General features: G+C 62.9%; 105 protein-coding genes, 4 tRNA genes and 1 pseudogene (1 of these 110 cut by a window edge). 50 read left to right on the top strand and 60 right to left on the bottom strand.

The genetic code is table 11. From position 1 onward, the window contains the following. From LB568_RS25460 to LB568_RS25400, 13 genes are all read right to left on the bottom strand, one after another. On the bottom strand, positions 1 to 1,142 hold the 5' portion of the coding sequence (locus LB568_RS25460) for a peptidoglycan DD-metalloendopeptidase family protein (RefSeq protein ID WP_224731563.1). Its footprint begins 391 nt before the window's first position; 1,142 of the gene's 1,533 nt are visible here — the first part of the coding sequence; it begins with the start codon at positions 1,140 to 1,142; the stop codon falls past the left edge of the window. A gap of 259 nt (positions 1,143 to 1,401) precedes the next feature. Beyond that, positions 1,402 to 2,061, bottom strand: a complete 660-nt coding sequence (locus LB568_RS25455; protein ID WP_013895107.1) for a protein-L-isoaspartate(D-aspartate) O-methyltransferase — start codon at positions 2,059 to 2,061, stop codon at positions 1,402 to 1,404. Continuing rightward, positions 2,058 to 2,816, bottom strand: a complete 759-nt coding sequence (gene surE, locus LB568_RS25450) for a 5'/3'-nucleotidase SurE (protein WP_224731562.1) — start codon at positions 2,814 to 2,816, stop codon at positions 2,058 to 2,060. The genes LB568_RS25455 and surE overlap by 4 nt, the downstream gene beginning before the upstream one ends. Next, positions 2,816 to 4,288 (bottom strand): serine--tRNA ligase, encoded by a 1,473-nt coding sequence (serS, locus tag LB568_RS25445; protein ID WP_224731561.1) that lies wholly within the window; start codon positions 4,286 to 4,288, stop codon positions 2,816 to 2,818. The genes surE and serS overlap by 1 nt, the downstream gene beginning before the upstream one ends. A 102-nt stretch (positions 4,289 to 4,390) precedes the next feature. After that, the gene (gene tatC, locus LB568_RS25440) at positions 4,391 to 5,266 is read right to left on the bottom strand and encodes a twin-arginine translocase subunit TatC (RefSeq protein WP_013895104.1); all 876 of its coding nucleotides are present in this window, start codon (positions 5,264 to 5,266) and stop codon (positions 4,391 to 4,393) included. Beyond that, positions 5,263 to 5,991: a Sec-independent protein translocase protein TatB gene (tatB, locus tag LB568_RS25435; protein WP_224731560.1), complete on the bottom strand. Its 729-nt coding sequence runs from the start codon at positions 5,989 to 5,991 to the stop codon at positions 5,263 to 5,265. Before tatB ends, tatC begins: the two co-directional genes overlap by 4 nt. Positions 5,992 to 6,021: 30 nt before the next feature. Beyond that, the gene (locus LB568_RS25430) at positions 6,022 to 6,243 is read right to left on the bottom strand and encodes a twin-arginine translocase TatA/TatE family subunit (protein WP_013895102.1); all 222 of its coding nucleotides are present in this window, start codon (positions 6,241 to 6,243) and stop codon (positions 6,022 to 6,024) included. Positions 6,244 to 6,423: 180 nt separating this feature from the next. Further along, positions 6,424 to 7,188, bottom strand: a complete 765-nt coding sequence (scpB, locus tag LB568_RS25425) for an SMC-Scp complex subunit ScpB (protein WP_140573794.1) — start codon at positions 7,186 to 7,188, stop codon at positions 6,424 to 6,426. Continuing rightward, positions 7,185 to 7,985 carry a segregation and condensation protein A gene (locus LB568_RS25420; RefSeq protein WP_140573952.1) on the bottom strand — a complete coding sequence of 267 codons (801 nt, stop codon included), beginning with the start codon at positions 7,983 to 7,985 and terminating at the stop codon, positions 7,185 to 7,187. The genes scpB and LB568_RS25420 overlap by 4 nt, the downstream gene beginning before the upstream one ends. 63 nt (positions 7,986 to 8,048) lie before the next feature. After that, on the bottom strand, positions 8,049 to 9,068 hold the full coding sequence (nagZ, locus tag LB568_RS25415) for a beta-N-acetylhexosaminidase (protein ID WP_224731559.1): 1,020 nt from the start codon (positions 9,066 to 9,068) through the stop codon (positions 8,049 to 8,051). 239 nt (positions 9,069 to 9,307) lie between these two features. Continuing rightward, positions 9,308 to 12,676 (bottom strand): SPOR domain-containing protein, encoded by a 3,369-nt coding sequence (locus LB568_RS25410; RefSeq protein WP_013895098.1) that lies wholly within the window; start codon positions 12,674 to 12,676, stop codon positions 9,308 to 9,310. 103 nt (positions 12,677 to 12,779) lie between these two features. Then, complete coding sequence (gene argS, locus LB568_RS25405; RefSeq protein WP_023778721.1) at positions 12,780 to 14,537, bottom strand: arginine--tRNA ligase; 1,758 nt, start codon at positions 14,535 to 14,537, stop codon at positions 12,780 to 12,782. A gap of 62 nt (positions 14,538 to 14,599) precedes the next feature. Continuing rightward, positions 14,600 to 15,814, bottom strand: coding sequence for a deoxyguanosinetriphosphate triphosphohydrolase (locus LB568_RS25400; RefSeq protein ID WP_140573800.1), 1,215 nt, complete (start codon positions 15,812 to 15,814; stop codon positions 14,600 to 14,602). Positions 15,815 to 15,904: 90 nt separating this feature from the next. Here LB568_RS25400 and erpA point away from each other — a divergent pair, with 90 nt between their 5' ends. From erpA to LB568_RS25380, 4 genes are all read left to right on the top strand, one after another. Next, positions 15,905 to 16,252 (top strand): iron-sulfur cluster insertion protein ErpA, encoded by a 348-nt coding sequence (gene erpA, locus LB568_RS25395; RefSeq protein WP_224731558.1) that lies wholly within the window; start codon positions 15,905 to 15,907, stop codon positions 16,250 to 16,252. Between the two features lie 10 nt (positions 16,253 to 16,262). Then, a complete protein-coding gene (locus LB568_RS25390) occupies positions 16,263 to 16,655 on the top strand; it encodes a VOC family protein (RefSeq protein WP_013895094.1) in 393 nt (130 codons plus the stop codon). A gap of 6 nt (positions 16,656 to 16,661) precedes the next feature. After that, positions 16,662 to 17,456 (top strand): exodeoxyribonuclease III, encoded by a 795-nt coding sequence (gene xth, locus LB568_RS25385; protein WP_013895093.1) that lies wholly within the window; start codon positions 16,662 to 16,664, stop codon positions 17,454 to 17,456. 81 nt (positions 17,457 to 17,537) lie between these two features. Beyond that, the gene (locus tag LB568_RS25380; RefSeq protein WP_013895092.1) at positions 17,538 to 17,855 is read left to right on the top strand and encodes a hypothetical protein; all 318 of its coding nucleotides are present in this window, start codon (positions 17,538 to 17,540) and stop codon (positions 17,853 to 17,855) included. Positions 17,856 to 17,893: 38 nt separating this feature from the next. Here LB568_RS25380 and LB568_RS25375 read toward each other — a convergent pair whose 3' ends face one another. The 6 genes from LB568_RS25375 to LB568_RS25350 all read right to left on the bottom strand — a co-directional run bounded on the left by LB568_RS25375 (position 17,894) and on the right by LB568_RS25350 (position 27,934). After that, positions 17,894 to 18,745, bottom strand: a complete 852-nt coding sequence (locus tag LB568_RS25375) for a tetratricopeptide repeat protein (protein WP_224731557.1) — start codon at positions 18,743 to 18,745, stop codon at positions 17,894 to 17,896. Continuing rightward, positions 18,732 to 20,456, bottom strand: coding sequence for a dihydroxy-acid dehydratase (gene ilvD, locus LB568_RS25370; protein WP_140573804.1), 1,725 nt, complete (start codon positions 20,454 to 20,456; stop codon positions 18,732 to 18,734). The genes LB568_RS25375 and ilvD overlap by 14 nt, the downstream gene beginning before the upstream one ends. Before the next feature lie 306 nt (positions 20,457 to 20,762). Next, positions 20,763 to 22,055, bottom strand: coding sequence for an OmpP1/FadL family transporter (locus LB568_RS25365; RefSeq protein ID WP_224731556.1), 1,293 nt, complete (start codon positions 22,053 to 22,055; stop codon positions 20,763 to 20,765). A 387-nt stretch (positions 22,056 to 22,442) separates the two neighbouring features. Beyond that, positions 22,443 to 23,663 carry an OmpP1/FadL family transporter gene (locus LB568_RS25360; protein ID WP_224731555.1) on the bottom strand — a complete coding sequence of 407 codons (1,221 nt, stop codon included), beginning with the start codon at positions 23,661 to 23,663 and terminating at the stop codon, positions 22,443 to 22,445. Positions 23,664 to 24,021: 358 nt separating this feature from the next. Further along, positions 24,022 to 26,805, bottom strand: a complete 2,784-nt coding sequence (locus LB568_RS25355) for a valine--tRNA ligase (protein WP_140573810.1) — start codon at positions 26,803 to 26,805, stop codon at positions 24,022 to 24,024. Between the two features lie 262 nt (positions 26,806 to 27,067). Beyond that, complete coding sequence (locus tag LB568_RS25350; RefSeq protein WP_224731554.1) at positions 27,068 to 27,934, bottom strand: PopZ family protein; 867 nt, start codon at positions 27,932 to 27,934, stop codon at positions 27,068 to 27,070. Here LB568_RS25350 and LB568_RS25345 point away from each other — a divergent pair. Further along, a complete protein-coding gene (locus tag LB568_RS25345; RefSeq protein ID WP_224731571.1) occupies positions 27,876 to 28,208 on the top strand; it encodes a hypothetical protein in 333 nt (110 codons plus the stop codon). The two genes, LB568_RS25350 and LB568_RS25345, sit on opposite strands and share 59 nt — an antisense overlap. Before the next feature lie 11 nt (positions 28,209 to 28,219). Here LB568_RS25345 and LB568_RS25340 read toward each other — a convergent pair whose 3' ends face one another. From LB568_RS25340 to LB568_RS25330, 3 genes are all read right to left on the bottom strand, one after another. After that, on the bottom strand, positions 28,220 to 29,605 hold the full coding sequence (locus LB568_RS25340) for a TolC family outer membrane protein (protein ID WP_013895085.1): 1,386 nt from the start codon (positions 29,603 to 29,605) through the stop codon (positions 28,220 to 28,222). A gap of 180 nt (positions 29,606 to 29,785) precedes the next feature. Continuing rightward, positions 29,786 to 30,454: a protein-L-isoaspartate O-methyltransferase family protein gene (locus LB568_RS25335; RefSeq protein WP_140573814.1), complete on the bottom strand. Its 669-nt coding sequence runs from the start codon at positions 30,452 to 30,454 to the stop codon at positions 29,786 to 29,788. Between the two features lie 90 nt (positions 30,455 to 30,544). After that, a tRNA-Cys gene (locus LB568_RS25330) sits at positions 30,545 to 30,618 on the bottom strand. 224 nt (positions 30,619 to 30,842) lie between these two features. Between LB568_RS25330 and LB568_RS25325 the strand changes: the two genes are divergently transcribed. Further along, positions 30,843 to 31,088: a hypothetical protein gene (locus tag LB568_RS25325; RefSeq protein ID WP_181176741.1), complete on the top strand. Its 246-nt coding sequence runs from the start codon at positions 30,843 to 30,845 to the stop codon at positions 31,086 to 31,088. A 38-nt stretch (positions 31,089 to 31,126) separates the two neighbouring features. Here the strand turns inward: LB568_RS25325 and LB568_RS25320 are convergent, their stop codons facing one another. Then, positions 31,127 to 31,387: a hypothetical protein gene (locus LB568_RS25320; protein WP_041164196.1), complete on the bottom strand. Its 261-nt coding sequence runs from the start codon at positions 31,385 to 31,387 to the stop codon at positions 31,127 to 31,129. 221 nt (positions 31,388 to 31,608) lie between these two features. On the opposite strand from LB568_RS25320, the gene LB568_RS25315 reads away from it, so the two are divergent. Both LB568_RS25315 and LB568_RS25310 read left to right on the top strand, forming a co-directional pair. Continuing rightward, positions 31,609 to 31,683: transfer RNA gene (locus tag LB568_RS25315), tRNA-Asn, on the top strand. A gap of 121 nt (positions 31,684 to 31,804) precedes the next feature. Further along, complete coding sequence (locus tag LB568_RS25310) at positions 31,805 to 32,263, top strand: phospholipase D-like domain-containing protein (RefSeq protein WP_140573816.1); 459 nt, start codon at positions 31,805 to 31,807, stop codon at positions 32,261 to 32,263. Here LB568_RS25310 and LB568_RS25305 read toward each other — a convergent pair. The 5 genes from LB568_RS25305 to LB568_RS25285 all read right to left on the bottom strand — a co-directional run bounded on the left by LB568_RS25305 (position 32,250) and on the right by LB568_RS25285 (position 36,371). Then, complete coding sequence (locus LB568_RS25305) at positions 32,250 to 32,561, bottom strand: hypothetical protein (protein ID WP_140780136.1); 312 nt, start codon at positions 32,559 to 32,561, stop codon at positions 32,250 to 32,252. The two genes, LB568_RS25310 and LB568_RS25305, sit on opposite strands and share 14 nt — an antisense overlap. A gap of 1,589 nt (positions 32,562 to 34,150) precedes the next feature. Next, the gene (locus tag LB568_RS25300) at positions 34,151 to 34,597 is read right to left on the bottom strand and encodes an ATP-dependent DNA ligase (RefSeq protein WP_013895078.1); all 447 of its coding nucleotides are present in this window, start codon (positions 34,595 to 34,597) and stop codon (positions 34,151 to 34,153) included. 426 nt (positions 34,598 to 35,023) lie between these two features. Continuing rightward, positions 35,024 to 35,323: a DUF982 domain-containing protein gene (locus LB568_RS25295; protein ID WP_013895077.1), complete on the bottom strand. Its 300-nt coding sequence runs from the start codon at positions 35,321 to 35,323 to the stop codon at positions 35,024 to 35,026. A gap of 46 nt (positions 35,324 to 35,369) precedes the next feature. Then, the gene (locus tag LB568_RS25290; protein ID WP_140573820.1) at positions 35,370 to 35,816 is read right to left on the bottom strand and encodes a hypothetical protein; all 447 of its coding nucleotides are present in this window, start codon (positions 35,814 to 35,816) and stop codon (positions 35,370 to 35,372) included. 66 nt (positions 35,817 to 35,882) lie between these two features. Beyond that, the gene (locus LB568_RS25285) at positions 35,883 to 36,371 is read right to left on the bottom strand and encodes an Hsp20 family protein (RefSeq protein ID WP_140573822.1); all 489 of its coding nucleotides are present in this window, start codon (positions 36,369 to 36,371) and stop codon (positions 35,883 to 35,885) included. A 351-nt stretch (positions 36,372 to 36,722) separates the two neighbouring features. Here LB568_RS25285 and LB568_RS25280 point away from each other — a divergent pair, with 351 nt between their 5' ends. Further along, positions 36,723 to 37,154: a cupin domain-containing protein gene (locus LB568_RS25280; protein WP_140573824.1), complete on the top strand. Its 432-nt coding sequence runs from the start codon at positions 36,723 to 36,725 to the stop codon at positions 37,152 to 37,154. Between the two features lie 100 nt (positions 37,155 to 37,254). Here LB568_RS25280 and LB568_RS25275 read toward each other — a convergent pair whose 3' ends face one another. Then, positions 37,255 to 37,710 (bottom strand): carboxymuconolactone decarboxylase family protein, encoded by a 456-nt coding sequence (locus tag LB568_RS25275; RefSeq protein WP_140573826.1) that lies wholly within the window; start codon positions 37,708 to 37,710, stop codon positions 37,255 to 37,257. A 125-nt stretch (positions 37,711 to 37,835) separates the two neighbouring features. Next, a complete protein-coding gene (locus LB568_RS25270; protein WP_140573828.1) occupies positions 37,836 to 38,264 on the bottom strand; it encodes an SRPBCC family protein in 429 nt (142 codons plus the stop codon). A 202-nt stretch (positions 38,265 to 38,466) separates the two neighbouring features. Between LB568_RS25270 and LB568_RS25265 the strand changes: the two genes are divergently transcribed. Together LB568_RS25265 and LB568_RS25260 are read left to right on the top strand one after the other, a co-directional pair. Then, a complete protein-coding gene (locus LB568_RS25265) occupies positions 38,467 to 39,225 on the top strand; it encodes a copper homeostasis protein CutC (protein WP_181176742.1) in 759 nt (252 codons plus the stop codon). Then, a complete protein-coding gene (locus LB568_RS25260) occupies positions 39,222 to 39,716 on the top strand; it encodes a GNAT family N-acetyltransferase (protein WP_140573832.1) in 495 nt (164 codons plus the stop codon). Before LB568_RS25265 ends, LB568_RS25260 begins: the two co-directional genes overlap by 4 nt. 19 nt (positions 39,717 to 39,735) lie before the next feature. Here LB568_RS25260 and LB568_RS25255 read toward each other — a convergent pair whose 3' ends face one another. The 7 genes from LB568_RS25255 to LB568_RS25225 form a co-directional block, all read right to left on the bottom strand. Then, the gene (locus LB568_RS25255; protein ID WP_140573834.1) at positions 39,736 to 41,034 is read right to left on the bottom strand and encodes a glycoside hydrolase family 3 protein; all 1,299 of its coding nucleotides are present in this window, start codon (positions 41,032 to 41,034) and stop codon (positions 39,736 to 39,738) included. A gap of 97 nt (positions 41,035 to 41,131) precedes the next feature. Then, positions 41,132 to 42,694, bottom strand: a complete 1,563-nt coding sequence (locus LB568_RS25250; RefSeq protein ID WP_181176743.1) for a caspase family protein — start codon at positions 42,692 to 42,694, stop codon at positions 41,132 to 41,134. Between the two features lie 377 nt (positions 42,695 to 43,071). Further along, positions 43,072 to 44,454 (bottom strand): OFA family MFS transporter, encoded by a 1,383-nt coding sequence (locus LB568_RS25245; protein WP_140573840.1) that lies wholly within the window; start codon positions 44,452 to 44,454, stop codon positions 43,072 to 43,074. A 240-nt stretch (positions 44,455 to 44,694) separates the two neighbouring features. Beyond that, entirely contained in the window at positions 44,695 to 45,717 is a 1,023-nt protein-coding gene (locus LB568_RS25240) for an acyltransferase family protein (protein WP_140573842.1), read from the bottom strand. Between the two features lie 273 nt (positions 45,718 to 45,990). Then, positions 45,991 to 46,788 carry an FAD binding domain-containing protein gene (locus tag LB568_RS25235; protein ID WP_224731553.1) on the bottom strand — a complete coding sequence of 266 codons (798 nt, stop codon included), beginning with the start codon at positions 46,786 to 46,788 and terminating at the stop codon, positions 45,991 to 45,993. Between the two features lie 114 nt (positions 46,789 to 46,902). Continuing rightward, positions 46,903 to 49,254: a xanthine dehydrogenase family protein molybdopterin-binding subunit gene (locus LB568_RS25230; protein WP_224731552.1), complete on the bottom strand. Its 2,352-nt coding sequence runs from the start codon at positions 49,252 to 49,254 to the stop codon at positions 46,903 to 46,905. Positions 49,255 to 49,359: 105 nt separating this feature from the next. Then, on the bottom strand, positions 49,360 to 49,860 hold the full coding sequence (locus LB568_RS25225; RefSeq protein WP_140573955.1) for a (2Fe-2S)-binding protein: 501 nt from the start codon (positions 49,858 to 49,860) through the stop codon (positions 49,360 to 49,362). A 343-nt stretch (positions 49,861 to 50,203) separates the two neighbouring features. On the opposite strand from LB568_RS25225, the gene LB568_RS25220 reads away from it, so the two are divergent. Next, a complete protein-coding gene (locus LB568_RS25220) occupies positions 50,204 to 51,310 on the top strand; it encodes an FIST signal transduction protein (protein ID WP_224731551.1) in 1,107 nt (368 codons plus the stop codon). Between the two features lie 14 nt (positions 51,311 to 51,324). Continuing rightward, positions 51,325 to 52,665 carry a hybrid sensor histidine kinase/response regulator gene (locus LB568_RS25215; RefSeq protein WP_224731550.1) on the top strand — a complete coding sequence of 447 codons (1,341 nt, stop codon included), beginning with the start codon at positions 51,325 to 51,327 and terminating at the stop codon, positions 52,663 to 52,665. Positions 52,666 to 52,767: 102 nt separating this feature from the next. Here LB568_RS25215 and LB568_RS33865 read toward each other — a convergent pair. Next, positions 52,768 to 52,989, bottom strand: a pseudogene (locus LB568_RS33865) (DnaT-like ssDNA-binding protein); the annotation flags it as partial. Between the two features lie 195 nt (positions 52,990 to 53,184). Here LB568_RS33865 and LB568_RS25210 point away from each other — a divergent pair. Together LB568_RS25210 and LB568_RS25205 are read left to right on the top strand one after the other, a co-directional pair. Beyond that, on the top strand, positions 53,185 to 53,544 hold the full coding sequence (locus LB568_RS25210) for a lysozyme inhibitor LprI family protein (RefSeq protein WP_224731549.1): 360 nt from the start codon (positions 53,185 to 53,187) through the stop codon (positions 53,542 to 53,544). Positions 53,545 to 53,558: 14 nt separating this feature from the next. Further along, positions 53,559 to 53,954 carry a hypothetical protein gene (locus LB568_RS25205; protein ID WP_224731548.1) on the top strand — a complete coding sequence of 132 codons (396 nt, stop codon included), beginning with the start codon at positions 53,559 to 53,561 and terminating at the stop codon, positions 53,952 to 53,954. A gap of 177 nt (positions 53,955 to 54,131) precedes the next feature. On the opposite strand, the gene LB568_RS25200 is transcribed toward LB568_RS25205, so the two are convergent. Beyond that, a complete protein-coding gene (locus LB568_RS25200; RefSeq protein ID WP_013895059.1) occupies positions 54,132 to 54,815 on the bottom strand; it encodes a response regulator in 684 nt (227 codons plus the stop codon). 205 nt (positions 54,816 to 55,020) lie between these two features. On the opposite strand from LB568_RS25200, the gene LB568_RS25195 reads away from it, so the two are divergent. From LB568_RS25195 to LB568_RS25180, 4 genes are all read left to right on the top strand, one after another. Further along, positions 55,021 to 55,719, top strand: coding sequence for a fumarylacetoacetate hydrolase family protein (locus tag LB568_RS25195; protein ID WP_224731547.1), 699 nt, complete (start codon positions 55,021 to 55,023; stop codon positions 55,717 to 55,719). 11 nt (positions 55,720 to 55,730) lie between these two features. After that, positions 55,731 to 56,381, top strand: a complete 651-nt coding sequence (maiA, locus tag LB568_RS25190) for a maleylacetoacetate isomerase (RefSeq protein ID WP_224731546.1) — start codon at positions 55,731 to 55,733, stop codon at positions 56,379 to 56,381. Continuing rightward, positions 56,371 to 56,856 (top strand): DUF4262 domain-containing protein, encoded by a 486-nt coding sequence (locus tag LB568_RS25185; protein ID WP_224731545.1) that lies wholly within the window; start codon positions 56,371 to 56,373, stop codon positions 56,854 to 56,856. The genes maiA and LB568_RS25185 overlap by 11 nt, the downstream gene beginning before the upstream one ends. Before the next feature lie 89 nt (positions 56,857 to 56,945). After that, positions 56,946 to 57,986 (top strand): zinc-dependent alcohol dehydrogenase family protein, encoded by a 1,041-nt coding sequence (locus tag LB568_RS25180; RefSeq protein ID WP_224731544.1) that lies wholly within the window; start codon positions 56,946 to 56,948, stop codon positions 57,984 to 57,986. A 21-nt stretch (positions 57,987 to 58,007) separates the two neighbouring features. Here the strand turns inward: LB568_RS25180 and LB568_RS25175 are convergent, their stop codons facing one another. Then, the gene (locus tag LB568_RS25175; RefSeq protein ID WP_224731543.1) at positions 58,008 to 58,871 is read right to left on the bottom strand and encodes a DMT family transporter; all 864 of its coding nucleotides are present in this window, start codon (positions 58,869 to 58,871) and stop codon (positions 58,008 to 58,010) included. Between the two features lie 106 nt (positions 58,872 to 58,977). Between LB568_RS25175 and LB568_RS25170 the strand changes: the two genes are divergently transcribed. After that, positions 58,978 to 60,411 carry a PLP-dependent aminotransferase family protein gene (locus tag LB568_RS25170; protein ID WP_412033929.1) on the top strand — a complete coding sequence of 478 codons (1,434 nt, stop codon included), beginning with the start codon at positions 58,978 to 58,980 and terminating at the stop codon, positions 60,409 to 60,411. A gap of 2 nt (positions 60,412 to 60,413) precedes the next feature. On the opposite strand, the gene LB568_RS25165 is transcribed toward LB568_RS25170, so the two are convergent. After that, a complete protein-coding gene (locus tag LB568_RS25165; RefSeq protein ID WP_224731542.1) occupies positions 60,414 to 61,304 on the bottom strand; it encodes a LysR family transcriptional regulator in 891 nt (296 codons plus the stop codon). A gap of 128 nt (positions 61,305 to 61,432) precedes the next feature. Between LB568_RS25165 and LB568_RS25160 the strand changes: the two genes are divergently transcribed. Next, the gene (locus tag LB568_RS25160) at positions 61,433 to 62,887 is read left to right on the top strand and encodes an MFS transporter (protein ID WP_224731541.1); all 1,455 of its coding nucleotides are present in this window, start codon (positions 61,433 to 61,435) and stop codon (positions 62,885 to 62,887) included. 105 nt (positions 62,888 to 62,992) lie between these two features. Here the strand turns inward: LB568_RS25160 and LB568_RS25155 are convergent, their stop codons facing one another. From LB568_RS25155 to LB568_RS25145, 3 genes are all read right to left on the bottom strand, one after another. Beyond that, complete coding sequence (locus tag LB568_RS25155; RefSeq protein ID WP_140573867.1) at positions 62,993 to 63,490, bottom strand: MaoC family dehydratase; 498 nt, start codon at positions 63,488 to 63,490, stop codon at positions 62,993 to 62,995. Between the two features lie 259 nt (positions 63,491 to 63,749). Continuing rightward, entirely contained in the window at positions 63,750 to 64,178 is a 429-nt protein-coding gene (locus LB568_RS25150; protein ID WP_224731540.1) for a phasin family protein, read from the bottom strand. A 101-nt stretch (positions 64,179 to 64,279) separates the two neighbouring features. Continuing rightward, positions 64,280 to 65,575 (bottom strand): DUF445 domain-containing protein, encoded by a 1,296-nt coding sequence (locus tag LB568_RS25145; protein WP_224731539.1) that lies wholly within the window; start codon positions 65,573 to 65,575, stop codon positions 64,280 to 64,282. A 285-nt stretch (positions 65,576 to 65,860) separates the two neighbouring features. On the opposite strand from LB568_RS25145, the gene rirA reads away from it, so the two are divergent. Beyond that, positions 65,861 to 66,322, top strand: coding sequence for an iron-responsive transcriptional regulator RirA (gene rirA, locus LB568_RS25140; RefSeq protein ID WP_013895047.1), 462 nt, complete (start codon positions 65,861 to 65,863; stop codon positions 66,320 to 66,322). Positions 66,323 to 66,453: 131 nt separating this feature from the next. Here the strand turns inward: rirA and LB568_RS25135 are convergent, their stop codons facing one another. The 5 genes from LB568_RS25135 to hemP are packed head-to-tail and all read right to left on the bottom strand — an operon-like array spanning position 66,454 to position 70,613. Beyond that, positions 66,454 to 67,245, bottom strand: coding sequence for a heme ABC transporter ATP-binding protein (locus LB568_RS25135; RefSeq protein WP_224731538.1), 792 nt, complete (start codon positions 67,243 to 67,245; stop codon positions 66,454 to 66,456). A gap of 22 nt (positions 67,246 to 67,267) precedes the next feature. Next, entirely contained in the window at positions 67,268 to 68,371 is a 1,104-nt protein-coding gene (locus tag LB568_RS25130; protein ID WP_013895045.1) for a FecCD family ABC transporter permease, read from the bottom strand. A gap of 5 nt (positions 68,372 to 68,376) precedes the next feature. After that, on the bottom strand, positions 68,377 to 69,315 hold the full coding sequence (locus tag LB568_RS25125) for a heme/hemin ABC transporter substrate-binding protein (protein WP_013895044.1): 939 nt from the start codon (positions 69,313 to 69,315) through the stop codon (positions 68,377 to 68,379). Positions 69,316 to 69,325: 10 nt separating this feature from the next. Continuing rightward, entirely contained in the window at positions 69,326 to 70,384 is a 1,059-nt protein-coding gene (locus tag LB568_RS25120) for a hemin-degrading factor (RefSeq protein WP_013895043.1), read from the bottom strand. Between the two features lie 22 nt (positions 70,385 to 70,406). Beyond that, positions 70,407 to 70,613 (bottom strand): hemin uptake protein HemP, encoded by a 207-nt coding sequence (gene hemP / locus LB568_RS25115; protein WP_224731537.1) that lies wholly within the window; start codon positions 70,611 to 70,613, stop codon positions 70,407 to 70,409. A 199-nt stretch (positions 70,614 to 70,812) separates the two neighbouring features. On the opposite strand from hemP, the gene LB568_RS25110 reads away from it, so the two are divergent. The 4 genes from LB568_RS25110 to LB568_RS25095 all read left to right on the top strand — a co-directional run bounded on the left by LB568_RS25110 (position 70,813) and on the right by LB568_RS25095 (position 74,975). Continuing rightward, entirely contained in the window at positions 70,813 to 72,990 is a 2,178-nt protein-coding gene (locus LB568_RS25110) for a TonB-dependent hemoglobin/transferrin/lactoferrin family receptor (RefSeq protein ID WP_013895041.1), read from the top strand. A gap of 5 nt (positions 72,991 to 72,995) precedes the next feature. Further along, positions 72,996 to 73,439, top strand: a complete 444-nt coding sequence (locus LB568_RS25105) for a hypothetical protein (RefSeq protein ID WP_013895040.1) — start codon at positions 72,996 to 72,998, stop codon at positions 73,437 to 73,439. 139 nt (positions 73,440 to 73,578) lie between these two features. Then, positions 73,579 to 74,601, top strand: a complete 1,023-nt coding sequence (locus tag LB568_RS25100) for an energy transducer TonB (RefSeq protein WP_013895039.1) — start codon at positions 73,579 to 73,581, stop codon at positions 74,599 to 74,601. A 59-nt stretch (positions 74,602 to 74,660) separates the two neighbouring features. Then, positions 74,661 to 74,975 (top strand): antibiotic biosynthesis monooxygenase family protein, encoded by a 315-nt coding sequence (locus LB568_RS25095; protein ID WP_013895038.1) that lies wholly within the window; start codon positions 74,661 to 74,663, stop codon positions 74,973 to 74,975. A gap of 125 nt (positions 74,976 to 75,100) precedes the next feature. On the opposite strand, the gene LB568_RS25090 is transcribed toward LB568_RS25095, so the two are convergent. Further along, entirely contained in the window at positions 75,101 to 76,153 is a 1,053-nt protein-coding gene (locus LB568_RS25090; RefSeq protein ID WP_224731536.1) for a glycosyltransferase, read from the bottom strand. Between the two features lie 109 nt (positions 76,154 to 76,262). Beyond that, on the bottom strand, positions 76,263 to 79,871 hold the full coding sequence (gene putA, locus LB568_RS25085; RefSeq protein ID WP_224731535.1) for a bifunctional proline dehydrogenase/L-glutamate gamma-semialdehyde dehydrogenase PutA: 3,609 nt from the start codon (positions 79,869 to 79,871) through the stop codon (positions 76,263 to 76,265). A gap of 163 nt (positions 79,872 to 80,034) precedes the next feature. Between putA and LB568_RS25080 the strand changes: the two genes are divergently transcribed. Next, positions 80,035 to 80,487: an Lrp/AsnC family transcriptional regulator gene (locus LB568_RS25080; RefSeq protein ID WP_224689445.1), complete on the top strand. Its 453-nt coding sequence runs from the start codon at positions 80,035 to 80,037 to the stop codon at positions 80,485 to 80,487. Between the two features lie 68 nt (positions 80,488 to 80,555). On the opposite strand, the gene LB568_RS25075 is transcribed toward LB568_RS25080, so the two are convergent. Both LB568_RS25075 and LB568_RS25070 read right to left on the bottom strand, forming a co-directional pair. Next, positions 80,556 to 81,755, bottom strand: coding sequence for a cytochrome-c peroxidase (locus tag LB568_RS25075; RefSeq protein ID WP_013895034.1), 1,200 nt, complete (start codon positions 81,753 to 81,755; stop codon positions 80,556 to 80,558). Between the two features lie 7 nt (positions 81,756 to 81,762). After that, positions 81,763 to 82,212 carry a FixH family protein gene (locus tag LB568_RS25070; RefSeq protein ID WP_140573887.1) on the bottom strand — a complete coding sequence of 150 codons (450 nt, stop codon included), beginning with the start codon at positions 82,210 to 82,212 and terminating at the stop codon, positions 81,763 to 81,765. A gap of 149 nt (positions 82,213 to 82,361) precedes the next feature. Here LB568_RS25070 and LB568_RS25065 point away from each other — a divergent pair, with 149 nt between their 5' ends. Together LB568_RS25065 and LB568_RS25060 are read left to right on the top strand one after the other, a co-directional pair. Then, the gene (locus LB568_RS25065) at positions 82,362 to 83,288 is read left to right on the top strand and encodes a sugar kinase (protein ID WP_013895032.1); all 927 of its coding nucleotides are present in this window, start codon (positions 82,362 to 82,364) and stop codon (positions 83,286 to 83,288) included. Positions 83,289 to 83,427: 139 nt separating this feature from the next. Next, positions 83,428 to 83,949, top strand: a complete 522-nt coding sequence (locus tag LB568_RS25060) for a hypothetical protein (protein ID WP_224731534.1) — start codon at positions 83,428 to 83,430, stop codon at positions 83,947 to 83,949. Between the two features lie 74 nt (positions 83,950 to 84,023). Here the strand turns inward: LB568_RS25060 and LB568_RS25055 are convergent, their stop codons facing one another. The 3 genes from LB568_RS25055 to LB568_RS25045 form a co-directional block, all read right to left on the bottom strand. Continuing rightward, positions 84,024 to 85,046, bottom strand: a complete 1,023-nt coding sequence (locus LB568_RS25055) for an aldose epimerase family protein (RefSeq protein ID WP_013895030.1) — start codon at positions 85,044 to 85,046, stop codon at positions 84,024 to 84,026. Between the two features lie 93 nt (positions 85,047 to 85,139). Continuing rightward, entirely contained in the window at positions 85,140 to 86,597 is a 1,458-nt protein-coding gene (locus LB568_RS25050) for an NAD-dependent succinate-semialdehyde dehydrogenase (RefSeq protein ID WP_013895029.1), read from the bottom strand. 169 nt (positions 86,598 to 86,766) lie between these two features. Further along, a complete protein-coding gene (locus tag LB568_RS25045; protein ID WP_013895028.1) occupies positions 86,767 to 87,717 on the bottom strand; it encodes an AEC family transporter in 951 nt (316 codons plus the stop codon). Positions 87,718 to 87,828: 111 nt separating this feature from the next. Here LB568_RS25045 and LB568_RS25040 point away from each other — a divergent pair, with 111 nt between their 5' ends. From LB568_RS25040 to LB568_RS24995, 10 genes are all read left to right on the top strand, one after another. Then, positions 87,829 to 90,849: a caspase family protein gene (locus LB568_RS25040; protein ID WP_013895027.1), complete on the top strand. Its 3,021-nt coding sequence runs from the start codon at positions 87,829 to 87,831 to the stop codon at positions 90,847 to 90,849. Positions 90,850 to 90,949: 100 nt separating this feature from the next. Next, positions 90,950 to 91,498 carry a histidine phosphatase family protein gene (locus tag LB568_RS25035; protein ID WP_140573896.1) on the top strand — a complete coding sequence of 183 codons (549 nt, stop codon included), beginning with the start codon at positions 90,950 to 90,952 and terminating at the stop codon, positions 91,496 to 91,498. Positions 91,499 to 91,704: 206 nt separating this feature from the next. Beyond that, a tRNA-Gln gene (locus LB568_RS25030) sits at positions 91,705 to 91,778 on the top strand. A 2-nt stretch (positions 91,779 to 91,780) separates the two neighbouring features. Beyond that, positions 91,781 to 91,848: transfer RNA gene (locus tag LB568_RS25025), tRNA-Met, on the top strand. A gap of 360 nt (positions 91,849 to 92,208) precedes the next feature. After that, on the top strand, positions 92,209 to 93,351 hold the full coding sequence (locus tag LB568_RS25020) for a slipin family protein (protein WP_013895025.1): 1,143 nt from the start codon (positions 92,209 to 92,211) through the stop codon (positions 93,349 to 93,351). A 230-nt stretch (positions 93,352 to 93,581) separates the two neighbouring features. After that, positions 93,582 to 93,863, top strand: a complete 282-nt coding sequence (locus LB568_RS25015) for an acyl carrier protein (protein WP_010909964.1) — start codon at positions 93,582 to 93,584, stop codon at positions 93,861 to 93,863. 56 nt (positions 93,864 to 93,919) lie between these two features. Further along, positions 93,920 to 95,110, top strand: coding sequence for a beta-ketoacyl-ACP synthase (locus LB568_RS25010; protein ID WP_224731533.1), 1,191 nt, complete (start codon positions 93,920 to 93,922; stop codon positions 95,108 to 95,110). A 43-nt stretch (positions 95,111 to 95,153) separates the two neighbouring features. Beyond that, positions 95,154 to 96,431: a beta-ketoacyl-ACP synthase gene (locus tag LB568_RS25005; protein WP_013895023.1), complete on the top strand. Its 1,278-nt coding sequence runs from the start codon at positions 95,154 to 95,156 to the stop codon at positions 96,429 to 96,431. Positions 96,432 to 96,467: 36 nt separating this feature from the next. Continuing rightward, a complete protein-coding gene (locus LB568_RS25000) occupies positions 96,468 to 97,496 on the top strand; it encodes a zinc-binding dehydrogenase (RefSeq protein WP_013895022.1) in 1,029 nt (342 codons plus the stop codon). A gap of 13 nt (positions 97,497 to 97,509) precedes the next feature. Further along, the gene (locus tag LB568_RS24995; protein ID WP_224731532.1) at positions 97,510 to 98,493 is read left to right on the top strand and encodes a lipid A biosynthesis lauroyl acyltransferase; all 984 of its coding nucleotides are present in this window, start codon (positions 97,510 to 97,512) and stop codon (positions 98,491 to 98,493) included. A 164-nt stretch (positions 98,494 to 98,657) separates the two neighbouring features. On the opposite strand, the gene LB568_RS24990 is transcribed toward LB568_RS24995, so the two are convergent. Beyond that, a complete protein-coding gene (locus tag LB568_RS24990) occupies positions 98,658 to 99,086 on the bottom strand; it encodes a L,D-transpeptidase (protein WP_013895020.1) in 429 nt (142 codons plus the stop codon). A 226-nt stretch (positions 99,087 to 99,312) separates the two neighbouring features. Between LB568_RS24990 and LB568_RS24985 the strand changes: the two genes are divergently transcribed. The 5 genes from LB568_RS24985 to LB568_RS24965 all read left to right on the top strand — a co-directional run bounded on the left by LB568_RS24985 (position 99,313) and on the right by LB568_RS24965 (position 105,909). After that, positions 99,313 to 100,593 (top strand): acetylornithine deacetylase/succinyl-diaminopimelate desuccinylase family protein, encoded by a 1,281-nt coding sequence (locus LB568_RS24985; protein ID WP_224731531.1) that lies wholly within the window; start codon positions 99,313 to 99,315, stop codon positions 100,591 to 100,593. 160 nt (positions 100,594 to 100,753) lie between these two features. Next, on the top strand, positions 100,754 to 102,232 hold the full coding sequence (locus tag LB568_RS24980; RefSeq protein ID WP_224731530.1) for an ABC transporter substrate-binding protein: 1,479 nt from the start codon (positions 100,754 to 100,756) through the stop codon (positions 102,230 to 102,232). Between the two features lie 244 nt (positions 102,233 to 102,476). Next, positions 102,477 to 103,424 carry an ABC transporter permease gene (locus LB568_RS24975; RefSeq protein WP_224731529.1) on the top strand — a complete coding sequence of 316 codons (948 nt, stop codon included), beginning with the start codon at positions 102,477 to 102,479 and terminating at the stop codon, positions 103,422 to 103,424. Continuing rightward, a complete protein-coding gene (locus LB568_RS24970) occupies positions 103,421 to 104,290 on the top strand; it encodes an ABC transporter permease (RefSeq protein ID WP_224731528.1) in 870 nt (289 codons plus the stop codon). Before LB568_RS24975 ends, LB568_RS24970 begins: the two co-directional genes overlap by 4 nt. Further along, a complete protein-coding gene (locus LB568_RS24965) occupies positions 104,287 to 105,909 on the top strand; it encodes an ABC transporter ATP-binding protein (RefSeq protein ID WP_224731527.1) in 1,623 nt (540 codons plus the stop codon). The genes LB568_RS24970 and LB568_RS24965 overlap by 4 nt, the downstream gene beginning before the upstream one ends. A gap of 15 nt (positions 105,910 to 105,924) precedes the next feature. Here LB568_RS24965 and LB568_RS24960 read toward each other — a convergent pair whose 3' ends face one another. Next, complete coding sequence (locus LB568_RS24960; protein WP_013895014.1) at positions 105,925 to 106,356, bottom strand: TerB family tellurite resistance protein; 432 nt, start codon at positions 106,354 to 106,356, stop codon at positions 105,925 to 105,927. Between the two features lie 115 nt (positions 106,357 to 106,471). Here LB568_RS24960 and LB568_RS24955 point away from each other — a divergent pair, with 115 nt between their 5' ends. The 4 genes from LB568_RS24955 (at position 106,472) to LB568_RS24940 (ending at position 108,956) form a co-directional block, all read left to right on the top strand. Beyond that, positions 106,472 to 107,257 carry a TSUP family transporter gene (locus LB568_RS24955; protein ID WP_140573915.1) on the top strand — a complete coding sequence of 262 codons (786 nt, stop codon included), beginning with the start codon at positions 106,472 to 106,474 and terminating at the stop codon, positions 107,255 to 107,257. A gap of 52 nt (positions 107,258 to 107,309) precedes the next feature. Beyond that, positions 107,310 to 107,480 (top strand): hypothetical protein, encoded by a 171-nt coding sequence (locus LB568_RS24950; RefSeq protein WP_127369211.1) that lies wholly within the window; start codon positions 107,310 to 107,312, stop codon positions 107,478 to 107,480. A gap of 102 nt (positions 107,481 to 107,582) precedes the next feature. Continuing rightward, positions 107,583 to 108,410 carry a helix-turn-helix domain-containing protein gene (locus LB568_RS24945; RefSeq protein WP_224731526.1) on the top strand — a complete coding sequence of 276 codons (828 nt, stop codon included), beginning with the start codon at positions 107,583 to 107,585 and terminating at the stop codon, positions 108,408 to 108,410. Positions 108,411 to 108,536: 126 nt separating this feature from the next. Beyond that, positions 108,537 to 108,956 (top strand): VOC family protein, encoded by a 420-nt coding sequence (locus tag LB568_RS24940; protein WP_224731525.1) that lies wholly within the window; start codon positions 108,537 to 108,539, stop codon positions 108,954 to 108,956. A gap of 7 nt (positions 108,957 to 108,963) precedes the next feature. Here LB568_RS24940 and LB568_RS24935 read toward each other — a convergent pair whose 3' ends face one another. Beyond that, on the bottom strand, positions 108,964 to 110,439 hold the full coding sequence (locus LB568_RS24935) for a cobyric acid synthase (RefSeq protein ID WP_224731524.1): 1,476 nt from the start codon (positions 110,437 to 110,439) through the stop codon (positions 108,964 to 108,966). Between the two features lie 3 nt (positions 110,440 to 110,442). Then, positions 110,443 to 111,057: a dimethylsulfonioproprionate lyase family protein gene (locus LB568_RS24930; RefSeq protein WP_224731523.1), complete on the bottom strand. Its 615-nt coding sequence runs from the start codon at positions 111,055 to 111,057 to the stop codon at positions 110,443 to 110,445. Positions 111,058 to 111,200: 143 nt separating this feature from the next. Here LB568_RS24930 and LB568_RS24925 point away from each other — a divergent pair, with 143 nt between their 5' ends. Together LB568_RS24925 and LB568_RS24920 are read left to right on the top strand one after the other, a co-directional pair. Beyond that, complete coding sequence (locus tag LB568_RS24925) at positions 111,201 to 112,367, top strand: isobutyryl-CoA dehydrogenase (RefSeq protein ID WP_013895007.1); 1,167 nt, start codon at positions 111,201 to 111,203, stop codon at positions 112,365 to 112,367. Between the two features lie 28 nt (positions 112,368 to 112,395). Beyond that, on the top strand, positions 112,396 to 112,764 hold the full coding sequence (locus LB568_RS24920) for a four helix bundle protein (protein ID WP_013895006.1): 369 nt from the start codon (positions 112,396 to 112,398) through the stop codon (positions 112,762 to 112,764). Positions 112,765 to 112,846 lie beyond the last annotated feature (82 nt).

Genomic DNA, 112,846 nt, shown 5'->3' with positions numbered 1-112,846 from the left:
TCCTCGGCCTGCTGGATGACCTTCGCATCCTTCTTCGGCGGCGTGTAGGATGCCAGCGTTTCCGACGGCGTCGTCTTTGCCGCAGGCTGCGTCGTTGCCGTCGTCACCGGATCGACCTTCGCCGGCTTGACGCTGGCGACAGTCGCGGTTCCGCCGGCCGGCACCTTCAAGGTCTGGCCGATCTTGAGCAAGCCATCCTTCATGCCGTTGGCCTGCTTCAGCGCAACGACGCCGACACCGGTCTTCCTGGCAATCGACGACATCGTGTCACCCGACTGGACCGTATAGGTGCCAGCCGCACTCGTTGCCTTGGCCACCTGCGTCGGCTTTGGCTCCTTAGGCTGGCTTGCAGCGGCCGACGTGTCGACCTGAGCGGCAGCCTTTCCTTCTTTGAGCTTCGGCTGCTGCGGCAGCACTGCGACCTTGTCCGGCGCGGTGGCCGGCAGGTTATGCTTCCCGTCCTTCGCCGGCTTTGCGTCGGCGACCTTCGGCTCGGCCTTGCTCGAATAGGCATAGGCCGGGATGACGATCTTCTGGCCGCTCTTCAGCCCCTTGGTCGGGCTGAGGCCATTCACCTTCATGATGACATCGGCCGGCACCTTGTAATGCTCTGCCAGGCCGGAAATGGTCTCACCGTCCCTGACGACGATTTCGGTCGCGTGCGGCCTGCCCGCCTCCGCCACCTTCGGCGCATCGGGCTGCGCTTCCTTGAACGGCTTCGCGGCCGGCGCGACGGTGCCGGTTGTCGTCCTGTCGACATGAGGAGCCGGCCGGACCATGGCCGGCGCCGATGCGACACGCACCGGATTGGCGGCAGGCGCGAGCGCCGGCTCTGGCTGCGCCTGGGCTGTGGCGGGCGGCGGCAACGGCCGGCTCGAAACCGGATCGAGGCTGGAGCGGCTCACCGACTGCGTATGGCTGCCATCGAGCGGAGCGGCCGAGACGTCGCCCGGATAGGGCTGTACGGCATCCTGCTTGTTGATGATGGCGCGCTGATTGTTGGTCGAAGAGGTGAAGACGTCATCGACACTGTTGAACCGCGAGGCCTGGGAACTGCACCCTGCCGCCGCGCCTGCAATCATGAGAACAGCGCAGCCCCGCGCCAGATTGCGACTATTTGCCTTCAAAACACTGAATTGCATCGCACTAACCCGCACAAACGCTGAACCAACTGGACAGGATTAAAGCGCGTTAATGTTACTGGTCGGTTAACCCATTAGAATCCGACGAAAATTTTCTTAAAACATTTTCGAGTGCGCCGGAGGCGCTTTGAGATTCAGGTCAAGCCGAGTCGAAAATGGTTGATACCGAGAACCGGAGCGGAGCGTACGTCAGTACGCGAGCGCTGGAAGCGCGGATATCAGCTATTTGCAGGCCGGCCTCACCTGAATCTCAATGCGCCTAGATCACCGCGGCGACGCTGCGCAAGATCGGCTGCAGCCGCACCAGGCCGATATCCTCGCGCTCGAAACGGCTGCCGACCTTGGTCAGCTTGGCCAGCACCTGCTCGCCCTCCTCCGGGCCGATCGGTGCGATGACGATGCCGCCGCTCGACAATTGATCGAGCAGGAAGCGCGGCAGGCTGTCGAAGGCGGCCCAGGCGACGATGCGGTCGAATGGCCCTTCATTGGGCAAACCGCCGGAGCCGTCCGCCTGGCGGACAATGACATTGCCGATGCCGAGCGCCTCGAAACGTTGCCTCGCCTGTTCGACGAGCGTCTTGTAGCGGTCGACGGTGACGACCCGCGCTGCCAGCCGCGACATCACCGCCGCGGTATAGGCAGAGCCGGTTCCGATCTCGAGCACGCGGTTTCCCGCTTCGATGGCGAGTGCGGCGATCACCGCCGCTTGCATGTCCGCCCCTTCGATCGCCTCGCCGCATTCGATCGGCAGCATGCGGTCCGACCAGGCGATCTGATGAAACTGTGCCGCCAGGAAGCCACGCCGCGGCGTCGCCTCGAAAGCCGCAATCAGCGCCTTTGGCACCGTTCCCCTGCCGCGCAGGCGCAAAAGGAAAGCCGCAAATCCTTCGCGATCGTCGATTGGAAAGCCCTGGTTCATGCAAGCGCCTTGCTCAATTGGTCACGGATCTCATGCGCGGTGAGGTCGAGCTGCAACGGCGTCACCGACACCAGGCGGTTGCGCAGTGCGTAGAGATCGGTGCCTTGCTTGCCCTCGACCGGCTCGCGGCCGAAGCGCAGCCAATAGTAAGGCAGGCCGCGCCCGTCACGCCGCTCGTCGACCCAAAGGCTGTGCACGAGCTTGCCCTGCGAGGTGACCACGGTGCCTGCGACTTCCTCGGGAAGGCAGTTCGGAAAATTGACGTTGAGCAGCACGCCATCGGGCAGCGGCGTCGCGACAAGCTTCTTCAGCAGCGCCGGCGCCAGCGCCTCGGTGGTCTCATAGGGAACCACGCGATCCTCGCCGACTGTGCTGTAGCCCTGGCTGAGCGCGATCGAGCGGATGCCGAGCAGCGCGCCTTCCATGGCGCCTGCGACGGTTCCCGAATAAGTCACGTCGTCTGCGATGTTGGCGCCCGAATTGATGCCCGACAGGATCAGGTCGGGTGCGCCGGGCAGGATCTTCTTCACGCCCATGATGACGCAGTCTGTCGGCGTACCGCGAACGGCAAAATGCTTCTCGCCGATCTTGCGCAGCCGCAGTGGCTCCGAGATCGAGAGCGAATGCGCATAGCCGGACTGGTCCTGCTCCGGCGCCACCACCCAGATATCGTCGCAGAGCGTGCGGGCAACGCGTTCGAGCGACGCCAGGCCCTCGGCATGAATGCCGTCGTCATTGGTCAGAAGAATGCGCATTATTTCGATTCGATCTTTTCCAGACCGCCCATGTAAGGCCGCAGCACTTCAGGAATGGTTACGCTGCCATCCTCATTCTGATAGTTTTCGATGACAGCTATGAGAGCGCGGCCGACAGCGGTGCCCGAACCGTTCAGCGTATGGACGAAGCGGTTGCCCTTGCCGTCCTTGTCCTTGTAGCGAGCGTCCATGCGGCGCGCCTGGAAATCGCCGCAGACAGAGCAGGACGAGATTTCGCGATAGGCGTTCTGGCCGGGCAGCCAGACCTCGATGTCATAGGTCTTGCGCGCGCCAAAACCCATGTCGCCGGTGCACAGCACCATGGTCCGGAACGGCAGGCCGAGCCGCTTCAGCACTTCCTCGGCGCATTGCGTCATCCGCTCATGCTCGGCGAGCGACGATTCCTGATCGGTGATCGAGACCAGCTCGACCTTGTAGAACTGGTGCTGGCGCAGCATGCCGCGCGTGTCGCGCCCGGCCGACCCTGCTTCCGAGCGGAAGCACGGCGTCAGCGCCGTATAGCGCAGCGGCAGCTTTTCATGCGCGGTGATTTCCTCGCGCACCAGATTTGTGAGCGGCACTTCGGCGGTGGGGATCAGATACCTTCGCTCACGATCATTATAGAAAAGCCTTACCAACCTAGCGAGACCTTCGGTGGAGGCCTTCTGATCATTTTCTGAACGGTCAGCCTGAGTGATTTGCAGGCTGGGCTGAAGGAAGGCCGACACCTTGTCTCTAAAATTAAGCAGCCCTGTTGCGATATCTCGCGATTGCACCTCTTTTGGAATACCCGTTGAGAAAAGGTCCTCCTCAAATTTCGGCAATTGTCCGGTGCCGAACATCACGTCGTCCTTAACCATCAACGGCGGCTGGATTTCCTCATAGCCGTGCTCATTGGTGTGCAGGTCGAGCATGAACTGGCCGATCGCGCGCTCCATCCGCGCCAACCCGCCCTTCAGCACGGTGAAGCGTGAGCCCGACAGTTTTGCCGCGCGCTCGAAATCCATCATGCCGAGCGCTTCGCCGATCTCGAAATGCTCCTTCACCCAGTTCCGGCGCGTCGGCACTTCGCCGACGATATGCTTGACCACATTGTCGTGCTCGTCCTTGCCGATCGGCACGTCGTCGAACGGCACATTGGGCAGCACGGCAAGCGCGTCGTTCAGGGCCTTGTCGAGCTCGCGTTCGCGCGCCTCGCCATTCTGGATGAAGGTCTTGATCTCGCCGACTTCGGCTTTCAGCCTTTCCGCAAGGGCCGCATCGCCCGAACGCATGGCGTTGCCGATCTCCTTCGAGGCGGCGTTGCGGCGCTCCTGACTGGTCTGCAGCTCGGTGACATGCTCGCGCCGCGCCTCGTCCATGGCGATCAATTCATCAACCGTGGACTGCGCCTCAGCCGCCGACCACGAGCGCTTGACCAGCGCCTCGACAAGGGCCTTCGGGTTGTCGCGAATCCATTTGATGTCAAGCATGGTTTATCCGTCCTCAGCTATGCGAGAGGGCGTAAACCGCATCCTTGATTGATGCAAGATAGAGCGGGCAGCGACTGTCTATTTCCAGCGCTGCCTGTTGTCTTACGAAGCAGCCGGCGCTGGAGGCTCGTCCGGCGCTTTATCCGCCACGGTCTCGCCGGCTTCCTGCTTCTCGCGCGCCACCCGCTGCTTTTCCTGATCCCGTTCGATCCACCGCGCGGCCCAGATCGAGACCTCGTAGAGAAGGATGGTCGGAATGGCCAAGCCGATCTGGCTCATCGGATCCGGCGGTGTCAGCACGGCGGCAACGATGAAGGCGATGACGATCGCCCATTTGCGTTTTTCCGCCAGCGCCTTGGACGACAGCATGCCGACGCGCGTCATCAGGCTGGTCACCACCGGCAACTGGAACACCAGGCCGAAGGAAAAAATCAGCGTCATGATGAGGCTGAGATACTCCGACACTTTCGGCAGGAGTGAGATTTGCACCTGATCGTCGGTGCCAGCCTGCTGCATGGCGAGGAAGAACCACATCACCATCGGCGTGAAGAAGAAATAGACCAGCGAGGCACCCATCAGGAACAGAATGGGCGACGCGATCAGGAACGGCAGGAACGCGTTGCGCTCGTTCTTGTAGAGGCCGGGCGCGATGAATTTGTAGATCTGCGTGGCGATCAGCGGAAAGGCGATGACCATGCCGCCGAACATGGCGAGCTTGACCTGCGTGAAGAAGAATTCCTGCGGCGCGGTGTAGATCAGTTCGACCTTGTGCGGATCGAGCCCCGCCCATTTCGTCGCCCACTTGAACGGGACGACCAGAAGGTTGAACAGCCTCTTGGCGAAGAAGAAGCAGACCAGGAAGGCGACGAAGAAGCCACCGAGCGACCAGATCAGCCGCCGGCGCAGTTCGATGAGATGCTCCATCAGTGGAGCGGACGATTTTTCGATCTCGTCCTTTTCCTTGTCCGAAACGCTCACTTGGCGGCTCCCGCCGTCTTTTTGGCTGCCGGCTTCTTCACTGGCGCAAGTTTCGGTTCGGCCTTCGCCGCGGTCTTAGCAGCAATCGTCTTGGCAGCAATCGTCTTGGCCTCAGCAGGCTTCGCCGCTTCAGGCTTTGGCGCAGGCGCGGTCTTCGCTTTCGCAGGCGCAGAAGCTTTTGCCGCCGACGCTTTTGCAACCGGCCCAGCCTTTACCGGCGCAGCTTTGGTCGCCCTCTTCGCCGCGGGCGCCTTGGGCGCCGCACTCGATGACGGCGCTACCACCGATTCATCGGTCATTGCCGGGAAAGTCGCCGGCGCGACCTCCGCGCCGCCAGGCATGGTTGTCGCGCCATTCTTCAATGGCTCGGCCGCCACGGGTGTAGAGGGTGCGGGCGTTGCCGGATCAGGGGCCGGCTTCGGCTTCATCGCCGCGTCGACACCGGCGCGCACATCGGCTGCTGCCTGCTCGAAGGGATTGAGCTGCTTCTTGATCTCGGCAACGGGGCTGAGGCCCCTGAGCTCGTCGACCGACTTCTTGACGTCGTCGAGCTCTGCTTCCTTCAGCGCTTCGTTGAACTGCTTCTGAAAATCGGCGGCCATGGCGCGCAGCTTCGCCGTCGTGCGGCCAAAGGTACGCAGCATGTTGGGCAAATCCTTCGGTCCGACGACCACGATCATGACGATCGCGATCACCAGCATTTCGGTCCAGCCGACTTCAAACATGGCAATCTGTTCCGACTAGAACTTTCTGGCTCAGCTCTTGCTGGCTTTTTCCTTCACGGCCGAAACGGTCTCGTCGGCACGGTGTTCGACGGTGCGCTTGTCTTCGGCGACATCGTCATCCGCCATGCCCTTTTTGAAGCTCTTGATGCCTTTGGCCATGTCACCCATCAGCTCGGGGATCTTGCCGCGGCCGAACACCAGAAGCACGATGACCAGCACGATCATCCAGTGCCAAATCGAAAATGAACCCATAGCAAATCTCTCTCGAATGGTTTCCCTGGCGATGATCTATGCGTTTTCGCGTTGGGATTCAAACACAACTGCGACAGAGTTTATGAAAGGGTGGCGGTTGTCACGCATTTTCAGTGTGATGGCCCGCTACGAATCCGCGCATGTACAGTCTGCCAGCTGCTTTTGAAACAGGTTTCGCGGTCAATCTTCCGTGACGCGCGGCGTCAACAGGCCGAGTTCCTCGAGATCGATGTCGGTCAGCGGATCCTCGTCCTCGGTCAGCGCATCCGGGTCGGCCGGCGGCTGCGGAATGGAGAAATTAGACGGCATGCGGCCCGAAAGCAGGCCGGCGCCCTTCAATTCTTCCATGCCGGGAAGATCACGGATTTCCTCGAGCGCGAAATGGTCGAGGAAGGTTTCGGTGGTGCCGTAGGTGACCGGACGGCCGGGCGTCTTGCGGCGGCCGCGCATGCGCACCCATTCCGTCTCGAGCAGCGTGTCGAGCGTGCCTTTCGAGGTCTCGACACCGCGGATGTCCTCGATCTCGGCGCGCGTCACCGGCTGGTGATAAGCGATGATCGCCAGCACTTCGAGCGCCGCCCGCGACAGTTTGCGCTGCTGCACCGTATCGCGGCTCATCAGGAAGGCCAGGTCGCCGGCGGTGCGGAACGCCCAGCCATCGCCGACGCGCACCAGATTGACGCCGCGCCGGGCGTAGATCTGCTGCAGCTCGGTCATCGCGAGGGCGACGTTGATGCCGTCGGGAAGGCGCGCGGCAAGCTGCTTTTCGCTGACGGGTTCGGCGCTGGCGAACACGATCGCCTCGGCCATACGCACGGCCTCCGCCATATGCAGCCGCTCGGCCGGATTCTGGACCTGCTCGGCGCCCTCTTCGGCAACAAGCTCCTGCTCCGGCTCATCTTCGACCTTGAACGGGATCACGGAAGCATTGGCGCGTTCGCTCATGTTGCCACCTCGACTGCCTTGATCGGTTGCACCCGGCCGCGCAGATAGATCGGTGCGAACGTCTGATCCTGACGAACGTCCATCGTGCCGTCACGCACCAGTTCCAATGTTGCCGCAAAGGAACTGGCGATCGCCGTGCGCCTTTCCTCGGGGCTGGTCATGTACACGATCAGGAAACTTTCCAGCGTCGTCCAGTCGCTAACAGCCCCGACTAGGCGGGTCAGGACGTCGCGCGCGTCCTTGAGCGACCAGACGCCACGCCTGGCGATCGTCACATTGTTGATTGCCTGCTTCTGCCGCTGCTGGGCATAGGCGGTCAAGAGATCGTAGAGCGACGCCGAATAGGCGTTGCGCTTCTCGATGATGACCATTTCGGGCATGCCGCGCGCGAACACGTCGCGGCCGAGCCGGTTGCGGTTGACCAGGCGCGCCGCAGCGTCGCGCATGGCTTCCAGGCGCTTCAGCCGGAACTGCAGCACCGCTGCCAGCTCTTCGCCGCTTTCGCCCTCTTCGCCCGGTTGCTTAGGGATCAACAGCTTCGACTTGAGGAAGGCGAGCCATGCCGCCATCACCAGATAGTCGGCGGCAAGCTCCAGCCGCAGCGTCCTCGCCGTCTCGACAAAGGCCAGATACTGCTCGACCAGCGCCAGGATCGAGATGCGCGCCAGATCGACCTTCTGGGTGCGGGCAAGGTGCAGGAGAAGGTCGAGCGGACCTTCGAAGCCGGCCACGTCGACGACCAGCGACGGGTCGCCCGTCAGCCGTGAATCGTCGTTCTCGGCCCACAGGCGGTCCATCGGTGCGGCCTTCGCGGCCTTGCCTTCCAATGTTTCCGCCACTGCCCCGTCACTTCCTTTCAGCTAGGCCACCGCATCGAAATAGGTGGCGAATTCGGCGCGTATCTCGGTTTCTTCGGCCGCGTCGCGTTTCTCTATATAGGTCATCGCGCGCTTTGCACGCTCAAGCGACTTGCCCTCAAGCCCCTTGGTCCGCGACGCGATGCCCGCCATCTCCTCGAAAACGCCGTTGCAGTGAAGGACCAGATCGCAGCCCGCCGCAAGGATCGAGGCCGCCTTTGTCGGGAAATCCCCAGAAAGTGCCTTCATCGAGGTGTCGTCGCTCATCAGGAGCCCATCAAAGCCGATCTCGCGGCGGATGATCTCGTCGATGACCTTGCCGGACGTCGTCGCCGGGTTGTTGGGATCGATGGCGCTGTAGACGACATGAGCCGTCATCGCCATCGGCAGATGGTTGAGTTCCCGGAACGGAGCAAAGTCATGCCGCTGCAGATCACCGAGCGAGGCGTTGACGACGGGCAGCTCGAAATGCGTGTCGGCGAAGGCCCTGCCATGGCCCGGAATGTGTTTCATCACCGGCAGCACGCCGCCCGACATCAGGCCTTCGGCAGCGGCGCGGCCGAGTTCGATGACCGCGCGCGGCTCCTTGCCGTAGGCGCGCGCGCCGATGACGTCGCTGGCGCCCTCGATCGGCACGTCGAGCACCGGCAGGCAATCCGCCGTGACGCCGTAGCGCAGCAAGTCGAAGGCGTGCAGGCGCGCCATCAGCCAGGCCGCGCGAGCGCCGGCGTCGTGATCGTCGCACCACAGCGCGCCAAGCGCGCCGCCCGCCGGATAGTTCGGCGCCAGCGGCGGCCGCAGGCGCTGCACCCGGCCACCTTCCTGGTCGATGAACACCAGCGCATCGGGACGCCCGATGCAGTCGCGCATCTCGGCGACCAGATCGCGGATCTGCTCGGTCTCGCCGATGTTGCGGGCAAACAGGATGAAGGCCCACGGGCATTCATTGCGATAGAAATTGATTTCTTCGCGGGTGAGCGATTTCCCGGCACAGCCGAGGATCATGGATTTTGATTCGGTCATGTCTGGAGTCTAGGGCTTCGCGCGACGAAAGGGAATCGTCCCGGGATCACAGCCGCCCGGCGCCAACGGCTTCCACATGAAAAAATGAAAAGCCGGCGCGGTCTAAGGCCGCGCCGGCTTGATTGGTTGACCGGTGACTAGAGCGGTTCACCGTTTCACGGAAACGGCAAACCGCTCTAACTCTTGGTTTTGACGCAATTCCGAACGGAAAATCGCTTCACGCTTTTCCTGGAATTGCTCTAGCGCGACACGAAGCAGTTGCCGCCGGCAGCCTTGTAGTTGGTGCACAGGTTGATGGCATCGTTGCGCGACTGAGCCACGACGCGAACGCGGTAGAACGTGCCCTTGCCGGCGATCTCGGCCTTGACGATGTTGGCTTTGCGGCCGGAAAGCACGCTGGCGTAACGACGCTGCAGATCCTGGTAACTCGACTGGGCGCTTTCCACCGTCGGCTGCGAAGCAACCTGCATCGACCACGAACCGCCACCGGTTGCCGTCGTTGCCGGATCGATGGAGGCGACCTGATCGGGCTTGACCTCGCCGACGACGTCGACCGGCTGGTCTGACGGACGCTGTGGCGCGATCGCAACCTTGGCCGGAGTATTGGCTGACTGCGTATTGGCTGACTGGGCCTTTTCCGGTTTGGCTGCCGGCTTGAGGGCCGGCGCGTCGTCCGACTGTGCGGCGACGGGCGCCACGGTGCCGGTCTGGTCGGCATCGGACTGGGCCGCAGGGGCGACATGCTGCGGCGCCGGATCGGCCGGTTCGGTGACGGCCACCTGCGGTGCGGCCGGTGCCGGGTCCTCGCGCGGCACCAGCGAGCCGTCCGACTTGACGACCATGGTCCTCACCTTGCGCGGCGCAACGGCGACGACATCGGCGTTGGTGCCCTTCTCGGCATCCTGCAGCACCTGCGCGATGCGATCCTCGGACTTGGGTGCCGGCGCTACGTTGTCGGCTGGCGCCGCATCGCCGGTCGGCGCTGCATTGGCAGTCGCCGGCGCGGCATTGGCGGTCGTCTGCGCGGCGTTGTTGTCGCCCGTTTCGCCGGCGGCAGCGTTCTGGTCAGCCGCAGCGTTCTGGTCGGGGGAAAGATCGACGGCGCGTGCCGGGTCCTTCGCCTGCACATCCACCGGTTCCTCGACGTCGGTGACAAGCTTCTGCTGAACCGGCTCGGCCGGTTTCGCGCCCTTGACCACCGCGTCATAAACCTTGTTGTCCTGGTTCGGCACCACGGTGCCGCCCGGATTCTCAGGCTTGACCTTGATCGGCGAATTGTCGGCCTTGACGATCACCGGAGCTTCGCTCCCGCCCTTGCCACCCAAAGACAGCGCAAAGGCTCCAAGGCCGCCTGCAACCGCCACCGCACCGACAATCGCCGCGATGAACAGGCCGCGACGCCCCGACGACTTGGCCGCCTCGCGTTCGCCCAGACCCGGAACGGACATCGCCTCGTCGAGTTCCGGATCGTAGTCGAGTTCGTCGACGGTGAAATCGTCCGCCTGCGAAACCGGCTGGCTGCCTGGCAGGCTGTCGAGGTCGAAGCCGTCAGCGGCATCGGCATAACTTGCGGTCGTCGCCGCACGGGCCGGCATTTCCGCCGGTCGCGCCGCATAGGTCCGCGCTTCCGGCTGATAGGCCGGCTTGGGCTCTTCATAGGCCGGATTGAGCCCACCAGGGTTGAAACCGGCATTGTAGGATTCATCGGCATACGAAGCGCTGCCGGCGGAAGCCGGCGCGACCTCGACCGAATTCATCTCGGTCAAAAGGCTGGCGAACTCAGCATCGAGATCGTCATAGCCGGCCGTCGTCGGCGCATCTTCCTCGAAGTGCAGCTCCGGAATGTCGAGATCGTCAGCCAGCGCCACGACGCGCTCGGGCACATCGACCGTTTCGACATCGGGCATCTCGTCGTAGCGCGGGGACTGCGGCGCCGGCGGTGCCGAGACTGGGGTTGCGTAGGCAGCAGCCGCAGCCGGCTCGGCCGCACGGTAGGACGGCACAGATGCCACCGCTGGGGCTGCTTCCGGTGTGGCGGTCCTGGCCGCCATCGAAGCGGACGGCTGCGCGGCAAACGCCGGCGGCTGGGGAACCGGCGTCACGCGGCTCCACGAGCGGGCTGGCTCCGTCGGCGTGGAACGTTCCGCCAGCCAATCGAGAGAATCATCCCGATCCTGCGGGGAAGCGGTCCCATCACGTGGATCGAGGCTGTTGGCCAAGGCGGCGTCGAATGCATCATTGTCGAAATCGACGTCGACCTCGGCGGCATCCGAGCCGTGATCCCCGAGTTCATCGAACAGCATATCGTCGAGATCGACATCGGCGGCCTGGGCGGCATGCGCCTCTTCGGACGCCGACTCATCGAGATCCCAGTCGAGGTCGCCAGCAAGGTCGGCGGGCTCGTCGGCAACCGTCTCTGGTGCGGCAGCAGGCTGGGCGGGAGCAGCGGAAGGCTGGGCCTGGGCCACAAAGGGCTGAGCCATGACGGGCTCTTCCTTGACCGCCGGAGCCGTGCGCTGGGTCATGGCACCCAGCAGCGCGTTCAACTCGTCTTCCAGGCTTCGTTCATTGGCGGCAGGGGCCGTCACGGTTGCGGCGGGCGCCACCAGCCAGGCGGGAGTGGCCGCGGCCTCGGCAACGACGGGCTCTTCGGCAGGCTCGGCAACGCCATCGTCCAAGCTCAGATCGAATGCATCATCCGGCCCGGCTTCAGGGCTTGAAAATTCGCCAGTATCCACGGCATCGGCGCGCACTTCGTCTGCTTCCGCCTGATTGAAGGCCACCCGCTCATCCGCTGGAACGTCAAAATCCACATCGGCCATGGCGTCGTCGAAACGGTCCTCGAAATCCTCGTCGGAAATCGCCTGGTCCTGGTCCTGGGCGGCCGCCACCGGCTCTGGGTATTCCACCGTGGTCGCAGCCGCATCACGCTGATCCATTGGATGGTCGTCGAGCATCAATTCGTCTTCGAGTGAAATCGCGGCTTCGTCGTCGAATTCAGGATCGGAGGCGGCCTCGACAGCGACCGGCACTTCGGCAACCGCGTGCTGGGGCTCGGCGACTTCGTCCTCGATGCGGAAATCCCGATCGAGCGACGCGGCAAGCTCGTCCTCCATCGGCACGTCGTCTTCGAAGGGGGAAACGTCTTCGAGCGAACTGGCGACGGCATTATCGAAATCGGCGTCGAAAGCAGGTTCGACGGCTGGTGCGGATTCGGCAGCGCTCGGGTTCCCATGGCTGGCGACGGACGCCTGCTCATCGGCAGCCGTGAAGTCCAGGTGGAAATCGTCGTCGAGCGAAAGCGCAAGATCATCGTCCGCGCGAAGATCGTCATCCGTCCCTTCATGAGCGGAAGCCGTTTCGAATGCCGGCTCATGAGCTTCGACACCCGGAGCGGCGTCGCTGTCGCCAGCGTCGAACTCGCCCATCAGTTCCTTTTCGAGGTCGATATCGAAGTCGCCCTCATCCGCCGGCTGACTGACGACGTCGGCTTTCGGCTTGACCGGCTGGCGCGGGTCGAATCCCATGATCCTGGTCAGTTCCGCGAACGGATCATCGTCGGCGATGTCGTTGTTGTCGGCTACTCTCAGCTGGGTTCTGTCTGCCATTATTGTTCCCGAACTCGCACTCAGTCGGACGCCATGGACGTCGCGCAGGGTTGGCCCTTACCAGCGCAATGTGGGCAAAAGGTGACAGGTTTTTTAGTCAAACCTAACGCATTTCGGTGGGCGCAGCGGCTCCGATCAGCGTCAGGCCGGACGTCAGAACGTCCGAAACAGCCTGCACCAGCCCTAGTCTGGCATGCGTCAATTCTCGGTCGTTAACCTTAACAAAACGTAAGTCCGGATTATCCGTGCCACGGTTCCAGTGTCCGTGGAAACTGGAAGCGAGATCGTAGAGGTAGAATGCCAGCCTATGCGGCTCCAGCGCAAGCGCGGCGGACTCGATGAGACGCGGATATTCGGCGAGCTTGCGGATCAGGCCGATCTCGCCCTCATCGGTCAGCGACGTCACCGCCGCCACAAGGCTGTTGCGGTCGAAATTCGCCTCCCCCAACTGCTCGCTCGCCTGCCGGAACACCGAATGGCAGCGCGCCGAGGCGTACTGCACATAAAACACCGGATTGTCCTTGGACTGCTCGGTCACCTTGGCGAAGTCGAAATCGAGCGGCGCATCGTTCTTGCGGTAGAGCATCATGAAGCGGATCGGGTCGCGCCCGACTTCCTCCACCACTTCGCGCAACGTCACGAAATCGCCGGAGCGCTTCGACATGCGAACCGGCTCGCCATCGCGAAACAGCTTGACCAGGTTGCACAGCAGCACGGTGAGCTTGACGTCGTCGCCGGCAATTGCCCGCGCCAGTGCCTCCAGCCGCTTGACGTAGCCGCCATGGTCGGCGCCGAGCACATAGATCAGGTCGACGAACCCGCGATCGACCTTGTCCTTCAGGTAGGCGACGTCGGCGGCGAAATAGGTGAATGAGCCGTCGGACTTGACCAGAGCCCGATCCATGTCGTCGCCGACCGCGGTCGAGCGGAACAGCGTCTGCTCACGGTCTTCCCAGTCGTCCGGCTTCTCGCCCTTGGGCGGCGGCAGCTTGCCCTTGTAGATATGGCCCTTCAGCGTCAGGTCGTTGATCGCCGACCGGATCTTCCTGGCATTGTCGGCATGCAGCGTGCGCTCGGAGAAGAACACGTCGTGATGCACGTTGAGCAACGCCAGATCCTCGCGGATCATCGCCATCATCGCATCGATGGTCCGGTCCTTGACGATGGCCAGCGCCTCGTCATCCGGCATCTGCAGCAAGGAGCGTCCAAATTCCTTGACCAGGGCCTCGCCGACGGGGACGAGGTAGTCTCCGGGGTAGAGCCCTGGCGGAATCTCGCCGATGTCCTCGCCGAGCGCCTCGCTATAGCGCAGGAAGGCCGAGCGTCCGAGCACGTCGATCTGCGAGCCCGCATCGTTGATGACATATTCCTTGGTCACGTCGTAACCGGCAAAGGCCATGATATTGGCGAGCGCGTCACCGACAACCGCGCCCCGGCAATGGCCGACATGCATCGGCCCGGTCGGGTTGGCCGAGACATATTCGACATTGGTTTTCCGGCCGGCGCCGATCGTCGAGCGGCCATAGTTGCGCCCCTCGCCCAGAAGTGCCGACAGATGCGCCTGCCAGAAGCCGTCCTTGAGCCGGAGGTTGACGAAGCCCGGGCCGGCGACCTCGGCGGCGGCGACATCCACGTCATCCCGCAGCGCCAGCGCCAGCCTGTCGGCCAGCACGCGCGGGTTCTGCCCCGTAGGTTTGGCCAGCACCATTGCAGCGTTGGTCGCAAGGTCGCCATGGCTGGCGTCGCGCGGCGGCTCGACTGCGATGCGCGACAGATCGGGCGAAACGCCGTCTTTGTCTTTCAGATCAAGCGCTTCGACAGCCTTTATGACTCGCGCGGTGAAATCGGCGAAGATGTTCATGGGTATTGCTCTGGCGGCTTTATGGCGAATCCGGCTCGTTGGCCGGCAAAATCGAGCCCGCCCTAGCTCAAATCCGGGGTGCGGTCAAACAAACGCCGGTGTTCCTTCAGCGCGTAAGTGTCGGTCATCCCGGCCAGAAAGTCGGCCACGCTGCGGGCCTTGATGCGATCTTCAGCCCGGTCCAACCCCTCGCGCCAGCCATCCGGCATGGCGCGCGGGTCGGCGAAATAGACGTCGAACAGGTCCCTGACGATCTGCTCGGCATCGCCGCGCACCCGCATGACTTCCTTGTGGCGGTAGAGGTGCTTGTAGAGGAAAGCCTTCAGTTCCTTCTCGACCGCTGCCATCTCGGCGGAAAAGGTCACCATCGTCTCGCCCGCCGCCCTCACCGCATCGGCGCTCTGCGGCCTGACGCGCTCCAGATTGGCTGTCGTCGACATGATCACGTCCTCGACCATGGCGGTGATCTGCCGCCGCATCAGCTCATGGCCGGTGCGAACGTCATCGAGCCTTGGATAGCGCTCGCGTACACTCTTCAGGATCGTTCCCGGCAGCGAGACAGTCTTCAGCATGTCCAGCGTCAGCAGCCCTGACCTCAACCCGTCGTCGATATCGTGGTTGTTGTAGGCGATGTCGTCGGCGATCGCGGCACACTGCGCCTCGATGCCGGCGAACCGGTCAAGTTCGAGGTCCTGCAACTGCGAGTAATCGCGGATTGCCTGCGGCACGGCTCCTTTCAGGCCCTTGCCGCTGCCGTCGGTCAGCGGGCCATTGTGCTTGACCAGCCCTTCCAGCGTTTCCCAGGTCAGGTTCAGCCCGTCGAATTCAGCGTATCGCGCCTCAAGCCTGGTCACGATGCGCAGCGATTGCGCGTTGTGGTCGAAGCCGCCCCATTGGGCCATCTTCTCGTTCAGCGCGTCCTCGCCGGTGTGGCCGAAGGGCGTGTGGCCGAAATCATGCACCAGCGCCACCGCCTCGGCCAGATCCTCGTCGCCGCGCAGAGCCCGCGCCAGGGCACGCGCGATCTGCGCCACCTCGATCGAATGGGTCAGCCTCGTGCGGTAGTGGTCGCCTTCATGGGCGATGAAGACCTGCGTCTTGTGCTTCAGCCGCCGGAACGCCGTCGAATGGATGATGCGGTCGCGGTCGCGCTGGAACGGCGTGCGGGTCGGGCTCTCGACCTCGTCGAACAGCCGGCCGCGCGAGCGCGCCGGATCCGTGGCATAGGCCGCGCGCGGCCGATAGCCGAATCCGATGTCGCCCAACTCGTTGGTCATGGCTGATGCTGCCGCGGTTGACTTGATCTAGTTGACTTGGCCCCTCTCGCTTCATACCTATCATGTGAAACCGAAAGCAAGGTGACGCCCATGGGCGCTGATGCCAAGACTGCCATGAAAGTCGACATGACCGAGGCCGCCGCCAGGCGGATCGCCAAGATCGTTTCTGGCGAAACCGGCAAGACGGCGCTGCGCGTTTCCGTCGAAGGCGGCGGCTGCTCGGGTTTTTCCTACAAGTTCGACCTGGTCGACACGCGCAATGACGACGATGTCGCCATCGAGAAGGACGGCGCCACGGTGCTGATCGACGATTTGTCGCTGGTCTATATGGGCGGCTCGGTGATCGACTTCGTCGACGATCTGATGGGCCAATCCTTCCAGATCAAGAACCCGAACGCGGTCGCCTCCTGCGGCTGCGGCACCAGTTTCTCCATCTAGCGGCATTGCGATGCCTGCCATCGGCGCGGTCCGTCAGGTCGCGCTGTCGGCCGGACGCGACCTTGATTCGACGCTGGCCTTCTGGCGCGATGTGCTTGGTATGGGCGTTCACGCCCGCTACGATCCCCCGGGTATCGCCTTCATCATGGCGGGCGATGTGCGCCTGCTGTTCACCGACGGCGTTCCGGCCGGCACCGTCTATCTCGACATTGCCGGCCTCGAACCTTTCCATGCCCAGGCGAAGGCCGCGGGCGTTCCCTTCACCGCACCGCCGACGCTGGTGCATCACGATACCGAAGGCCAGTTCGGTCCAGCGGGAGAAAGCGAGTGGATGGCCTTTATAAAAGATCCTGCTGGCAATACGATCGGCCTCGTCGAACGCCATCCGCCGCAGGAAGAATAGACCGTCATGAAAATCGTCACCTGGAATATCAACGGCGTTCGCGCCCGCATCGGCAACCTCACCCATTGGCTGACCGAGAGCGCGCCCGATATCGTTTGCCTGCAGGAAATCAAGACGGTCGACGACCAATTCCCGCGTGCCGAGATCGAGGCGCTGGGCTACAATGTCGAAACCCATGGCCAAAAAGGCTTCAATGGCGTGGCGCTGCTGTCGAAGCTGCGCTTCGACGAGGTCACCAAGGGCCTGCCCGGCGACGATGCCGACGAACAGGCGCGCTTCATCGAGGGCGTGTTCTCGACCGACAAGGGCGCCCTTCGGGTCGCCTCGCTCTATCTGCCGAACGGCAATCCGATCGATGACGAGAAGAAATTTCCCTACAAGCTGTCCTGGATGGCGCGGCTGGAGCGCTGGGCCGAAGAGCGCCTGAGGCTGGAAGAGGCGCTGGTGCTGGCTGGCGATTACAACGTCATTCCCGAGCCGATCGACGCGCGGTTTCCGGAGAACTGGCTGGGCGACGCGCTGTTCCAGCCGCAGACGCGGCAAGCGTTCCGGCGGCTGCTCAACCTCGGCTTCACCGAGGCGGTGCGTGCGGTCACCGATGCGCCGGACACCTACACCTTCTGGGATTATCAGGCCGGCGCCTGGCAGAAGAACAACGGCATCCGCATCGACCATCTGCTGCTGTCGCCGGAAGCCGCCAACCGATTCTCGTCCGCCTCGATCGAAAAACATGTGCGCGCCTGGGAAAAGCCGTCCGACCATGTGCCGGTGGCGATCGACCTCGCCTTGTTGCCGGCCTGACGGAGAAGCGCCCCCGGGCCAGATGACACAGCCGAGCTGGACCTCATGTCGCCACATTCAGGCGCATGATGGGAGATCATCATGGCGGCTGGGGTTCCCATGAGCATTCGATTTGTTGTTTGTCCGATCGGCTTGGCATTTGCCACCGCCGCTATGGTGCCGGCTTTCGCCGCCCCGGAATGTCTTGCCAATGGCAAATCCTATCCGGTTGGTCAGGTCGCCTGCCTGACCGTTGCCGACCAGAGCCATCTGGCTCGCTGTGAGATGGTGCTCAACAACACATCCTGGACGAAGGTCGGCGACAACTGCCCCGAAAACACCATGGCGCCACACCTGCACGTCACCCCGATCTCGACGCCCGCGCCAAGCATGGTGCCGACGGAACCCACCGAGAACTGATTTTCCCGTTGTCTGATCCCCCTTTGGGGAGATCACCCTTACTGTTCCGCGTTGGTGGTGCCCTTGGTCAGGATGTCGTCGGCGAGCGAGATCGCGGTGCGCCGGTCGGGTTCGCCGGCGGCGGCGAAGGCCTCTTCCTGCATGCCGCGGATCCAGGGCTGATCGGCCGGCGAGGCGCGTTCGAGCGCCGCCGTCATCATCGCCAGGCCGCGAACGATCTTGCCGCTCTGGAACAGCAGGTGGCCAAGCGTCGCCTGCGCACCGGCATGGCCCTTCTCGGCGGCAAGCTGGAACCAGCGCCCGGCCTGCTTGACGCTGGCCTTCACCCCGCCCTCGCCCTTCAGGAACATCTGCCCCATCTCGAACTGGGCGTTGGGGTTGCGGTAGTTGGCGGCGGCGCGCATGTAATATTCCTGTGCCGCCACCTCGTTCTCGGTGACCGGGCTGCCAGGAATGCCTTTGCGCAGGTAATCGCCGAGCGCGACCAGCGCGTCGGAGACGTAGCTTTCCTCGGGCGAACCGGGCTCGACGTCCTGGTCGACGATCTCCGAGAAGAACTTGAACGCTTCATAGTCGTCGCGCGCCACGCCGTCGCCCTCGGCATACATGCGGGCAAGCTTCCAGGTGGCGCCGATCTGGCCGTTTTCGGCGGCGTATTTATAGGCCTCGGCGGCCTGTTCCTTGTGGCCGTTCTTGTAGGCGGAGAAGCCGAACTGGAACACCGCCCAGGGACTGGATTGCGGCTTCACGCCGGTCTTGTCGTCGAACACCTTGTCGTCGAAGGCCAAAGCCTGGCCCACGGCGCCAAAGATCGCAAACGCGACCAGTGCCGGAAGGACAGATGACCTCAACAACTCTGGTGTTGACTTCAACAACTCAGATATCCGCATAGCAGTGTGTTTCTTTCGCACCGCCCGGATGGGTGACCGCGCCGTCGCGGGCGGAACCTACCGTCTGTGCGTATTTCCAAATCGCGCCCGATTGATAGTCGGTCGTGCGCGCCTTCCATGTCTTTGCCCGCGCCGCCAGTTCGGCCTCGGTCAGCGCCACTTCGATCGTGCCATTCACCGCGTCGATCGAGATCACGTCGCCATCCCGGATGAGACCGATCGGGCCGCCAACCGCCGCTTCGGGGCCGACATGGCCGATGCAGAAGCCGCGTGTCGCGCCCGAGAAGCGGCCGTCGGTGATCAGCGCCACCTTGCCGCCCATGCCCTGGCCATAGAGTGCTGCCGTCGTCGACAGCATCTCGCGCATGCCCGGCCCACCGCGCGGCCCTTCGTAGCGGATGACGAGAACCTCGCCTTCCCGGTAATTGCGATGCGTCACCGCCTCGAAACATTCCTCTTCCGAATCGAAGCAGCGCGCCGGGCCGGAGAATTTCAACTCCGTCATGCCCGCGACCTTCACGATCGCGCCTTCGGGGGCAAGGTTTCCCTTCAACCCCACGACACCGCCGGTTTGGGTAATGGGTCTGTTGGCCGGGCGGACCACATCCTGGTGTTCATTCCAGGAAACATGCTCCATATTTTCGGCCAAAGTGCGGCCAGTGACCGTCAGGCAATCGCCGTGCAGATAGCCATGGTCGAGCAGCGTCTTCATCAACAGCGGAATGCCGCCGGCCTCGAACATATCCTTGGCGACATATTTGCCGCCAGGCTTGAGATCGGCGATGTAAGGCGTCTTCTCGAAAATCCTGGCCACGTCGAACAGGTCGAACTTTATCCCCGCTTCATGCGCGATCGCCGGCAGATGCAGGGCCGCATTGGTCGAGCCGCCGGTGGCCGAGACCACGGTCGCGGCATTCTCCAGCGCCTTCAACGTGACGATGTCGCGCGGCCGGATGTTTTTCGCGATCAGTTCCATGATTTTTTCGCCGGACGCGAAATTGAAGCGGTCGCGCATTTCATAAGGCGCGGGCGCTCCGCAGGAATAGGGCAGCGCCAGGCCGATCGCCTCGGCGACGGTCGCCATGGTGTTAGCGGTGAACTGGGCGCCGCAGGAGCCGGCCGAGGGACACGCGACCTGTTCGATCTCGAGCAGTTCGGCATCATCGATCGTACCGACCGAGTGCTGGCCGACAGCCTCGAACACGTCCTGCACGGTGATCTGCCGGCCGCGATAGCTGCCGGGCAGGATCGAGCCGCCATAGATGAAGATCGACGGCACGTTGAGGCGCACCATGGCCATCATCATGCCGGGCAACGACTTGTCGCAGCCGGCCAAGCCGACCAGCGCATCGTAGCAATGGCCGCGCATGGTGAGCTCGACCGAATCTGCGATGACCTCGCGCGACACCAGCGACGATTTCATGCCCTGGTGGCCCATGGCGATGCCGTCGGTGACGGTGATGGTGCAGAATTCGCGCGGCGTGCCGTTGGCGGCGGCGACGCCCTTCTTGACCACTTGCGCCTGGCGCATCAGCGAGATGTTGCAGGGGGCCGCCTCGTTCCAGCAGGACGCGACGCCGACCAGCGGCTGCGCGATCTCGGCCGCCGACAGGCCCATGGCATAGAGATAGGAGCGATGCGGCGCACGCGCCGGACCGACGGTCACATAGCGGCTAGGGAGCTTGGCCTTGGAAATGACTTTGGCGTCCATTCTCTTCCTTGCCCCATCTTCCCTGCAAATGGGGCGGTGCGGCCTCTCCCATCGCCGAGCCTTTTGGCGCGTGTCCCGAGACAAGATCGAGGTGCGCCGGGTTTATGGCGGGAAATGGGCAATTTCCTCGGCCCGGCTTCTAGCCCAGGGGTTGTTCAGAAAGTGTTGCCAAAACGTCACAATCGTACGAGGCGGCAACGGTGTCGCCTATATGCAACGCGGCTTGGATACCAGGCGCACCGGCGACGCCGGCTCAAACGAAAAAGGCCGGGCATTGCCCGGCCTTAATGTCGTATTTCCAACGACTTAGAATTTGATCTTGACGCCGCCGGTAAGCGCTGCAACCAAATCGTTGCCGAAGTCGTAGCGGACGTCCGTACCGGCGACGTAGCCATTGCTATCGGAGACTTCTCCAGAGTGACCGCTGGTCAGCACACCGAGAGCCCCGCCGAGCTTGAATTCGATATTCGGCTTCGGCGTGTAGGCAACACCGCCACCGAAAGTCCAGGTGTCCGTCTGGTCACCATAGCCACGCGAGGTGCCCCGATCCCATGCGATCTGGACCGCACCGCTCCACTGCTCGTTGAACTGGTGGCCGATACCGCCACTAATTGTCCAGCCGTCGCGATACATCAGATCGAGCGAGGTTAGCCTGACAGGGCTTGGGGAAACCGATGTACAGGGTGCGACACCCTTGCTTGCCGTCGAGCAGATCGGAACACTTTGCAGCACGCTCCAGTTGACCCACTTGATCGAACCAAAAGCGAGCCAACCAGGAGCGATGCCGGACTGAAGCTTCAATTCCACCGAATCTGGCATCTTCGCCGAACCGTAAATGTCGGTCACCGCAGAAGAGCCGGGGGGCAGAAAAGCCGCGATCGGAGCCAGGGACGTCGTATCGAGCGTACCCGAAATATTGTCGAGCTTGACCTGGGAATTGTAAACCAGACTGGCACGCAAAGCGATATCGGGAATTTCGTAGGCAATACCGGCTCGCCATCCCCAACCGTCTGCCTTCAGATCGACGCGCCCGACGAAATTGGCGGGAACGGGGAAGGCGCCCGACAGGTCAGGAACACCGCCGATATAGCTTGTCTTAAAGCCATAGACTTCTTGATAAAAAGCGCCGCCGATAAAGCGCAGTTGGCCCTTGCCGACGTCCATCTTGTAGGAGCAGGTGCCGGAGTAATTATTGCTCTTGATGCTGGTTTCGATATTGGAATATGAGCCGTTCCAAATGCCCGGATTCGAACTCGCGCCCCATGGCTGCGAGTAATCAAGCAGGCAATCCACCCCATGACCGAGTGATGCCTTGACGCCGAAGTAGGGGACCCAATAGTCCTCGGTGTTGCGGGTCGAGCTGTTGCCGCTGAGCGGAGCCGGGTTTCCTGACGTGTCGACCGCGTTCTTTAGTTTGCGGTGCGGTGAGACATAGGTCGCGTCGGTGTCCACGGCAAACGGCGCCGGATCGAACAGCAGATCGATGTCGTAGCCGCCGCGCTCGATGCCACCGGCATGCGCTGAGTTGAGCGCCGTCCCGAGCAAAGCCAGTGAAAAGCACCCTGCCCCCAGCAGCGCTTTCAGACGCAAATTGTTCATGAATCTCTCCCCGAAATCGAGCACAACCCAAGCAAGAACCAATTTGCATGGGTTGCGCAACAACGATTTCAAGAGGCGTACATGTACGTATTTTTTTAGAGTTGTGTTCCGACGTGCTGAACGTCCAAGCGGTTAGGCTTGAGATGCCCGTCTGCGCTCAAGGCACCCGCGAAACCCCCGAAAAACGGCCAAAATAGCTCGGGAACGCAGTCTCTGATGGCCAAATGCGCCCACTGTTACATTACGGCAACAATGCGGCAAAAACTTCCGTTTACGTCAACAGTAATGTTAGGGCATGCATTCTTGGAGTGGTTTTTGAAAAGTCGGCTGGCAGACAAGCAAAGAGGCCGGGCATTGCCCGGCCTCTCACTTTGAATTTTCGAAACCTTAGAATTTGACCTTGACTGAAGCAGAGCCTGCCAAGAGCAGATCGTTGCCGTAAGTGTATGTTATGGCATTTGCCGTGTCACCTACACCGGTGAACGTGGACGATCCGCTGGTCAGCACGCCGATCGAGCCGCCAAGCCTGACTTCAACTTTGTCGTTCGGCGAATAAGAAATACCCGTTGCCACGGCGTATGTGTCTGATTGATAACCGGATGTCGTCGAAGTTCCGCGATCCCATGTCAGCGAAACCAAGCCCGATAGCTGGTCAGTAAACTTGTGACCGATACCACCTGAAATCGTCCACCCGTCCCGATAGAGGAGATCGAACGAAACCGGTGAAGGAGCACCTGTCACAGGGCTACGTACGCCACTGATTGGGATAATGCCGAGCTTGCTCCACTCCTGCCAACGCACCGAGCCAAAGGCAAGCCAACCTGGAGCTATGCCGCTCTGCAACTTGAACTCGAGAGCTTGGGGTATCTCAGCGGAGGCGGACACCGGATATATTCCAGTAGAGCCGGGTACGATATTTGCAGGAAACGTTCCGCTGAAGCCTGTCGTATCGACAGTTCCGGATAGTCCGTCATATTTATAGCTCGAATAATACATCAGACTCGCACGCAGGGCGATGTCCGGGATTTCATACGCGGTGCCCGCACGCCATCCCCATGCCGAGTCCGTAAGGTGGAATTTCCCGAGGCCTGTGTTGCCAAAAGCCAACAGCGTCTGTCGAGACAAAAATGCATCGACATCTTGGTAGGAAACGCCGCCAATAAATCTAAAGGCGCCTTTGCCGACATTGAACTTGTAAGAGCAGGTGAGACCGTAATCGTTGGTTTTAACCGAGTATTTGACGGCGGTCGGCGAATAGGCGTTGTTCGTACCGTAATCCGCATCAGCGCCGTAGGGCTGAGAATAGCTTACCAGACAGTCTACCGGCTCGAATATGTTGGCTTTGATCCCGATACGAGGCACCGCATAGTCACCACCGACGTCTACTTCCGACGTTGATAGACCCGAACCGTCCAGACGCTTCACATTCTTAAGCTTGCGCTGTGGCGACACATAGGTAACGCCAGCGTCGAACGAATACGGCGAAGCGTCAAATAATTGATCAATATTGACGCCGCCCCGGTCGAAACCGCCGGCATGCGCCGTCCCGATCAAAGCCAGCGAAAAGCACCCCGCCCCCAGCAGTGCTTTCAAACGCAAAGTGTTCATGGATGTCCTCCCCCGAATAACCAGTGCATCAAGCTAGAACCAATTCGGGTTAACGGTGCAACAACGAATTCAGAGGCGTACATGTACATGTTCGCCAAACGCATTTTTGACAAAATGCGACGCAGCGCCAGAACGCTTAAAATCGCCTAGCGAAGCTTGTGGCGGCCCGAAAAGCGAGAGAAAACGACTAAAATGGCTCAAAAATAGCCGTTTTTGAGGGGTTACCGCCCCATTGTTACATTATGGCAACAATGGGGCTAAAAGTTTCCGTTTACGTCAATATTAACGCAAGGGAATGCCGATTTTGGAGGCAAAAAACCAGCATTTTAGAGGAGGCTAAAGTCTCCCGAATCTACTCTCAACCGGCGTCGCGGACCCTGGTCAACGCCACCGAAAGCTTGTCCTGCGCATCGCGGTATTCGGCGAGCTTCTCGCGTTCGGCCTCGACGATCTCGGCCGGCGCGCTGGCGACGAATCTTTCGTTGGACAGCTTCTTGTGCAGGCGTGCGATCTCTTCGGTGACCTTGGCCAGTTCCTTCTGCAGTCGTGAGGCCTCGGCGGCGAGATCGATCAGGCTGCCGAGCGGCAGGCAGATCGTCGCCTCGTTGAGCACGATCTGCGCCGAGCCCTTGGGTGCGGCATCGGCGAGCGAGATGTCGCCGACACGCGCCAGGCGCTTGATCGCAGACTCTTCGCGCGCCAGCCGTTCACGCGTCACGGCGTTGGCGCCGACGACGACCAGCGGCGCTATTGCGCCCGGCGGCACGTTCATCTCCGAGCGTACCGAGCGGATGCCGGAGACGAGATCGACCAGCCAGTTGATGTCGGCGGCCGCGGCCGCATCCTCGAAGTCCGGCGAAGGCCAGGCCGCATGGCACAGCAGCGACTCACGCTCCTTGCCCTCGCCCGCCGTCTGCGCCCACAGCTCTTCCGTCATGAACGGCATCATCGGATGCAGGAGCTTGTAGATCTCGTCGAGCACGAAGGCGACGCAGGCGCGGCTTTCGGCCTTGGCCGCCTCGTCCGTGCCCATGAACACCGGCTTCAGCAGTTCCAGGTACCAATCGCAGAACAGGTTCCAGACGAAGCGATAGGCAGCGCCCGCCGCCTCGTTGAAGCGGTATGAGGTGATGCCGTCGGTGACCTCGCGCGCCGCGCGCGTCAGCTCGGTCAGGATCCAGCGGTTGACCGCCAGCTTGGCGTCGTTCAGCCAGAAATCGTCGTTGCGGGCGACTTCGTTCATCTCGGCGAAGCGGGTCGCGTTCCACAGCTTGGTGCCGAAATTGCGGTAGCCGGCGATGCGCGCCGGATCGAGCTTCACGTCGCGCCCTTGCGCCGCCATCACGGCCAGCGTGAAGCGCAGCGCATCGGCGCCATATTCGTCGATGAGGTCGAGCGGATCGACGACGTTGCCTTTCGACTTCGACATCTTCTGCCCGTTCTTGTCGCGCACCAGCGCGTGCATATAGACCGTGTGGAACGGCTCCTCGTCCATGAAGTGCAGGCCCATCATCATCATGCGGGCGACCCAGAAGAAGATCAGGTCGAAGCCGGTCACCAGTACGTCGGTCTGGTAGTAGGTCTTCAGCTCCGGCGTCTGGTCCGGCCAGCCCAGCGTCGAGAATGGCCACAGCGCCGACGAGAACCAGGTGTCGAGCACGTCCTCGTCCCGGGTCAGGATCTCACCCGGCTTGTAGTTCTCGAGCTTGTCCTCGACCCATGCCTTCCACGGCCCTTCCAGGGCCAGATAATATTCTATCGCCGCGCTCAAAGCCTCCTCTTCGGTCTTCTCGACGAAGACGCGCCCGTCCGGCCCGTACCATGCGGGTATCTGGTGACCCCACCAAAGCTGGCGCGAGATGCACCAAGGTTCGATATTTTCCATCCACTGAAAGTACGTCTTCTCCCAGTTGCCCGGTATGATCTTGGTGCGCCCTTCGCGCACCGAGGCGATCGCCGGCTTGGCGAGTTCGGCAGCGTTTGCATACCATTGCTCGGTCAGGAACGGCTCGATCGGCACGCCGCCGCGATCGCCATGCGGCACGGCGTGGCGATGCGGCTCGACCTTGTCGAGGAAGCCGCCGGCCTCCATCAGTTCGACGATCTTCTTGCGCGCGGCGAAACGGTCGAGCCCGTCGAGTTCGTCCCAGACCGCCAGGCGTTCGGGCGTCATATCGAGGCCGGCGAGAAAATCCTCATTATCCTTGAGCTTGATGGCGGCTTCGACGGTCAGGATGTTGATCGCCGGCAGCTTGTGGCGCCTGCCGACCTCGAAGTCGTTGAAATCATGCGCGGGCGTGATCTTGACCGCGCCCGAACCCTTTTCAGGGTCGGAATACTCGTCCGCCACGACAGGGATCTTTCTGCCGACGATCGGCAGCACCACGTTCTTGCCGACCAGATGCTGGAAGCGTTCATCATCCGGATGCACGGCGACCGCGGTGTCGCCCAGCATCGTCTCGGGCCGCGTCGTCGCCACGATGATGAAGGTTTTCGGGTTCTCCGGGTCGAACGCCACGCCCTCGATCGGATAACGGAAGTGCCAGAGATTGCCGTTGACCTCCTGCTGCTCCACCTCGAGATCGGAAATCGCGGTCAGCAGTTTCGGGTCCCAGTTCACAAGGCGCTTGTCCTTGTAGATCAGGCCCTCCTTGTAGAGCGTGACGAACACTTCGAGCACGGCCTTGGACAGGCCCTCGTCCATGGTGAAGCGTTCGCGCGACCAGTCGGCCGAGGCTCCGAGCCGCTTCAGCTGGTTGAAGATGGCGCCGCCGGATTCGGCCTTCCACTCCCACACTTTCTCGATGAACTGTTCGCGCGTCAGGTCGCGGCGGTGGATCTGCTTTTCCATCAGCTGGCGCTCGACCACCATCTGCGTGGCGATGCCGGCATGGTCCATGCCCGGCTGCCACAGCACGTTCTTGCCGCGCATGCGCTCGAAGCGCACCAAAATGTCCTGCAATGTGTTGTTGAGCGCGTGGCCCATATGCAGCGAGCCGGTAACGTTGGGCGGCGGGATGACGATGGTGAAGGCCTCGGCGCCCTCCTCGGCGCCGGCGCCGGCGCGAAACGCGTCGGCCTCTTCCCACACCTTGGCGATCTTCGGCTCGACGGTCTTTGCGTCGTAGGTCTTTTCAAGCATGGGGAAACGGTCCGCGCTGTCGGGATTTTGCTGGTTCGGTGTAAATCGGAAGGCCTTGGCCAAGTCAACCGCAAGGGCGGACTCGGTTCACCACAAGCAGATAGGCGTAGCCTTGTCCATTTCAACGGAAGGTCGTGCGAGTGTCAGTCGCGTCTTGACCACCGGCATCACCGCTACCGTGCCGGCGCTGCCGTAAAGCGCATCGGCTTCAGGGAAGCGCCGATCGACGGCGGCGCTTTGATTCCGGAATGGGCTGTGATCCTTACTGCGCTCCGCGCGCCACGCGCTCGATTTCCTCGCGCACCAGTCTTTCGACCAGCGTCGGCAGATTGTTGTCCAGCCAGTCCTGCAGCATCGGCCGCAGCATCTCTTCGGCCATCTCGTCGAATGTCTTCTTGCTACGGCTGGCAAAGGCGTCGGACAGCTCACCGAAGGCAGCGGCCACCTGCCGGCCCGTGTGCTCGGAAAGGATTGCGGCGCGGACCGCGGGCGCTTCATTTGCCGCACGCATCTCGGAGGTGCCTGCCGGAGCACCGCTTGAAGAAGGCCGCTCGAAAGCAGGCTCCGCCACCGGTTCATCCGCTGGCGCCTCGGGTTGGGCAACCGGCTTGCGGACGCTCCTGTCCGGCATCGCCTTCGCCTGCTCGCCAACCGCGGCGATCTCGCGCCGCCAATCGGCGACGATGGCATCGCTCGTCGCATTGGCCTCGGGGGCGCCAACCTGCGGGACCATTGGCGCATCCGTCCTGATGGCAGGCACCGGCTCCGCGGCGATCCTGGCGCTGACCTCGGCAAGCGTCATCGCCGGCTTGACCGGGGCGGCGTCGACGCGCGGCGATTCCATGCGCGCGATCACCGGCTCGGGCGACGGCGCCCGCACTTCGCCAAGCGTGACCGGTACTTCCGCCAGCGCGGCCGGCTTCCTGACTTCGGGGGCAGCCTGCAACTCGGCGCGAAACGCGTCGACGTCGTTGGTTGCCGCAGCGCCCGATGCCGGCTCCAGGTCCTGGCGCAGCTCATCGGCCTCGCCCGGCTTGCGGCCGTTGTCGCTATCCTCGATGATCCTCCTGATGGAAGCCAGTATCTCTTCCATGGAAGGTTCGCGCTGTGCGCTGCTTGCCGTCGCCATCGTCACATCCGCCGCCCTTGTGACCTCAGTAGTCTTCCGCTCCGGCAAAAAGCCGGATTCGAATCATGGCCACAGCGTAACCGACGGATCGCCGCACGAGAATCCCCAATCTGGGGACATGTGGGATTTCAACAGATTAGAGCAATTCCGCGAAAAGCGTGAAACGGCTTTCCCGGGAAAAGCGCATAGCGCTTTCCCTGGGGAATTGCGCCGAAACAGGGAGATAGAGCGTGAAGCCGAAAAAGCGGGACAGGCCAAGAGGGTCGGAATGTGACCCGGCGGAGCCTAGCGGCCGTCCGGAGTGCGCAGGCCGATCCACTTGTCCTTGACGGCGTTGTAGTGCTCCTCGGGCTTGTACTTCGCCACCTGCAAGGCGAGCCGGTCGATCGACAGGCGCCCCATGGCCGACAGGATGGCATAGCTCGCCACCACCACATCGTGCTCGGAATTGGCCTGGTTGATCTTGGCGGTGATGACCGCAGCCTGCGCGTTCAGCACGTCGAGTGTCGTGCGCTGGCCGACATTGCGCTCTTCAATGACGCCATTCAGCGCCAGTTGCGCCGCGTCGATCACCTGCTTGTTGGCGGAGACGCTCTGCTGGGCGGCGGTGTATTGCGACCATGCCGTGGCGACGGCCTGACGCACCTGGTCGCGGCTGACGTCGACCTGGATACGGGCTTGGCCGAGCGATTCCTTGCTCTGCCGCACGAGCGCGGAGGTCCGGCCTCCCGAATAGATCGGAATGGTCAGCGTCGCGCCGATATTGGCCGAGGTCGAATTGCCGTTGGAGCCGGTGACGTCGGGAATGGATTTGCGATAATCTTGCGAAATGCCGGCCGAAGCCGACAGCTGCGGCAACAGCGCGCCCTCGGACGATTTCACCGAGAACGCGGCAGCGTCGACAAGATGCTGGGTGGCGAGAATGGCCGGATGTTCATTCGACCCGATGGCAATCGCCGCGTCGAGGCTCGACGGCAGCAGCCTGCCCAATGGCGAAGCCGGCTTCAACTTGCCCGGCTCGTCGCCGACCACCTGGTGATAGGTCGCGGCACTGGCCAACGCCTGCGCACGGGCGGCGCTGAGCGAGGCCACCGCCGAGGCACGCGACGCGTCGGCCTGGGCAACGTCGGTGCGCGTGCCCTCGCCAACCTCGAAGCGCGAGCGCGCCGCACGCGCCTGCTCGGTCAGGAACTGCAGGTTCTGTTCGGTCAGCACCGCGATCTGCCGGTCGCGAATCACGTCCATATAGGCCGTGGCCGCGCTGAACAGGGTGTTCTCCTCGGTGTTGCGCAGGCTTTCGACCGATGCCTTGACCTGGGATTCGGCCGCGGCCACGTTGTTCCTGGTCTGGAAGCCGTCGAACAGCGACTGGTTGATCTGAATGCCGTAGCTGCCGGACGTCAGCTTCGAGTTGCTGCCGCCATTTGCCCGGCGCGTGTTCGTATAATCGATGTTGGCCGAGCCCGTAACCGTCGGGCGCCAGCCCGACTTGGCGATGGCCACGCCTTCGTCGGTGACTCGCACGCCGGCGCGGGATGCATTCAGCGTGGAGTTGTACTGATAGGCCTTGGCGAGCGCGCCGGAGATGGTTTCCGCCGAGGCGGTCAGCGAAGAAAGCGCTGTCGCGGAGGCAAGGACAGCGGCAAAAAGGGTCTTGGATACAGACGGCACGGTATATCCCTCATTCGTTTTCCACGGGAACCGCGCCGCGCCGGTTTCTCCCTGGAGCAACCGGCGTGGCGTGTTTCATGTTCCCCGTCGCTCAGCCCAAAGTGCCCCCAGTTTGGGATTTGCAACGATTGTTCAAATGCAAGCGACCATGACAAAGCCTCTGCTGCAAGGCCAAATCATTCAGAATTCAAAAGCATGCTCACGTTCGAACCCGGGTAGTGGCTTAATTGCCGCATTAAATGCCCTTCTCCCGGTTACAACCCCCCCGGCCTTGAAAAAGAGTCGCGCCACGCCGGAATTGCCCTGCCCTTCGACGGCGACCAGGCGTCCACCTTCGGCGAGCTGGTCGAGCAGCGATTCCGGCACTTTCTCGATGCTGCCGCCGATGAAGATGACGTTGTAGGGTGCCTTGGCCGCATGGCCCTGCGCCAGCGCCCCTTGGACCACGGTCACATTGCCGCAGCCCAGCGAGGAAAGCGTCGACCTGGCGGTTTCGGCCAGCGCCGGGTCGCTTTCGAGCGCCACCACCGACTTCGCCAGCCGAGACAGGAGGGCCGAGGCATAGCCGGTGCCGCAGCCGACATCGAGCGCCGAATCGGCAGCGCTGATTTCAGCCAGCTGCATCAGCTTGGCCAGCGGCGAGGCTTCCATCAGGTAGCGTGCGCCACCGGCCCCGGTGGCGATACGGATGTCTTCGTCGATATAGGCAAGCTCACGCTGGGCGGCGCCGACAAAATCCTCGCGTGGGACCGAAAGCATCGCGTCGAGCAGCGGCGCGCTGGTCACGTCGGTGGTGCGAACCTGACCATCGACCATCTTGACGCGGAGTTCGGAAAAATCAGCGTTCATGTCCCAACCAATCCGCTTGCCGCGCCAAACCGCGGTTCATTACGATCGGAACTTCAGGCCCCGGCGCTGGCGCGCGGGAGCCTGGGGCATTGGAGGCCTCGCCCGGAATCGAACCGGGGTGCAAGGATTTGCAGTCCTCTGCGTAACCACTCCGCCACGAGGCCTCATTGCTCCCGGCGTTCCACCCGGTTCCAATAGGTTGCGGCGAAAATGGCGTCAAGCGGCCACCACGCATTCCGCGCGGTTTCCTCTGCATGAATTTGCCTCTCCATATCGAGCATCGCGGCCACAATGGTCGCGACGCACATTAGCAACGCGTTAGGTATATCAGCAGATTGCGAGAAACTCCACGCCCCCGCCGCCGTTGAGGAACGAGGAGGACTGCGCCATGCGGCCGGCAATCCGGAACAATGGAACGAGCGCCTGGGACGGCTTGTCGCGATCAGCATGCGAGGAGCTGCTGCGTTACGCCATCGAGTGCATCGCAATAGAAGGCACCAGCCGGCTTTCGCCGCGTGATCGCGCGCGCCTCGCATCGGCCGCCGCTGTTCTCAAGGAAATCCGCGAGGACCTGGAAAGAAGCGCGGAGAGCAAACCGGATCCACGAAAATCCGGAACCCGAACAAAAGCATAGCTGACAGGCGATCGAGGGCGCGGCTGACGCCCGGCCGCTCAATCCGGCCGTCGCCGCCGCTCCCACCAGATGACGAAGCGGCGACGGTGGCGGCGCACCATGGCAAATTCATAGGAGAGCACCAGCAATCCGAGCGGCACCATCCAGAAGCCGAGAATCGGCAGGAAGCCGAGAATGCCGCCAATCGTCAAAAGCACGCCGATCGTGATTCTGAGCCCGCGCGATTGCGGCATGGTGAACTCGCGCCCGAACACCGAGATCTTTCGTGCCGGTATCCGGTTTTCGTCTGCTGCCGTCATCGCGAATGGCTGTCCCGTCTGTGCCTCGACAATACCTGTTTACGAAAGCCGCGACCACCATTTCGGTTCCGCGCCGATCGCCAAGACGGCTAATATGAGGGCGGCCGCCGCCGATTGCGAGAAACGCCTGAGCGAAAAAGTCTCGGAAAAATACGAAATGCTTCTTTGCAAAGCGGAAAAGGGTTTGCTATAGGCTGCGCCACTTGCTGAAGAGCCTCTGTTCCCCGGTAGCTCAGTGGTAGAGCAACCGGCTGTTAACCGGTTGGTCGCTGGTTCGAATCCGGCCCGGGGAGCCAACAATTCCAAGCACTTAGCTTATAGACTGCCCTTCGGTTCCTTCAGCCAAAACTCCATCTGGGCTACAAACTCGCGGCGCCGGCCGCGACCTCTGGGGCGTTTCTGCCGGTAGGGAATGCCATGGACGCCATGTCCGCCATCGGCAAGATTCTCAAGGAAGCTCGATCCAGGCTGCTCATCGTCGACCCTTATCTGGATGAGACGATTCTGACCGACTTCGCTCCAATGGGCGCCGAAGGCGTGAAGATCGATCTTTTATGCGACGGCGCCTCTGTGAAGGCCACACTGGCGCCGGCTGTTAGACGATGGTCAGCCCAATATGACGCCAAGCGCCCGATCAAGGCGCGAACCACGGGCGCCCGACTGCTGCATGATCGACTTATTATCGTCGATGACGCCAAGGTCTGGAATGTGAGTCAGTCATTCAAGGATCTGGCAGCGAGATCCCCAGCGTCGATAACAGTGGTGCCGGCCGAAGTCGCAGTGCTTAAGATTCCGGCCTACATCGACATGTGGAAGCCGCCGCTCCACTCTGAGCCCACCACCGTGAGCCAGCGGGCCATCTCTAGATGCGCGTAGTGCCATTCTCCCCACCACCAAAATGTCGTATCGGCGGCGGCCGATCGTCGCTTCGCCCTTGATCTGATCGACAGCCCACCTCAACGATTCCGACCAGTGCGCGAACAAACCCAACCATATCGTTTGCCGTGATGGCTGCCTCGTCGGGACTTTGCCCAATGTGCTCGGCGGCTTTGCAACATGACAGCCGGATGAGATCGTAGTGTAAATCCCTTTCATCCTCTGGCAACGCCGCTAATTTCATGGCTCGGCGATGAATCAACCGCAGCAATTGTTCGAGAGCTGTTCCGACACTCATGCGCTTGCTCCGCATTGGTCGAGCGTCCCCGGCGCTACAGGCGCGCGTTGGTACGTCGTATACCAGTCCTCCGTGCGGAAGGCTGCATCAGAAGCCGTTAATATATCGTGTATTGCTAATATAAGACACTTCGCAAGAAGCCGCCCCCTGCCCTAGGCCCGAGCGGGCGCCCGGCGTCTCCTCGAAATGGTTCGTGTGCAGCGCCATGTCAGCAGCATGAAAAAGCCCGCCACCATTGGCAGCGGGCCTAAAGCCTGTACGCAAAGTCATCAACGGTAATAGTTACAACTGTATGCAAAATGCTCCACTAACACCTGAAGCAAACAGAGCCGCCCGCGCTGTCCTGAGGTGGTCAGTTCGCGACCTTGCCGAGAAAGCTGGTATCGCATTCACGACGGTTCATCGCTACGAACAGACCGGAAATGCGAGCGAGACCACGAAGGCAAAGATCGTCGCGGCGTACGCTACGCACAATGTTGACATCACGAATGGCGAAGGCACCGGAGCTAGGCTGCGGACGACATGACCATTTTCTATCACTTCACGTCGGCCGATGCTCTCTTCGGCATAGGGCTTCACGGGCTTATGGCACGTCCAGCCTTTCGCCATGACGCCTAGCGCTCTCAGCCAAGGATCATTTGAGCTAGTACAATCGTGAGAAGCATTGATGCCGGAACGGCGATGAGACAATACGCCTCAACGATCCTGTTTTGCCGCTTGTCCATTTGGGGTGCCTCCTCGACCCGCACCTTGTCGCCGATCTCCGTTAGCGAGCGCCTATGTCCGAAGGCAGGCTCGTCGAGAAAGGCCCCCGCCTTTAACAGCTCTCGACGAGCCGTGCGCCGCTTTACCCCCGGACAGCACAACGCTCTCGCAGTCTGCTTCGAGCGTCAAGCGACTGTTCCGTTCGCATGTTCGTTCGCGCGATCAGGTTGCCCCAATGTCACATTCGGTGGACGCGTACGATCTTGCCAGATCTTGCCAGCCCGCCCTGCCGGTGGCCATCTTATCGTTTGAACGTCGGCTTCCAGTCGCTGTTGAGCTTCGCGTGTGGCTTTCGTAGTCAGGAACAGATGTGAAGAACACCGGCCGGCGATCACGGCCATCAGCTTCGCATGCCGAGCAGATGAACAATCCGGCAAGATCCTGATGCATTGACCCGTGATCCGGTCCGAGCCGGTCAATCGGCACTTGGATGTCGAGGCGGGTCGACCTGCAGCACATAGGGTGCTCACAGGTGACATAGACTGTTTCGCGGGCGGCCAGGGTGTCGGCGAGGGTCTTCTGAGGCAAGGCGATCTCCGTTGAAGGGTTCGCCGCAACGGGAGGATTATATTCCTGCTTCAGCCTCGCCTAGCACTACCTTGAGGTTGCGCGATAGAGTCCAAGGGTGTGAATTTGGACCCATCCGCGCAAAAGAATGACCAAAGCGGAGCGCTCCTTGCATTTTAGCTAAATTGGCTATGGAAGTGGTTCATGAATTTCCGAGCGGGGGCTCATGATCACAGACCTTTTCCTCACTGGCGTCGCAGCATTTTCAATGCTTGTCCCGCTCTACTTCATCCTCAAGTGAGGTGGAGCGGTCTGGTCTATTGCCTATCCCTGAAATCCAGCAGCTTGGCATGGCGCAGCTTCTCCTCGCCCTTCAGGAACCGCACCCGGCCGACTAGACCAGGTTTCAGCCATTCGGCCTTGTCGCTCTTGAGCCTTGCAGACGCCGGTCCGCCTATCTTGCCTTGGACGTGGTCCCAAAGGCGCTGCCGCTTGTCTGCCTTGGCCAGGCCCGCCTCATTGATGGTGATCGCCTCGCCATCGATGATGAAGTCTTCCGCCTCGATCGCCGCCGCTTCGCCTGCGAGCTGGATGTAGCGGCCCGTCCAGTCGTAGCCGTTCTTGGTGATCAGCCGGATGCCGTCTTTGTCCTTGATGACCTGGGTGCGGTAGCCATCAAACTTGATCTCGTGGAGCCAGTCATCGCCCTGCGGTGGCGTATCGACCAGTTCGGGCTCCATCGGATGGATAAACTTCAAACGCATGAAACTGACTCGCGAATCGCGACCCAATCAGGATGCGCTTAATTAGTTCCGGAAAATTTTAACGAATCGTTGACCGCGCTGTCCCATTCTAGGACGGCGCGGTCAAACCCCAACCGGGCTGCGCAGGCGGCTCCGGCACTCAAGCGCCCGCCCCCATGTCGGAGCCGCCACTGCACACCAAATTACCATCGATGGTTGAATCAACCGTTACCGCACGAGCTTTCCAGTGTGCGTTCCTGATCATTAGACTTTGACGGAACGGAGGGTTCCGGAACATTTTAGACGAACTGAAAGTTCGATGGGGATGACGAAGCTATCGGACCTCGGCCCGCCGACCCCCGGAAAGTTGCACGGCGGCGCAGACATCCGGAAGAGCAGCATAGCGGCAGCGACGCCACCTTCGTGGCGCCGCCATCATTGTCGAAATCAAGCCGCGATCCCGCCGCGGCCGGAATTCATGCCGCCCATCCAGGGGAGCGGAGCAAGCGGCTCTTGCAGGATTTTGACGGATCTTGCGAACCCAGCAACAGCATCGCGCGCGACCGACAGTGAAACCTGGCCGTCGTAAGCACGCTGGCAGGCCCGGAAGGCGGTTTCGAAAATCGGGCCCCGCCGCTCCCGTGGCCAATCATGCAAGAAATCGAAAGCGTCTTCGAGACATCCCAGTTCTTGAATGAACTGGCCATTGATTACCAATACCGGTTGATCGAACATCCTATCGCCCATCTAGACCTCCTTTCGGTTGAGCGAACCAGTTTGCTGAATCGGCTCGTCACGCGGCTGCGTGCTCAGGCGCCGCGAACACGCCACCATCTCCGCGTCTGGGCGGGACCGCGACATACGCGGGAACCGGCGGCGGATCATCATCGTCATCTCGCCAGGGATACCGCAGCCAGCTGCGCCTGGCTTTGTCGCGACGCCGATCTGAGGATCGGCCGCCGCTCTCCCGCGCCCTGGAAACCGGCGGCTTGCCTTCAATTTCGTCCAACTGGTTGAGAGCACGAAGGATATCGCCGACCTTCACGATGACGCCGTTTTCCAATTGACGTAAGGCAGGCCTGCCCGGAACCGCATGGACATCGGAAGCCCAGTAAGCGAGCAAAGCCCGTTTTGCGCCGATCGTCATCTCCTCTTTCAGCACGTCATCAGGTGTCTGCAGCGCAGCGTATTCAGCGGCGAGGTTTTTCGGTTCATGATAATCGTAAGCTTCGGATTTCATCTCCATTCTCCGCAATCTGTGCCTCCCGGCAGAGCCGGGAGGCAGACAACAAACTGGATTGCAGGGTCAAGCTACTTCGCGCTCCGGTTCTGCGTTCAGCTTGATGGCTTCCTTCTTGTCGGATTTCTTGAGGGGAAGCCCTTTGGCTTCGGAGCTGATCTCGATGCGCCGGGGCTTGAGTTCTTCGGGCACTTCGCGGACCAGGTCCACCGACAGCAGGCCATTCTGGAGATTGGCTGCCTTGACCTTGACGTGGTCTGCAAGTTTGAAAACCTGCTTGAAGTTGCCTATCGCCAGACCGCGATGGAGGATTTCCCGATTTTCCTGATCAGGTTTCCTCTGTCCGGTCACGGACAATTCGGGTCCGTTCTGCACAAGCTCTACTTCGTCGAGACCGAAGCCGGCGACAGCCATCGTAATGCGATAGTCATTGTCGCCATTCTTCTCGATGTTGTAAGGAGGCCAGTCCGAACGCACGCTGTTTTCGAGCATGTCGAAGAGTCGGTCGAAACCGACCGTCGTGCGGTAAAGGGGGGCATAATCAAAGCTTCTCATAGCCATATCCTCCGTGAAGCAACATGGGGTTATGAGGCCGCCGCAGCGTCGCCGCGACGCCATTTTGTCGAGCCGTAGCCTCGACGGAAAACGATCTGGGAATCGCGTTTTTTCCCTTCAAGAGGTCGTTGCGAAAATTTTTTCGGAACAGCACCAACGATCCTTCCCTGGCGGTACGAGACCGCTGCTATGAGAACTGTGTCGTAATCCTAGCGACTCCATGCGTGACGTTGCGAGTGCGTGGATCATGGGCCGGCCCGCCGTTACTCGATCGCATCACCCTCAACTCAAGTACAATGCTTGTACGCACCCCGCCGCCGGGTGATAGATGTGGCGATTCAGGGAGGAATCATGCGCAAGATCCTGGCATCGGCACTGCTACTCACAGCTGCATCGTTTGCAACGAATGCCCTGGCACTCGACAGCAGCGGCACGCCTGTCGTGGTCACGCCGCTGGCTTCGCGCACCACCACCGCATCCGGGCAGCCGATCACGCTGCCGCAGAAGAGCGTGCAGGTGCTGGTGTCGACCTATGACATCGCGCCGGGCGCGACCTTGCCGGTGCACCGGCACCCCTTCCCGCGCTACGCCTATGTCGAGGCCGGGACGCTGAAGGTCACCAATGTCGAGACCGGCAACAGCAACACCTACAAGACGGGCGATTTCATCATCGAAATGATCGGCCAATGGCATCAGGCCACCAACATCGGCGATGGCCCGGTCAAGCTGCTGGTGATCGATCAGGTCGAGGAAGGCGCCAAGAATACGGAATTGCGCCAGTAGCCAAGGCGATGCCTGTGCCCTGAAGGCGGGAACGCGAGCGCCGCCCGCCTTTCCGCGCGGTCGCCGACAGTCGGCTTGCCCCAAGCGCTTGACCCAGCGCTCAGCCCCAGGAGCCGACCATCTGTCGTGTCGTCGCGTTCAGCCGGTTGAAAGCGTTGATCAGGGCGATCTGGACAACGAGCGCGGCAAGCGCCTTTTCGTCATAGTGGCGGGCGGCTTCGTCCCAGACATCGTCCGGCACGGCGTCCGGGCGATCGGCGAGCCTTGTGCCGGCCTCCGCCAGCGCGAGGGCCGCGCGTTCGGCATCGGTGAAGTATGGCGTCTCCCGCCATGCCGCCAGCGCAAAGATGCGCTCGTCCTTCTCGCCGGCCTTCTTCAGTTCGCGCGCATGCATGTCGACGCATAGGCTGCAGGCATTGATCTGGCTGGCGCGCAGATGGATCAGCTTGCGCGTCACATAGGGCACGTCGGCCGCCTCGGTCGACTTGTCCAGCGCCAGCAACGCCTGCAGGGCGCCTGGGATAAGCATCACCGGGTTCTTGATTCTCGCTTGCATGGTCTTCTCCTTTGAAAACATGTTTTGGCAGGGCGTGTTTTGCCGAGCCCGGGAGCGGAGCCTCCGGCGCGAACTGTTGCGATCGGCAGCAGTGCCGACCGGTCTGGTCGATGAAAGCTCGGCCGTCAGCCTTGCTTCGCGGCCACCTGCTCCAGCCGTTCCAGAATACGCGGCCAGCCGCTTCCCATGCCGACATATCCGCGCCCGTCGGCGGGCCGGAACCCCGAATGCTCCATCCGCACCCGGGTCGCAGCACCCTCGGGCGTGAGCGACCAGGTCACCACGGTCTTCAGCCCGCTGTCGGATTCGCTTCCGTCGCCCCAGCTATAGGCAAGCAGGCGCGGCGCCTCGACTTTCAACACCACGCAGTTCGTCACCCCAGACCAGCCCGGCACCGGTGCTGCCCGGAAGGTGAAGCGATGCCCCTCCTGCGCCGCGAAATCGTTCTGCATGAGCCACTCGGCAACGAGTTCAGGCACGGTCAGTGCGCGCCATATCTTCTCCGCCGAATGCGGAATCAGCCGCTCGACGACGATCGATTTGGTTTGTGTCATGCCTCGTTCCTCCTTGCCGTGTTCGCGCTGCTCAGGCAAAATCAATAACTCACCAGCTATGAATTAACCCATAACCTCGCAGTTATACAACTGTCAAGCCGGCAAATGCCCGCCTGGTCCAAATGACGGCCTGCCGTTCACGCTTTCGCGCCGGCCGCCCGGGTGCTAGGGCTTTTCGCGACATCATGGACTGGATCATCCCTTGACCGCTGAAACTCGCCCACCGCTGATCGAAATCTGTGTCGAAGGCATCGATGGCCTGCTTGCCGCGCAGGCGGCCGGGGCCGACCGGGTCGAACTGTGCGCCAGCCTTGTCGAAGGCGGCATCACGCCGAGTCTCGGCACGGTGCGCGCGGCGCTGGACCAGGCCACCGTGCCGTTTCACGTCATGGTGCGGCCGCGCGGCGGCGATTTTCTCTACAGCGAGACCGAATACCGCTCGATGCTCGCCGATGTAGCAGCACTCCGCGACCTCGGCGTGCCCGGCGTCGTGTATGGCTGCCTGAACGCCGATGGCACCATCGATGAACGGCGCATGGGCGAATTGACCGAGGCAGCAGGTCCGCTGAACGTCACTTGTCACCGCGCCTTCGACATGACGCGCGATCCCAGCGAGGCGCTGGATGCGCTGATACGCTGCAAGGTCGGCCGCGTGCTGACCAGCGGCCAGCGCGACACCGCCATCGAAGGCCTGCCGTTGCTGGCGGATCTGGTGCGACAGGCCGGTGACCGGATCATCATCCTTGGTTGCGGCGGGCTCGATCTCGGCAACATCGCCGAGGTGCGCGCAAAGACCGGGCTGGCGGAAATGCATTTCGCCGCCCTCAAGGACGTGCCGAGCGCCATGCGCTACCGCAATCCAAGGGTTGGCATGGGCGGCTCCGATCTCGACCGTGAGTATCGCAACATTTTGACCGACACACCGCTGGTGGCGGCAACGATCGCGGCGGCCAAGGCATGACCTCCGCGATCAGCCGCATATCACAAGGCGACGAAGCCTCTATCCTCGCCCTCAACAACGAGCATGCCGCCGAACTGTCGTGGCTCGAAGCCGAGCGGCTGTCCTTCCTGCTCGGCGAAGCGTTTTACACCAGGCGCATCGGCGATCTCGAAGCCTTCATCATGACCTTCGACCAGGACGCCAGCTACGACAGCCCGAATTTTGTCTGGTTCCGCGAACGCTACGAACGCTTCGTCTATGTCGACCGTGTCGTGGTGGCCGCGCATGCGAGGGGCCGTGGCCACGCGCGCCTGCTTTATCAGGATCTGTTCGACCACGCCCGGCGCGCCGGCCACACGCTGGTCACCTGCGAGGTCAACAGCGACCCGCCCAACCCCGCCTCTGACGCCTTCCACGCCGCGCTCGGCTTCGCCGAAGTCGGCGACGCGGTGATCCATGGCGGCAAGAAGGCAGTGCGCTATTACGCGCGGAAATTGGCCGCGGCGGCCTAGCGGGTCAGGCCAGGACGGGTCAGCCCGGCAGCCCAACGACCTTCAAGGCCATGTCGCGCCGAACCATCTCCACGTCGGCCGGCATGACCTCGTTTCCCGGATCGGGCGTGATGGATTTGGTCGAAAGCAGATCGATCTTTGGACCACCCCGCTGTGCGAGGCTTGCCTTGAGAGCCGATATCTTGGCAAACGACTTCACGATGTTGGCCGCGACCACCGGGTTCCTGCGGGCTTCAGCCATGAGGATGTCGATGACCTTTTCGGGTAGGTCGGCATCCGGGTTCTTATGGTTCGAGAAGATCAGAATATCATCTCCCGCCTCGACGGCGCGCACAACCGCGCCACCGAACGAATAGCTCTTTTCCACGGCGTTCATTTGCAGGTCGTCCGAAAAGACGACGCCTTCGAAGCCAAGGTCTTTGCGCAGCAGGCCAGTAACGATCGCCGATGAGAGCGAGGCTGGCCCCACGGCTTCCCCCTTTTGCAGGGCGCGGTCGTAGAGATGGCCCACCATGACCGAGTCCGCGTAGCCCGCATTGATCAGTTTGCGAAACGGAATCAGTTCCTGGCTCGACCAGGTGCCGGATACGTCCGCCAGCCCCTTGTGGCTATCGGTCGAGCTCGAGCCGTGCCCGGGAAAATGCTTGAGCGTGGTTACGACACCCGCATCACGATGTGCCCTTACGAAGGCCGCGCCATATTGGGCGACGATTTCCGGGTTCGCGGAAAAGCTCCTGCCCAACTTCCCGATAATGGGATTGGCGGGATTCACATTCAGGTCCGCCACCGGACCGAAATTGAGGTTGAAGCCCCATTCGTGCAAATCCGTCGCGAGCCTGGAGTAGAGTTCGTACGCGCCGCGAGGCGAGAACTTGCTGGCGACATCGACGGCGGCCGGAACCTCGTGAAATCCGTTGCCAGCCGTCAATCTTGCAATTGCCCCTCCCTCCTCATCGACGGAAATGAAGGGCGGCAACTTCCGATTGGCGGCCAGAAACGCCGCGTTCATCGCCGCCACGTGCGTTCTGTCGCTGACGTTGTCAGAAAGATACATGATCCCCCCGATGCTGCCGTCGGCGATCTCTTGCCTGACCGCGACCACCGACGCCGCGTCGGCCGAGACTCCATTGAAGCCGACCAGGATCATCTGGCCAATCATCACGCGGAGACTCGAATCGTCGACCCTTCGCGAAGCGGCCGTCTTGGAGTCGGACGTCTTGGCATCGGCTTTCACCTGAGCCGCCTGCGGACCCGCGACGGCCACCGAAGTCATCAGCAGCGCCGAAAAAAACCCGGTTACCAGCTTGATGGAGAACACCCGTGAATCTCCCGTTTGACGGTTTCCCCGCAATCAATACGTCGAGGTCGCTAACCGACGGTTAACCATGACAGCTGCCGCGACCGAAACCGCAAGGTCAGTACCGTGCGGCCGTGTCGTAGACGCCGTCGGCCCTGACGACCATATCGGCCCGCCTGCCCGACACGATGCCCCGCTCCGTCTTTTGACTGTATGTGGGCAACGTCGCAGCGAACGTCTTGATCCAACAGCTTTTGCTTTTGCCGAACGGCACATAGGAGAAGGCGCGACAGGATTGATCCGATTTGCACATCAGCAGGCAGTCGTCATACGAGGATGCCCTGGCGGAGTAATTGTCGCCGCCCAAAAGGTCGGCCTTCACGAAGATTTCCCATTCGGCCCTGAATGTCGGAGCCTGGTCCCGTCTTTCGCTTTCAAAGAAATAGCCTGCCTGAGCACCCGACATTATCTGGGCGTAGGAAAATTCCGACTTGGGAAAACAACGGTTCTTTGCACTGTTGTAGGTGAAGAGTTTGCAGGAAAGGTTGGCGGCACAAGTCTGCGCGCACTGATCCAGCGACGCCGATTCAAGACCTTTCGAGTACAGGTCTCCACCATAAAAATCCACGTTCGAATATGTCGCCAGATACCAGTGCCGGGGCGGTGCCGGCGTTGTCGAAGGAATGTTGTATTGCGGCGACTGAAGCGAAGCCTGGCTCGCCGGTGGCGGCTGGCTGGATTGCTGTTCCCCTGTCTGCTGGCGTTGCCTTTCGCGCTCTTGCAGTTCGGCGAGCCTTGCCTCGGCGTATTTCCCATACACGGTATCGCCGTGCGCCTGGATAAAGGTCCGCAGAATTGCCGGACTTTCAAGGTTTTCGATCGCCGCCCATTCCGTCGCTGCCGGGTCGACCGGAATTGCAGCCGGGACCGTCACCGGCGGATCGTCCCCCTTTGGCTTTTCGACGAGGGAAACGGCCGACCGCGACTGAACCAGGAAAATATCTTCGCTGGGCAGCAACCCATAGGTGGTGGGCTCCTGGACGTTGTTGGTGGCCTTCAGCACATCATCCCTGATCTTCCTCAGCATCTTGTCGACATCGAGATCGGCCTGCGGGAGATATTTGAGCAACGCCTGACTGTAAGGGCTGTTGCGGCCCGATCCGTCGCTGGCGACGGTTCCGTCGCGCGCTGAATAGAAAACGATCGTGCTGCCCTTGGGTTCGATGGGCGACAACCCCCGTCCGATCGAACGCGTCGCGTCCGACAGGCGCATGCGGTTGGCGAAAGGGTTGTTTCGGCAAGCGTCGAGAAAGACCAGTCTCAGGGAGTGCGCCCGGCTTACCGCGTCCACCACCATATCGAGCGGCACGGTCTGAAAATTGACGTCCAGGTCGCTTTCCAGCTTGGCATCGGTCGGAAGCAGGAAATTGTGCTTGTCGACTTCGATGCCGTGCCCTGCGAAGAACACCACGGCCATATCGGCCTGAGCGGCGTCGTGCGAAAACGCACCAAGCGCCTGCCTCATCTGATCGAAGGTGACATCGGTCGCTTTTCGCACCGAAAACCCGACGCCCTCAAGGGCCGCGGCGACGTCGTCGGCATCGTTCTTCGGATTGGGGAGCAGGCCAACATGGTCATAATTCGAATTGCCGATGACCAGGGCCACCTTGTCGGCGGCCAATGACGGCAAGGCAAACAGGATGCACCACAGCATCAGCCCGAGAGCCGTTACAACCCTATGCATCCAACCGCCCCACCCAAAGCGCCAAATCCGCATGACGCCGAACCCCGGCCGCAACCGCTCAAGCATTTCAAGCGCGGTCTCGTAGCCAGCAGTTATGATAAGTATATTGCCAAAAGAAAGGCAACCTTGAGGTGGCTACCTGCTGGCGTGCCGGATACGCGGTCATCCGGCCAAGCAGAGTTGCAGTGGCAGGCGCGGCTATTGGAACAACGCCGCCGCGCTCATCAAGGTCATCCAGAAACCCCACACCAGCGGTATGCCGACCAGCAGCCAGGCGAGCGTCAGTTTGATCGAGTGCATCGTCATCACTCTCTTTACGCAGCAGCCCGTTCGGCCTTCATGTGGAAGCGCTGATTGACCGGCCGCATCATGAGGTTGAGCAGGAAGCCGACAACGAGCAGGCCGGCCATGATGTACATGGTGACCGTATAGGCATCGGCCTTCGCCACCCCGCTGTCGATCTGGTATTGCCTGATGTAATTCACCAGCACCGGCCCCAGCACGCCCGCCACCGACCATGCCGTCAAAAGACGACCGTGGATGGCGCCGACGTAGCGCACGCCGAAGACATCGCGCAGATAGGCGGGAATGGCGGCAAAGCCGCCGCCATACATGCTGAGGATGACGCCGTAGAACAGCACGAACAGGAACACGCTGCCCGACTGGCCGGTCCACGGCACCGCCGCGTAGAGGACGACGCCCAGCGCGAAGAACACCGCATAGGTCATCTTGCGGCCGATATAGTCGCTGGTCGTGGCCCAGAAGAAGCGGCCGAGCATGTTGAAGATCGACAGCAGCCCGACAAAACCGGCTGCGGCGGCAGCCGAGATGCGTCCTGGGAACATCTCCTGGCTCATGGCCGAGGCTTGGCCGAGGACACCGATGCCTGCCGTCACGTTGAGGCAGAGAACGCCCCACAGCAGCCAGAATTGCGGCGTCTTCAGCGCATCGTCGAGATGGACATTGGCACTCGTCACCATCGAATTTTGCGTTGCCGGCGGCACCCAGCCGGCGGGCCGCCAGCCTTCCGGCGGCACCCTGACGATGACGGCGCCGATCAGCATGAAGATGAAATAGACGACGCCCAGCACGACGAAGGTTTCGGCGACGCCGATGTGTTCGGGCGTCGAAAACAGCTTCATCAGATAGACCGACAGCGGCGAGGCGATGAAGGCGCCGCCGCCGAAACCCATGATCGCCATGCCGGTCGCCATGCCCGGCCGGTCGGGAAACCAGGTGATCAGCGTCTTGACCGGCGAGATGTAGCCAAGGCCGAGGCCAATGCCGCCGAGCACGCCGTAGCCGAGATAGATGATCCACAATTGGTGCAGGTAGACACCGAGCGCCGAGACGATGAAGCCGCCACCGAAGCAGCAGGCTGCCGCGACCATGGCCTTGCGTGGCCCGACGCGGTCCAGCCAGCCGCCGCCGAACGCGGCCGCGATGCCTAGGAACAGGATCGCGATCGAGAAAATCCAGCCGAGCCCGGTCAGCTTCCAGTCGTCGGGCGCCGAATCGGTGATGCCGATCAGCTTCGACATCGGCAGATTGAAGACGCTGAACGCATAGGCCTGGCCGATGCAAAGGTGGATGCAGAGTGCGGCCGGCGGCACCATCCATCGGCTGAAACCCGGCTCGGCGATCGTGTGTGAGCGATCAAGCCAGCCTGCGGCGCCTTCTGCGGTCGTCGTCGCCATTCCATCCTCCCAGATAGCCCCCGAACCATCCTCCCAGATGGTATTCCCGTGAACAAACTAGGCGGGCAAGAAGGCGGGGCAATAAGGAGTGCATGCCCATAAGACCAATGTCTAAGAAGACATGGATGCGTCGGCAATCAGACCACCGCGCAAAATTGGGTACATTAGAGACTATCAATTGATCATCTGCTCAGGTGAGCAGCGTGGCCTGAACGGCATTGGCAGCGATGACGATAGCATTCACCAGTTGCGGTTGAGCCATTCGCGCGCCGGCCGCTCGATGACGTAGTAGCTGCAGAGCGCGCAGGCAAAAACCCCGGCCAGCATCAGCCACGGGTCGCTGCCTTGTTCGTAGACGAATTTGTAGAATGGCTGCTGCCACAGATAGAGCGAATACGACCACAGGCCCAACGTCGCCATCGGCCAGGACGACAGCAATCCGGAAAAGAATTGGGCGCTGAAATCGAGCGCGTTGACGGCAATCGCCAGCAGCGGCACGGCGACCAGGTAATGGATCGGCGTCGGCACGGGATCCATGAACAGCAAAACCGCGCCGGCCGCAGCCGCCAGGGCGACATAGGGCCCCTTCAACATGGCCGGCAGCCTGCCATCGGCCTTGAGCAGGCAGATCGATGCCGACAGCAGGATCGATGCGATGTGCACATCGGTGCGCCAGTAGGTGCTCTCGTAGTCCAGTCTGAACACCCAGTAAGACACCGCCCCGTTCGCCATTGCGAGCAAGGCCAGCGCCAGCAGCAACGGTATGACGCGGTCGCGCCTGGCAACGGTGGCGCTGATCAGGGCCAGGATCACATAGGCATGCTCCTCGACGCAGAGCGACCAGATATGGTCCAGCGCACCGGCGCGGGTGACGAGAATTCCGGCGTAATTGTAGGTGAATGTCAGCGCCGTCAGCGCCGCCTTCCATTTGAAGGCGATGAACGTTCCCGACAGCGCGACCATGGCAACGGCAACGAACACCAGAAGTGCTGGATAGATGCGCGAGAAGCGGCGCTTGAAGAACTTCTTCAGAGGGTAGCGTTCGATGAACAGGATCTCGCCCATCAGCCGGCCGCTGAGCACGAAGAAAAATTCGACGCCCAGCACCCCGAGATTGATTCCGGGAACCGGAAAGAAATGCCCGATCAGCACCAGGGCGATCGACAGTCCGCGCCAGCCGTCGAGATAGGCCAGCCTGGTTCTGGTCGATCTGTCGGCGACCGATAGCGGCGGAGCCAGATGGGTGGCGGAAATTTCGGACATGCCGATCCCTTCGCGTTGGACATGCGAAAGGCACGGCGGTGCATGCTCCGAACCCGGCTCGCATTCCCGCCCCATGTCATATTGCAGTGCAAGATAATTTTGTGCAAGTGCGAGATTGCAGCCCAGGCAGTACCAGGAAAAGTAGCTGGCCGTAATTGCTTCACGCAAAGGAACTGCGCAGGGGTTGATCCCTAGGGGAATCGGAGCGCTAAGGGTCGCCGCATACGAAAAAGGGGCCGTGGCGGCCCCTCTCCTTGTCCAAAACCGATGATGTCAGGCGTTGGCTGCCGCCACCGCGCGCTTGGCCATCACCGAGATCAGATTGGCGCGATAGTCGGCGGAAGCGTGGATGTCGGTCATCAGGTTCTTGGCAGACACCTTCACACCATTGAGCGACGCGGCATCGAAGCTCTTCGCCAGCGCCGCCTCGATCTCCTTCGAGCGGAAGACGCCGTCGTCGCCGGCGCCGGTGACGGCGACGCTGACGCCATCCTTGCCCTTGGCCACGAACACGCCGACGATCGCGTAGCGCGAGGCCGGGTTGCGGAATTTTTCATAGGCGGCCTTCGCCGGTGCGGTGAAGGTGACCGCGGTGATGATCTCGCCATCCTTCAATGCGGTCTCGAACAGCCCCTTGAAGAACTTGTCGGCGGCTATCTCGCGCTTGTTGGTGACGATGGTGGCCCCCAGCGCCAGCAGCGCCGCTGGGTAGTCGGCCGCCGGATCGTTGTTGGCGATCGAGCCGCCGATCGTGCCCCTGTGGCGTACCGCCGGGTCGCCGATCAGCGACGCCAGATGGGCAAGCGCCGGGCACGCCTTCTTCAGCTTCTCGTCATTGGCGACGTCGAAATGCGTCGTGGCAGCGCCGATGGTGACCGTCTTGCCCGACACCTTGACGCCTTGCAGCTCCTTGATGCGCGACAGGTCGACGAGATCGGAAGGCGCCGCCAGCCGCGTCTTCATGGCCGGGATCAAGGTCATGCCTCCCGAGAGCAGCTTGGCGTCGTCCGTCTTGATCAGCTTGGCGGCTTCAGTGACCGAGGCGGCACGGTGGTAGTTGACTGCGTACATGGGGTCCTCCTTGAGAGTGCTTAGTCAGTAGTGGCTAGTCAGTAGTGAATGCTCAGCTGCCGTTGTTGATGAAGCGCTTCCCTATTCGCTCTCACTACTCCCTACTCACTCCTTTCAGTGCTTCGTCGCGGCACGGATCGCGGCCCACACGGTGGACGGCGAAGCCGGCATGGCAATGTCGGGGATGCCGATGGCATCGGTGATGGCGTTGATCACTGCCGGCGGAGAGCCGATGGCGCCGGCCTCGCCGCAGCCCTTGATGCCGAGCGGATTGCCCGGACACGGGGTGTTCGACGTCGAGACCTTGAATGACGGCAGGTCGTCCGCGCGCGGCATGGTGTAGTCCATGTAGCTCGCCGTCAGCAGCTGCCCGCTCTCGTCATAATGAGCGCCTTCCAGCAGCGCCTGGCCGACGCCCTGGGCGATGCCGCCATGCACCTGGCCCTCGACGATCATCGGGTTGATGATGTTGCCGAAATCGTCGGCTGCCACGAACTGGACGATCTCGGTCGTACCCGTTTCCGGGTCGATCTCGACCTCGCAGATGTAGCAGCCCGCCGGGAAGGTGAAGTTCGACGGATCGTAGAAGGCCGTTTCCTTCAGCCCGGGCTCCATCCCGGCCGGCAGATTGTGCGCGGTGTAGGCGGCAAGCGCCACCTGGAACCACGGCACGTTCTTGTCGGTGCCGGCGACCTTCAGCGCGCCGTTCTCGATGACGATGTCGCCTTCGTCGGCCTCGAGCAGATGCGCGGCGATCTTCTTGGCCTTGGCCTCGACCTTGTCGAGCGCCTTGGCGATCGCCGACATGCCGACCGCACCCGAGCGCGACCCGTAGGTGCCCATGCCCATCTGCACCTTGTCGGTATCGCCATGGACGATCGAAACCGAATCGATCGGCACTCCGAAACGCTCGTTGACCAATTGCGCGAACGTCGTCTCATGGCCCTGGCCATGGCTGTGCGAGCCGGTCAGCACCTCGATCGTGCCGACCGCGTTGACCCGCACTTCGGCCGATTCCCAAAGGCCGACGCCAGCGCCGAGCGAGCCGACCGCCGCCGACGGCGCGATGCCGCACGCCTCGATGTAGCAGCTCATGCCGATGCCGCGCAGTTTGCCCTGCTTTGCCGCCGCGGCCTTGCGCTTGGCAAAGCCGGCATAGTCGGAGGTCTTCATCGCCGCGTCGAGCGAGGCGCCATAGTCGCCGGCGTCATAGTTCATGATCACCGGGGTCTGGTGCGGAAAGACGGTGATGAAGTTCTTGCGCCGCAGTTCGGCCGGAGAGACGCCGAGTTCGCGCGCCGCTGCTTCCATGGTGCGTTCCAGGAGATAGGTGGCCTCCGGCCGCCCTGCCCCGCGATAAGCATCGACGGGTGCCGTGTTGGTGTAGACGGTGCGCACATTGGCATGGATGGCCGGAATATCGTACTGCCCCGACAAAAGCGTCGCGTAGAGATAGGTCGGCACGCAGGACGAGAACAGCGACATATAGGCGCCGAGATTGGCGATCGTGTCGACCTTGAAGCCGGTGATCCGGTTGTTCTTGTCGAACGCCATCTCGACGGTCGAGACATGGTCGCGGCCATGCGCGTCGGTGAGAAAGCTTTCGGTGCGGTCTGCGACCCATTTGACCGGCACGCCGGTCTTCTTCGACGCCCACAGGCAGACGATCTCTTCGGGATAGATGTAGATCTTGGAACCGAAGCCGCCGCCGACATCGGGCGCGATCACCCGCAGCTTGTTTTCCGGCGCGACATTGTAGAAGGCGCTCATCACCAGCCGCGCGACATGCGGGTTCTGCGATGTCGTCCAGCAGGTGTAGTGATCCTCCGCCTTGTCGTAGTGGCCAAGAGCCGCGCGCGGCTCCATGGCATTCGGCACCAGCCGGTTGTTGACGATCTTCATGCGGGTGACATGCGCCGCCGCCTTGATGGCGGCGTCGGTCGCCTTGGCATCGCCGATCTCCCAGTCGAAGATCAGATTGTTCTCGGCTTCGGCGTGGACCTGCGGCGCGCCCTTTTCGAGCGCCTTGGTGGCGTCGACGACGGCCTTCAGTTCCTTGTAGGTGATCTCGACCGCCTCGGCCGCGTCACGCGCCTGGCCCTTGGTCTCGGCCACGACGATGACGACGGCGTCGCCGACATAGCGGACCTTGTCGACAGCCAGCGGCGACCATGCGCCCATCTTCATCGGCGAACCGTCCTTGGAATGGATCATCCAGCCGCAGATGAGGTTGCCGATGCCGTCGGCCTTGAGTTCCTTGCCGGTTAGCACCCCGATGACGCCCGGCATGCCCTGCGCCTTCTTGACGTCGATCTTCTTGATCTGCGCATGCGCATGCGGGCTGCGCACGAACGCCGCATGCTTCATACCGGGAACCACCATGTCATCGACATAGCGGCCCGCGCCGGTGATGAAGCGCTTGTCTTCCTTGCGCGCCACGCGAGCGCCAACACCTTCAATGCCCATCAGAAATTCCCTCCCGGAAAAGTGAGTAGGAAGTAGTGAGTAGGTGAATAGCGAAGACCGCCGCCGGTCAGACCGACTACGGACTACTCACTACTCACTCTTCTCTCACGCAGCTTGCTTCGCCTTGCCCTTGGCACCCTTCGACATCGTCTTCGATGCGGCAAGGATCGCCTTGACGATGTTGTGGTAGCCGGTGCAGCGGCAGATATTGCCTTCCAGTTCAGCCCGCACCGTCGCCTCGTCGAGGCCTTCGGGATGGCGCTTGATCATGTCGGTGGCCGTCATGATCATGCCTGGCGTGCAGAAGCCGCATTGCAGGCCGTGATGTTCCTTGAACGCCGCCTGGACGGGATGCAGGTCGGCGCCATTGGCAAGACCTTCGATCGTCACCACGCTGGAGCCGGACGCCTGGACCGCGAGCATGGTGCAAGACTTGACCGCCTTGCCGTCGACATGCACGACGCAGGCGCCGCATTGCGACGTGTCGCAGCCGACATGCGTGCCGGTGAGGCCGAGATTCTCGCGCAGGAAGTGAACCAGCAGCGTTCGATCCTCGGCAGCGCCGCTGACCCGCTTGCCGTTCACCATCAACGAAACGTCCGACATGGTCCCTCCCTGGGTATCAACCTTGGTCATCACGCTGCCGACGCGCTGTGGCACTTCGGCCATGCGTCATTCGTACACCGCACAATGCACAAAAAACAGCGCGACGGAAAAGCCGGATCATTGTACTTTCGGTCATGGCCAGGGCCAAGGATGCATTCCCCTCACCCCATTGCCAAAACGCCGGTTGGAAGCAACAATGTCCTTCGACGCCCGCGCGCCGGAAGCTTGTAAAAACAGCAGCGCATAAAAACAGCGTCGGAGGAAATGCGGGAGAACGCCGCTGACGAGTTCACGGACGCGCTACGCATGCGGCTTGTCGGCGCTGACGACGGACGAGCCCGACATGGACGCATTTGCATGCGCGGTGGCGGCCGAGGCTGCCGCCATCGACGCTGGTTTTGCCCTGCTGTTCTTCTCCCAGAGCCTCGTCGAAGCCGACGCCCTTTCACGGGCACTTCTGACCCATGCACCGGGGCTCCACCATGCCGGCTGCTCGACCGCCGGCGAGATCACGCCGCAGGGCCTCGAGGACGGCCATGTGCTCGCCATGCTGCTGCCCTCGGCGGCGTTCACCGCCGTCAGCACCATGGTCGACGATCTGTCCTCGTCGGGCATGGACAGGATCACCAGCGAGGTTGAAGCCTTGAGGCGCAACCTGCGCGGCCGGGTCGGCGGCGAGCACACCAGGAACACGTTCGCGCTCTGCTTCATCGACGGACTATCCTATGCCGAGGAGGCGGTCAGCTCCGCCATCCACTGGGGCCTTGACGACATCCCCCTGCTCGGCGGCTCGGCCGGCGACGATCTGAAGTTCGAGACGACACGCCTGATCTCGAACGGCAGGGTCAGCTCGGACAGCGCCATCATCGTGCTGATCGCCACGGAAATCCCTTTCCACGTCTTCAAGACCGACAATTTCGTTCCGACCGACGAAAAGCTGGTGGTGACGGCGTCCGATGCCGATCATCGCGTCGTGCGCGAGTTCAACGCCACCAATGCGGCCGAGGAATATGCCGCTTCCGTGGGTATTCTCCCGCAGGCCCTGACGCCGTTGAGCTTCGCCTCGCATCCGGTGGTGGTGAAGGTGGGCGGCGAATATTACTGCCGCTCGATCCAGAGAATGCACGCGGATGGTTCGCTGTCGTTCTTCTGCGCCATCGACGACGGCGTCGTGCTGTCGATCGCCCAGCCCAAGGACATGGTGGAATCGACACGCGCCGCCCTGCGCGAGGTCGAGGAGCGGCTGGGTGGCATCGACCTCATCCTCGGCTTCGACTGCGTGCTGCGCCGGTTGGATGCGCGCAACCGGCAGGTCTTTCGTGACATTTCGGAGCTTTACCGGATCAACAATGTCGTCGGCTTCGGCACCTATGGCGAGCAGTACCGGTCGATGCATCTGAACCAGACCTTCACCGGCATCGCTTTCGGCGACCGCCAGGCGGCAGAATAAGGCGGCCGGACAACATGCCGCTCAGGAGCATAAACGACCTTGAAAAGCTGAAGAAGATCAACGCCGCCCTGGTCAGCCGCGTCGAGCGGTCGATGGACCAGCAAGGCAACGCCTTCTCGCTGTTCCAGACCGCGATTTCGCTGGAAAATCGCGTGCGCACGCGCACCGAAGAGCTGCATTCGACGCTGCGCCGACTGGAGCAATCCAACATCGACCTCAGCGCCGCCAAGGAAAATGCCGAGCTGGCGAACCTGTCCAAGACGAGGTTCCTCGCCGCCGCCAGCCACGACGTGCTGCAGCCGCTGAACGCGGCCCACCTTTCCGTCTCGGCGCTGGCCGAAGTGCAGACCAGCGACGAAGGCAGGAAGTTGGTGCGCCAGGTCGAGCGCTCGCTGGAAACGATGGAAGATCTGCTGCGCACCCTGCTCGACATCTCCAAGCTCGATGCCGGCGTGGTGCAGCCCGACATCGGCGACGTCAGCCTGGAGGCGTTGTTCTCGTCGCTACGCTCGGATTTCCAGCCGGTGGCGGCACTCAAGCAGCTGTCGCTGAAATTCCGGCCGGTCAATGCCGTGGTCCGCTCCGACCGCACATTGCTGCGTCGGATCCTGCAGAACATCCTTTCCAATGCGCTAGGCTATACCGGTTCGGGTGGCGTCCTTGTCGGCACCAGGCATCGCGGCGACACCATCCGCATCGATGTCGCCGATACCGGCTGCGGCATTCCCGAGGACCAGCGCGAGGCGGTGTTCGAGGAGTTCCATCGCGGCACCTTGCCTGCCAATGCCGAGCTCAACGGCGGCGGTCTCGGGCTCGGGCTTGCCATCGTGCGTCGCATGGCCGGCGCGCTCGGGCACCCCGTGACGTTCTCGTCGAAGGTAGGCCGCGGCACGATCTTCCACATCGATGTTCCTGTCGGCATCGGCGCCCCTGCCGACGCCATCGCCAGCGCCGCCAGTCTGGAGCGGCCGCGCGGCTACGGCCTGTTCGGCACCAAGGTGCTGCTGGTCGAAAACGACATCGAGGTGCTGGAGGCGATGACCTTCCTGCTCGAACGCTGGCAATGCCTGGTGCGGGCCGCGACGTCGACCGACGATGCGCTGGACATGCTTGGCGACACCGACTGGGTGCCAGACATCGTCATCGCCGACCAGCATCTCGACGGCGGCGATCTCGGCACCGCCACCATATCTGAGGTCCGCAACTATCTCGGCCGCGCCGTGCCCGCGCTGATCGTCACCGCCGACAGTTCCGAGGAAATTGCCAAGGCCGCCCGCGCGGGCGGCATCGAACTGATGCGCAAGCCGCTGAAACCGGCACAACTAAGGGCGCTGCTGGCACATTTGCTGGCTTAAGCTCCATAACGTGCGGTGAGGCTGATCCAAGCGACCCCGACGGCCGGAACAGCGGCATACTCGACCTCGATGCCCTCGACCTTGCCCTACCCCCCGTCACTGTCAGCGCCAGACTGCCCGGATCGGCCAGTTCGATGATGGCGAGTTCCCAGCGTGCATCGATGATCTCATGCGGAATTTCATCGCTGGCGATCTCGTTAACCTTGGGTCGTAAGCGTCGGACCTGGGCCACTTCAAACCTTGAGAACGCCCTTTCACCCGCTGGCCTGGAAACCGGCTGCGATACCTGGCGTCCAGGCGGCGGATGGCGCGCCGCAACGCAGCCTCAGCTGCGGCTGGCTAGCGAGGAAGCGAAGGACTCCTTGACGGCATAGGCTGCGCAGTCCGCGGCGCTGGAATAGCTTTCCGCGTTCGCAACGCCCGATCCAACCATTTGGTTACTATACGAATTCGCCAATGCTTGCCGGCCATCCCCCATGCGTGCTTCCCTATGGTTGATGCAATTTGAAGGATACAACCATGCGTTTTCTACTTGCTGTCATTGCCACGCTGTCGTTTGCCACCACTGCGGCTCTGGCTGATCCTGCTTCGGACTTCAAAAGAGCAGACCAAGGATTGAACCAGACCTTCAAGCAAATTCAGAAACGGCTTGCGGACGATTCCGGCGGCAAAGCGCGGCTTGTGAAAGCGCAGAGAACTTGGATCGCGTTCCGCAATGCCGAATGCACTTTCCAATCCGGTGGGGATGACGGCGGATCCGCCGCACCGATGGTTGCCGCTGCATGTCAGGCTGAACTTACCAAGAATCGCAACAAGCAGTTGAAGGCCTACTTGAACTGCCAGGAGGGCGACCTCGCTTGCCCGGTGCCAGCAGAATAGCCGGGAGAAACAAGATGCCGACCTTCAAGATGAGATATCTGCTGACCGCGCTTGTGCCGCTGGCGGTTGCCGGCTGCGTCAGCACTGAAGACCAGCGAGCAGCAGACCAGGAAAAATGCGCTTCATACGGCTATCGACCGGGATCTAACAGTTTTGCCGATTGCATGAGGGATCAGGACGAGCAACGCGCCGACGACCAGCGCCGTACAATGAACGATCTGGAACGGCAGGACCGAAGAGATCGCAAGCGCAGGAATGATCTCCAATCCACCGCGAGTCCTAGTGTCATCGATGACAGGCCTCAGTACGACAAAGACGGCAATCCGAACTTCGACACCCAAGGCAATTATATCGGATGTCATGGCATTGGCTGTCAGGTCGACAATCCGGATGCTGACGATAATAACTAGGCTGCTACCTTCCACGCGACGGGCTGGTGGTAATTGCCCTCACGCCCGCCGCTCCTGATCTCTTGACGGCCAAAGTGCGCTGAATGCCGTCGGCGCGGAGCCCCAGGGTGTGGTGCCAAGCTCCCCATCCCACTCCGCTTAGCGGATCGACCCTCCCCACAAGCGGGAGGGAAAAGATCAAAACCCCGCCTGGTCGCGAAACAGCTCCGCATTGTCCAGCTTCGAAACCTCGATCACCGCTTGCGTGCGGCTGTAGACATTGAGCTTGCGCAGGATCTCGGAGACATGCGCCTTGACCGTGGTCTCGCCGACCTGCAGCTCGTAGGCGATCTGCTTGTTGAGCAGACCCTGGCGCAGCATCTGCAGCACCCGCAACTGCTGCGGCGTCAGCTTGGACAGGCGCTGGACCATGTCGGCGCGGTCGCTGCTGTCGGCGTCCGCCGGCTGGCCCTCATAGGTTTGCGGCACATAGATGGCGCCATCCATCACCGAGCGGATGGCGGCCGCCAGATCGCTCTTGCGCGCCGATTTCGGAATGAAGCCTGCCGCACCATAGGACAAGGCCTCGGAGATGATCCTCGGCTCCTCATATCCAGACACGATCACCACCGGCAGGCGCGGATAGCGGGTCCTGAGCTGCAGCAGGCCGTCGAAGCCGTGCACGTCGGGCATTGAGAGATCGAGGAGCGCGAGGTCGAAAGGCTTGGCGTCGGCCAGGAGATCGAGCGCCTCGGTGATCGAGCGGGCCTCGACCGTATCGACTTCCGGATAAGCCATCTGAACGGCGCTGTGCAGCGCCTCGCGAAACAGCGGGTGGTCGTCGATGATGAGGAACCGGGCGCGATCATTGACTGCGGTCATGACATTCGTTCCGAAGCCCCCTATTCAGTTTCCAGCACAAGCTAATCCCACGAGCATGACCGGATTATTGCCAAATAGTCTACCGTTGATAGGCGGATTCTCATACAGGCACCGCGGCGCGCGTGCCTTATGAATGCGACGCCTTGCCCGGCCACTGAATTCGGCCGAAGGTACCCGGCATCCGACATCCAAGACAGAGACCACCATGACCGCTTTCGTTCTCCCCGTCCCGCCAACGCCTTCTGTCGCCGTCAGCGGGTCAACCGAGCGGTTCGCCGTGCGCCGCATCTTCTGCGTCGGCCGCAACTACGCGGCGCACGCGCGTGAATTCGGCAATGATGAGCGCGATCCGCCCTTCTTCTTCACCAAGCCGGCCGACGCGGTGGTCGATTCCGGTGTGACCATTCCCTACCCGCCGCTCACCGCCAACCTGCACCATGAGATCGAGCTGGTCGCCGCGATCGGCAGACCAGGCTTCCGCATCCCGCGTGAGCGGGCGCTGGATCATGTCTGGGGTTATGGCGTCGGCATCGACCTAACCCGCCGCGATTTGCAAGACGAGGCCAAGAAGGCGGCGCGGCCCTGGGACTGGTCGAAGGCATTCGACCGCTCGGCGCCGTGCGGCCCGCTGGTGCCGGCCCAGAAATCCGGCCACCCGCAAAAGGGCCGCATCTGGCTCGCGGTCGACGGCAAGGTCAGGCAGGACGCCGACCTCGCCGAGCTGATCTGGCCGATCGCCGACATCGTCTCGATCTGTAGCGAGGCGATGGGGCTCGAAGCCGGGGACCTGATCTTTACCGGCACGCCCGCTGGTGTCGGCGCGGTCAAGCCAGGCGAGACGATGACCGGCGGCGTCGGCGGCATCGGCACGATCGAAGTCACCTTTGGCCAGCCCCAATTGTGAGCGATATAGCCATGAGCGAGTTCGTCCTGCACAATTACTATCGGTCCTCCACCTCCTATCGGGCGCGGATCGCGCTGGAGATGAAGGGGCTGAGCTATGACTATGTCCCGCACCATTTGCGCCATGGCGACCATCTGGAGCCCGCCTATCTCGCGGTCAATCCGCAGGGGCTGGTGCCGGCGTTGGTGCTGGGCGACGGCACGCTTTTGACGCAGTCGCTGGCGATCATCGAATATCTCGACGAGATCCAGCCCGAACCGCCGCTGCTGCCTGGGGACGCACTTGGCCGGGCGCGCGTGAGAATGCTGGCGCAGATGATCGCCTGCGACATCCACCCGGTGAACAATCTGCGCGTGCTGACCTCGCTGCGCACCCTGTTCGGTGCCGGCGACCAGGACATCACCAACTGGTTCCGCCACTGGGTGAACGAAGGTTTCCGGCCGCTTGAGAAGCTCCTGGCATCGTCGCCGGAGACCAGAACATTCTGCCATGGCGAAACGCCGGGGCTCGCCGATATCTGCCTGGTTGCACAAATCGCCAGCAACGCCCGTTTCGGCGTGGACTTGGCGCCCTACCCGACGATCGCACGCATCAACGCCGCCTGCATGGCACTGCCGAGCTTCCAGAAGGCCGCGCCCGAGAAACAAATCGATGCCGAATAGGGAAGCCAAAGATCCCGCGGAAGCCAAGGCGCTGGCCGATGTCGAGGCATATGGCTGCCACATTCTCTATGTGTTGGAAGAGGACGACAACCCCCCGTTCAGCTACTCGGTTGGCATAGAGCACAACTTCAAGGCTCCAGAGTTGATCGTCATCGGCCTGAAGCCTGAAATCTCCCAATCCATCATCAACGAATATTGCAGGCGAGTCCGATCAGGCGAGATCTTCGAACCAGGACAGCGAGCGTCCGGCTTCGTCAACGGCTTCGATTGCCAGTTCGGCACCGTTCATGTGGGGCATTATCGCGAGCATTTCGGCTGGGATATCTGGTTCTACGATGGGCTCGATTTTCGTGTCATGCAGCTGATCTTTCCCACGACCGAAGGGGTCTGGCCATGGGAAGTCGACGCCAGCGACTGGTTCCGAGCGCGCCAGCCATTGCTCGATACCGAGCCTTCGCCAAAGGACATGGACTGACCTGTCCGGCGGAATCGATTTCCGCTTGACCGGACAAGGAATCGGCTATCGTTTCCCGCAATGCATGCCGTCTTAGGGTGGAGTGACCAATGAAAGCCGTCGTCTTCGAGAAATTCGGCGAAGCGCCGACTATCCAGACCGTTCCCGATCCGAAACCGGCTGCCGATGGCGTCGTCATCAAGGTCGAGGCGACCGGGCTTTGCCGCAGCGACTGGCATGGCTGGATGGGCCATGACGCCGATATCCGCCTGCCGCATGTGCCCGGCCACGAACTGGCCGGCATCGTCGTCGCGGCGGGCAAGCATGTGACCCGCTGGAAGGCCGGCGAGCGCGTCACGGTGCCGTTCGCCGTCGGCTGCGGCCATTGCTTCGAATGCAATTCGGGCAATCACCAGGTTTGCGAACATCAATCGCAGCCCGGCTTCAACGCCTGGGGCTCCTTCGCTGAATATGTCGCCATCGAGCACGCCGACACCAACCTCGTGCGCCTGCCCGACGAGATGGAATTCGCCACCGCCGCCAGCCTCGGCTGCCGTTTCGTCACCTCGTTCCGCGCCATCGTCGACCAGGGCCGGGTGACGCCGGGCGAATGGGTGGCGGTGCATGGCTGCGGCGGCGTCGGCCTGTCGGCGATCATGATCGCCAGCTCGATGGGCGCCAATGTAATCGCCATCGACCTCACCGACGAGAAGCTGGATTTCGCCAGGAAGATCGGTGCCGTCGCCACCATCAACGCGTCCACGACGCCGAACGTGGTCAAGGCGGTCAAGCAGATCACCAATGGCGGCGCGCATATGTCGATGGACGCGCTCGGCCACCCGACCACCTCGTTCAATTCGATCGCCAATCTGCGCCGACGAGGCCGCCACGTGCAGGTCGGACTGATGCTTGGCGATCACGCCCGCCCGCAGGTGCCGATGGACAAGGTGATCGCCTTCGAACTCGAAATCCTCGGCAGCCACGGCATGCAGGCCTATCGCTACCCGGCGATGATGGAGATGATCCGCCACGGCAAGCTCAAGCCTGAACTGCTGGTCGGCAAAAAGATCAGCCTCGACGAAGCGCCCGCCGCCCTAATGGCAATGGGCGGCTTCGAGGGCATCGGCATCGGGGTGGTGACGAAGTTCTAAGTGCGGCCGTCGCTTTCCGAACTACCGCGCAAACTTCTTCGCCCCGAACACGCAGGCCACCACGCCTAGCGTGACGGCCACCATTAGCGGGCTGACCTGTTCGTGCAGCAGCGTCGCCGCCAGCGCAAGGCCGAAGAAGGGCTGCAGCAATTGCAACTGCCCGACGGCGGCGATGCCGCCTTGCGCCAGACCGCGATACCAGAAGACGAAGCCGATCAGCATGCTGAACAGCGAGACATAGGCGAGCCCGATCCAGGCGTGGGAGCCGACGGCGGCAAACGACGGCGGCAGGGTCGCCAAAGTCAGCACCAGCATGATCGGCAGCGACAGCGTCAGCGCCCAGCAGATCACCTGCCAGCCACCGAGCTTGCGCGACAGCGCGGCACCCTCGGCATAGCCCAGGCCGCAGACCACGATGGCGGCGAGCATCAAACCGTCGCCGACCGGCGAGGCCGTCACGCCCTGCATCAGCGCGAAACCCGCGACCAGCGCGCTGCCCACGCAGGAAAACAGCCAGAACGCCGCTCGTGGACGCTCACCGCCGCGCAGCACGCCGAAGATCGCGGTCGCCAGCGGCAGCAGGCCGACGAAGATGATCGAGTGGGCGGAGGTGACGTGCTTCAGCGCCAACGCGGTCAGCAGCGGAAAGCCGACCACCACGCCGAGTGCGACGATCACCAGCGACAGCAAATCCCCGCGCTCCGGGCGCTTTTGCCGAAACAGGAGCAGCATGGCCAGGCCAAGCAGACCGGCAATCGCGGCCCGGGCCGATGTCAGGAATGTCGGATTGAAATCCACCACCGCCACGCGCGTCGCCGGCAGCGAGCCTGAGAAGATCAGCACGCCGATAAATCCGTTCAGCCAGCCGCTCGCGATCTTGTCCATTCCAGGCTCCATGTCTTTCGCCCTCTATCGGGCAGACACCCATGGTGCAGCCAGAGACAATGGGGTACAATTTCACGAAACTGTAATGAACGATCGAGCAGTACAGATGGCTGAACCCGCTTTGGAACCGGACGGTGCACACGCCCTTGTCGCGACCATCCCTGTCGCGACCACCCTCGTCGAGACTGTCATGGCGACCATTCGCCAGCGTATCGCCGCGCGCAGCCTGACACCGGGAGCGCGACTGCCCTCGATCCGCGCCTTCGCCAAATCCATGCAGGTGTCGAAATCTACCGTGGTCGAGGCCTATGAGCGGCTCGCAGCCGAAGGCGCGATCCGCTCCCGGCCGGGCTCGGGCTTCTATGCCGCCGGCTCGCTGGCGCCGCTGTCACTGGCCGAGATCGGCCCGCGGCTCGATCGTGCCGTCGATCCGCTCTGGGTCTCGCGCCAGTCGTTGGAAGCCGGCGACGAGATCCTGAAACCCGGCTGCGGCTGGCTGCCGGCCTCCTGGATGCCCCAGTCCGCATTGCGTCGCGCACTGCGCACGGTGGCGCGTGCCGATGATGTTGCGCTGGCCGATTACGGCACGCCGCTCGGCTTGCCGCCATTGCGGCAATTGCTGGCGCGGCGCATGGCCGGGCATGGCATCGAAGTCTCGCCCGAACAGATCATGCTAACCGAATCGGGCACACAGGCCATCGACCTGTTGTGCCGGTTCCTGATCGAGCCCGGCGATACGGTGCTGGTCGACGATCCCTGCTATTTCAATTTTCACGCTTTGCTGCGCGCCCACCGCGCCAAGGTGGTCAGCGTTCCCTACACGCCGTCGGGTCCGGATATCGAGCTGTTCGCGCAGGCGCTGGCCGAGCACCGGCCGCGGCTCTACATCACCAATTCCGCCATCCACAACCCGACCGGCGCGATCCTGTCGCCGGTCACGGCGCACAGGCTGCTGAAACTCGCCGACCAATCGGACCTGACCATTGTCGAGGACGATATCTTCGCCGATTTCGAACATGCCCCCGCCCCCAGGCTGGCGGCCTTCGATGGTCTCAGCCGCGCTGTCCAGATCGGCAGCTTCTCCAAGACGCTGTCGGCCTCGGTCCGCTGCGGCTTCATCGCCGCGCCCCGCGACTGGATCGAGGGCCTGACCGACCTCAAGATCGCCACGACCTTCGGTGGCGGACGGCTGGCGGCCGAACTGGTGCTGACGCTGCTGAAGGACGGCAGCTACCGCAAGCACATGGACTTGCTGCGCGCCAGGCTTGCGCGCGCCATGAGCGAGACCACCACCCGCCTGAAGGCGATCGGCATCACGCCCTGGATCGACCAGCCGGCCGGGCTGTTCCTGTGGTGCAGCCTGCCCGATGGCGTGGACGCGGCCGAAGTCGCACGCCGTGCCCTTTCGGATAATGTCGTGCTGGCGCCAGGCAATGCGTTCAGCCTGTCCCAGACCGCCAGCCGTTTCCTCCGCTTCAATGTCGCCCAGTGCGAAGACAAGCGGATTTTCAAGGTGATCGAGGCGGCGATGGCGCGCTGATCTCAGCGGCTCGCGCAGACCTCCCGCACGCAGTCGCGCAACCAGCGTTGCGCCGGGTCGGCATCGAGGCGCGGATGCCAGAGCATCGATATGGTGACATCCACGATGGCGACCGGCAGCGGAAAACTATGCATGCCGGCGCGCGCACCAACCGTATGCCGCTCGGGCACGCTGGCGATCAGGTCCGAGCCGCGTGCCATGGCGAGCGCGGCCGAGAAACCCGACACCATGCATACGACCGTCCGCTGCAAACCAAGCGCGCTCAGGGCCTCGTCGATCGGCCCTCTCTCGCGGCCACGCCGCGAGACGCTGATGTGCCGGCCCGCCGCATAGCGCTCGGGCGTCACCGGGCCTTCGCCAAAGGGATGGCCGGCTCGAACAACACCGATGAAGCGGTCGCGAAACAGCGCCTGGATACGCACTTCGGGACCGGTTTCACCGGCGACGCCGATTTCCAAGTCGATCGCCGCTTCACGCAGCGACATCGCATCCTTGTCGGACTTCGGCGCGAAACGCAGCCGCACCCCTGGCGCATCGGCCTCGATGCGGGCGACGAGACGAGGCCCGAATTCTTCGACGAAGCCTTCGTTGGTGCGCAATGTGAAGACGCTGTCCAGGCTTGAGAGATCAAGCAGTTCGGCGGGGAGCAGCAGCGCCTCCGCTTCCTGGACGACAGGGCCGACCTGCCGCCGCAATTCTTCCGCGCGCGGCGTTGCCACCAGGCCGCGCCCGGCGCGAACCAGCAGGGGATCGCCTGTTGCCTCGCGCAGCCGTGCCAGTGTCCGGCTCATGGCCGAAGGGCTGAGACGCAAACGGCGCGCGGCGCGTGCCACGCTGCCTTCCGCGAGCAGAACGTCTAGCGCAAAGAGCAGATTGAGATCGGGTGACGTCATCGGCCGATTGTAGCATGATACGGCGTTTGATGCACGAATATGATGCAAATGTTGCGCCTTCCGCCATATCAGCCACAGGGCTACATCTCCGACAGCTCCGGTACCGGAGCCGACAAAAGGAGATCGTCATGGCAGTCGCCGAGCAAAATGGGCCGATATCAGCGCCGCAACAGAAAGAATCCGCCGGCTGGGCACTGGCCAGCCTGTCGCTCGCCACGCTTTTGTCGTCACTCGGAACCAGCATTGCCAGTGTCGGGCTGCCGTCGCTGATGCAGACGTTCGGGGCCTCGTTCCAGGCCGTGCAATGGGTGGTCCTGGCCTATCTCCTTGCCATCACCACGCTGATCGTCAGCGCCGGGCGGCTGGCCGACATGGTCGGGCGCCGGCCGTTGCTGCTTGGCGGCATCGCACTGTTCACGGCGGCGTCCGTGCTCTGCGGCCTGGCGCCGACACTGTGGCTGCTGATCGCCGCGCGGGCCGTGCAAGGGCTGGGGGCAGCGCTGATGATGGCGCTGACGCTTGCCTTTGTCGCCGAAACGGTGAGCAGGGACCGGACCGGCAGCGCCATGGGCCTGCTCGGCGCCATGTCGGCGATCGGAACGACACTCGGCCCTTCGCTCGGCGGATTGCTGATCGCCGGCCTCGGCTGGCGGGCGATCTTCCTGATCAATGTCCCGCTGGGCCTCCTGACCTTTGCGCTCGCCTGGCGTGCCCTGCCCGCTCGCAGCAATGGAACGCATGCCGCCCGAGGCAAGTTCGACGCGACAGGCACGGCGCTGCTCGCCCTGACCCTGGGCGCCTATGCGATGGCGATGACGCTTGGCCGGGGTAGTTTCGGCGCGCTCAACATCGGCCTGCTGGCCGCGGCCGGCATCGGCGTCATCCTGTTCGCCATTGCGCAGACCAGAGTGAAGACACCGCTGGTTCAGCTCGCCAGCTTCCGTGACCTCCAGCTCAGCGCCAGCTTGGTCATGAGCCTCGTCGTCGCCACGGTGATGATGGCGACCCTGGTGGTAGCGCCATTCTACCTGTCGCGCGGACTGGGGCTGGATGCCGCGATGGTTGGTCTGGTGCTTTCCACCGGGCCGCTGGTCTCGACCCTGTCGGCGCTGCTGGCCGGACGACTTGCCGATCGTTTCGGAGCCCACAGGATGATGGTCGCCGGCCTGCTCAGCCTTGCCACGGGCACCTTACTGCTGTCGCTCGCGATGACAAAGCTCGGCATCGCCAGCTATGTCGTTCCCATCACCGTCACCTGCTTCGGCTACGCCCTGTTCCAGACCTCCAACAATGCAGCCGTCATGAGCGGTGTCGGCGCCGGCGAACGCGGGGTCATATCAGCCCTGCTCAACCTGTCGCGCAATCTCGGCCTGATCACCGGCGCATCCTTGATGGGGGCGATATTCGCGGTCGCGTCGGGGCAAGGCGCTGCGGACACGGCGATCCTGTCGCCGGCCGCGGCCGCGCAGGGAATGCAGACCACTTTCGAAGCGGCAACCGGCATGGTGCTAGCTGCGTTGGTCCTAGCAGTTCTTTCGGTCCGTTTTGCCAGCCGGATACCTAGCACCTCCGCCTCACAATAGTGGTGGTTTCCGGGAACCGGAGCGGTGCGTACTGAAGTATATGAGCACCGGAAGCGCAGGAAGCCAGCGTTTGCAGGCCGGCCTCACCCGAATATGGATATACTCTCAGGCCCCTGCCCGTTTGCGGCGCTCGTAGAGCAAGACCAATGTTTCAGCGGTCAGCGCCGGCTTCTCCTCGCCTTCGATCTCGACCGTGTTGGCGGCCTTCATCAGATACTGGCCGGGCCCCCTGTCTTCCATGGACAGCAGCACCGTACGCAGCCTGATGCGCGCGCCGACCTTGACCGGCGCCAGGAAGCGCACCTTGTCGAAGCCGTAGTTGAACGCAGCCTGCGTATTCTCCGGCACGATCCCCATGCCGAGCGCCAGCGCGCCGATGATCGACAGCGTCAGGTAGCCATGCGCGATCGTGGTGCGAAATGGGCTTTGCCGCCGCGCCCGTTCCGGATCGACATGGATCCATTGATGGTCGCCGGTGCATTCGGCGAACTGGTCGATACGGTCCTGGTCGACAGTGGTCCATTCCGAGACGCCGAGCTCCTGCCCGGACATCGTCCTCAACTGCTCGTAGGTCGGCGGCGTTTTAGGCCGTATTTCTGTCATTCCTGCTTTCCCGATCGCTTTCAGCGCCTCCGGACCACGAACTGACGGCCTCTGTCAATTCGCCCTGCGTGAATCCGTTCCGCCGAACTCCAGCGGAATCGTGCCATGCCTTGCGATTCAATGGCAGGGTCGAATCCGGATTTTCGGGCCTCCCGGCCCTGCTGGTGCTTGTTCCATGGCGTGGATGCAACTACGCACAAGGTTGCGGAACTGCGAGCCGGTGTGCCCGGATGAAGGCGGAGCGACAGGCCTCGGGAGCCTATTTCTGCCCATAACCGGCGCGGATTTCCTCCATCGCCTCCTTGATGCGCGCGCGCAGGATATCGATCGATTCGGTGCCGGATTTCCGGGCCAATTCAGCCACTTCCCCAGCATTTTTCAGCGCGGCCTCGAAGGATTTCTTGGCGAACTCCGTCTGCTTGGCCATGATTTCCTGCGGATTGCCCGGCGCCCGGTAGCCCTGCGCCATGTCGGCAACCTCACGCAGCGTGTCCTGCAACATCTCGCGTTGCCTCGACAACAGCGAGGTCGCGCCCGTGGCGCCGGCTCGCGCCGATTTCTCCAGGGCTTCGAGGTTCTTGCGATGATGGGCAAGGATCGCCTCGACATCGACATTGGGCACCTTCAGGTCGCGGCCGAACCTGCCGAACATGTCCATGAAGGAATCGGATTCCGGTTGTTTGGCCATGATGTCTTCTCCCCTGCGCCGCGGATGCGGGTGCCTCGTCGGGAGCATAGCACTCGGCTGCCGCGTGTCCATTTCGAACACGGGCATGGGACCGATGCGCATCAATTGACCGGGAGCAGGAGCTCGATCGTGTAGAGCGCGATACCCGCCAGCCCGCCGATGATCATGCCGTTGAAGCGGATGTATTGCAGGTCCCTGCCGATGTTCATCTCGATCAGCCGCGTCAGTTGGGCAAGGTCCCAGCGCTTGACCTGATCGGCGATGAATTTCGACACGCCGCTCTTCTGGCTCTCGACGAAGGAGGCGAGCGCCACGACGAACCCCTGGTTCATGTCGGCCCGGATCTGCGCGTCGCCGGCGAGATGGCGCCCGACCTCGACGAACATGTTGGCGAGATGCGCGCGGATCATCGAATTCGGCGCCTTGGCGTCCTGCTCGATGAACAGGCTGAGGCTTGCCCACATGTCGCCGGCCAATCCCTTGACCTCCGGCCGGGCCAGGAAATCCCGCTTCATCTGCTCGGCGCGTTTGGCGTATTGCTTCGATGTTCTGAGTTTTTCGATGAAGCCTTGGGCGAAACGGTCGAATTCTGCGCGCATCGGATGGTCGGGATCGGCCCGCACCTCGTCGAGCAGCGAGCCGGCCGAGGCTACGATCTTCTTCAGAAGATAAGCGTCGGCCCGGAACAGGTTGAACAGCGACGGCAGCTCCTCGCGGATTTTTTCGCGCATCGTCGCCAATGCCTGTTCGTCATTGAGGAACCGCCCGACCACCTTGGTGAATTCGTCGAACAGTTTCTGGTGGCGGCGGTCGTCGGTGAGCGCGGACAAGAGTTCGGCCGCGAGCGGCGCCAGCGGCACCTTCTCGATCTGCTCCAGCATGCGGCTGGTGACGAAGCCACGCAGGCCGGATTGTTCTACGGCAGCCAGCGTCTGCGGCACCAGCCGCACGACGAAGCGCGACAGCCCGGCTGCGCGTTCGCCGTCGGCCAGCCAGTCGGCGACCAGCGCCGAAAAATCGACTTCGGCAAGCTTTTCACGCACCGGTTCCGGGGCAAGGAAATTCACCTCGATGAAGCGGCCGAGATTGTCGGCGATACGGTGCTGGTTCTCGGGAATGATGGCGGTATGCGGGATCGGCAACCCAAGCGGCCGCTTGAACAGCGCCACCACCGCGTACCAGTCAGCCAGACCGCCGATGGTCGCCGCCTCGGCGAAGGCCGCGACGAATCCCAGCCACGGATAGGAGTGTTCGAACGATTTGGCCAACGCGAACACCAGCACGCAAAGCGCCAGCGCGGCCGTGGCGACGAACTTCGTCCGCCGCAAAGCGGAGAGCTTGGCGGCAGCGTCGGCATCGAAACGGACCGGCGCCAGGGACGAAGCCGATTGTGCCATGGATGAACTGCTCCTCATCGAACTCGCAGGGCGATCCCGAGCCTATCTAGTGTTGCGGCCGCCGAAATGCCCGTGACAGCCACATCGCCCCGCGTTTGCTCGGCTCCGCACATAAAGTTGACGGGAATATTCATCTATAATGCCCGGCTAGTCTGGAATTATTCCAAGGTATAGGCCATATTCGGCCGAGGCCAGCGTGGCGAATCCCAAATTCCGGGTGAGAGCCGCGCCGGCAAGTTCTGGAATCTGGCGCGTTGCACCGCACCAGCGCTGAGTGAGGACGAAATGCGGCTTACACGCCAGACCAACTATGCCATGCGCATCCTGATGTATTGTGCCGCCAACAACGACCGCCTGAGCCGTATTCCGGAGATCGCGGCCGCCTATTCGGTGTCGGAACTGTTTCTGTTCAAGATCCTGCAGCCGCTGGTCGAGCATGGCCTTGTCGAGACCGTGCGTGGCCGCAATGGCGGCGTCAGGCTTGGCCGCGCGGCCGAAGCGATCAGCCTGTTCGACGTCGTTCGGGTGACGGAAGAAAGCTTCGCCATGGCCGAATGCTTCGAGAATGATGCCGCTGAATGCCCCTTGGTCGATAGCTGCGCCCTGAATTCGGCGCTGCGTGAAGCGCTGAACGCGTTCTTCGCGGTGCTGGAGCGCTACACGATCGCCGATATGGTGGCGGCGCGCCCGAATGTGCGCAGCCTGCTCGGCATCGACATGCTGGAGCGCCGCGCCCCGGCCGCCTGAGCTTCTTTCTCCCCGTTCTACGGGGAGAAATGCCCGACAGGGCAATGAGGGGCGGCGCCAACTTCCACAACTAGCGTCAATGTTGGAAGCGCAGGAAACCTGCCGTTCGCAGGCCGGCCTTACCTGAAATATCAACTGACCGAGGATTGCGGCAGCACGAACGGCATGTTGCCGGTCGGCAGCACGCCGACCCGGAGCCGGCAATCGAAAACCTTCTCGATCAGATCGTCGCTCAGCACATCCTGTGGCGAACCGGTCGCGGCCAGCCGGCCGCGATGCATGACGAAGATCCGGTCGGCGTACATGGCCGTCAGATTGAGGTCATGCAGGATAGCGACCACGCCGCCGCCCTTTCTGGCGAAGTCGCGGGCGATGTTCATGATGATCAGCTGGTGCTTGATGTCGAGGCTGGAAACCGGCTCATCGAGGAACAAATAGCGCGGTCTGCCGTCGAGCACCGGTGCCCAGACCTGGCACAGCACGCGTGCAAGCTGGACGCGCTGCTGCTCGCCGCCCGAAAGCTCCTGGTAGAAACGCCCGGCAAAGCCGTCGAGATCGACACGCGCCAGCGCCCGCTCCGGCAGCCGCAAATCCTCGCCGGGCAAGGCGCCCGAGCGGCCACCGACAAGGCCAAGCTTGACCACCTCGCGCACGGTGAACGGAAACGACAATGTCGTCGCCTGCGGCAGCACCGCCCGCTGGACGGCAGTCTCGACCGGCTTCATGGCCGACAGATCGCGGCCGTTGAGCGCGACGCGCCCGCTATAGGCAAGTTCGCCGGACAGGGCCTTGAGGAAGGTTGTCTTGCCCGACCCATTGGGGCCGACGATCGCCGCCACCTCGCCTGGCCGTGCATCGAAATCGACACCGCCGACGATGCGCTTGCCAGCAATATCAACCGAAACATCCCTCGCCTCGATCATCCCAGCCTCACAAATCCCAAATCTACAAATCAATCACGCCGCGCTTGCGCAGCAGGACCCACAGGAAGAACGGCGCGCCTGCCACAGCGGTGACGATGCCGATCGGCAATTCGGCCGGCGCCACGATGGTGCGAGCGACAGCGTCGGCGAGCAGCAGCAGCGAGGCGCCGAGCAGCGCCGAAGCCGGCAGCAGGTAGCGATTGTCCGGGCCGATCAGCAGGCGCAGCAGGTGCGGCACGACGATGCCGACAAAGCCGATGCCGCCGCTGACGGCGACCGACGCGCCGACCGCCGCCGAAACGCCAACGATGGCCGTGTACTTCAACCGCTGCACCGGTATGCCGAGATGGCCGGCGGTCGCCTCGCCCAGCGCCAGCGCGTTGAGGCCGCGCGCCAGGAACGGCATCGCCGCCAATGCCAGCACGATGATCGGCCCGACGGAAGCGATCTTGCCCCAGGTCGCGCCACCGAGCGATCCGAGCGACCAAAAGGTCAGGTCGCGCAGCTGGCGGTCGTCAGCCATGAAGATCAGGATGCCGGTCAGCGCCATGGCAAGGGCTGCCAGCGCGATGCCGGCGAGCAGCATGGTGGCGACCGAGGTTTGCCCGCGCCGGGTGGCAACCTGATAAAGCACCAGCGTCGTGGCCAGGCCGCCGAAGAACGCCGCCAACGGCAGCGCAAGCGTGCCGAGCAAGGCCGTCACAGGTGCCAGTGCCGTGGCGCCGAGCACGATGATGGCCACCGCGCCGAGGCTGGAGCCGGCCGAAACGCCGATCAGGCCGGGGTCGGCCAGCGGATTGCGGAACAGGCCCTGCATGACGGCACCGGAGGCCGCGAGCGCGGCACCGACCAGCATGCCGAGAATGACGCGCGGCAGGCGGATATCATAGACGATCAGGCTGTCGCGCGCGCTCAGCGCCGCATCGCCTGGAATGGCTCCAGACAACCAGTCCCCGATGACGTTGACGGCGGATGCGTCCGACGCACCCGACGTCAGCGACAGGAACACGGCGGCCGCGAGCCCCACGCACAGCAGCAGGATGACGATGCGGGCGCGACCCGAGCGGTCGCCTTCGGATGCATTCGCCATCACCTTCACCGGGCCGGCGATCGATTGATCGACCACGATGCTCAGTCCGTGACCTGCGCGCCGTAGAGCGAGACGGCGAGATCGTGGATGGCATCCGCCGTGCGCGGCCCGAAGCCGAGCAGATAGCCGCCGTCGATGCGGACCAGCTTGCGCGCGACACCCGCCGGCGTCGAGGCGATGGACGGATTGCCGAACAATTCGTCGTCCGACACCGGTGGCCCGGCATTGCTCATCATCAGGATCACGTCCGGCCTGGCGGTAATGATCGCTTCATCGGACAGTTGCTTGTAGCCGGAAAAGCCCTCCACGGCATTGACCCCGCCCGCCAGCCTGACCATGCCGTCGGCCGCGGTGTCGCTGCCGGCCGCCAGGATCTTGCCGCCCTGTATGGACAGCACGAACAGGACGCGCTTGCGCTCCTTGATCGAGGCCGTCTGCCTTTCGGCGGCCGTGAGCTTGGCATCGAGCTCCTCGGCCAGCACCTCCGCCTTGGCGTCGACGCCGAGTGCCTTGCCGACGATGCGGACCTTCTCGAGAATGCCTTCGTGACTGTAATGCTCGGGCACTTCGATGAACGGAATGCTGGTCTTCTTCAGCACATCGACGGCTTCCCTGGGGCCACTGCCATGCAGCGCCAGGATGCCTGTCGGATCGACCGACAGCACGCCCTCGGGCGAGAGTGCGCGCATATAACCGACATCGGGCAGGTCGAGCGCCGCTTTCGGATAATTGCTGGTGGAATCGCGGGCCACCAGACGTGTCTCCTCACCGAGCGCATAGACGATTTCGGTGATCGAACCGCCTATCGCCGCGATCTTCGACGGATCGGAGAAGACCGAGACGCCTTCGGCGGCTCCGGCCGGCTGCAGCGCGGCAAAAGCAAGGGAGAGGCCGATTATCGACGCAAGGATTGATCCGCGCACTGCCGGCAGGTTCAGGGCCGGCCGATTCAGGGCCGGCATGTTCAGGAAAGAACGCATCACACTGTCCTCAGGCAGCCGTCGGGTTTGGAATACGCGGCAGGTTCTCGGCCAGGAACCGCCAGTCGTCGCGCTCGCTTTCGCCTTCGTGTCGCTTGCCGAAGAACTGGATGATCATGCTGCCGTCGGCAGCGTAGACCTCGAGCGATGTGACATGGCCGTCCTTGGTCGGCTTGCGCACGGCCCAGACCTCGTGGATGTGGTCTGTCCGCAGGTGCAGGTGGAAGGTCTCGTCCAGCACGTTGAGCCACGGCCCCATCGGCTTGATCGACTTGACTGGCCCCGAATGGATCTGGATGCAGCCACGGTTTCCGACGAAGCACATGATCGGCATCTCGCCTTGGGCGGCGTGATGGAACATGGCCTGGACCGCGTCATTGTCGAGCAGCCACGCATAATCCTGGCCGACCATACGCACCGCCTGGCGACGGCTGAGCTTCAGCGTCTTCAGCATGCCGAAGAACTGGTGGACGTCCGTCAGCCGGCTCCAGCGGTCGCGCAGATCGTCGAGATTGGCGGTGGCCGCCGAGGCCTCGTTCTCTTCGGAGATTGGTCCTGAAATGTCGATCGTCGGATCCTGGTTCGATGATTCCAGGGAGGCAACCAGCTTCTGGTAGGCATAGAGGCTGGAGGATGGCCGCAAATGCACCTTGTGCACCGCCTCGCCCGCCGCGTCGAAGAACTGCAGGCTGCGGCGGATCTCGTCGCCATCGCGTTTCTCCACGGCAAAGCCGTGCGCCCAGACTTTCGGAAAGATGCGCAGATCGATATTCTCGCCGAGCACCATCGCATTGTGGTTGCCGGTGACGACCTTGTCGTAGACGCCGATCTTTTCATGCACGGCGCTTCCGTTGCGGGTCAACGCCATCACCTCCCCGACGGCCTCGAGGCCGGTCAGAAGGTCGTTGACGCGCGGCTCGATGCGGACGACGCCGTCGCCACAATGGGCAGCGACCAACTCGGCCTCCGAAATGCCGAGTTGGGCGGCCAGGTCACGCTCGCGCGTTTTCGGATTCTCCATCCGTGCCCGCCGGATTTCATGTGGGGCGGGTTTTACGCGCTGGTCCATGTCTTACCCCTATTGCCTTGCCTTACTTGTTGAGAATGAGCTTGCCCTGGCGGGTGATCTTCAGCCTGTAGAGAGCACCATGGTGCTCGATGCCGATCTCGTGCTCGCCCTGGAAAAGGGTGTTGCTGGACAGGGTCCGCACCGCCAGCGGAACCCAGTCGAAACGGACTGCGGTGTCATCGGAACGGCGGACGCGATGGCGAAAATCGTTGGGATTGTGCGTGTTCATCTGTGTCGATCCCTTTCCTGTGCCGGGCGTCTGGTTAGGCGTTGCGAATATCCGATTCATTTCTTGACTCGAATAATCATGTTTATTAGTCAGTGCAATACCGGATCAAACGAGTCAAGATTTAAGACGCCGGACACGATCAAAAATGCCAGCCAGCCCCGGGCGAGCCAGCATCGAACCTGGAATTTGGAGTTGGGGCATGGGGTTGATGAATTGGGAACGGCGCGGCCGGTCTGCGGCGAACGGTGCGGCGGCTTTGCTGACAAGCGTGGCGGCGATCGCCTTGTCGGCGCAGCTTGCCAACGCCCAGCAGGCAATGCAGCAGACGGATGAGACGAAGAAGGCCGACCAGGAAAAAGCGGGACAAGCGGGCGCGACGCTGCTCGACAAGGTGCTGGTCATCAGCCGCACCGGTGAAACGGCAATCGAATCGCTGGCCTCGGCCAGCCATGTCGACCAGGAGCAACTCGACCGTCGCATGGCGACGACGCCGAACGAGATGCTGCTCGGTGTTCCCGGTGTTGCGACACAGGCCGACGCCAGGCGCGTCAGCACCAGCATCAACATACGCGGCCTGCAGGATTTCGGCCGCGTCGCGGTCATCGTCGACGGCGCGCGGCAGGATTTCCAGCGTTCGGACCACGGCACCCAGTCGACCTTCTACATCGACCCGGAGCTCGTCAAATCCGTCGACGTGATCCGTGGTCCTGTCGCCAACACCTACGGCTCGGGCGCCATCGGCGGCGTCGTCTTCTTCGACACCAAGGATGCGGTGGACTTCCTCAAGCCGGAGGAAACATGGGGCGCTTCGGTAACCGGGCGCTATGAGAGCAATGGCAAGGGCTGGACCACCAGTGCCTCCGGCGCCTACCGTTTCAACGAGAACTGGGATGCGCTCGGCAATATCGTCTACCGTAACTACGACAACTACAAGGATGGCGGCGGCGATACCGTCAACGGCACCGGCTTCGACGTGCTGAGCGGCCTGCTCAAGACCACCATCCGTCCGACCGAGAACAGCGAATTGAAGCTCGGCTGGGTCGGCTCCAGCGACAGTTGGGACGAAACCAGCGGCGGCGTTCCGGTCAACGATGTCGACCTGAAGTCGAACACCTTCACGGCCCGCTACAACATCACGGATGAGGACAAGAGCTGGCTCGATCTCCACATCAACACCTCCTACAACAAGACCAATCTCGATCTGACCAGCCTCGTTCCGCAAAACCGCTTCGATCCGGTCACCGGCCTGCCCGTGGTTCTCCCGGCAGGATCGCAGTCGACATTTGACGTCGGCACGACCGGCATCGACATCTGGAATACGTCCCGGTTCGAAACGGGCGGCGTCGCCCATGAACTGACCCATGGAGGCGACTGGGTCGGCGACAATGTCAAGACCGGCGGCGCTGCCGGCGGCGACAGCTTCTATACGCCTTCGGGCAAGCGAAACGTGTCCGGCGCCTATGTCCAGGACAAGCTCAGCTGGGAATGGCTCGAGGTGATTGGCGGCCTGCGCTACGACAGCTACAGCCTGAAGGACGATACCCATGACATTTCCGGCGACAGGGTATCGCCGCGCATTACCGTCGGTGTCTCGCCGTTTGAGTCCGCCGGGCTTGCAGGCCTTCAGTTCTATGGCACCTATGCGGAAGGCTATCGCTCGCCATCGATCACGGAGACGCTGATCAGCGGCAATCATCCGGCCGGCGTCAGCTTTCCTTTCCTGCCCAACCCCAATCTGCGGCCCGAGACAGGCAAGACCACCGAATTCGGCGTCAACTACAAGCAGAATGACATCCTTCAAGCAGGCGACGCATTCCGTCTCAAGGCGGCCTATTTCAACAACGACGTCGACGACTATATCGATGGCGTGACGCTGTCGCCGTTCGACCCGACCAGCGGCTGCCCGTTTGGGCCGGGCATCCCGATCTGCTTCCAGTACCAGAACTTCGCCAAGGCAAAGATCAACGGCTTCGAATTGGAAGGCGTGTACGACGCGGCATGGGGTTATGCAGGTCTCTCTGCCTCGATCACCAACGGCCATACCATATCGTATGAAGGCGACCGGGCGGACCTCGCCACCATACCCTCTTCGCAGGTTACGGCGCAGCTCGGGCTGCGCTTCCTCGAAGACAAGCTGACCGTCGGCGGCGAAGTGCAGTACAATGGCAAGCCGAAGGGCAATGCGGTGGCCGAGGACTATACGCTGGTCAATGCCTTCGCCAGCTACCAGGCCACCGACAATCTCAAAATCGATTTCCGCGCCGACAATCTGTTCGATGTCAAATACGTCAACCCGTTGAACGGCAGCACGACAGTTGCCGTCTACGAGCCCGGCGTAACGTTGAAGCTGGCGGCAACCATGCGCTTTGGAGGCTGATGACCATGACGGGCTTGACGACATCCCTTCGTCTGCTGACCTCGATGCTGGCGATGTCGCTTGCGACGGCTCCGGCGTGGGCTGAAGAGCCCGCGCCGGTTCCCGCGCTCACCCTCGAACTCAACGCCGCGCAGCCTTCCGACAAGGGCTGCCGGCTGACCTTCCTGGTCAACAACAATCTCGGCGCCGACCTCTCCAAGGCGGCGTTCGAGATCGCGCTGTTCAACGAGGCCGGTATCGTCGACCGGCTGACCGTGCTCGACTTCAAGGACCTGCCGGCCGGCAAGACCAAGGTGACGCGTTTCGATCTCGCCGGCACCGACTGCGCCAAGATCAGCCGCGTGCTGATCAACAGCGCCACGGAATGCGCCGGCAACGGTGTCGAACCGAATGCCTGCACGCGCAAGCTGAAGACAGGCACCAAGACCGGCATCGCTTTCGGCGTCTGAGAACGGCGTTGGGACTGCATCCCGCATTCGCGCGAAACACCGTGGCCTGGCCGCTGGCTGCCTATGACCAGATGCCGCCGTCAGCGAACGAACTTGATTTGACAATTTTGCTCGGGTCGCTGCAGGTCTCGTCGCGGACATGCAGGACATCAGCCCGCTCCCCGACGCCAGCGCCGAGCTGGCTATAAAACCAATCGAACCGCTTGCGTTGGTGGGGCCGACCGCTGGCACCGGCAAGTGGGCGACGGCAATCGTCATCTCCGGCCTGCTCCATGCCGCCGTGGCGGCGGCTTTTCTGATTTCATCCTCGGGATCATTCGACTCCAGGGATTCGGTGCAGCCGGAAGGCAGCGATCGGGTCGGAGACAAGATAGCCGGCAGCGCACTGGACAAGGATCCGGCGGCAGTGAACGTCAAGCTGGTGCCAAGCCCGCCGCCAGCCAAACCGGAACCCGCAAGGGCAGTTAGGCCGGTACCCCCGACAAAACCTTCGCAGCCTGAGCAAGAAACCGTGACGCATGCTCCCGAGCCTGTCCGGGACGCGGCGAAGCAGGCATCGGAGCCCTCGCCGGAACCGGCCAAACAGTCTGTGGCCACGCCGGACATACTGATGGCGGCAACGCCGCGCCCTGATAACCAGAGCGTCGCCGCTGAGAATATGACCGCTAAGACCGAAACGCCGGTACAGCCGGGCGTCCAGGCCGAAACCGTCGAAATGCCTGTCGCCGTTCCAGACCAACCGCCAATCCCCAGCGCCAGGCCAACCCCGGCTGCCGCCCCTTCAACAACAGCGGACGAGAAGCGCGGCACGGCGGATGGCCGGGATGAGCTGGCACAGGCGGCCAGCAAGGGTAAAAAGCAGAAGGAAGCAGGCCGCGATGCGGAATTCAGCTATCGCAGTGACGTCATCAGAAAGCTTAGCCGTGTCAACCGCAGCGTCCCGCCTTCGGTGCAACTGACCGCACGCAACAACGCGGTGGTGACGTTCGTCATCGGCAGCCGAGGCGGCATCGATGAACTGCGCATCCTGCAAAGTTCAGGATCGCCCAACTTCGATCAGACCGCCCTCGGCATCGTGCGCAAGGCCGCGCCCTTTCCTCCAATTCCGCCGCAGGCCGCGAGCTCGAGTTTGGAGTTCGAGGCTGAAATCGGCCCATTTTGAATACGCCGGGAACGAACTGCCGCGGCGCCAACCATCAACGTCCGCATGAAAGGAACCCCATGTACATCGCCATGAACCGCTTCAAGGTGCAGGCCGGCTCGGAGGCCGATTTCGAAGCCGTCTGGAAGAACCGCGATTCCAGCCTTGCCGGGATGAAAGGCTTCCGCGAATTCCATCTGCTGCGCGGCCCGGTCAACGAGACCGAAGGCTACACGCTGTTCGCCTCGCACACGGTGTGGGCGAGCCACGACGATTTCGTCGCCTGGACCAAGTCCGAGAATTTCCGTGCCGCACACAGGAACGTCGGCACCACGAAGGTCCACTATCTCGGCCACCCGCAATTCGAGGGCTTTTCCGTCGTCGAGGGTGCCTGACGACGGAAGCGTCGTGCAAGCCGCCTGAAGTCTCGTCCTGCTTACATCAGGGCGGCGAAGTGCCGTCGCTGCATTTTCGGCTGCGCGCCGGAAGAGGCGTAGGTCTGGCGACCACGGCAGCAACTTCAGGCTTGGCCAAACAAGCGCCGCAGATGCCGGACGGCATTCTTGCGCCACCATCGCCAACGGTTTTTTGGGCTGAGAAAGGGCACGATGCGTGGATCGTCAAATAGCCTGCCAAATCGCCTTAAATGATGTGCAAGCACTTCTGATACGAAACCCTTGCCGTTTATCGAGTCGAGGCGTTCGGCATCGGCCAGGACATAGTCCAGGACTTCGGCGCCCAGCTTGATGTGGCTGGCGTTGTGCGCCGGCGTCTGCTGGACATGTCCACCCGCGTAGGCACCGTTGGTGGAGGCATTGGCCCCGTGCAGCCGGTAGAGGCCCAGACATTCCGACAGGAGCAAGCTGCCGGCCGCCAAATGCGCGCAGGTCGCCGTAAGATAGTCGGTGCTCATCCGGGACTGGAACGGGAAGGCCAGAACCGGTTCCAGCGCTCCGCGTCGGAAAACCATCGAGGATGTCGGCGCCCATAGCCAGCCATAGGTTCGGGGTCCGAAGTAGGTGATCGCGTGTTCCGTGGAATAGTCGATGCCTGCGGCTATTTCGCCGAGCCTACTGGTCGGCGGCACGGCGACACCGCGTGGGTCCATCTCCGAACGTGGCTTGCGCATCATAACGTAGGTGCCGCCAAGGACGACGCGGTCGCGATCGACCAGAAGGACGTCGGAACTGGACAGCGACACCGGGTGTATCGTGTTCAGGTGGGCCGACAGATGCGCGGCGAGAAAATTCGGCAGCCAGACATCGTCGGCATCGAGGAACGCCACGAATGGCTGATCGCCGGCGGCAAAACCGTCGCGGAACGTTGCAATCTGGCCGCCATTTTGCGGCCGCACCAGTAGACGCAGGCGTGGGTCGCCAATCGTTTCGAGAAGCTGGCGCACATGTTCGGTCGAACCATCCGTCGAGGCATCGTCAACGATGATGCAATCCCATTTCTGATAGGTCTGCGCCAAGACCGAGCGGATCGCGTCCCCGACATAGGCGCGATAATTGTGACAAGTGATGATAACGCCTACTCGAGGAAGCTCGAATAGCACGGTCGTGCTTGGCATGCGTGGCTTGCCCCGATAGACGCCCAGGTTTTCGGGCTCTTGCCCTTTGCACCGGCCCGAAGCCGATGACAAGGGACCCGAAGCCGATGGCAAGGGAAAAGCCTTCCTCCTAAGCCGCGGCGAGCAGGCTCGCATTGCCCCCCGCGGCCGTCGTGTCGACGCAGACGGCCCGCTCATGCGCATAGGCCGCCGGATTGAGCACCTCGCTGACCAGCGGCACGATCGGACCAGCCCTGTCGGCAATGACCTTGCGCACGATGCGCGCGGCTTCAGCCGTGCCCGAAAAAGCGACGACATCGACGCGCAGCGAGCGCGCCTCGACTGGATCGGGCCGGCCGTCGATCGCGGCCAGCGGCAATCCCTTGCCGGTCAAAGCCGAGAGTGCGGCCGGTGCGCCCGGCGCCACGGCCAGGACCGCATTGCCGGCGGCAAGCGCCTGGATCGTCTGGGCAAGCAGCGTATCGGCGTCGGGACCGAGGCACAGCACGCGTCCGCGCGGCGACAACGATAGCGTGTTGGCCTCGCCGGTCGGCCCGGGAAGGTCGACCTGGCCGAAGTCGATACCGGCAGCGGCTCCAATGGCGGCCGCGCCCTTGCCGCGCAGATGCTTCCTCAGGATGGCGATGCGATCAGGCCGCGTCGACCAGCCGCCGAGTGTCGGATCGGGAAGGTTGTCGGCCAGTTCGGTCGCCGTCACCTTGTGGCCCTCGCCAACTTCGGTGCCGGCTTCCGGCCCCTTGCGGAAGCGCCGGAGATAGTGCGGTCCGCCGGCCTTTGGCCCGGTGCCCGACAGCCCCTCGCCGCCAAACGGCTGCGAGCCGACGACGGCGCCGATCTGGTTGCGGTTGACGTAGATGTTGCCGGCATGGATGCCGTCGACGAAATGTTGGACACGGCCTTCTATGCGGGTGTGCAGGCCGAAGGTCAGGCCATAGCCCTTGCGGTTGATGGCGGCGATCACCGCGTCGATCTCGTCGGCGTCGAAGCTGGCGACATGCAGCACCGGGCCGAACACCTCGCGCTCCATCTCCTCGATGCCCTTGACCCGGAAAACATGCGGCGCGACGAAGCGCCCGTCTTTCGGCGCCTCGAGCTTGGCGATCAGGCGGCCCTGCAGGCCCATCGTGGTGCAATAGTCGTGGATCGAAGCCTGCGCCTCGTCGTCGATGACCGGGCCGACATCGGTCGAGATCCGCCAGGGGTCGCCGATGCTGAGCGCTTCCATGGCGCCCTTCAGCATCTCCAGCATCTTCTTCTCGACGTCCTTCTGCACATAGAGCACGCGCAGCGCCGAGCAGCGCTGGCCGGCACTCTGGAAGGCCGAGGCCAGGATGTCGCGCACCGCCTGCTCGGGCAGCGCGGTGGAATCGACGATCATGGCGTTGAGGCCGCCGGTCTCTGCGATCAGCATGGCGTCGGGCGCGGCGGTCTCGGCCAACTGTTTCTCGATCAGCTTGGCGACCTCGGTCGAACCGGTGAAGCAGACACCGGCGATGCGTGGATCAGCAGTCAGCGGCCCGCCGACCGATGGGCCGTCGCCGGGCAGCAACTGGATCACATCTTCCGGCACGCCGGCTTCGCGCAGCAGTTCGACGGCGCGGAAGGCGATCAGCGGCGTCTGCTCGGCCGGCTTGGCGATCACCGAATTGCCGGTGACCAGCGCTGCCGCGATCTGGCCGGTGAAGATGGCGAGCGGGAAATTCCACGGCGAAATGCAGACAATGGCGCCACGCGCCTGCGTGCCCGGCTCGGCAATGGCTGCCTCGGCAGCGCAGTAGCGCAGGAAGTCCACGGCCTCGCGCACTTCCGCCACACCGTCGGCCAGCGACTTGCCGGCCTCGCGGGTGGCGAGCGCGAAAAACTCGACGGCATTCGCCTCATAGAGATCGGCGGCGCGGTTGAGGATGGCGGCACGCTCGGCCACGGGCCGCTTGGCCCAGGCCGGCTGCGCCTCGACCGCGATGCGCACGGCGGTCGCGACTTGCTTGGCGGCGGCCTCGTGAACCGTACCGACCACCTCGTCAGGCTTCGCCGGATTGACGATCGGGCGCTGCTTGCCGTAGCCGGCGGCGCGCGTGATCGGCTTGGCATGCCAACGGTCGGAACCGGCAAAGGCCGCCCTGGCCTTGTCGATCGCCGCCAGCGTCACGGTGTCGGTGATGTCGAATCCCCTGGAGTTGCGGCGGCCGGTCCCAAAAATCTGGGACGGCCGGACAATCGCCGGATTGGCGGCAGGGCCCTGGCTCTCGACGGTTTCCAGCGGATCGCGCGCGATGTCCTCCGGCTCGACGTCCTCGTCGGTCAGTTGGTGCACGAAGGAGGAATTGGCGCCGTTCTCCAGCAGTCGGCGAACCAGATAGGCAAGCAAATCCGAATGCGCGCCGACCGGCGCATAGATGCGGCAGCGCGTGCGTTCGGACCGGCGCACCGTCTCGTGCAGCGCCTCGCCCATGCCGTGCAGGCGCTGGAACTCGAAGGCGTCGCGGTTGTCGGCCATCGACAGGATGGCGGCGACGGTGTGGGCATTGTGGGTGGCGAATTGCGGGTAGATCCGGTCCGTCATGCCCAGCAGCTTTTTTGCGCAGGCGATGTAGGAGACGTCGGTGTTGGCCTTGCGGGTGAAGACGGGATAGCCCGATAGTCCGAGCGTCTGCGCCCGCTTGATCTCGGTGTCCCAATAAGCGCCCTTGACCAGCCGCACCATGATGTTGCGGTCGTATTTCTTGGCCAGCGCGTAGAGCCAGTCGATGGCAAAGGCCGCACGCGGCCCATAGGCCTGGACGACGACGCCAAAGCCGTTCCAGCCGGCGAGCTCCGGCTCGGCCAGCACCCGCTCGATGACGTCGAGCGACAGGTCGAGCCGGTCGGCTTCCTCGGCATCGATGTTGAGGCCCATGCGAGAATGCCGTGCGGCCAGCGCCAGCGACAGCAGCCGCTCGGCCATCACCGGCAGCATCTCTTCCTTCTGCGCCACCTCGTAGCGCGGATGCAGCGCCGACAGCTTGACCGAGATGCCATGGTTCTGGCGGATGTCGGGGCCGTTCGAACCGCTGTCGAGCGAGGAAATGGCGTCGGCATAGGCCTTGTGATAGCGCAGCGCGTCGGCCTCGGTGCGAGCCGCCTCGCCCAGCATGTCGAAGGAATAGAGATAGCCCTTCTGCGTCATCGGCCGGCCGCGCTTGACCGCCTCGGTGATAGTGCGGCCGAGCACGAACTGTTCGCCCATTTCGCGCATTGCGGCCGCCACCGCCTTGCGGATGACCGGCTCGCCCAGCCGCCGCACCATCGATCGCAGCGTGCCTTCGATGCCGCCCTCGCCCTCGTCGAGGACGCGGCCGGTCAGCATCAGCGCCCAGGTCGAGGCGTTGACGAAGATCGAGCTCGAACCGCCCGAATGCGACGACCAGTCGTGCGGCGCGATCTTGTCGGCGATGAGATCATCCATCGTCTCGGTGTCCGGCACGCGCAGCAGCGCCTCGGCTAGGCACATCAGCGCCACGCCTTCCTTGGTGGAGAGGCCATAGGCGGACAGGAAAACTTCCATCAACCGGGGATCGGACGAACCGCGCACCGCCCTGACCAGATCCGCGGCACGTGCCGAAATCGCCTTGCGGTCTTTCGCGGAAAGCCCTGTCGTCTCCGCCAGCCGCTTCACGGCCTCGTCTTCGTCGGGCAGGTAGTTGGCGCGGATCTGCTGGCGGATGGTGTCGAGCGGCATGGCGGTCCTGCGGAGCGAGCATCGGGGAGCGGGCCGGCGGTCACCGGACCGAATGGCGCAAGCTAGCACAGGCGCGAAATTTCAGCCGGTCCAAAGAAATCGACATGGCAGATCATTTGATCTATCATTGCGGTCAAGATCTAACAAACAGACTGCCCTTTCGATGACAGAAGACCAATTGGACCGGATCGACAGGAACATCCTGTCGGCACTGGCGAGCAATGGCCGGCTCTCCATGTCCGAACTGGCGGCAAAGGTCGGTCTGTCCAAAACGCCGGTGCAGGCACGGGTGAAGCGGCTAGAGAAGGACGGCTATATCAGGGGCTATCAGGCAATCATCGACCGCGAGCGCATGGGTGAGGGCCATGTCGCCTTCGTCCAGGTGAAACTGTCCGACACCCGCTCCGCCGCGCTCGACGCCTTCAACCGGTCGGTGCAGGGCGTAGCCGAGATCGAGCAGTGCCACATGATGGCATCGAGCTTCGACTATCTGCTGAAGGTCCGCACGAAGGATATCGCCGCCTATCGCCGCGTTCTCGGAGAGCGCATCTCCGCTCTGCCCCATGTCGCCCAGACCTCGACCTTCGTGGCGATGGAAACGGTGAAGGATAGGTAGAGTTTCGAGATTGGCCGAAGCGCCTCCACCTTTCATCCACGGGCGCAATCATCTTTCGTCGGCCAGCTTTATTCCGACAGCGTCTTCAAAAACGCCACCAGCGCCGCGCGTTCACGGTCGGACAGCTCCAGCGGGTGAATCTCGGATGTCCCCTCGACGCTGGGCGCGGCCTTGGCATAGTGCGCCACCACTTCGTCGAGCGACGAGAATTGCCCGGCATGCATGTAGGGCGGCCGCGTTGCAGCGCCGCGCAGCGAGGGCGTCTTGTAGGCGCGAACCAGTTGCGGCGCATCCTTGACCATGAAGCGCAGCTCGCCGCAGGCGCCGGCACCGCCGTCGCGATAGGCGCCGAAGCAATTGAACGGATCCGCCTCGACCTGTGTCACCGCGTCGACGCGGCCGCGATCCGGCGGCAGGCCCGTCACGGGCGGCACGCCGGTGTTGTGAAAACCGTTGTCGGTGAAGCGCGGGCCGTCGTGGCAGGTCACGCAATTGGCCTTGCCGATGAACAGTTTTAGCCCGAGGATTTCCTCCCGGGAAAAGACGGCATCGCCCTTCGGCTCTGCGCCTGTGGCAAGGTCCAGTGCAAAGCGATCGAAGCGCGTCTGTGCCGGCTCGATCGACCGCTCGAATGCGGCGATCGCTTTGCCGATATTGGAAAAGACGCGGTTGATCGCGTCGCGCTGCGTGTCGCTCATCGCGCTCCAGGCGGCCTTTTCGGCATCGGTGCCAAGCGGACTGGCATTCGCCGGAATGCCGGAAAAATCGGGCAAAGGCCCGAAGATGCGCTCATAGCGCTCGCCGAAGCGCGCCTTGATGTAATGGGCGTAGGCGGCGCGGTTTCCCGCTTGCTCCAGCGGGTTTTCGAGCGGCGTCAGCGCTTGCGCCCAAAGGCTGTCGCGGCGGCCGTCCCAGAAGAACCAGGGATCGCGCGCCACGCCGGCCAGTGGCATGGTGCGCCGGTTGGTGCGGCCGACACCGACGGCTTGTGGCAGGTCGTCCTGGAACTGGCCGTCGATCTTGTGGCAGGTCGAGCATGAGACCGTGCCGTCGCGGCTCATGCCGAGATCGAAGAACAGCGTCGAGCCGAGCGCGGCTGCCGCCGGCACATCGGCAAACCGGTTCGTCGTGTCGGGCTTCAGTGGCGGCAATGTGTTCAGCGCCAGCGAAGCGATCTTCTTCTTCTCAGCGTCGGAAAAATCTGGCTTGCCGCAGCCCGCGAGGACAACGGCCACCATCAGCGCCAGAAAATAAGAAAGGCGCCTCATCGATCGCTCACAGCACCACGTTGAACAGCACCGTGTCTGAACCGGCGGTGGCCGATATGGCGAAATGCAACTGCCACCAGCCGCTCATGGTGAACTTGACCCCTTCGATCCGGTAGCGCCCGTCGCCGAGATAGTCGGTCGCTTGCGGGCTGGTCGGCAGGCCGTGATTGTGCAGCGGCATGCCTCCGGAGATCGCGATCGCGGCCCCTTCCACCGGCGCGCCGGCCTTGGTCTTCAGGGTCAGCAGCCAAGATTCCAGCTCGCCCTGCCGCACGACGCCCCGCTCCGGCGAAAAACTCGCCGTGAACAGCCCGTTGTCGCTGTTCCTTGTGCGCGACACATCCGGGCCGGCGGGCCGCGCCGAGTGCGGCGCGGTCAGGTAGACGACCGCCAGGATGCTGACCAGCAAGGCAGCCAGACCAAGACCCGCTAAGAGATAACGCCATAACGATGCCAAACCGGTTCCTCTTCTGCAGACAACGTTTGCCGGGCGGATCGCATCCCGTCGGCTGTGGGAAAACGCTGTGGCGCAAAAAAGCCTGCTTGCCAAGCATGGCGCTGCCGGTGGCAAAAAGCTACAGCACCGAAATCACTGGAGGATTCTGGATGGCTGGAAACGGTGTCGCCTCGATCGGCGAATGCATGCTCGAACTGTCGGGTCAGACGGGTCCGAACTGGCGCATGGGTTTTGCCGGCGACACGTTCAACACGCTTTGGGCGCTGCATGCGCTGAGCGGCGACCGGCGGGCAACCTATGTCTCGGCCTTCGGCGACGATCCCTTCTCGCAAGGCCAGATCGGCTTCTTCGCCGAAAATGGCATCGGCATCGGCTCCAGCCCGGTCATACCCGGTGCACGGCCCGGCCTCTACGCGATCACGCTGACCGGCGCCGAGCGCTCCTTCACCTATTGGCGCAGCGACGCCGCGGCCCGGCAGCTTGCTTCGGACCCCAAAGCGCTTTCAAAAAACCTTGAAAATCAGTCTCTTGTGTACTTTTCCGGAATCACTTTGGCAATTCTGGACGATGCCGCGCGCGCCACACTGCTGGCGGCCATCGCCAAGGCGCGGGCGGCAGGCTCGCTGATCGCCTTCGACCCCAACTATCGGCCACGGCTCTGGCGCCGCCGCGAGGACGCCCAGGCAGCGATCGTCGAAGCCCTTGCCGCCACCGACATCGCACTGCCGACCTTCCCCGACGAGCAGATGCTGTTCGGCGACGAAACCCCGCGAGTGACAGCCGAGCGGCTTGGACAATGGGTCGGCGAAGTAGTCGTCAAGAACGGCGAAGCGCCGGCGCTGGTTGCCACTAAAGGGACAATCCACGACGTGCCGGCGATTCATGTCGCGGCCCCTGTCGACACGACCGGAGCCGGCGATTCCTTCAACGGTGGCTATCTTGCGGCGCGCCTTGCCGGCCATGAGCCGGTGGAAGCCGCGCGCCGCGGCCACCGCGTCGCCGCCGCCGTGGTGCAGGTGCGCGGCGCGTTGGCGCCGTTCGAAACGTTGAGGGCGGCATTCGAAATGCCAGGTTGAGACCTGCTGTCGTCGTAGGAATGCTATCGTATCGCCGCACACCGCGAGCGACTTGGCCCGCATCTTCTCCCGGGCTCGCGTCCAATGCTATGGATGATCATTGGGCCATGGATGATCCGATTGGCGCAGGACGGCAATGATGGTCGAGCAGCGTTCACCAGCGGAAGAGCGCAATTCCCAGCCCGCCGAGACACGTAGCAGCGATCCTCGCCTGGCATTTATCTATGCGGAGGCTGTTCGTGGCCTCGAACACCAGCAGGGTGTGGTGGAAAGTCTCAACGCTCGAGCGGGAAATCTGATCTTCGCGACCGCGTTCGTGAATTCGCTTCTTGGCGGCAGGGCACTGGCGAACGGACTGGGGCTCTGGGACTGGCTGGCGCTGGCATTGCTTTTTCTTATCGGTCTGCTGACGGTGATCATGGTGTGGCCATACTACAATTACACGTTCCGCTTCGACCCGGAGCAATTGCTGCAGGAGTTCGTCGACCGGGATCCGCCCGAGACCATTGACGGCATGTACCGGGCGCTCGCACTTCGAATCAAAGCCGACATGGCCAGCAATTGGCGGATCATCCAACGCCTGCGCGTCACGCTGCAGCTTGCCCTGTTTCTGTTGTTGCTGGACATCTTGGCGTGGCTGTTCGCGATCATGCAGGTCTAGCAGGGTGACCAATTCGACTTCAATTCATCCTGCTTTAGGCCTGTGTGGCTGCGAATTCCGGAAGATTGGCCCGATTAAGGCAGTCTGAACCGGTATTCCGTCACATGATGGTAGATCGCGCCCGGCCACAGCGTCGCTTGCGGGAAATACGGCCGGTTCGGCGCATCCGGCCATATCTGCGGCTCAAGGCAGAATCCGGAAAAGGCCTTGTAGCCGCGCCCTTCCAGGCCCGTGCGCGGCGTCACATACTGGCCGGTATAAAGCTGGACGCCTGGTTCCGTGGTCCAGACTTCCATTTCGACGCCGGAACTCGCCCCTTGCGTCCATGATGCTTGCCGCAGCGGCCCGCGCGTCGCGCCGAGGCAGAAATTCTGGTCATAAGGCAGCTGTTCGCCCTCGGTCTCCATGCGCAGCGGTCGTGCCTGGTGGAAGTCGAAGGGCGTGCCGTCGACCGGCTTGACCACGCCGGTTGGGATCATGTCGCTGTCGACAGGCAGATAGGCGCCGGCATTCAGCATCATCCTGTGGTCGAGAACGTCGCCGGCACCGCCATCATCTAGGTTGAAGTAGGAATGCTGGGTGAGATTGCACAATGTCGGCTCCTCGCAGGTCGCCGTCAGTTCGACGCTGAGCGTGCCGGGGATCTTCAGCCGGTAGGTGCAGGTAACATCGAGCGCGCCGGGAAAGCCCATCGCGCCGTCGGGATCATGCAGCGTCAGCGTGACGAAATCCCTGCCATGCAGCGAAACCGCCCACGAGCGGCGCGCATAACCTTGCGAGCCGCCATGCAGCGTGTGCTTGTCGAGGAAATTCTGCTCGGTCTGGTAGCGGTTGCCGCCGATGGTGAAGCGGCCATCGCGGATGCGGTTGGCGTAGCGGCCGACAACCGCGCCGAAAAAGGCGTTGTCGGCCTCATAGGCTTCCAGGGTGTTGTAGCCAAGCACCAGCGGTGCATCATGCCCGGTCAGCCGCAAATCCTGGATGACGGCACCGAGTCCGATGATGTTGGCGGTGAGACCGCCGCCCCTGATCGTGAAGCGGCGCACCGGCTCGCCCGCCTGCGTCGTACCGAAAACCTCGCCGTCTTTCATCGCCATGCCCGCAAATGCCAAATTGATCCAGAGGGCTTCGGCTGGTTTTCTTAAGCCCAGGTGGGCAGGTCACCGACCTGCCCGTCTCAGAGCAGTCTATCAGAGGCCGAGGCCGCCGATGCAGACATATTTGGTATCGAGGTAATCCTCGATGCCCTGATGCCCGCCTTCCTTGCCGAGACCCGATTCCTTGACGCCGCCGAACGGCGCTTCCGGCGTGGTGATCAGGCCCTCATTGACGCCGACCATGCCGTATTTCAGTCCTTCCATGACCCGGAAGGCACGGCCGAGATCGCCGGTGTAGAAGTAGCAGGCAAGGCCGAATTCGGTGTCATTGGCGAGCGCGACAGCCTCTTCCTCGGTCTCGAACTTGAACACGGGTGCTACCGGCCCGAAGATCTCTTCCTTCATGAAGCGCATCTTGGGCGTGGCGTTGGCGATGACGGTCGGCTGGAAGAACGAGCCGCCCAGCGCATGGCGCTTGCCGCCGGCAACGACCTTGCCGCCCTTCGATGTGGCGTCGGCGATCAGTTCCTCGACCTTCTCGACCGCCTTCTCGTCGATCAGCGGGCCCTGCTGCACACCCTCTTCGAGGCCGGAACCGACCTTCAGCCCGTTGCTGGCGGCGGCGAGCTTCTCGACGAACTTGTCGTAGACGCCGGCCTGAACCAGGAAGCGGTTGGTGCAGACGCAGGTCTGGCCGGAGTTGCGGTACTTGGCGGTGATCGCGCCGGCGACCGCACGCTCGATGTCGGCATCATCGAAGACGATGAACGGCGCGTTGCCGCCCAGTTCCATCGACACCTTCTTGACGGTCACCGACGACTTCTGGATGAGAAGCTTGCCGACCTCGGTCGAGCCGGTGAAGGTGATCTTCGATACCAGCGGGTTGGCGCAGATCTCGTCGCCGATCTCGCTGGCCGAACCGGTCAGGATGTTGACGACGCCCTTGGGGAAGCCGACTTCCTCGGCCAGCGCACCCCAGGCCAGACCCGAATACGGCGTCTGCGAGGCCGGCTTGACGACCGCGGTGCAGCCGGCGGCAAGGGCCGGGCCAAGCTTGCGGGCCAGCATCGAGGACGGGAAATTCCACGGCGTGATGGCGGCAATGACGCCGACCGGTTCCTTGGTCACCAGGATGCGGCGGTCCGCCCACGGCGACGGCACGACGTCGCCATAGGTGCGGCGGCCTTCCTCGGCGAACCACAGTATGTAGGCCGCAGCCGAACCGATCTCGCCCTTCGATTCGAACAGCGACTTGCCCTGCTCGATGGTGAGCAATTCGGCCAGCACATCCTGGTTGTCCATCATCGCGTCATGCAGCTTGCGCAGCAGCTTCGAGCGCTCGAGCGCGGTGGTCTTGCGCCAGCTCCTGAAAGCTTCGCTGGCGGCTTCGATGGCGCGGCGGGTCTCGGCCTTGCCCGACTTCGGCACGGTGCCGATCTTCAGGCCGGTGGCCGGGTTGTTGACGTCGACCGTCTGGCCGCTGTCGGCCTGCACCCAGTCGCCGTTGATGAGATTGGCCTGCCGCATGAAATGGCTGGTTTTCTGAAGCATGGTCTATCCTCCGTTCGGCGCACTGACGGGCCGCCTGTTAATTCTTCGGTGAGCGGGCGCCACGCCTCTGGAAAAGCCGGCACGCCGGAGCCACTGCTCTTTACCTAGGGCAAGGCCCGCAAGCAATCGCAAGATGGCATATAGGGCTTGGGCCAGCGCGAGACGAGAGCTACCCGAAAACGTACAAGACAACCGTCAGCCAGAAAGCCGTGGTGACAGCGGCGCAGGCCGTGGCGATGGTCATCTGGTTCGACGCCAGCGCCTGACCGGTGTTGAACTGAACGGCGATGAGATAGGAATTGATGCCGGACGGCAAGGCGGCAACCACGACGGCGACCTTGGCCGTCAACGGCGGCAGCCCGAGCAACCAGACGAAAGCAAGCACCAGAGCCGGCATCAGGAACAGCTTCAGCACCGAAAGCGCCAGCGCCGGGCGGACATTGCCGGATATGCCGAAGCGGCGCAGGCTGAGCCCCATGGCAAACAGCGCCACCGGCCCTGCCGTGTCGGCCAGCGCATCGACCAGCCGCATGACGAGGTCGGGCAGCGGCACGCCGCTCAGCCGCCATGCCAGCCCCAGGAGAATGCCGATGATCAGCGGGTTGATGAACAACCGCCGCAGGAAACTGCGCAGCACCCGCAGCGGATGCACGTGCTCGCCACCGCCGCGGCCGAACATCTCGAACAGCACGATCGACGCCATCATCATAACAGGCAAATGAACGGAAACCAGCAGCGACAGCACTTCGAAGCCGCTCGGGCCGAATATGCCGAGAATGAAGGGCGCGCCAAGCAGCACCACATTGGAATAGGCCGACGATACGCCCCCGACGACGCCCGCGCGCGCATCGCGCCCGAAAACCCGGGTGGTAACGATATGGCCCGCCGCCCAGGTGATCGCCACGGCGGTGAAGTAGGCGCCCCACAGCGGCCATGGCGCCACGCCGTGGAAATCGGCGTTCACCATCGTCTGGAACAAAAGCAGCGGCATCGCCACCGAGACCGCGAAATCGGCTATCCCCTCGCCGCTCGCCGGTCTGAGATAGCCCGTGAGCCCGGCGAGATAGCCGAGCGCCACGAGGCTGAAGACAAAAAGCACGGTTTCGGTAAGCGGAGACATTTTTCAGGGATAGGCGAGCCACGCGCGCGGCGCAATCACGCCCAAATTTGATCATGGTGGACTGACAGCGTTATACAGGGTTTGGAGTATCAGGGCGGACGCGGGCGACAAATGGGCTTTGTCGAAATCTCGAGGCGTAATCTTTTCCGGCAGACATGGCGGACGGCTTTCGCCGCCGCGCTGTTCTGCCTTGCCGCGACCACGCTTGCACTTGCCGAGACCAAAAACCTCAAAGGCGTGGCGCTGATCATCGGCCAGTCGCAATACGAGCACATCGCCGCCCTTCCCAATCCAGCCAACGACGCCCGCGACATGGCCAAGATGCTGACCGATCTCGGCTTCGACGCCCGCAACGTCAGCGATCGCGATGCCGCCAAGCTCAAACGCGACCTCGAGCGTTTCACGGAAGATGCCGAGGGAGCCGACGTCGCCCTCATCTATTATTCCGGTCACGGCATCGAGGCCGGTGGCGAGAATTACCTGGTTCCGGTCAATGCGGACGTGTCGTCGCTCGCAGATGCCGACCAGGCGCTGGTGCCGATATCGGCGGTCATGGACGAGTTGAAAAAGACCGTGCCGGTCACGATCGTGCTGCTCGATGCCTGCCGCACCAACCCGTTCCCGGCCAACGCCATGGTCCGGCGGGCGCCGACCGCCTCCGCCGAGCCGATTGGCGCTGGCGGACTGGAGCCGGTGCGTGGCGCCAAGGCGCTCGGCAACGCGCCGGCGGCTGACGCCAGCCTCGGCACGGTGGTCGGCTTCGCCGCCGAGCCCGGCCGCCCGGCGCTGGATGGTGCTGCTGGCGAAAACAGCCCCTACGCGGCAGCGCTGCTGCGCCATCTTGCAGCGATGAAGGGCACCGAGTTCGGCTCGGTCATGCGCATGGTGACCGAGGAAGTCTATCTCGACACCAAGGCGAGGCAGCGCCCTTGGATCAATGAAAGCTTGCGCCGGCTGCTCTATTTCGGCGTGGCGCCGCCGGAACCGACCGGCGACGACGGACTGATCACCGGCGAACGGCGGCAGTTGCTTTTGACCATATCCGACCTGCCCGACCCGAAGCGCGCCCAAGTAGAACTGGCCTCGCTGCAGGAAAATGTGCCGCTCGATGCACTCTATGGTGTGCTGAGGGCGCTTGGCACGGAGAAGATCCCCGAGGATCCGACCGACCTGCAGAAAGTGCTCGACGCGCAGGCAGAGCGCCTGAAGAAGATGATGTCCGAGCGCGCCGCGCTGCGCACCGACGATCCGGAGATCAAGCGCCTGGTCGCCTCCGCCGACAAGGCCATCGGCCAGGGCGCGATCGTGACGGCGCGCAAGTTCCTCGACGACGCGGTCGGCCGGATCGAGCGGACCAGCGATGCGGTCGACGAGGCCGAGGATCTCGTCAGGCAGAAGCGCCTTGCCGACGCTGCGATCTATGCCAGGCGCGCCGACGCCTCGGCGCTGGTGTTCGATTACAAATCCGCCGCCGGCGATTACGCCAAGGCGTTCTCACTGGCGCAGAAATGGGACGACAAGCTGCGCTGGAACTACAAGAACCAGGAAGCGGAAGCGCTCAACGCCTATGGGTACGCCACCGGCGACCTCGATGCGCTGCAGCATTCCATCGAGGCCTATCGCGTCATCCTGAACTTCATCCCCAATGGCGAACAGAATCGCGACTGGGCGATCACCCGCAACAACATGGCGGTGGTGCTGCAGACCATCGGCGAGCGCGAGACCGAGACCGCGCGCCTCGAAGAGGCAGCGCGGATCTTCCGCGATTCGCTTGTGGTGTTCGATCGCGTGAAGGACGATCTCAACTGGGCCGCCGCGCAGAACAATTTGGCCAATGTGCTACTGAAGATCGGCGAGCGCGAAAGCGACCCGAAGCGGCTGAACGAAGCGGTTGCGGCGATGCGTGCCACACTGGAGAAGCGCCCGCGCGACAAGGTACCGCTCGACTGGGCCTCGTCGCAGAACAATCTCGGCCTCGCGCTCTATGCGCTCTCCGAGCGCGAACCCGCCGGCGAGCATCTCAGCCAAGCGGAAGCAGCCTATCGGTTGGCGCTTGAGGAATACACGCGTCAAAAGGCACCCGTGGAATGGGCGATGGTCGAGAACAATCTCGGCAACACGCTTGTGACGCTTGGTATCCAGCTCAACGACAAGGCCAAGATCAACGAGGCAGCGGATGCTTTCCGCGCCGCGCTCGAAGTGCGAACCCGTGAAACCTTCCCGGTCTCGTGGGCCACCAGCCGCCTCAACCTCGGTAATGCGCTGAGCGGCGTCGCCCGCTTCGACATGGGAACCGGCACGCTCGAAGAGGCGGCGGAAGCTTATGACGACGCACTGACGGTATTTACCCGGCAAAGGTTCCCGATGGACTGGGCGTCGGCCCAGAACAATCTCGGCTCGATCTATCAGACGCTTGGCCAGCGCACCCGCGACGCAGCCAAGCTCGAGCAGTCGGCAGCAGCGTTCCAGGCAGCCCGGCAAGTCTATGTCAGGCGGAAATTCCCTCTCGACTGGGCCATGAGCTACTACAATCTCGGCAACACGCTGCAGCTTCTTGGCGGCGTGACGGAAAAGCCCGAGCACTACAGCCAGGCGGTCGACGCCTACCGCGATGCGTTGCGCGAGTACAAGCGCGAGACGAACCCTCGGCAGTGGGCGCTGACCCAGGCCGGCATCGGATCGACGCTGCACTGGCTGAGCATGAGCAATGCCGATCCCAAGACCTTGCAGGATTCGATCGCCGCGCGGCGGGCCGCGCTTGAAATTCTCACCATGGAAACGGCACCCGTCGACTGGGCCAATGCCCAGAACGGCATCGGCATGAGCCTGCTCAACCTCGGCAACATCCAGCGCACCGGCAAATATCTCGACGATGCGGAAGCGGCCTTCACGGCGACGCTGAAAGTGTTCACCAGGGAAAGCCAGCCCATGCAATGGGCGTTCGAACAGAACAATCTCGGCGACATCCACTGGAACCGCGCCGGCTATGGCGGCGGCAAACCGGAATATCTCAAGGCGATCGAATTCTTCGAGAACGCCAAGCAGGGCTTTACCGAAGCCGGCTACACCATGCCTATCCCGCTTACCGACCAGAAGATCGACCTGGTGAAGAAGCAGATCGCCAAAAAGTGAGGCGACGGGGGCCACAGGTGCTTTGCTTGTCTTTGTGCCCGCTTTCCGATCCCTATATGCGAATGACCGGCGCGTGATGCCACGCCCCTGGAAGGTTGCGATGATTCGATTTGCCTTGGCGTTGTTTCTGCTCGTCGTTCCCGTCGCTGCCCACGCCACGGATGCCGGCTGGGCACTGCTGGGTGACGGCGGCCATGTCGTGCTGCTTCGCCATGCCATGGTCACCGGCACCACCGACCCCGCCAATTTCGACATCGACAGCTGCGCCACCCAGGTCAATCTCTCGGCGCGCGGCAAGCAGCAGGCGAGCAAGATCGGTGCCTTGTTCGCCGCGCGCGCCGCTCCCATCGAGCGCGTGCTGTCCAGCCGCTATTGCCGCTGCCTCGACACCGCGCGCATCGCCTTCGAGGCCGAACCGGAACCCTTTGCGCCGCTCGACCTGCTGAAGGGCGGCGATGCGCAGAAGGCAGAGCAGGTCGCCGCGATCATGAAGGAAATCCGCGCCTATTCCGGCTCCGACAATCTGGTCATGGTCACCCATCTGGAAGACATCGTGGCGTTGACCGGCATCTCGCCGCGCGAAGGCGAGGCCGTGGTCGTCGAGCCGCAAGGCGACGGCCTGCGGGTGCTCGGCCGCGTCACGTTTTGAGATGGCAGCCGTGTTGCCGAAATACCACTATCCGAAGAAGCCGCGAATTCGCCGCGACAATGCCGCTTGCGACAACCCGTCGCAGGCTCTATAGCCGCGCTCCCGGTCACGAAAACCGAAGCGAGCACAACGGTTGGAGCTTTTGCCTCCGCCCGTGCAGGCGGCTTTGCCGCCCTGTATACGGCGCCGCTTCGGGGACTGGGATCGCGGATGTAGCTCAACTGGGAGAGCGCCGGATTTGGTCCGGAGGTTGTGGGTTCGAGTCCCGCTGTCTGCACCACGGATAGCTCAGTTGGGAGAGCATCAGACTCATAATCTGACTGTCGAAGGTTCGAGTCCTTCTCCATTGGCCTCAAAGCCAGCACCCTATCACGGTGTTATCTGAAAACGGTCCGGGGACTGGAATGCTGAAGATCTGACGGACGGCAGAAGCCTTCGGGCCGCAGCCGTATCGAAAGGTCCGATGCCATCGGCTCGCGGCCAGGCCCGCGGTGACGATCAAGGCGCAGCGTCGCCGGCAAGGGAGGCCAAGGCCTCCGGCGCCCGCTTCGTTGCCCCGCGATCCGCTCCCGAAGGCCCGCCGCGGATTGATGCCACCAGTCCCCGGATCATTCATGCCCGGACCATGACGACGTGAAACGAGAAACGAAGGGAAGATCGACGCATGACGTGGCGCCTCGCATGGGGCCATGCCCGACAGGAGTAAGACAATGACTGTTCTCGATAAGGTTCTTGGACGCCAGCGCGTCCTCGTAAAGGAAAACGAACGTGCCCTCACCCTCTACAAGGGTGAGATCAAGGCTGTCCTGCTGCCGGGCGAGCATCGGCTCGCCAACCGGGGTGGAAGCCTTGAAGTGTCGCGGCACGATCTGAAGAACCCGGAATTCGTTTCGGCGTACGAGAAGGCGTTGTTCGACAAGCTCCCGGACGTGGCCGCGCGTCATTTCACCGTCGTTCGCACCGGGCGCACGGACGTCGCAATCATCGAGCGCGACGGCAACCTGCACGCCGTTCTGGCGCCGGATCGCAAGCTGGTGCTGTGGACGGATGCCGGTCCGTGGAAGGTGACGCTGGTCGACACCTCGGCCGATCTCGCCATCGATCCGGCGGTGATGCGCCGGCTCGGCCAGGCCCGGAAGGCGGAATTGATGTCCGTCCACCCGGTCCTCGACGGCCAGGCCGGGCTGCTGTTCATCGACGGTGTGCTGGTGCGCACGCTCGCCGCTGGCGTGCATGGCTTCTGGAATGTCGGACGCATGGTGCAGATCAAGGTCGTCGACCTCAAGCGCCAGTCGCTCGATGTCGCTGGGCAGGAAGTGCTGACCAAGGATCGCGTCACGATCCGCGTCAACATCGCCGCCGAATACCGGGTCGTCGATCCGGTCAAGGCGGTGAGCGCCGTGAAGGACTTCTCCGAGGCCCTCTACCGTGCCCTGCAGTACGCCTTCCGCAAGACGCTTGGCGCGCTCACCCTCGACCAGATCCTGGAAAAGAAGGTGACGATCGACGAGGAAGCGGCAGCCAAGGTCCGCGCCGACATGGCCGAGATCGGGGTCGAGGTCAGCGATATCGCGCTCAAGGATGTCATCCTGCCGGGCGAGATGCGCGAGATCCTCAACCAGGTGGTGTCGGCCGAAAAGCAGGCCGAGGCCAACGTCATCCGCCGCCGCGAGGAGACGAACGCCACGCGTTCCCTGCTCAACACGGCCAAGGTGATGGCGGAGAACCCGGTTATGCTGCGGCTGAAGGAGCTCGAGGCTCTGGAAACCATCGCCGGCAAGGTCGAGCGGCTGACCGTCCACAACGGGACGAGCGGGTTGCTCAACGACCTTGTGAAGCTCCGCGAAGGTTGATGCATGTCGCCCAAAAATGGGTCCGGTTTGGGAAAACGACATGCATCGAAGCAAGGCTGACGCAACGTCAATGGGAAGGGCCGCAGGTTTGACCGGCGGCCCTTCTTGCCTTTCTTGGGCACGCTTCCCATCTGCGCCCGGCTTATCAGGCCTTTTCCTGCCGGGAAAAACCGATTAGACAGCGCCCAAACGAATGCGGACAGATTCCGCCCGCAAAGAAGGAAAAGCCCTTGTCCACCACGTTCGACAAAGTCGCCAAGATCATTGCCGACACCAGCGAGATCGATATCGACACCATTACGCCCGAGAGCCACACGATCGACGATCTCGGCATCGACAGCCTCGATTTCCTCGACATCGTCTTTGCCATCGACAAGGAATTCGGCATCAAGGTGCCGCTGGAAAAGTGGACCCAGGAAGTCAACGACGGCAAGGCATCGACCGACGACTACTTCGTCATGAAGAACCTGTGCGCCAAGATCGACGCGCTGGTTGCCGCCAAGACCGCCTGAGATCGGGCAAGCGCGCGGCCTTGACGGGCTGCGCCTCCTGACCCACAAAGCCGCTCATGAGCAGCCCCCACGACGTCGTCATCACTGGTATCGGCCTTGTCTCCTCGCTGGGAGAAGGCCCTGAGGCACACTGGCAGAAACTCTCGCAGCCAGGCCTGCAGCCGGTTCTCGAAGCCGCGCGCTTTGCGCCCTACACCGTCCATCCACTGCCCGAGATCGACTGGAACCTGCAGATCGCCAAGCGCGGCGACCAGCGGCAGATGGAAACCTGGCAGCGGCTCGGCACCTATGCTGCGGGACTTGCGCTGGATGACGCCGGCATCAAGGGCAATGACGAACTGTGCACGACCATGGACATGGTGGTGGCCGCCGGCGGCGGCGAGCGCGACGAGGCAGTCGATGCCGCCATTCTCGCGGCCTCCGAAAGCCGCAACGACCGCGATGTGCTGCTCAACGAGAAGCTGACGACGGAATTGCGGCCGACCTTGTTTTTGGCCCAGCTCTCCAATCTGCTCGCCGGCAATATCTCGATCGTCCACAAGGTGACGGGCTCGTCGCGCACCTTCATGGGCGAGGAAGGTGCCGGTGTTTCAGCCGTCGAGACGGCCGCCGCGCGCATCCGCTCGGGCCAGTCGACGCACGTCCTGGTCGGCGGTGCCTTCCAGACCGAACATTCCGACATGCTGCTCGGCTATGAACTTGCCGGCTACCTGCATCGTGGCCCCTGGAAACCCGTCTGGCAAAGACAGGGCACCGAGGGCGGTGGCGTGGTATCGGGCTCCGGCGGCGCCTTCCTGGTGCTGGAGCAGCGCGAGCACGCGGCAAGCCGTGGGCGCAAGATCTACGCCGAACTCGGGCCGGTCGTCTCCGGCCGCGCGAGACGTTCGCGCGGGGAACTCGACGCCGAGATCGCGGCACTGCTCAGCCGGGCGGCCTTGCCGAACGGCAAGCTGCTGGCGATGTCCGGCGCCTCTGGCGCGCATGCGGCGACCATCGCCGAGAAAGCGGCGCTCGATGCTGTCAAGGCAATCGCGGCGCGCGGCTTCTCGACACTGACCGGGCATATGAAGGAAGCGCAGTTTCCATTCGCCGTGGCGCTGGCGGCACTGGCCGTCGACCGCAAGGCTGGCTACCCTGTCTTCGATGCCACAGCCGAGAAGCCGTTCGAAGGCATTCCCGCAAGCGTCCTTGCAACGGCGATCGGCTATCACCAATTCGAGGGCATGGCGCTGGTCAACGCCGCGTAACGCGGCTCCACGATCCATGCTGCAACGACAAGAGGGCTCCCGAATGGCCAATCTCAGAGATCACATGGGCAGGCCAATCGTCGCCGTCACCGGCATCGGCGTGGTGACCTCGCTTGGCGTCGGCAAATCGGACAATTGGGCAGCACTGACCTCGGGCAAGTCGGGCATCCATCCGATCACCCGCTTTCCCATCGATCAATTGAACACCCGCATCTCCGGCATGGTCGATTTCCTGCCGTCGAGTTCGAAAGGCGCGAGCCCCCTCACCTACGAGTTGGCCGAGCTTGCGGGTATCGAAGCCGTGGCCGAAGCTGGTCTTGATTCCAACGATTTCGGCGGACCGCTCTTCCTCGCCTCCCCGCCGGTCGAACTTGACTGGGCCGAGCGCTTTTCGCTCTACAATTCCGACAAGGACAAGGATGACACCGCCGCCGAAAGACTGCTCCGGGTGGCGCGCAGCTTGAAAGAGCTGGATATTTTCGAGACTACCCAGTTCGGTTCGATCGCCGACCGCCTTGCAGACCGCCTTGGCACACGCGGTCTTCCGATCACGCTGTCGACGGCTTGCGCCTCGGGCGCCACCGCGATCCAGCTCGGCGTCGAGGCGATCCGCCGCGGTGAATGCGACCGGGCGCTTTCGATCGGCGCCGACGGCTCGGCGACCGCCGAGGCACTGATCCGTTTCTCGTTGCTTTCGGCGTTGTCTACGCACAACGACATTCCCGAAAAAGCGTCAAAACCTTTCTCCAGGGATCGCGACGGCTTCGTGCTGGCCGAGGGATCCGGAGCACTGGTGTTGGAATCGCTTGAGGCGGCTTTGGCTCGCGGCGCCACCATCCTCGGCATCCTGGGCGGTTGCGGCGAGAAGGCTGACGACTTCCACCGCACCCGCTCGAAGCCGGACGCTTCGCCAGCCATTGCCGCGGTTCGCGCCGCGCTGGCCGATGCCGGCCTGGGTGAAGACGAAATCGACTATGTCAACGCCCACGGCACGTCGACACCGGAGAACGACAAGATGGAACATCTGGCGCTCTCGACGGTGTTCGGCGAGCGCATAAGCTCCATGCCGGTGTCGTCGAACAAGTCGATGATCGGCCATACATTGTCGGCGGCCGGCGCTGTCGAGGCCGCGTTCTCGCTGATGACGATGCGCGAAAGCGTCATTCCGCCGACCATCAACTACGACAATCCGGACCCCGCGATCGTGCTCGACGTGGTGCCGAACAAGAAGCGCAATGCCGAGGTTCGCAGCGTTTTGTCGAACTCCTTCGGCTTCGGCGGCCAGAACACTTGCCTTGTCATGGCGCGGGAACCGGTCTAAGCGACCTTTTTCAGCCATACAGAACCGACAGGCCTCATGCGCGCACTGCAACTTATCGAGGATCGCCGTCTTGAAACGGTGGACCTGCCGCCCCCGCCGCCACCCGCGCTCGGCGAAGTCACGCTGCGCATCAAGGCGGTGGCGCTGAACCATATCGACGTCTGGGGCTGGCGCGGCATGGCCTTCGCCAAGCGCAAGCTGCCGCTGGTCGTCGGCGCCGAGGCCTCGGGCGAGGTCGAGGCGGTCGGCCCAGGTGTTTCCAGCCTGCTGCCCGGACAGCTGGTGTCGATCTACGGTGCGCGCACCTGCGGCCTCTGCCGCGCCTGCCGCGAAGGCCGCGACAATCTCTGCGAGCATGTTTCGGGTGTTCACGGCTTCCACCTCGACGGCTTCGCGCAGGAAAAGATCAACCTGCCGGCGCGTCTGCTCGTCCCCGCACCTCCCGGCGTGACCGATATCGGGGCCGCGGTGGCGCCCGTGACCTTCGGTACCGTCGAGCACATGCTGTTCGACAACGCCAGGCTTCAGCCCGGCGAGACGATCCTGGTCCATGCCGGCGGATCCGGCATCGGCTCGGCGGCGATCCAGCTGGCCAAGCGCATGGGCTGCACGATCATCACCACGGTCGGCTCCAACGACAAGATCGACAAGGCCAAGGCGCTCGGCGCCGACCATGTCATCAATTACCGTGACGACCGTTTCGAAGGCGTCGTGCGCAAGCTGACCAAGAAGAAAGGCGTCGACGTCGTCTTCGAACATGTCGGCGCGGATACTTTCGCCGGCTCGATGCTGTGCCTGAAGCGCGGTGGCCGCCTGGTGACCTGCGGCTCGACGTCGGGCGTGTCGACACAGATCAATTTGATGCAGCTGTTCCAGCAGCAGCTGAAACTGCTGGGATCCTTCGGCTGCCGCATGGAAAACATGGCCAACGCCATGCAGAAGATGGCGGCGGGCCAGGTCTCGCCGGTGATCGACACCGAGGTCGGCTTCGACGACATCGATGCGGCGCTGAAGCGCATGGAAGGCCGCGACGTCTTCGGCAAGATCATCCTGCGCGTCGTCTAGAGCCTTGACTTCGGTGCTCAAGAAGTTTCGCCGCGATCTCAGGTTTCGCTACGGCAGGCAGCTGCGCCAGGTGAACTACTGGCTGGTTGCGCGCGCCGCGATGATCATCATCTCGATACTGCGCCTGCTGCCGGTCGACGCCGCGCTGAATTTCGCCGACCGCGTCGCGCGCCGCATCGGCCCCTGGGTCGGGCGTCATCAGGTCGCCATCGACAATCTGCGCAAAGCCTACCCGCAAAAGAGCGAAAGCGAGATCCAGGCCATTGCGTCGGACATGTGGGGCAACATGGCCCGGCTGGCCGCCGAATACATCTTTCTCGACGCCCTGTTCGACTACGACCCCGCCTCGAGCAAGCCGGGCCGCGTCGAGGTCAAGGGAACGGAGCACTTCGTCGAGATAGCCGCCGAAAAGCAGCCGCATATCGTCTTCACCGGCCATCTCGGCAATTTCGAACTGCTGCCGGTGGCAGCCGCGACCTTCGGCATGAACATCACGGCGCTGTTTCGCCCGCCCAACAACCCCTACCTTGCCGATTACATCCTCTCGACGCGCCGCTCGACCATGGGTTCCCTGCTGCCGTCGATGGCCGGCGCCTCGTTCGCATTGGCGGGCGTCCTGGAAAACGGCGGCAATATCGGCGTCCTTGTCGACCAGAAATTCTCCAACGGCCTGGAGACGACCTTCTTCGGCCGTCCCTGCCAGAGCAACCGCGTGCTGGGCACGCTCGCCCGCCACTACGACTGCGACGTCTATCCGGCGCGCTGCGTCAGGCTGCCTGGCAACCGCTTCCGGCTCGAGATCGAGGACAAGCTGGTTCTGCCGCGCACCGCCGACGGCAGCGTCGACGTCCACGCCACCATCCAGATGCTGAATGACGTGGTCGAGCGCTGGGTGCGCGAGGATCCCGGCCAGTGGATGTGGTTCCACAAAAGGTGGGAGATCAGCAACTGGCGTCGCAAACAGCGCCCGAAGCCGGCTTCAGTCGCAAACACCTAATACATGTCGCCCAAAACTGATCTGGTTTTGGGCGAACGAGATGCATAAGCAAAGATTTAAAGCGCGTCGCATGAACCTGTTTCGTCGCGACGCGCTTTAAGCAAGGTCGCAGGCGAGAACATCCGTTCTACGCCAGCCGACCATGTACCGGCGAAATCAGGCGCTCAGTTGGTGACGACGATGCGCGTGTTGCCGAATCCCACTTCCCGCACCATCGAATAGAAGGCCGCGGCATTGGCCGTGTGCAACCGCACGCAGCCATGCGAAGCCGGGCGGCCGAGCTGCCTGACGGCACCGGTTCCGTGGATGGCATAGCCGCCATGGAAGAACACGGAATACGGCATCGGCGACATATGGTATTTGCGCGAATACCACATCCGGGCCGTGCGTTGCGGCCGATAGCTGCCGCGCGGCGTGAAATAGCCAGTGCGCGCGGTCGACACGCTCCACGTGTAAACCGATAGCCCATACCGGACCGTCATCGTCTGCGAAGATACGTCTATGTTCGCCACGAGGCTGGCTGCCCAGCCCTGCCCCGAAGCGCCGAACAGCATCGCGACAAATACGGCCGCCATGAGAACTGTCTTTTTCATGCGATCAAACCCCTTTGATTGCCCCTTGCTTGCCTGCCTGCCATCACGATGCTTTTCATCCTTTTAATGGCAGGTGAATGAAGTAACACACACTCGTTGACCAATTGGCCAATCCAAAGCAGAGAATTTGAACGATTTCCCGCGATAGTTGCCGCAACGACACGCCGCACGGGCCTGATCGCCAGCGGGCTTGCAAAACCGCCGATATCGCTGCTCAACTCGTCGTATGAACGAGCGACTCCTCAAGGCAATCGACAGCAGGCGCGACGACGTCGTTGCGCTGACCACCGACCTCATCCGTTTTCCGACCATCAATCCGCCCGGCGAAGCCTACGGGCCATGCGCCGAATACATCGGTGCGCGGCTGAAGAAGCGCGGCTTCAAAACGGAATTCATCCGCGCCGAAGGCACGCCCGGCGATACGGATCGCTATCCGCGTATCAATGTCGTCGCGCGATTTGACGGACGCTCTCCGGGCGCCTGCGTCCACTTCAACTCGCATATCGACGTCGTCGAAGCCGGCGATGGTTGGACCGTCGATCCCTTCGCCGGCGTCGTCAAGGACGGCAAGGTCTACGGCCGCGGCGCCTGCGACATGAAGGGTGGTCTCGCCGCCTCCATCATCGCCGTCGAGGCCTTCATGGAAGTATTCCCCGACTTTCCCGGCGCCATCGAGATATCGGGCACGGTGGACGAAGAATCCGGCGGCTTCGGCGGCGTCGCCCATCTGGCCGGGCTCGGCTACTTCTCGAAGCCCAGGGTCGATCACGTCATCATCCCCGAGCCGCTCAACAAGGACCGCATCTGCCTTGGCCATCGCGGCGTCTGGTGGGCGGAAATCGAGACCAAGGGCGAGATCGCGCATGGCTCCATGCCGTTTCTCGGCGACAACGCGGTGCGCCATATGGGCGCTGTACTGCAAGCTTTCGAGGACGAATTGTTCCCCGCGCTTGACCGCAAGATGACGCGCATGCCGGTGGTGCCCGAAGGGGCGAGGCGCTCGACCATGAACATCAATTCCATCCATGGCGGCCAGACCGAGGATTTCCGGCCCGGCCTGCCCTCGCCCAATGTACCCGACTCCTGCCGGCTGACCATCGATCGCCGCTTCCTGCTCGAGGAGGATCTGGCCACGGTCAAAGGCGAGGTGACCGGCATTCTCGACCGGCTGAAGCGCGAGCGCAAAAAATTCGACTACGAGATACGCGACCTCATGGAAGTGCTGCCGCTGATGACCGAGCGCGACGCGCCCGTGGTCAAGGCCGTGGCGCAAGGCATTCATGCGATCTTCGACCGCGAGCCGGACTACGTCATTTCACCCGGCACCTACGACCAGAAGCATATTGCCCGCATCGGCCACATCTATGATTGCATCGCCTATGGACCCGGCATTCTCGACCTTGCCCACCGGCCGGATGAGTGGGTCGGGATATCGGACATGGTGGAATCGGCTAAGGTGATGGCGATCGGGCTGAACGTGCTCCTGCGCGGCACGGCCGCAGGCTGAGGCCCCCCGCCGGGCAAGCTTCGACCGATCGAAACGGCCGCCGGGAGAAAAACTTTCCCAACCACGACGCCCGGCAGCACGAAACGCAATTTACTCCCGCGCGAAATCACGCTTCTATCGCCCGGTTTGAGCACGTGTCTGAACGCATTGGGAGTGCACGATGAGATTGTGGAAAACCATTCTGGCCGCGGCCGTCCTGACACTGGCTGCCGGAAGCCCGGCCTTTGCCGCGCGCACCGACCTTGTCATCGGCATTCCGCTCGAGCCGCCGCATCTCGACCCGACCGCCGGCGCCGCCGCCGCCATCGATGAGGTGCTCTACGCCAATGTGTTCGAGGGCCTGACACGCATCGGCCCGAATGGCGAAGTACTGCCGGACCTGGCCGAAAGCTGGACCATTTCCGACGACGGCAAGGCCTACACTTTCAAGCTGCGTACCGGCGTGAAATTCCACGACGGCGCCGACTTCAGCGCCGACGACGTGAAATTCTCGCTGGACCGCGCCCGCGCCGACAATTCGGTCAATGCTCAGAAGAACCTGTTCGCGGCCATCGACAAGGTCGATGTCATCGATCCGGCGACGGTCAAGGTCACGCTGAAGAACCCGCAAGGGTCTTTCCTCTACAATATGGGCTGGGGCGACGCGGTGATGGTGTCGCCAAAATCGGCTGACACCAACAAGGAGAACCCGATCGGCACCGGTCCGTTCAAGTTCCAGGGCTGGGCCAAGGGGTCGTCGATCACGCTGATGAAAGCCGACCACTATTGGGGCACGCCGGCATTCCTCGACAAGGTTGAGTTCCGCATCGTGCCGGATGCCGCCGCAAACGTTCCGGCATTGCTTTCCGGCGACATCCAGGCCTTCCCGTTCTTCGATCCCGACAGCCTGGCACAGGTCAAGGACGACCCGCGTTTCAAGGTGGTGATCGGCTCGACCGAGGGCGAAACCATCCTCTCGATCAACAACAAGAAGCCGCCTTTCGACAAGCTGCAGGTCAGGCAGGCGATCTCCTACGCGCTTGACCGCAAGGCGATCATCGACGGCGCCTCGGCCGGCCTCGGCCAGCCGATCGGCTCGCACATGTCGCCGGCCAACAAGGACTATGTCGATCTCACCGGCCGCTATCCGCATGATGTCGCCAAGGCCAAGGAATTGCTGAAGGAAGCAGGCCTGGAGAACGGCTTCAAGGCGACGCTGAAGCTGCCGCCGCCCGGCTATGCGCGGCTCGGCGGCGAGATCATCGCCTCGGAACTCCGCGACGTCGGCATCAACCTCGAGATCTTGCCGGTCGAATGGGCGCAGTGGCTGGACCAGGTGTTCACCAAAAAGGACTACGACCTGACCATCGTCTCCCACACCGAGCCCAACGACATCGATATCTATTCGCGCAAGGATTACTATTTCAACTATGACAATCCGGCCTTCGACAAGGTGATCGCCGACCTCAACCTCACCTCCGACGCGGCCAAGCGCAAGGCGTTGCTCGGACAGGCGCAGAAGATCCTGGCCGACGACGCCGTGGTCGGCTTCCTTTACGAACTGCCAAAAGTCGGGGTCTGGGACGCCAAGCTGCAAGGGCTGTGGGAAAATGCCCCGATCCAGGCCAATGACCTGACCAAGGTGAAGTGGAGCGAGTGAACACTCAGGCTGTCTGGCGGAACTTGCGCTCTGTCACACCCCCCTCTGCCCTGCCGGGCATCTCCCCCGCAAGGGGGGAGATTGCGTCCTCCTTTATGCTTTCGCCAATCGCCGACGTTGAACACTGGTCGACGATACAGAAACTGCTGATCTCCCCCCTTGCGGGGGAGATGTCCGGCAGGACAGAGGGGGGTGCGCGGGAACTCGACCTTCGCCCGTTTGCAACAGGGCTCCGCCGCCGCCCATGACCGCCTACCTCCTCAAGCGCCTCGCCATCGCGCTCGCCACGCTGGTGCTGGCTACCATGGTGGTGTTCGCCGTGCTGGAAATCCTTCCCGGCGACCCTGCCCGGCTGATGCTGGGCATGAACGCCAGCGCCGACCAGGTCGAGTTGCTGCGCAACCAGATGGGCCTCAACGCACCGCTGCCATGGCGCTACCTGCATTGGGCCGGCGGCCTGCTCAGCCTCGATTTCGGCCGCTCCTATACCTATTCGGTGCCGGTCATCGATCTCGTGCGCGAACGGCTTGCCGTGTCGCTGCCGCTGGCGCTGATCGCGCTTGTGCTGTCCACGGTCATCGCCATTCCGGTTGGCCTGTTTTCCGCCAGCCGGCGCGGACGGGCCGGCGACACCGTGGCGATGGGCGCGGCGCAGCTTGGCGTCGCCGTGCCCAATTTCTGGTTCGCGCTGATGCTGATCTATATCTTCGCCGTCTGGCTGCGCCTAGTTCCGGCCGGTGGCTTTCCCGGCTGGGGAGCCGGTGTCTGGCCGGCGCTGAAATCGCTGCTGTTGCCGGCGGTCGCGCTTGCCTTGCCGCAAGCGGCGATCCTGGCACGTGTCACCCGCTCGGCGCTGATCGAGGTGCTGAACGAGGATTACATCCGCACCGCCCGCGCCAAGGGCCTGCCCTATCGCGCCGTGCTTTGGCGGCACGCGCTGCGCAACGCCATGATCCCGGTGCTGACCATACTCGGACTGCAATTCGCCTTCCTGCTTGCTGGCACCATCATCATCGAGAACGTTTTTTATCTCCCCGGCCTCGGCCGCCTGGTGTTCCAGGCGATCACCCAGCGCGACCTGATCGTCGTCGAAAGCGTCGTCATGCTGCTGGTCGCCACCGTGATCGCCGTCAACCTCATCGTCGATCTTTCCTATGCGGTCGTCGACCCGCGCCTGAGAAGCCGGCAATGACCCTGCACATCGAAATTCCCGAGGAAACGTTCGGCACCATCCTGGCCAAGGCATTCCGGAACACCGCTTTCGTCACCGGCTTCGTCATCACCTTGCTCATCCTGGCCATGGCCATCGTCTCCTATGTCTGGACGCCCTACGACGTGACAAAGCTGGTCATAGCCGACAAGACGCAGGGGCCCTCGCTGGCGCATTGGTTCGGTACCGACCATTTCGGCCGCGACATCCTGTCGATGATCATGGTCGGCGCCCGCAATTCGATTGCGGTGGCTTTTGTAGCGGTCGGCATCGGCATGGGCGTCGGCGTGCCGCTCGGCGCCTTTGCCGCGGCGCGCGGCGGTCTCGTCGACGAGGCGCTGATGCGCATCAACGATCTCGTCTTCGCCTTCCCCGCACTGCTGTCAGCCATTATGATCACCGCCATCTTCGGGCCGGGCGCCGTCAACGCCATCATCGCCATCGGCATTTTCAACATCCCGGTGTTCGCACGGGTCGCCCGGGCCGGCGCGCTGGCGATCTGGCCGCGCGAATTCATCCTGGCCGCGCGCGCCGCGGGAAAAAGCAGCACGCAGATATCGATCGAGCATGTCTTGCCCAACATCGCCACGCTGCTTCTGGTGCAAGGCACCATCCAGTTCGCGCTGGGCATCCTGGCCGAAGCCGGGCTTTCCTATCTCGGCCTCGGCGCGCAGCCGCCAATGCCAAGCTGGGGCCGCATGCTGTTCGACGCCCAGACCCGCATTGTGGTGGCGCCGTGGATGGCGATCTTTCCCGGCATGGCGATCGTCGTTGCCGTGCTCGGCCTGAACCTCCTGGGCGACGGCATCGCCGACATTCTCGACCCGAAATCGCGGCGGCAGCGATGAGCCTGCTGGAGATCGAGAACCTGTCGCTCGCCATCGGCGACACGCCGATCCTGAAAGGCGTGGAACTCTCCCTTGCATCAGGCGAAGTCATGGGGCTGGTCGGCGAATCCGGCTCCGGCAAATCGATGACCGCGCTGACGGTGATGCGGCTTCTGCCCCACGCCGCGCGCGCCACAGGGCGCGTCACCTTCGATGGGATAAATATCCTCGCCGCAACGGAGGACCAGATGTGCGCGCTGCGCGGCGACGACATCGGCATGGTGTTCCAGGAGCCGATGACCGCTCTCAACCCGGTCAAGACCATCGGAGAACAGGTAGCCGAAGGCATACGCTGGCACACCAGGACCACACGCGCGGAAGCTGAGGAGCGGGCGCGAAAAATGCTAGACCGCGTCGGCCTTCCCTCGGCAAAATTCCCACTGTCGCGCTATCCGCACGAGCTGTCCGGCGGCCAGCGCCAGCGCGTCGTCATTGCCATCGCCTGTGCGCTGAGGCCGAAGCTGCTGATCGCCGACGAACCGACAACGGCCCTCGACGTGGTGCTGCAGGCGCAAATCCTCGACCTCCTGCGCGATCTGGTGGCGGAGAGCCGCATAGGCCTGCTGCTGATCTCGCACGACCTCGCCGTGGTGACCGAGATGGCCGACCGCATCACCATCCTGCGCCATGGTGAGGTGATGGAGGCCGGCGACACGGTGCGCACGCTGTCCGAACAGCTCCACCCCTACACGCGCCAACTGGCGCAAGCCTCGATGCATGTGCCGGCGCGCGCCAAGCCGCATGGCGCTGGAACAGGCAAGCCCTTGCTTCAGGTCGAGAACGTGACCCGTGACTATGCCGGCCGGCGCGCCGCGCTGTTCAGGCGCGCGCCCGACATCCGCGCCGTCGACGATGTCTCCCTGTCGATGGCGCCGGGTCAATCGATGGCACTGGTCGGCCGCTCCGGCTGCGGCAAGTCAACGCTCGCCCGGATGATCCTGGCACTGGACCGGCCGAGTTCGGGCGCGATCCGATTTCTCGGCGACACCATCACCGGCAAGCGCGAAGCGGAGCTGAAGCCGGCGCGACGCGACATGCAGGTTGTCTTCCAGGATCCCTATGGCTCCTTCGACCCGCGCCAGAAGGTGGAAAGGCTGGTCGCCGAGCCGCTGCACCTGCTGGAGAAGAAACCGACCCCCGCCGAGCGCCGCGAAATGGTGGCGCATGCGCTGCACGAGGTTGGCCTCGATCAACGCGACATGGACAAGTACCCACACGAATTTTCGGGCGGCCAGCGCCAGCGCCTGTCGATCGCGCGCGCCATCATTACCCGCCCCAAGCTGGTCGTCGCCGACGAGCCGGTCTCGGCGCTCGATGTCTCGATCCGCGCCCAGATCCTCGATCTGTTCGCCGAACTCAACCAGAAGCTCGGCATCGCCTACCTCTTCATCACCCACGATCTGACCGTCGCCCGCGCTATCACCGATGAGGTGCTGGTCATGCATGACGGCAAGATCGTCGAGCGCGGCAGGACGAACGAGGTGCTCGATCATCCGCAGTCAGAGGCCGCCAGGGCGCTGGTTGCCGCCGCCCCGGACCTGCACAGGGCAATCGCGCGTCGGATGCAGGAGCAAGGTTAAGAAGGCGGTTCGCCCCTACTCTTCCGGCTTCACCACATCGACTGGACTGATGTCGAGCAGATCGAGCGTACGGCGCAGCAGGCGGACCTCGGTCTCGGCCAGTTGCGAATCCGCCTTGGCAATCTCGGCCATATGCTGGGCCAGTTGCTTGCGCCGTTCGACGTCGAGATCGCGGAACAGTGCAATCGCTTGCGAGCCGTTGGTCTCGTAGCCGAACTCGTTGAGGTATTCGATAACGCTGTCGATGCTGCTCTCCTGGATGCCGAAGGCGTCCTTGCAGATGCGCCGGAAGGCCACCATCTCGCTCTCGCTGACTGTGCCGTCAGCCAGGATCATGCGGAACAGCATCAGAAGTTCAGCCGACAGGACGGGATCGTCCGCCACTTTGCGCACACCGGGGTCGCCGTCGAAGATCGAACGTATCTGATCCAGCAATGCGAATGCCATCGGTGCCCCTTTCCGATTCCTCTCCACTAGAGTTAGCGCGGAATCGGCCTTGCGCAAATGGGGCGGTCGTGATCGAACGCCGCTATCTCGGCCGACCGACGCTCCCACGGATCAGATGATCGATCTCAGCATCCAGACAGTTGCCATGCTCGCCTTCGCCGCCTTTGCGGCGGGCTTTGTCGATTCGATTGCCGGCGGCGGCGGACTGATCACCATTCCCGCTCTGCTGCTGGCCGGTTTCTCGCCGGTCGAGGCGCTTGGAACCAACAAGCTGCAAGGCATGTTCGGCTCCGGGTCGGCGACCATCCACTATGCCTCCAAGGGCCATGTCGACCTGCGCCGGCAATTGCCGTCGGCGCTGCTGGCGCTGGCCGGAGGCGCCGTAGGCGCCTTGCTGGCCACCATCGTCCCGGGCGATCTCCTGCGCGCCCTGCTGCCCCTGATACTGATTGCTATCGCGCTCTATTTCGCGCTCAAGCCCAACATGAATGACGTCGACCGCGCCGAACGCCTGTCGCCATTCCTGTTTGGACTGACCCTGGTGCCGGCAGTCGGCTTCTATGACGGCCTGTTCGGGCCCGGCGCCGGCTCATTCTATATGCTGGCGTTCGTCGCGCTCGCCGGCTACGGCGTGCTCAAGGCTACGGCGCATACCAAACTGCTCAACTTCGCCTCCAACATCGGCGGCTTCGTCGTCTTTGCCGCCGTCGGCGTCATCTCCTGGAAGATCGGCTTGATGATGGGCGTTGCCCAGTTCCTCGGCGCCCGCGTCGGCGCCAGCCTGGCCATGCGCATCGGCGCCAGACTGATCAAGCCGCTGCTGGTGATCGTCTGCCTGGCACTGGCGGTGAAGCTGCTGGCCGACCCGGCCAACCCACTGCGTGTCATGATTGGTGTGTGACTACACGCCCTGATAGAATGAGGCTGTTCGAATCATGTTGGAGGAGCCAGACATGAATCTCAGCGCGCCTACCCAGATTGTTTTCATCATTTCCCTAGTCATTGCCATCATCGGCATTCTCGCCGCGCTTGGCATTCTTGCGTTCATTCCAATCGCATCGGTGTGGATTGTTCTCATCGCCTACATCGTACTCGCCGCCGGTTGCTTGATGCGCGGCGCCTGACAAGTTCCCGCAAAGTGGGGACCGAGAGCGGCCGGCCGAAAGCGGGGCGCTTTTGATTCCGGTCAAGGCTCTGCTAGATTTGCCTTGGCGGAAGGATGACCGATGCCGATCGAGATGCAGCGCCGGAAGGAACAGGACCGCTCGGTCGCCGGGCGGTTCGAGATGCGTCGGCGCCTTCCCGATCCTGCACTAGAGGGCATCGTGTCCGACATCTGCGGCTATCGCGAAACGGCGCCCGGCCATTTCCACAACATCGAATACGCGTCGCTCACCGTGCCGCTGGTGATCAGCTTCGCCGAGCCCTTCGCCATCGGCCTCGGCAAGACACCCGGCGACAACGACCGCTTCGCCAGTTTCGCTGCCGGCCTTTTCGCCGGGCCGGTGCTGATCGAATCCTTCGGCGCCGCCTGCTGCGTCCAGGTCAACTTCACGCCGCTTGGCGCGCGCCGGTTCTTCCAGCTGCCGATGAGCGAACTGACCGACAGCATGGTCGTGCTCGACGACGTGCTGGGCACCGAAGGCGTGGCGCTGCGCGAAAGGCTTGGCAATGCACCGGATTGGACGCGTTTTGACATCGCCGAAGCCTTCGTCGCCGCCCGTCTGACGAGTGCGGCGCAAACACCGCTCGAAATCGCCTGGGCCTATGACCGCATCATCGCCTCCGGCGGCCGGACCCGCATCGCGTCGCTCGCCGAAAGGCTGGGCTGGAGCCGCAAGCACCTGGCGGGAAAATTCTCCGACGCGATCGGCATCGGCCCCAAGACGCTGTCGCGCATCGTCCGCTTCAACCGGGCGCTCGGCCTGTCGAAGCAGCCCGCGGCCCACTGGGCGGATATCGCTGCCGATTGCGGCTATGCCGACCAGGCGCATCTGGTTCGCGAATTCCGCGACCTTGCCGGCGAGACGCCGACGGCGGTTTCGGCCAGGTAACATTTCTTCAAGACGCTGGAACCGTCCTCGCCGAGAGTGATGCACGTCGCCCAAAAGTGCGCAGCGGTTTTGGAACAACGACATGCACAACTGGATGCATGACCAGTTCAGATGAAGGAGGTTCCCATGCCCACTACAACCGAAGCCCCTCGCCTCTACCCTGCCTTGCGCTATAAAAACGCGGCGAAAATGATCGACTGGCTCTGCGAAACCTTCGGTTTCACCGTCCGCGCCCGCTATGGCGAAGGCGATGTCGTGGACCATGCCGAACTGGTCTTCGGCTCCTCGATGATCATGCTGGGCACGGTGCGAGACGACGATTACGGCAAGATGGTCGGCGAGCCCGGCACAGGCGGCGGCAAGTCGATCTACATCGCCGTCGACGACGCCGATGCCGCCTATGCCAAGGCCAGGCAGGCCGGCGCCACGATCATCCAGGAATTGACCAACCGCGACTATGGCAGCCGCGAGTTCATCTGCCGCGACCCGGAAGGCAATGTCTGGTCATTCGGGACGTATTGGCCGAAGGCGGGAGAAGAAGCGTAGCGCCGCTCTACCGAGCCAGCCCAAAAATCGCGTCACAGTCGAGATGGGTCTCCAGCTCGGCCGCGACGTCGTCCAGCGCCCGCTCGACGTCGGCGCGATAATCGATGCCGCCGCCTTTGACGCCAAGGCTTTCGAGGAATTTTCCACGAAAGCCGTCGGCGCCGAACAGGCCATGCATATAGGTGCCCAGCACCTTGCCGTCGGTGGAAACAGCACCGTCCTCGACACCATTGATGATCGCCGACGGTCGCATCGTGTCCGGGCCGGTGGTCCGGCCGAGATGGATTTCGTAGCCTTCGAGCGGCAGGGCGAATTGCACCGAGCGCGCGCTGACATTGCGCACCGTCTTCTCCGGCTCCATCACCGTTTCGATGTCGAGCAGGCCGAGCCCTTCGGCCTCCTTGACACTGCCTTCGATACCGTCGGGATCACGCACCACCCGGCCCAGCATCTGGAAGCCGCCGCAAATGCCGACGACGTGGCCGCCGCGCTTGCGATGCACCGCAATATCCCGGTCCCAGCCATTTTCGCGGAATTTCAGGAGATCGCCGATCGTCGACTTGGAGCCGGGAATGACCACCAGCCCGGCATCGGCCGGCAACGGCTTTCCCTGCGGCACGAACACCACTTCGACCTGCGGTTCGGCTTTCAGCGGATCGAGATCGTCGAAATTGGCGATGCGCCCAAGCATCGGCACCGCCACCTTCAGCGCGCGTTTCCCGCCGGACACCAGCCGTTCCAGCACCACCGAATCCTCCGAGGGCAGCCGCGCCGCCGCCTTCAGCCACGGCACGACGCCAAAGCAGCGCCAGCCGGTGAATTTTTCGATCGCCTTCAGGCCGTCATCGAACAGCGAGACATCGCCGCGAAACTTGTTGATGAGGTAGCCGACGATCATGCGCCGGTCCTCTTCCGGCAGGATCAGATGCGTGCCGGCAACCGAGGCGATGACGCCGCCGCGATCGATGTCGCCGACCAGCACCACCGGCACGTTCGCACGTGTCGCAAAGCCCATATTGGCGATGTCGCGGCTTCGGAGGTTGATTTCGGCCGGCGAGCCGGCGCCCTCGACGATGACCAGATCCGCGTCCTCGCCGACCTTGCCCCAGGAATCCAGGACGGCATCCATCAGCCGGCCCTTCAGCGCCTGGTAGTCGCGCGCCCGCGCCTCGCCGAACACCTTGCCCTGGACAATGACCTGCGCGCCGACATCCGTCTGCGGCTTGAGCAGCACCGGGTTCATGTGGACTGACGGCGCGACGCCGCACGCGATCGCCTGCAGCCACTGCGCGCGGCCGATCTCGCCACCGCCATGGTTGTTGTCGCCGGGAATGTCGGCGACGGCAGCATTGTTCGACATATTCTGCGGCTTGAACGGCCGCACCTTCAGCCCGCGCTTTTTCGCTGCACGGCACAGCCCAGCGACCAGAACGGTCTTGCCGACATCAGAACCAGTGCCCTGCAGCATAATGGCTTTGGCCATGGTTCAGCCCCTGCCCTGCGCCACGGTTCCGGTGATCTCGGATTTCTGCGCCAGAGGCCCACCGCGCCAGATGTAGAGCGCCAGCAGGGGCTCCTGGCCGGTGCGCATGGCGTGGTTGACATTGGAAGCGTGGTGAACGATCTCGCCGGCCTCCCGCTTGCGAAAGCCCCCCTCGCCCATGCGCCACTCGGTGCCGCCGGTCAACGGAATGTAGATTTCCTCGGCGACGTGATGATGGTCGGGATAGACGATGTCAGGCCCAAGAATCAGCAGGCCGGCCGCAGCCTCGTCATTGGCGAAATGGCCACGCATGCCGAACACCTCCAGCCAGCCGTAATTGTCGACGAACGCGCTGCCGAAGTCCGACTCGCTGTAGGTCTGCCCCCAATGCAGATTGCCGCGTCGCCCGGCGACCCATCGCACCAGAGGCTTCGCATCCGGGGGCGCCAGTTCGGCGGCACGTTCGAGATGGCGAAGGCAAGCGAGCGGATGTGCCGCCAGTGGGCGAGCCGGCATGTCCCAGCCGATGCGCGCCACGGCCTCGCGCACCAGCGCGTTGTCCACGCAAGCGAGATAAGCGTGGAACCGCCCCAGCAGTTCTTCGAATTTTGTCGTCACATCTCACTCCGGACATGCATTCGTGCACAGCCGCTCCGCGGCGGGTCGGGTTGCGCGACGGCATCATTGGTCTAGATTGGTGCGCGCGCAAAGCCAAAAACGACAGGCCAGCGGGCTAGCTGGCCAGCACAAGGGAGCACGCCATGGACGCCGCGGTCGATGCGAGCACCAGCCAGTTCGAACTCAATGAGGAACAGCGCGCCATCCAGGAGATGGCACGGGCCTTCGCCGCCGACCGCGTCGCGCCGAATGCGCTCGACTGGGACCGCAAAAAACATTTCCCCGCCGATGTGATCCGCGAGACCGGCCCGCTCGGCCTCGGCGGCATCTATATCAGGGACGATGTCGGCGGCTCCGCGCTCGGCCGGCTCGACGCCGTGCTGATCTTCGAGGCGCTGTCGCACGCCGATCCGGCCTTTTCGTCCTTCATCTCGATCCACAACATGGTGGCATCGATGATCGACCGCTTCGGCAATGACGAGCAGCGCCAGCGCTTTTTGCCCAAGCTCACCTCGATGGAATGGCTGGCGAGCTACTGCCTGACCGAGCCGGGTTCGGGATCCGATGCCGCCGCGCTGAAGACGCGCGCGGTGAAGAGCGGCGGCGACTACATCCTCAACGGCACCAAGCAATTCATCTCGGGCGCCGGCGACAGCGATGTCTATGCCGTCATGGTCCGCACCGGCGCCGATGGTCCGAAAGGCATTTCCACCATCATCGTGCCCAGGGATGCTCCCGGCCTCTCCTTCGGCGCCAACGAGCACAAGATGGGCTGGCACATGCAGTCGACGCGCCAGGTCATCTTCGAGGATTGCAAGGTGCCGGCGGAGAACCTGTTGTCGGGCGAAGGCGCCGGTTTCGGTATCGCCATGGCCGGGCTCGACGGCGGCCGGTTGAACATCGCCGCCTGTTCGCTGGGCGGTGCGCAGTCGGCACTCGACAAGGCGCTGTCCTACACCGCCGAGCGCAAGGCCTTCGGCTCGAAGATCAACCAGTTCCAGGCGCTGCAGTTCCGGCTGGCCGACATGGAGACCGAGTTGCAGGCAGCGCGCATCTTCCTCTATGCGGCTGCCTCCAAGCTCGACCGCAAGGCGCCTGATGCCGGCAAATGGTCGGCGATGGCCAAGCGCTTCGTCACCGACACCGGCTTCAACGTCGCCAACGATGCGCTGCAACTGCTCGGCGGCTACGGCTATCTGCACGATTACGGCATCGAGAAGCTGGTGCGCGACCTGCGCGTCCACCAGATCCTCGAAGGCACCAACGAGATCATGCGCGTCATCATCGCGCGGGCGCTAATCGGACGGTAAGGCAGTAGGCAGTAGGCAGTAGGCAAAGATGACCGGCAAGATCAATTCATACAAGGATCTTATCGTATGGCAGCAGTCGATGGACCTGGCCATCGCCGCCTATTTCTTGACCAAGACGTGGCCCAAAGAGGAATTGTACGGACTGACCAGCCAGATCCGTCGTTCAGCGACATCTATCCCTGCAAACATCGCCGAAGGTTATGGTCGGGACAACAGAGGCTCTTATCAACAGTTTCTCAGGATAGCCCAAGGTTCGACGAAGGAGCTCGAGACACACCTCCAGATCGCAGAGCGGATTGGCCTTGCCACACATGATCAAGCCAATCAGCTACTGTTAGCGACCGAGGCCATCGGAAAAATGCTTCGCCAGCTTATAATAAAACTTGCACCCGAATAGATCGCCCTACTGCCTACTGCCTACTGCCTACTGCCTACTGCCTACTGCCTACTGCCTACTGCCTACTGCCTACTGCCTACTG

It is taken from the genome of Mesorhizobium sp. B263B2A (assembly GCF_020165775.1).
Lineage (GTDB): Bacteria > Pseudomonadota > Alphaproteobacteria > Rhizobiales > Rhizobiaceae > Mesorhizobium > Mesorhizobium opportunistum.
This window is presented reverse-complemented; position numbering and strand designations above follow the sequence as displayed.

Bases quoted from the DNA above. Each gene is read 5' to 3' on its own strand.
- LB568_RS25455 (WP_013895107.1), bottom strand. From the start codon at position 2,061: ATGAACCAGGGCTTTCCAATCGACGATCGCGAAGGATTTGCGGCTTTC.
- surE (WP_224731562.1), bottom strand. From the start codon at position 2,816: ATGCGCATTCTTCTGACCAATGACGACGGCATTCATGCCGAGGGCCTG.
- serS (WP_224731561.1), bottom strand. From the start codon at position 4,288: ATGCTTGACATCAAATGGATTCGCGACAACCCGAAGGCCCTTGTCGAG.
- tatB (WP_224731560.1), bottom strand. From the start codon at position 5,991: ATGTTTGAAGTCGGCTGGACCGAAATGCTGGTGATCGCGATCGTCATG.
- LB568_RS25430 (WP_013895102.1), bottom strand. From the start codon at position 6,243: ATGGGTTCATTTTCGATTTGGCACTGGATGATCGTGCTGGTCATCGTG.
- scpB (WP_140573794.1), bottom strand. From the start codon at position 7,188: ATGAGCGAACGCGCCAATGCTTCCGTGATCCCGTTCAAGGTCGAAGAT.
- LB568_RS25420 (WP_140573952.1), bottom strand. From the start codon at position 7,985: ATGGACCGCCTGTGGGCCGAGAACGACGATTCACGGCTGACGGGCGAC.
- nagZ (WP_224731559.1), bottom strand. From the start codon at position 9,068: ATGACCGAATCAAAATCCATGATCCTCGGCTGTGCCGGGAAATCGCTC.
- LB568_RS25410 (WP_013895098.1), bottom strand. From the start codon at position 12,676: ATGGCAGACAGAACCCAGCTGAGAGTAGCCGACAACAACGACATCGCC.
- argS (WP_023778721.1), bottom strand. From the start codon at position 14,537: ATGAACATCTTCGCCGATTTCACCGCGCGAGTCATAAAGGCTGTCGAA.
- LB568_RS25400 (WP_140573800.1), bottom strand. From the start codon at position 15,814: ATGACCAACGAGTTGGGCGACATCGGATTCGGCTATCGGCCGCGCGCG.
- erpA (WP_224731558.1), top strand. From the start codon at position 15,905: ATGGGCGCTGATGCCAAGACTGCCATGAAAGTCGACATGACCGAGGCC.
- LB568_RS25390 (WP_013895094.1), top strand. From the start codon at position 16,263: ATGCCTGCCATCGGCGCGGTCCGTCAGGTCGCGCTGTCGGCCGGACGC.
- xth (WP_013895093.1), top strand. From the start codon at position 16,662: ATGAAAATCGTCACCTGGAATATCAACGGCGTTCGCGCCCGCATCGGC.
- LB568_RS25380 (WP_013895092.1), top strand. From the start codon at position 17,538: ATGGCGGCTGGGGTTCCCATGAGCATTCGATTTGTTGTTTGTCCGATC.
- LB568_RS25375 (WP_224731557.1), bottom strand. From the start codon at position 18,745: ATGCGGATATCTGAGTTGTTGAAGTCAACACCAGAGTTGTTGAGGTCA.
- ilvD (WP_140573804.1), bottom strand. From the start codon at position 20,456: ATGGACGCCAAAGTCATTTCCAAGGCCAAGCTCCCTAGCCGCTATGTG.
- LB568_RS25365 (WP_224731556.1), bottom strand. From the start codon at position 22,055: ATGAACAATTTGCGTCTGAAAGCGCTGCTGGGGGCAGGGTGCTTTTCA.
- LB568_RS25360 (WP_224731555.1), bottom strand. From the start codon at position 23,663: ATGAACACTTTGCGTTTGAAAGCACTGCTGGGGGCGGGGTGCTTTTCG.
- LB568_RS25355 (WP_140573810.1), bottom strand. From the start codon at position 26,805: ATGCTTGAAAAGACCTACGACGCAAAGACCGTCGAGCCGAAGATCGCC.
- LB568_RS25345 (WP_224731571.1), top strand. From the start codon at position 27,876: ATGGAAGCCAGTATCTCTTCCATGGAAGGTTCGCGCTGTGCGCTGCTT.
- LB568_RS25350 (WP_224731554.1), bottom strand. From the start codon at position 27,934: ATGGCGACGGCAAGCAGCGCACAGCGCGAACCTTCCATGGAAGAGATA.
- LB568_RS25335 (WP_140573814.1), bottom strand. From the start codon at position 30,454: ATGAACGCTGATTTTTCCGAACTCCGCGTCAAGATGGTCGATGGTCAG.
- LB568_RS25325 (WP_181176741.1), top strand. From the start codon at position 30,843: ATGCGGCCGGCAATCCGGAACAATGGAACGAGCGCCTGGGACGGCTTG.
- LB568_RS25320 (WP_041164196.1), bottom strand. From the start codon at position 31,387: ATGACGGCAGCAGACGAAAACCGGATACCGGCACGAAAGATCTCGGTG.
- LB568_RS25310 (WP_140573816.1), top strand. From the start codon at position 31,805: ATGGACGCCATGTCCGCCATCGGCAAGATTCTCAAGGAAGCTCGATCC.
- LB568_RS25305 (WP_140780136.1), bottom strand. From the start codon at position 32,561: ATGAGTGTCGGAACAGCTCTCGAACAATTGCTGCGGTTGATTCATCGC.
- LB568_RS25300 (WP_013895078.1), bottom strand. From the start codon at position 34,597: ATGCGTTTGAAGTTTATCCATCCGATGGAGCCCGAACTGGTCGATACG.
- LB568_RS25295 (WP_013895077.1), bottom strand. From the start codon at position 35,323: ATGGGCGATAGGATGTTCGATCAACCGGTATTGGTAATCAATGGCCAG.
- LB568_RS25290 (WP_140573820.1), bottom strand. From the start codon at position 35,816: ATGAAATCCGAAGCTTACGATTATCATGAACCGAAAAACCTCGCCGCT.
- LB568_RS25285 (WP_140573822.1), bottom strand. From the start codon at position 36,371: ATGAGAAGCTTTGATTATGCCCCCCTTTACCGCACGACGGTCGGTTTC.
- LB568_RS25280 (WP_140573824.1), top strand. From the start codon at position 36,723: ATGCGCAAGATCCTGGCATCGGCACTGCTACTCACAGCTGCATCGTTT.
- LB568_RS25275 (WP_140573826.1), bottom strand. From the start codon at position 37,710: ATGCAAGCGAGAATCAAGAACCCGGTGATGCTTATCCCAGGCGCCCTG.
- LB568_RS25270 (WP_140573828.1), bottom strand. From the start codon at position 38,264: ATGACACAAACCAAATCGATCGTCGTCGAGCGGCTGATTCCGCATTCG.
- LB568_RS25260 (WP_140573832.1), top strand. From the start codon at position 39,222: ATGACCTCCGCGATCAGCCGCATATCACAAGGCGACGAAGCCTCTATC.
- LB568_RS25245 (WP_140573840.1), bottom strand. From the start codon at position 44,454: ATGGCGACGACGACCGCAGAAGGCGCCGCAGGCTGGCTTGATCGCTCA.
- LB568_RS25240 (WP_140573842.1), bottom strand. From the start codon at position 45,717: ATGTCCGAAATTTCCGCCACCCATCTGGCTCCGCCGCTATCGGTCGCC.
- LB568_RS25235 (WP_224731553.1), bottom strand. From the start codon at position 46,788: ATGTACGCAGTCAACTACCACCGTGCCGCCTCGGTCACTGAAGCCGCC.
- LB568_RS25230 (WP_224731552.1), bottom strand. From the start codon at position 49,254: ATGGGCATTGAAGGTGTTGGCGCTCGCGTGGCGCGCAAGGAAGACAAG.
- LB568_RS25225 (WP_140573955.1), bottom strand. From the start codon at position 49,860: ATGTCGGACGTTTCGTTGATGGTGAACGGCAAGCGGGTCAGCGGCGCT.
- LB568_RS25220 (WP_224731551.1), top strand. From the start codon at position 50,204: ATGGACGCATTTGCATGCGCGGTGGCGGCCGAGGCTGCCGCCATCGAC.
- LB568_RS25215 (WP_224731550.1), top strand. From the start codon at position 51,325: ATGCCGCTCAGGAGCATAAACGACCTTGAAAAGCTGAAGAAGATCAAC.
- LB568_RS25210 (WP_224731549.1), top strand. From the start codon at position 53,185: ATGCGTTTTCTACTTGCTGTCATTGCCACGCTGTCGTTTGCCACCACT.
- LB568_RS25205 (WP_224731548.1), top strand. From the start codon at position 53,559: ATGCCGACCTTCAAGATGAGATATCTGCTGACCGCGCTTGTGCCGCTG.
- LB568_RS25200 (WP_013895059.1), bottom strand. From the start codon at position 54,815: ATGACCGCAGTCAATGATCGCGCCCGGTTCCTCATCATCGACGACCAC.
- LB568_RS25195 (WP_224731547.1), top strand. From the start codon at position 55,021: ATGACCGCTTTCGTTCTCCCCGTCCCGCCAACGCCTTCTGTCGCCGTC.
- maiA (WP_224731546.1), top strand. From the start codon at position 55,731: ATGAGCGAGTTCGTCCTGCACAATTACTATCGGTCCTCCACCTCCTAT.
- LB568_RS25185 (WP_224731545.1), top strand. From the start codon at position 56,371: ATGCCGAATAGGGAAGCCAAAGATCCCGCGGAAGCCAAGGCGCTGGCC.
- LB568_RS25180 (WP_224731544.1), top strand. From the start codon at position 56,946: ATGAAAGCCGTCGTCTTCGAGAAATTCGGCGAAGCGCCGACTATCCAG.
- LB568_RS25175 (WP_224731543.1), bottom strand. From the start codon at position 58,871: ATGGACAAGATCGCGAGCGGCTGGCTGAACGGATTTATCGGCGTGCTG.
- LB568_RS25170 (WP_412033929.1), top strand. From the start codon at position 58,978: ATGGCTGAACCCGCTTTGGAACCGGACGGTGCACACGCCCTTGTCGCG.
- LB568_RS25165 (WP_224731542.1), bottom strand. From the start codon at position 61,304: ATGACGTCACCCGATCTCAATCTGCTCTTTGCGCTAGACGTTCTGCTC.
- LB568_RS25160 (WP_224731541.1), top strand. From the start codon at position 61,433: ATGGCAGTCGCCGAGCAAAATGGGCCGATATCAGCGCCGCAACAGAAA.
- LB568_RS25155 (WP_140573867.1), bottom strand. From the start codon at position 63,490: ATGACAGAAATACGGCCTAAAACGCCGCCGACCTACGAGCAGTTGAGG.
- LB568_RS25150 (WP_224731540.1), bottom strand. From the start codon at position 64,178: ATGGCCAAACAACCGGAATCCGATTCCTTCATGGACATGTTCGGCAGG.
- LB568_RS25145 (WP_224731539.1), bottom strand. From the start codon at position 65,575: ATGGCACAATCGGCTTCGTCCCTGGCGCCGGTCCGTTTCGATGCCGAC.
- rirA (WP_013895047.1), top strand. From the start codon at position 65,861: ATGCGGCTTACACGCCAGACCAACTATGCCATGCGCATCCTGATGTAT.
- LB568_RS25135 (WP_224731538.1), bottom strand. From the start codon at position 67,245: ATGATCGAGGCGAGGGATGTTTCGGTTGATATTGCTGGCAAGCGCATC.
- LB568_RS25125 (WP_013895044.1), bottom strand. From the start codon at position 69,315: ATGCGTTCTTTCCTGAACATGCCGGCCCTGAATCGGCCGGCCCTGAAC.
- LB568_RS25120 (WP_013895043.1), bottom strand. From the start codon at position 70,384: ATGGACCAGCGCGTAAAACCCGCCCCACATGAAATCCGGCGGGCACGG.
- hemP (WP_224731537.1), bottom strand. From the start codon at position 70,613: ATGAACACGCACAATCCCAACGATTTTCGCCATCGCGTCCGCCGTTCC.
- LB568_RS25110 (WP_013895041.1), top strand. From the start codon at position 70,813: ATGGGGTTGATGAATTGGGAACGGCGCGGCCGGTCTGCGGCGAACGGT.
- LB568_RS25105 (WP_013895040.1), top strand. From the start codon at position 72,996: ATGACGGGCTTGACGACATCCCTTCGTCTGCTGACCTCGATGCTGGCG.
- LB568_RS25100 (WP_013895039.1), top strand. From the start codon at position 73,579: ATGCAGGACATCAGCCCGCTCCCCGACGCCAGCGCCGAGCTGGCTATA.
- LB568_RS25095 (WP_013895038.1), top strand. From the start codon at position 74,661: ATGTACATCGCCATGAACCGCTTCAAGGTGCAGGCCGGCTCGGAGGCC.
- LB568_RS25090 (WP_224731536.1), bottom strand. From the start codon at position 76,153: ATGCCAAGCACGACCGTGCTATTCGAGCTTCCTCGAGTAGGCGTTATC.
- putA (WP_224731535.1), bottom strand. From the start codon at position 79,871: ATGCCGCTCGACACCATCCGCCAGCAGATCCGCGCCAACTACCTGCCC.
- LB568_RS25080 (WP_224689445.1), top strand. From the start codon at position 80,035: ATGACAGAAGACCAATTGGACCGGATCGACAGGAACATCCTGTCGGCA.
- LB568_RS25075 (WP_013895034.1), bottom strand. From the start codon at position 81,755: ATGAGGCGCCTTTCTTATTTTCTGGCGCTGATGGTGGCCGTTGTCCTC.
- LB568_RS25065 (WP_013895032.1), top strand. From the start codon at position 82,362: ATGGCTGGAAACGGTGTCGCCTCGATCGGCGAATGCATGCTCGAACTG.
- LB568_RS25060 (WP_224731534.1), top strand. From the start codon at position 83,428: ATGGTCGAGCAGCGTTCACCAGCGGAAGAGCGCAATTCCCAGCCCGCC.
- LB568_RS25055 (WP_013895030.1), bottom strand. From the start codon at position 85,046: ATGGCGATGAAAGACGGCGAGGTTTTCGGTACGACGCAGGCGGGCGAG.
- LB568_RS25050 (WP_013895029.1), bottom strand. From the start codon at position 86,597: ATGCTTCAGAAAACCAGCCATTTCATGCGGCAGGCCAATCTCATCAAC.
- LB568_RS25045 (WP_013895028.1), bottom strand. From the start codon at position 87,717: ATGTCTCCGCTTACCGAAACCGTGCTTTTTGTCTTCAGCCTCGTGGCG.
- LB568_RS25040 (WP_013895027.1), top strand. From the start codon at position 87,829: ATGGGCTTTGTCGAAATCTCGAGGCGTAATCTTTTCCGGCAGACATGG.
- LB568_RS25035 (WP_140573896.1), top strand. From the start codon at position 90,950: ATGATTCGATTTGCCTTGGCGTTGTTTCTGCTCGTCGTTCCCGTCGCT.
- LB568_RS25020 (WP_013895025.1), top strand. From the start codon at position 92,209: ATGACTGTTCTCGATAAGGTTCTTGGACGCCAGCGCGTCCTCGTAAAG.
- LB568_RS25010 (WP_224731533.1), top strand. From the start codon at position 93,920: ATGAGCAGCCCCCACGACGTCGTCATCACTGGTATCGGCCTTGTCTCC.
- LB568_RS25005 (WP_013895023.1), top strand. From the start codon at position 95,154: ATGGCCAATCTCAGAGATCACATGGGCAGGCCAATCGTCGCCGTCACC.
- LB568_RS25000 (WP_013895022.1), top strand. From the start codon at position 96,468: ATGCGCGCACTGCAACTTATCGAGGATCGCCGTCTTGAAACGGTGGAC.
- LB568_RS24990 (WP_013895020.1), bottom strand. From the start codon at position 99,086: ATGAAAAAGACAGTTCTCATGGCGGCCGTATTTGTCGCGATGCTGTTC.
- LB568_RS24985 (WP_224731531.1), top strand. From the start codon at position 99,313: ATGAACGAGCGACTCCTCAAGGCAATCGACAGCAGGCGCGACGACGTC.
- LB568_RS24980 (WP_224731530.1), top strand. From the start codon at position 100,754: ATGAGATTGTGGAAAACCATTCTGGCCGCGGCCGTCCTGACACTGGCT.
- LB568_RS24975 (WP_224731529.1), top strand. From the start codon at position 102,477: ATGACCGCCTACCTCCTCAAGCGCCTCGCCATCGCGCTCGCCACGCTG.
- LB568_RS24970 (WP_224731528.1), top strand. From the start codon at position 103,421: ATGACCCTGCACATCGAAATTCCCGAGGAAACGTTCGGCACCATCCTG.
- LB568_RS24965 (WP_224731527.1), top strand. From the start codon at position 104,287: ATGAGCCTGCTGGAGATCGAGAACCTGTCGCTCGCCATCGGCGACACG.
- LB568_RS24960 (WP_013895014.1), bottom strand. From the start codon at position 106,356: ATGGCATTCGCATTGCTGGATCAGATACGTTCGATCTTCGACGGCGAC.
- LB568_RS24955 (WP_140573915.1), top strand. From the start codon at position 106,472: ATGATCGATCTCAGCATCCAGACAGTTGCCATGCTCGCCTTCGCCGCC.
- LB568_RS24950 (WP_127369211.1), top strand. From the start codon at position 107,310: ATGAATCTCAGCGCGCCTACCCAGATTGTTTTCATCATTTCCCTAGTC.
- LB568_RS24945 (WP_224731526.1), top strand. From the start codon at position 107,583: ATGCCGATCGAGATGCAGCGCCGGAAGGAACAGGACCGCTCGGTCGCC.
- LB568_RS24940 (WP_224731525.1), top strand. From the start codon at position 108,537: ATGCCCACTACAACCGAAGCCCCTCGCCTCTACCCTGCCTTGCGCTAT.
- LB568_RS24935 (WP_224731524.1), bottom strand. From the start codon at position 110,439: ATGGCCAAAGCCATTATGCTGCAGGGCACTGGTTCTGATGTCGGCAAG.
- LB568_RS24925 (WP_013895007.1), top strand. From the start codon at position 111,201: ATGGACGCCGCGGTCGATGCGAGCACCAGCCAGTTCGAACTCAATGAG.
- LB568_RS24920 (WP_013895006.1), top strand. From the start codon at position 112,396: ATGACCGGCAAGATCAATTCATACAAGGATCTTATCGTATGGCAGCAG.